106 protein-coding genes and 1 tRNA gene (1 of these 107 running past the window's edge) are annotated in these 114,055 nt (G+C 70.0%); 89 read left to right on the top strand and 18 right to left on the bottom strand.

From position 1 onward, the window contains the following. Positions 1-113 precede the first annotated feature (113 nt). Positions 114-1,169: a UDP-N-acetylmuramate dehydrogenase gene (locus ACIQOU_RS21640; RefSeq protein WP_401538423.1), complete on the top strand. Its 1,056-nt coding sequence runs from the start codon at positions 114-116 to the stop codon at positions 1,167-1,169. Positions 1,170-1,180: 11 nt separating this feature from the next. On the opposite strand, the gene ACIQOU_RS21645 is transcribed toward ACIQOU_RS21640, so the two are convergent. Continuing rightward, positions 1,181-2,218, bottom strand: a complete 1,038-nt coding sequence (locus ACIQOU_RS21645) for an adenosine deaminase (RefSeq protein WP_401538424.1) — start codon at positions 2,216-2,218, stop codon at positions 1,181-1,183. A gap of 142 nt (positions 2,219-2,360) precedes the next feature. Beyond that, positions 2,361-3,587 (bottom strand): pyridoxal phosphate-dependent aminotransferase, encoded by a 1,227-nt coding sequence (locus tag ACIQOU_RS21650; RefSeq protein ID WP_401538425.1) that lies wholly within the window; start codon positions 3,585-3,587, stop codon positions 2,361-2,363. Between the two features lie 291 nt (positions 3,588-3,878). On the opposite strand from ACIQOU_RS21650, the gene ACIQOU_RS21655 reads away from it, so the two are divergent. From ACIQOU_RS21655 to truA, 47 genes are all read left to right on the top strand, one after another. Beyond that, positions 3,879-3,951, top strand: a tRNA-Trp gene (locus ACIQOU_RS21655). Between the two features lie 108 nt (positions 3,952-4,059). After that, positions 4,060-4,344, top strand: a complete 285-nt coding sequence (gene secE, locus ACIQOU_RS21660) for a preprotein translocase subunit SecE (protein WP_401538426.1) — start codon at positions 4,060-4,062, stop codon at positions 4,342-4,344. Positions 4,345-4,424: 80 nt separating this feature from the next. Then, the gene (nusG, locus tag ACIQOU_RS21665) at positions 4,425-5,318 is read left to right on the top strand and encodes a transcription termination/antitermination protein NusG (RefSeq protein WP_401538427.1); all 894 of its coding nucleotides are present in this window, start codon (positions 4,425-4,427) and stop codon (positions 5,316-5,318) included. Between the two features lie 172 nt (positions 5,319-5,490). Continuing rightward, positions 5,491-5,925 carry a 50S ribosomal protein L11 gene (gene rplK, locus ACIQOU_RS21670; RefSeq protein WP_005481290.1) on the top strand — a complete coding sequence of 145 codons (435 nt, stop codon included), beginning with the start codon at positions 5,491-5,493 and terminating at the stop codon, positions 5,923-5,925. 85 nt (positions 5,926-6,010) lie between these two features. Next, the gene (gene rplA, locus ACIQOU_RS21675) at positions 6,011-6,736 is read left to right on the top strand and encodes a 50S ribosomal protein L1 (protein WP_401538428.1); all 726 of its coding nucleotides are present in this window, start codon (positions 6,011-6,013) and stop codon (positions 6,734-6,736) included. Positions 6,737-6,888: 152 nt separating this feature from the next. Then, positions 6,889-7,734, top strand: coding sequence for a hypothetical protein (locus tag ACIQOU_RS21680; protein WP_401538429.1), 846 nt, complete (start codon positions 6,889-6,891; stop codon positions 7,732-7,734). A gap of 287 nt (positions 7,735-8,021) precedes the next feature. Further along, positions 8,022-8,552: a 50S ribosomal protein L10 gene (gene rplJ / locus ACIQOU_RS21685; protein WP_401538430.1), complete on the top strand. Its 531-nt coding sequence runs from the start codon at positions 8,022-8,024 to the stop codon at positions 8,550-8,552. Between the two features lie 125 nt (positions 8,553-8,677). Continuing rightward, complete coding sequence (rplL, locus tag ACIQOU_RS21690) at positions 8,678-9,061, top strand: 50S ribosomal protein L7/L12 (RefSeq protein WP_401538601.1); 384 nt, start codon at positions 8,678-8,680, stop codon at positions 9,059-9,061. 558 nt (positions 9,062-9,619) lie between these two features. Continuing rightward, entirely contained in the window at positions 9,620-13,105 is a 3,486-nt protein-coding gene (gene rpoB / locus ACIQOU_RS21695) for a DNA-directed RNA polymerase subunit beta (protein WP_401538431.1), read from the top strand. A gap of 94 nt (positions 13,106-13,199) precedes the next feature. Further along, positions 13,200-17,099 carry a DNA-directed RNA polymerase subunit beta' gene (locus ACIQOU_RS21700; RefSeq protein WP_401538432.1) on the top strand — a complete coding sequence of 1,300 codons (3,900 nt, stop codon included), beginning with the start codon at positions 13,200-13,202 and terminating at the stop codon, positions 17,097-17,099. Between the two features lie 163 nt (positions 17,100-17,262). Then, on the top strand, positions 17,263-17,769 hold the full coding sequence (locus ACIQOU_RS21705; protein WP_401538602.1) for a DUF1707 and DUF4190 domain-containing protein: 507 nt from the start codon (positions 17,263-17,265) through the stop codon (positions 17,767-17,769). A 687-nt stretch (positions 17,770-18,456) separates the two neighbouring features. Then, positions 18,457-18,828 carry a 30S ribosomal protein S12 gene (rpsL, locus tag ACIQOU_RS21710; protein WP_003948652.1) on the top strand — a complete coding sequence of 124 codons (372 nt, stop codon included), beginning with the start codon at positions 18,457-18,459 and terminating at the stop codon, positions 18,826-18,828. A 2-nt stretch (positions 18,829-18,830) separates the two neighbouring features. After that, positions 18,831-19,301 (top strand): 30S ribosomal protein S7, encoded by a 471-nt coding sequence (rpsG, locus tag ACIQOU_RS21715; RefSeq protein ID WP_003974303.1) that lies wholly within the window; start codon positions 18,831-18,833, stop codon positions 19,299-19,301. 39 nt (positions 19,302-19,340) lie between these two features. Then, positions 19,341-21,467: an elongation factor G gene (fusA, locus tag ACIQOU_RS21720; protein WP_401538433.1), complete on the top strand. Its 2,127-nt coding sequence runs from the start codon at positions 19,341-19,343 to the stop codon at positions 21,465-21,467. A gap of 165 nt (positions 21,468-21,632) precedes the next feature. Continuing rightward, the gene (gene tuf, locus ACIQOU_RS21725; RefSeq protein ID WP_401538434.1) at positions 21,633-22,826 is read left to right on the top strand and encodes an elongation factor Tu; all 1,194 of its coding nucleotides are present in this window, start codon (positions 21,633-21,635) and stop codon (positions 22,824-22,826) included. Positions 22,827-23,170: 344 nt separating this feature from the next. After that, on the top strand, positions 23,171-24,364 hold the full coding sequence (locus ACIQOU_RS21730) for an acyltransferase family protein (RefSeq protein WP_401538435.1): 1,194 nt from the start codon (positions 23,171-23,173) through the stop codon (positions 24,362-24,364). A gap of 940 nt (positions 24,365-25,304) precedes the next feature. Continuing rightward, positions 25,305-25,613, top strand: coding sequence for a 30S ribosomal protein S10 (rpsJ, locus tag ACIQOU_RS21735; protein WP_003948644.1), 309 nt, complete (start codon positions 25,305-25,307; stop codon positions 25,611-25,613). A 17-nt stretch (positions 25,614-25,630) separates the two neighbouring features. Beyond that, positions 25,631-26,275 (top strand): 50S ribosomal protein L3, encoded by a 645-nt coding sequence (gene rplC, locus ACIQOU_RS21740; protein WP_401538436.1) that lies wholly within the window; start codon positions 25,631-25,633, stop codon positions 26,273-26,275. Positions 26,276-26,277: 2 nt separating this feature from the next. Further along, positions 26,278-26,934, top strand: coding sequence for a 50S ribosomal protein L4 (gene rplD / locus ACIQOU_RS21745; protein ID WP_401538437.1), 657 nt, complete (start codon positions 26,278-26,280; stop codon positions 26,932-26,934). Then, positions 26,934-27,353: a 50S ribosomal protein L23 gene (rplW, locus tag ACIQOU_RS21750; protein WP_401538438.1), complete on the top strand. Its 420-nt coding sequence runs from the start codon at positions 26,934-26,936 to the stop codon at positions 27,351-27,353. Before rplD ends, rplW begins: the two co-directional genes overlap by 1 nt. Positions 27,354-27,391: 38 nt before the next feature. Further along, positions 27,392-28,228 (top strand): 50S ribosomal protein L2, encoded by an 837-nt coding sequence (gene rplB / locus ACIQOU_RS21755; protein ID WP_401538439.1) that lies wholly within the window; start codon positions 27,392-27,394, stop codon positions 28,226-28,228. A gap of 12 nt (positions 28,229-28,240) precedes the next feature. Then, complete coding sequence (rpsS, locus tag ACIQOU_RS21760) at positions 28,241-28,522, top strand: 30S ribosomal protein S19 (RefSeq protein WP_030619138.1); 282 nt, start codon at positions 28,241-28,243, stop codon at positions 28,520-28,522. 40 nt (positions 28,523-28,562) lie between these two features. Beyond that, positions 28,563-28,910: a 50S ribosomal protein L22 gene (rplV, locus tag ACIQOU_RS21765; protein ID WP_401538440.1), complete on the top strand. Its 348-nt coding sequence runs from the start codon at positions 28,563-28,565 to the stop codon at positions 28,908-28,910. Continuing rightward, positions 28,910-29,731 (top strand): 30S ribosomal protein S3, encoded by an 822-nt coding sequence (rpsC, locus tag ACIQOU_RS21770; protein WP_401538441.1) that lies wholly within the window; start codon positions 28,910-28,912, stop codon positions 29,729-29,731. Before rplV ends, rpsC begins: the two co-directional genes overlap by 1 nt. Positions 29,732-29,736: 5 nt before the next feature. Then, positions 29,737-30,156, top strand: a complete 420-nt coding sequence (gene rplP, locus ACIQOU_RS21775) for a 50S ribosomal protein L16 (RefSeq protein ID WP_046732372.1) — start codon at positions 29,737-29,739, stop codon at positions 30,154-30,156. Then, on the top strand, positions 30,156-30,380 hold the full coding sequence (gene rpmC, locus ACIQOU_RS21780) for a 50S ribosomal protein L29 (protein WP_003998824.1): 225 nt from the start codon (positions 30,156-30,158) through the stop codon (positions 30,378-30,380). The genes rplP and rpmC overlap by 1 nt, the downstream gene beginning before the upstream one ends. Then, positions 30,380-30,667, top strand: coding sequence for a 30S ribosomal protein S17 (gene rpsQ, locus ACIQOU_RS21785; RefSeq protein ID WP_401538442.1), 288 nt, complete (start codon positions 30,380-30,382; stop codon positions 30,665-30,667). The genes rpmC and rpsQ overlap by 1 nt, the downstream gene beginning before the upstream one ends. A gap of 100 nt (positions 30,668-30,767) precedes the next feature. Next, on the top strand, positions 30,768-31,136 hold the full coding sequence (gene rplN / locus ACIQOU_RS21790) for a 50S ribosomal protein L14 (RefSeq protein ID WP_003992364.1): 369 nt from the start codon (positions 30,768-30,770) through the stop codon (positions 31,134-31,136). A 2-nt stretch (positions 31,137-31,138) separates the two neighbouring features. Next, the gene (rplX, locus tag ACIQOU_RS21795; RefSeq protein WP_030039760.1) at positions 31,139-31,462 is read left to right on the top strand and encodes a 50S ribosomal protein L24; all 324 of its coding nucleotides are present in this window, start codon (positions 31,139-31,141) and stop codon (positions 31,460-31,462) included. Continuing rightward, the gene (rplE, locus tag ACIQOU_RS21800) at positions 31,462-32,019 is read left to right on the top strand and encodes a 50S ribosomal protein L5 (protein WP_401538443.1); all 558 of its coding nucleotides are present in this window, start codon (positions 31,462-31,464) and stop codon (positions 32,017-32,019) included. The genes rplX and rplE overlap by 1 nt, the downstream gene beginning before the upstream one ends. 5 nt (positions 32,020-32,024) lie before the next feature. After that, a complete protein-coding gene (locus ACIQOU_RS21805) occupies positions 32,025-32,210 on the top strand; it encodes a type Z 30S ribosomal protein S14 (protein ID WP_003948630.1) in 186 nt (61 codons plus the stop codon). Positions 32,211-32,422: 212 nt separating this feature from the next. Then, the gene (gene rpsH / locus ACIQOU_RS21810) at positions 32,423-32,821 is read left to right on the top strand and encodes a 30S ribosomal protein S8 (protein WP_057607912.1); all 399 of its coding nucleotides are present in this window, start codon (positions 32,423-32,425) and stop codon (positions 32,819-32,821) included. Positions 32,822-32,845: 24 nt separating this feature from the next. Then, entirely contained in the window at positions 32,846-33,385 is a 540-nt protein-coding gene (rplF, locus tag ACIQOU_RS21815) for a 50S ribosomal protein L6 (protein WP_401538444.1), read from the top strand. Between the two features lie 3 nt (positions 33,386-33,388). After that, positions 33,389-33,772 carry a 50S ribosomal protein L18 gene (gene rplR, locus ACIQOU_RS21820; RefSeq protein ID WP_401538445.1) on the top strand — a complete coding sequence of 128 codons (384 nt, stop codon included), beginning with the start codon at positions 33,389-33,391 and terminating at the stop codon, positions 33,770-33,772. A 40-nt stretch (positions 33,773-33,812) separates the two neighbouring features. Next, positions 33,813-34,418 (top strand): 30S ribosomal protein S5, encoded by a 606-nt coding sequence (rpsE, locus tag ACIQOU_RS21825; protein ID WP_007494753.1) that lies wholly within the window; start codon positions 33,813-33,815, stop codon positions 34,416-34,418. Next, positions 34,418-34,600, top strand: a complete 183-nt coding sequence (gene rpmD / locus ACIQOU_RS21830; RefSeq protein WP_055553514.1) for a 50S ribosomal protein L30 — start codon at positions 34,418-34,420, stop codon at positions 34,598-34,600. Before rpsE ends, rpmD begins: the two co-directional genes overlap by 1 nt. 2 nt (positions 34,601-34,602) lie before the next feature. Continuing rightward, positions 34,603-35,058 carry a 50S ribosomal protein L15 gene (rplO, locus tag ACIQOU_RS21835; protein WP_093824865.1) on the top strand — a complete coding sequence of 152 codons (456 nt, stop codon included), beginning with the start codon at positions 34,603-34,605 and terminating at the stop codon, positions 35,056-35,058. 273 nt (positions 35,059-35,331) lie between these two features. Beyond that, positions 35,332-36,645, top strand: a complete 1,314-nt coding sequence (secY, locus tag ACIQOU_RS21840) for a preprotein translocase subunit SecY (RefSeq protein WP_401538446.1) — start codon at positions 35,332-35,334, stop codon at positions 36,643-36,645. Next, positions 36,645-37,307 carry an adenylate kinase gene (locus tag ACIQOU_RS21845; RefSeq protein WP_401538447.1) on the top strand — a complete coding sequence of 221 codons (663 nt, stop codon included), beginning with the start codon at positions 36,645-36,647 and terminating at the stop codon, positions 37,305-37,307. The genes secY and ACIQOU_RS21845 overlap by 1 nt, the downstream gene beginning before the upstream one ends. A 106-nt stretch (positions 37,308-37,413) precedes the next feature. Beyond that, a complete protein-coding gene (map, locus tag ACIQOU_RS21850) occupies positions 37,414-38,250 on the top strand; it encodes a type I methionyl aminopeptidase (RefSeq protein ID WP_401538603.1) in 837 nt (278 codons plus the stop codon). 330 nt (positions 38,251-38,580) lie between these two features. Beyond that, the gene (gene infA / locus ACIQOU_RS21855) at positions 38,581-38,802 is read left to right on the top strand and encodes a translation initiation factor IF-1 (protein WP_003948620.1); all 222 of its coding nucleotides are present in this window, start codon (positions 38,581-38,583) and stop codon (positions 38,800-38,802) included. A gap of 58 nt (positions 38,803-38,860) precedes the next feature. Beyond that, complete coding sequence (gene rpmJ, locus ACIQOU_RS21860; RefSeq protein WP_003998809.1) at positions 38,861-38,974, top strand: 50S ribosomal protein L36; 114 nt, start codon at positions 38,861-38,863, stop codon at positions 38,972-38,974. Positions 38,975-39,169: 195 nt separating this feature from the next. Then, entirely contained in the window at positions 39,170-39,550 is a 381-nt protein-coding gene (gene rpsM, locus ACIQOU_RS21865; RefSeq protein ID WP_037680379.1) for a 30S ribosomal protein S13, read from the top strand. A gap of 66 nt (positions 39,551-39,616) precedes the next feature. Beyond that, the gene (gene rpsK / locus ACIQOU_RS21870; RefSeq protein WP_003956432.1) at positions 39,617-40,021 is read left to right on the top strand and encodes a 30S ribosomal protein S11; all 405 of its coding nucleotides are present in this window, start codon (positions 39,617-39,619) and stop codon (positions 40,019-40,021) included. Positions 40,022-40,146: 125 nt separating this feature from the next. Next, the gene (locus ACIQOU_RS21875; RefSeq protein ID WP_003966937.1) at positions 40,147-41,169 is read left to right on the top strand and encodes a DNA-directed RNA polymerase subunit alpha; all 1,023 of its coding nucleotides are present in this window, start codon (positions 40,147-40,149) and stop codon (positions 41,167-41,169) included. 231 nt (positions 41,170-41,400) lie between these two features. Then, positions 41,401-41,901 carry a 50S ribosomal protein L17 gene (gene rplQ / locus ACIQOU_RS21880; RefSeq protein WP_401538448.1) on the top strand — a complete coding sequence of 167 codons (501 nt, stop codon included), beginning with the start codon at positions 41,401-41,403 and terminating at the stop codon, positions 41,899-41,901. A 132-nt stretch (positions 41,902-42,033) separates the two neighbouring features. Continuing rightward, entirely contained in the window at positions 42,034-42,891 is an 858-nt protein-coding gene (gene truA / locus ACIQOU_RS21885) for a tRNA pseudouridine(38-40) synthase TruA (RefSeq protein WP_401538449.1), read from the top strand. A 7-nt stretch (positions 42,892-42,898) separates the two neighbouring features. On the opposite strand, the gene ACIQOU_RS21890 is transcribed toward truA, so the two are convergent. Next, positions 42,899-43,783 carry a hypothetical protein gene (locus ACIQOU_RS21890; RefSeq protein WP_401538450.1) on the bottom strand — a complete coding sequence of 295 codons (885 nt, stop codon included), beginning with the start codon at positions 43,781-43,783 and terminating at the stop codon, positions 42,899-42,901. Between the two features lie 74 nt (positions 43,784-43,857). Between ACIQOU_RS21890 and ACIQOU_RS21895 the strand changes: the two genes are divergently transcribed. The 4 genes from ACIQOU_RS21895 (at position 43,858) to glmM (ending at position 47,815) form a co-directional block, all read left to right on the top strand. Further along, positions 43,858-45,057, top strand: coding sequence for a glycosyltransferase family 87 protein (locus ACIQOU_RS21895; RefSeq protein ID WP_401538451.1), 1,200 nt, complete (start codon positions 43,858-43,860; stop codon positions 45,055-45,057). 204 nt (positions 45,058-45,261) lie between these two features. Continuing rightward, positions 45,262-45,705 carry a 50S ribosomal protein L13 gene (gene rplM / locus ACIQOU_RS21900; RefSeq protein ID WP_401538452.1) on the top strand — a complete coding sequence of 148 codons (444 nt, stop codon included), beginning with the start codon at positions 45,262-45,264 and terminating at the stop codon, positions 45,703-45,705. Positions 45,706-45,748: 43 nt separating this feature from the next. Continuing rightward, on the top strand, positions 45,749-46,264 hold the full coding sequence (rpsI, locus tag ACIQOU_RS21905) for a 30S ribosomal protein S9 (protein WP_401538454.1): 516 nt from the start codon (positions 45,749-45,751) through the stop codon (positions 46,262-46,264). A 192-nt stretch (positions 46,265-46,456) separates the two neighbouring features. Beyond that, positions 46,457-47,815, top strand: coding sequence for a phosphoglucosamine mutase (gene glmM, locus ACIQOU_RS21910; RefSeq protein WP_401538456.1), 1,359 nt, complete (start codon positions 46,457-46,459; stop codon positions 47,813-47,815). 642 nt (positions 47,816-48,457) lie between these two features. On the opposite strand, the gene coaA is transcribed toward glmM, so the two are convergent. Beyond that, positions 48,458-49,447 (bottom strand): type I pantothenate kinase, encoded by a 990-nt coding sequence (gene coaA / locus ACIQOU_RS21915; protein WP_401538457.1) that lies wholly within the window; start codon positions 49,445-49,447, stop codon positions 48,458-48,460. Positions 49,448-49,636: 189 nt separating this feature from the next. Between coaA and glmS the strand changes: the two genes are divergently transcribed. After that, the gene (gene glmS, locus ACIQOU_RS21920; protein WP_401538458.1) at positions 49,637-51,484 is read left to right on the top strand and encodes a glutamine--fructose-6-phosphate transaminase (isomerizing); all 1,848 of its coding nucleotides are present in this window, start codon (positions 49,637-49,639) and stop codon (positions 51,482-51,484) included. A gap of 273 nt (positions 51,485-51,757) precedes the next feature. Here glmS and ACIQOU_RS21925 read toward each other — a convergent pair whose 3' ends face one another. Together ACIQOU_RS21925 and ACIQOU_RS21930 are read right to left on the bottom strand one after the other, a co-directional pair. Beyond that, complete coding sequence (locus ACIQOU_RS21925; RefSeq protein WP_401538459.1) at positions 51,758-52,129, bottom strand: hypothetical protein; 372 nt, start codon at positions 52,127-52,129, stop codon at positions 51,758-51,760. Between the two features lie 118 nt (positions 52,130-52,247). Then, a complete protein-coding gene (locus ACIQOU_RS21930) occupies positions 52,248-52,661 on the bottom strand; it encodes a DUF6896 domain-containing protein (RefSeq protein WP_401538460.1) in 414 nt (137 codons plus the stop codon). Between the two features lie 218 nt (positions 52,662-52,879). Here ACIQOU_RS21930 and ACIQOU_RS21935 point away from each other — a divergent pair, with 218 nt between their 5' ends. From ACIQOU_RS21935 to ACIQOU_RS21975, 9 genes are all read left to right on the top strand, one after another. Beyond that, the gene (locus ACIQOU_RS21935; RefSeq protein ID WP_401538461.1) at positions 52,880-53,899 is read left to right on the top strand and encodes a hypothetical protein; all 1,020 of its coding nucleotides are present in this window, start codon (positions 52,880-52,882) and stop codon (positions 53,897-53,899) included. A gap of 135 nt (positions 53,900-54,034) precedes the next feature. Next, positions 54,035-54,406, top strand: a complete 372-nt coding sequence (locus ACIQOU_RS21940; RefSeq protein WP_401538462.1) for a holo-ACP synthase — start codon at positions 54,035-54,037, stop codon at positions 54,404-54,406. Positions 54,407-54,543: 137 nt separating this feature from the next. After that, on the top strand, positions 54,544-55,920 hold the full coding sequence (locus tag ACIQOU_RS21945; RefSeq protein WP_401538463.1) for a hypothetical protein: 1,377 nt from the start codon (positions 54,544-54,546) through the stop codon (positions 55,918-55,920). Positions 55,921-56,002: 82 nt separating this feature from the next. Further along, positions 56,003-57,439: an NAD(P)H-hydrate epimerase gene (locus ACIQOU_RS21950; protein ID WP_401538464.1), complete on the top strand. Its 1,437-nt coding sequence runs from the start codon at positions 56,003-56,005 to the stop codon at positions 57,437-57,439. A gap of 361 nt (positions 57,440-57,800) precedes the next feature. Next, positions 57,801-58,565 (top strand): L,D-transpeptidase family protein, encoded by a 765-nt coding sequence (locus ACIQOU_RS21955; protein ID WP_401538465.1) that lies wholly within the window; start codon positions 57,801-57,803, stop codon positions 58,563-58,565. Positions 58,566-58,610: 45 nt separating this feature from the next. Further along, positions 58,611-59,792: an alanine racemase gene (gene alr / locus ACIQOU_RS21960; RefSeq protein WP_401538466.1), complete on the top strand. Its 1,182-nt coding sequence runs from the start codon at positions 58,611-58,613 to the stop codon at positions 59,790-59,792. A gap of 58 nt (positions 59,793-59,850) precedes the next feature. Next, a complete protein-coding gene (locus tag ACIQOU_RS21965; protein ID WP_401538467.1) occupies positions 59,851-61,092 on the top strand; it encodes an alpha/beta fold hydrolase in 1,242 nt (413 codons plus the stop codon). Beyond that, complete coding sequence (gene tsaE, locus ACIQOU_RS21970) at positions 61,058-61,570, top strand: tRNA (adenosine(37)-N6)-threonylcarbamoyltransferase complex ATPase subunit type 1 TsaE (protein WP_401538468.1); 513 nt, start codon at positions 61,058-61,060, stop codon at positions 61,568-61,570. The genes ACIQOU_RS21965 and tsaE overlap by 35 nt, the downstream gene beginning before the upstream one ends. A gap of 265 nt (positions 61,571-61,835) precedes the next feature. Beyond that, positions 61,836-62,015 carry a hypothetical protein gene (locus ACIQOU_RS21975; RefSeq protein WP_401538469.1) on the top strand — a complete coding sequence of 60 codons (180 nt, stop codon included), beginning with the start codon at positions 61,836-61,838 and terminating at the stop codon, positions 62,013-62,015. 53 nt (positions 62,016-62,068) lie between these two features. On the opposite strand, the gene ACIQOU_RS21980 is transcribed toward ACIQOU_RS21975, so the two are convergent. Then, positions 62,069-62,641: a hypothetical protein gene (locus ACIQOU_RS21980; RefSeq protein ID WP_401538470.1), complete on the bottom strand. Its 573-nt coding sequence runs from the start codon at positions 62,639-62,641 to the stop codon at positions 62,069-62,071. 159 nt (positions 62,642-62,800) lie between these two features. On the opposite strand from ACIQOU_RS21980, the gene tsaB reads away from it, so the two are divergent. From tsaB to ACIQOU_RS22000, 4 genes are read left to right on the top strand one after another with little or no spacing between them, the layout of a single operon-like run. Beyond that, positions 62,801-63,457, top strand: a complete 657-nt coding sequence (gene tsaB / locus ACIQOU_RS21985) for a tRNA (adenosine(37)-N6)-threonylcarbamoyltransferase complex dimerization subunit type 1 TsaB (protein ID WP_401538471.1) — start codon at positions 62,801-62,803, stop codon at positions 63,455-63,457. Continuing rightward, complete coding sequence (gene rimI, locus ACIQOU_RS21990; protein ID WP_401538472.1) at positions 63,454-63,969, top strand: ribosomal protein S18-alanine N-acetyltransferase; 516 nt, start codon at positions 63,454-63,456, stop codon at positions 63,967-63,969. The genes tsaB and rimI overlap by 4 nt, the downstream gene beginning before the upstream one ends. Beyond that, positions 63,962-65,056: a tRNA (adenosine(37)-N6)-threonylcarbamoyltransferase complex transferase subunit TsaD gene (tsaD, locus tag ACIQOU_RS21995; protein WP_401538473.1), complete on the top strand. Its 1,095-nt coding sequence runs from the start codon at positions 63,962-63,964 to the stop codon at positions 65,054-65,056. The genes rimI and tsaD overlap by 8 nt, the downstream gene beginning before the upstream one ends. Then, complete coding sequence (locus ACIQOU_RS22000) at positions 65,053-65,319, top strand: hypothetical protein (protein ID WP_401538474.1); 267 nt, start codon at positions 65,053-65,055, stop codon at positions 65,317-65,319. The genes tsaD and ACIQOU_RS22000 overlap by 4 nt, the downstream gene beginning before the upstream one ends. Positions 65,320-65,370: 51 nt before the next feature. Here ACIQOU_RS22000 and ACIQOU_RS22005 read toward each other — a convergent pair whose 3' ends face one another. Next, positions 65,371-67,686 (bottom strand): glycoside hydrolase family 3 N-terminal domain-containing protein, encoded by a 2,316-nt coding sequence (locus ACIQOU_RS22005; RefSeq protein WP_401538475.1) that lies wholly within the window; start codon positions 67,684-67,686, stop codon positions 65,371-65,373. A gap of 215 nt (positions 67,687-67,901) precedes the next feature. On the opposite strand from ACIQOU_RS22005, the gene ACIQOU_RS22010 reads away from it, so the two are divergent. From ACIQOU_RS22010 to ACIQOU_RS22020, 3 genes are all read left to right on the top strand, one after another. Further along, entirely contained in the window at positions 67,902-68,969 is a 1,068-nt protein-coding gene (locus ACIQOU_RS22010; protein ID WP_401538476.1) for a LacI family DNA-binding transcriptional regulator, read from the top strand. Positions 68,970-69,051: 82 nt separating this feature from the next. Further along, the gene (locus ACIQOU_RS22015) at positions 69,052-70,422 is read left to right on the top strand and encodes an endo-1,4-beta-xylanase (RefSeq protein ID WP_401538477.1); all 1,371 of its coding nucleotides are present in this window, start codon (positions 69,052-69,054) and stop codon (positions 70,420-70,422) included. Between the two features lie 62 nt (positions 70,423-70,484). Further along, on the top strand, positions 70,485-71,555 hold the full coding sequence (locus tag ACIQOU_RS22020) for an LCP family protein (RefSeq protein ID WP_401538478.1): 1,071 nt from the start codon (positions 70,485-70,487) through the stop codon (positions 71,553-71,555). A 6-nt stretch (positions 71,556-71,561) separates the two neighbouring features. Here ACIQOU_RS22020 and ACIQOU_RS22025 read toward each other — a convergent pair whose 3' ends face one another. Next, entirely contained in the window at positions 71,562-72,719 is a 1,158-nt protein-coding gene (locus ACIQOU_RS22025; RefSeq protein WP_401538479.1) for an FAD-dependent monooxygenase, read from the bottom strand. A gap of 71 nt (positions 72,720-72,790) precedes the next feature. Between ACIQOU_RS22025 and ACIQOU_RS22030 the strand changes: the two genes are divergently transcribed. Beyond that, positions 72,791-73,348, top strand: a complete 558-nt coding sequence (locus ACIQOU_RS22030; RefSeq protein ID WP_401538480.1) for a TetR/AcrR family transcriptional regulator — start codon at positions 72,791-72,793, stop codon at positions 73,346-73,348. A gap of 60 nt (positions 73,349-73,408) precedes the next feature. On the opposite strand, the gene ACIQOU_RS22035 is transcribed toward ACIQOU_RS22030, so the two are convergent. Beyond that, positions 73,409-74,575: a methyltransferase domain-containing protein gene (locus ACIQOU_RS22035; RefSeq protein WP_401538481.1), complete on the bottom strand. Its 1,167-nt coding sequence runs from the start codon at positions 74,573-74,575 to the stop codon at positions 73,409-73,411. Positions 74,576-74,666: 91 nt separating this feature from the next. Between ACIQOU_RS22035 and ACIQOU_RS22040 the strand changes: the two genes are divergently transcribed. The 4 genes from ACIQOU_RS22040 (at position 74,667) to groL (ending at position 78,923) form a co-directional block, all read left to right on the top strand. Next, positions 74,667-75,575: a polysaccharide deacetylase family protein gene (locus tag ACIQOU_RS22040; protein WP_401538482.1), complete on the top strand. Its 909-nt coding sequence runs from the start codon at positions 74,667-74,669 to the stop codon at positions 75,573-75,575. Beyond that, entirely contained in the window at positions 75,572-76,396 is an 825-nt protein-coding gene (locus ACIQOU_RS22045; protein WP_401538483.1) for a polysaccharide deacetylase family protein, read from the top strand. Before ACIQOU_RS22040 ends, ACIQOU_RS22045 begins: the two co-directional genes overlap by 4 nt. Before the next feature lie 474 nt (positions 76,397-76,870). After that, positions 76,871-77,179: a co-chaperone GroES gene (gene groES, locus ACIQOU_RS22050; RefSeq protein WP_003998759.1), complete on the top strand. Its 309-nt coding sequence runs from the start codon at positions 76,871-76,873 to the stop codon at positions 77,177-77,179. Positions 77,180-77,297: 118 nt separating this feature from the next. Next, positions 77,298-78,923, top strand: coding sequence for a chaperonin GroEL (groL, locus tag ACIQOU_RS22055; RefSeq protein WP_401538484.1), 1,626 nt, complete (start codon positions 77,298-77,300; stop codon positions 78,921-78,923). A gap of 174 nt (positions 78,924-79,097) precedes the next feature. Here groL and ACIQOU_RS22060 read toward each other — a convergent pair whose 3' ends face one another. After that, positions 79,098-79,871 carry an SDR family NAD(P)-dependent oxidoreductase gene (locus ACIQOU_RS22060; RefSeq protein ID WP_401538485.1) on the bottom strand — a complete coding sequence of 258 codons (774 nt, stop codon included), beginning with the start codon at positions 79,869-79,871 and terminating at the stop codon, positions 79,098-79,100. Positions 79,872-79,931: 60 nt separating this feature from the next. Next, positions 79,932-80,600, bottom strand: coding sequence for an MOSC domain-containing protein (locus ACIQOU_RS22065; protein ID WP_401538604.1), 669 nt, complete (start codon positions 80,598-80,600; stop codon positions 79,932-79,934). Positions 80,601-80,750: 150 nt separating this feature from the next. Here ACIQOU_RS22065 and ACIQOU_RS22070 point away from each other — a divergent pair, with 150 nt between their 5' ends. Continuing rightward, positions 80,751-81,662, top strand: a complete 912-nt coding sequence (locus tag ACIQOU_RS22070) for a LysR family transcriptional regulator (RefSeq protein ID WP_401538486.1) — start codon at positions 80,751-80,753, stop codon at positions 81,660-81,662. Positions 81,663-81,853: 191 nt separating this feature from the next. On the opposite strand, the gene ACIQOU_RS22075 is transcribed toward ACIQOU_RS22070, so the two are convergent. Then, positions 81,854-82,183, bottom strand: coding sequence for a WhiB family transcriptional regulator (locus ACIQOU_RS22075; protein WP_401538487.1), 330 nt, complete (start codon positions 82,181-82,183; stop codon positions 81,854-81,856). Positions 82,184-82,564: 381 nt separating this feature from the next. Here ACIQOU_RS22075 and ACIQOU_RS22080 point away from each other — a divergent pair, with 381 nt between their 5' ends. From ACIQOU_RS22080 to ACIQOU_RS22095, 4 genes are all read left to right on the top strand, one after another. After that, a complete protein-coding gene (locus ACIQOU_RS22080; RefSeq protein WP_003948568.1) occupies positions 82,565-83,176 on the top strand; it encodes a response regulator transcription factor in 612 nt (203 codons plus the stop codon). Positions 83,177-83,441: 265 nt separating this feature from the next. Further along, positions 83,442-84,029: a sigma-70 family RNA polymerase sigma factor gene (locus ACIQOU_RS22085; RefSeq protein WP_401538488.1), complete on the top strand. Its 588-nt coding sequence runs from the start codon at positions 83,442-83,444 to the stop codon at positions 84,027-84,029. A 186-nt stretch (positions 84,030-84,215) separates the two neighbouring features. Then, entirely contained in the window at positions 84,216-85,718 is a 1,503-nt protein-coding gene (gene guaB, locus ACIQOU_RS22090) for an IMP dehydrogenase (RefSeq protein ID WP_401538489.1), read from the top strand. A 116-nt stretch (positions 85,719-85,834) separates the two neighbouring features. After that, entirely contained in the window at positions 85,835-86,959 is a 1,125-nt protein-coding gene (locus tag ACIQOU_RS22095; RefSeq protein WP_401538490.1) for a GuaB3 family IMP dehydrogenase-related protein, read from the top strand. 107 nt (positions 86,960-87,066) lie between these two features. Here ACIQOU_RS22095 and ACIQOU_RS22100 read toward each other — a convergent pair whose 3' ends face one another. Then, positions 87,067-88,275, bottom strand: coding sequence for a nucleotide sugar dehydrogenase (locus ACIQOU_RS22100; RefSeq protein ID WP_401538491.1), 1,209 nt, complete (start codon positions 88,273-88,275; stop codon positions 87,067-87,069). A gap of 270 nt (positions 88,276-88,545) precedes the next feature. Between ACIQOU_RS22100 and ACIQOU_RS22105 the strand changes: the two genes are divergently transcribed. Then, a complete protein-coding gene (locus tag ACIQOU_RS22105; RefSeq protein ID WP_401538492.1) occupies positions 88,546-90,252 on the top strand; it encodes a glycerol-3-phosphate dehydrogenase/oxidase in 1,707 nt (568 codons plus the stop codon). A gap of 64 nt (positions 90,253-90,316) precedes the next feature. Here the strand turns inward: ACIQOU_RS22105 and ACIQOU_RS22110 are convergent, their stop codons facing one another. Further along, on the bottom strand, positions 90,317-91,360 hold the full coding sequence (locus ACIQOU_RS22110) for a serine hydrolase domain-containing protein (protein WP_401538493.1): 1,044 nt from the start codon (positions 91,358-91,360) through the stop codon (positions 90,317-90,319). A 280-nt stretch (positions 91,361-91,640) separates the two neighbouring features. Between ACIQOU_RS22110 and ACIQOU_RS22115 the strand changes: the two genes are divergently transcribed. From ACIQOU_RS22115 to ACIQOU_RS22135, 5 genes are all read left to right on the top strand, one after another. After that, positions 91,641-93,902, top strand: a complete 2,262-nt coding sequence (locus ACIQOU_RS22115; protein WP_401538605.1) for a serine/threonine-protein kinase — start codon at positions 91,641-91,643, stop codon at positions 93,900-93,902. A gap of 154 nt (positions 93,903-94,056) precedes the next feature. Next, positions 94,057-97,545 (top strand): protein kinase, encoded by a 3,489-nt coding sequence (locus ACIQOU_RS22120; RefSeq protein ID WP_401538494.1) that lies wholly within the window; start codon positions 94,057-94,059, stop codon positions 97,543-97,545. Between the two features lie 257 nt (positions 97,546-97,802). Further along, on the top strand, positions 97,803-99,515 hold the full coding sequence (locus ACIQOU_RS22125; RefSeq protein WP_401538495.1) for a serine/threonine-protein kinase: 1,713 nt from the start codon (positions 97,803-97,805) through the stop codon (positions 99,513-99,515). 75 nt (positions 99,516-99,590) lie between these two features. Further along, on the top strand, positions 99,591-101,123 hold the full coding sequence (locus ACIQOU_RS22130; RefSeq protein WP_401538496.1) for a serine/threonine-protein kinase: 1,533 nt from the start codon (positions 99,591-99,593) through the stop codon (positions 101,121-101,123). Between the two features lie 89 nt (positions 101,124-101,212). Next, the gene (locus ACIQOU_RS22135; RefSeq protein WP_401538497.1) at positions 101,213-102,853 is read left to right on the top strand and encodes a serine/threonine-protein kinase; all 1,641 of its coding nucleotides are present in this window, start codon (positions 101,213-101,215) and stop codon (positions 102,851-102,853) included. Positions 102,854-102,976: 123 nt separating this feature from the next. On the opposite strand, the gene ACIQOU_RS22140 is transcribed toward ACIQOU_RS22135, so the two are convergent. Beyond that, positions 102,977-105,004, bottom strand: coding sequence for a glycosyltransferase (locus ACIQOU_RS22140; protein WP_401538498.1), 2,028 nt, complete (start codon positions 105,002-105,004; stop codon positions 102,977-102,979). A gap of 420 nt (positions 105,005-105,424) precedes the next feature. Between ACIQOU_RS22140 and ACIQOU_RS22145 the strand changes: the two genes are divergently transcribed. Continuing rightward, positions 105,425-107,038 (top strand): succinic semialdehyde dehydrogenase, encoded by a 1,614-nt coding sequence (locus ACIQOU_RS22145; RefSeq protein WP_401538499.1) that lies wholly within the window; start codon positions 105,425-105,427, stop codon positions 107,036-107,038. 61 nt (positions 107,039-107,099) lie between these two features. Continuing rightward, the gene (locus ACIQOU_RS22150) at positions 107,100-108,908 is read left to right on the top strand and encodes a GMC oxidoreductase (protein ID WP_401538500.1); all 1,809 of its coding nucleotides are present in this window, start codon (positions 107,100-107,102) and stop codon (positions 108,906-108,908) included. A gap of 148 nt (positions 108,909-109,056) precedes the next feature. Here ACIQOU_RS22150 and ACIQOU_RS22155 read toward each other — a convergent pair whose 3' ends face one another. Both ACIQOU_RS22155 and ACIQOU_RS22160 read right to left on the bottom strand, forming a co-directional pair. Further along, positions 109,057-110,094: an LPXTG cell wall anchor domain-containing protein gene (locus ACIQOU_RS22155; RefSeq protein WP_401538501.1), complete on the bottom strand. Its 1,038-nt coding sequence runs from the start codon at positions 110,092-110,094 to the stop codon at positions 109,057-109,059. Between the two features lie 864 nt (positions 110,095-110,958). Further along, the gene (locus tag ACIQOU_RS22160) at positions 110,959-111,384 is read right to left on the bottom strand and encodes a chorismate mutase (protein WP_401538502.1); all 426 of its coding nucleotides are present in this window, start codon (positions 111,382-111,384) and stop codon (positions 110,959-110,961) included. Between the two features lie 340 nt (positions 111,385-111,724). On the opposite strand from ACIQOU_RS22160, the gene guaA reads away from it, so the two are divergent. Beyond that, on the top strand, positions 111,725-113,305 hold the full coding sequence (guaA, locus tag ACIQOU_RS22165) for a glutamine-hydrolyzing GMP synthase (RefSeq protein WP_401538503.1): 1,581 nt from the start codon (positions 111,725-111,727) through the stop codon (positions 113,303-113,305). Between the two features lie 335 nt (positions 113,306-113,640). Then, positions 113,641-114,055, top strand: the 5' portion of a protein-coding gene (locus ACIQOU_RS22170) for a class II aldolase/adducin family protein (RefSeq protein ID WP_401538504.1). The gene runs 380 nt beyond the window's last position; the window shows 415 of its 795 coding nt (coding positions 1-415); the start codon lies at positions 113,641-113,643; its stop codon lies beyond the right edge, outside the window.

Genomic DNA, 114,055 nt, shown 5'->3' on the forward strand with positions numbered 1-114,055 from the left:
GACCGGTGTCGGCGTCACGCCTGCGTGGGGCCCGGCCCGACCGGCGTCGCCGTCACGGCTGCGTGGGTGGCACTCCCGGGGCGTTGTCAGTGCCGTCTCGTAGTCTTGGGGGTGTGCAGGAAATTCACGATGCTCCCCTCGCCCCGCTGACCACCTTCCGGCTGGGTGGGCCCGCCGATCGGCTGGTCACCGCGACGAGCGACGACGAGGTGATCGCCGCTGTCCGTGAGGCCGACGACAGCGGAACGCCCCTGCTGCTGATCGGCGGTGGGTCGAATCTGGTCGTCGGTGACAAGGGCTTCGCCGGTACCGCCCTCGCCATCGCCACCCGGGGTTTCACCCTGGACGGCACGCTGCTGGAGCTGGCCGCCGGTGAGGTGTGGACCGACGCCGTCGCCCGCACCGTCGAGGCCGGGCTGGCCGGAGTCGAGTGCCTGGCCGGTATCCCCGGCTCGGCGGGCGCCACGCCGATCCAGAACGTGGGCGCGTACGGCCAGGAGGTCTCCTCCGTCATCACCGAGGTCGTCGCCTACGACCGCACCACCCGCGAGACGGTCACGCTGACGAACGAGGAGTGCGCCTTCTCCTACCGGCACAGCCGCTTTAAGTCCGACCCCGAGCGCTACGTCGTCCTGCGCGTCCGCCTCCGCCTCGACGACGCCGACGGGCTCTCCGCGCCCCTCAAGTACGCCGAGACGGCACGCGCGTTGGGCGTCGAGCCGGGTGACCGCGTCCCGCTCGCCACCGCGCGCGAGACCGTCCTCAAGCTGCGGGCGGGCAAGGGCATGGTGCTCGACCCCGAGGATCACGACACCTGGTCGGCCGGGTCCTTCTTCACCAACCCGATCCTCACCGACGTCGAGTTCGCCGCGTTCCACGCACGCGTGCGGGAGCGGCTCGGGGACGGCACGGAGCCGCCCTCGTACCCGGCGGGGGAGGGGCGCACCAAGACCTCCGCGGCCTGGCTGATCGACAAGGCCGGCTTCACCAAGGGCTACGGCACCGGCCCCGCCCGCATCTCCACCAAGCACACCCTCGCCCTCACCAACCGGGGCCGGGCCACCACCGAGGACCTCCTCGCCCTCGCCCGCGAGGTCGTCACCGGCGTCCACGCAGCCTTCGGCGTCACCCTGGTCAACGAACCGGTGACGGTGGGCGTCAGCCTCTAGGGACCCGGTGTTCAGGCCGGGCGGGACAGCCAGTCGTCCGCGCCGGCCAGCAGCGTCGCCTTCACGTCCGCCGGGGCCGCCGAGGCCCGCACCGACTGCCGGGCCAGCTCCGCCAACTCGGCGTCCGTGAAGCCGTGATGGCGCCGGGCGATCTCGTACTGGGCGGCCAGCCGGGAACCGAAGAGCAGCGGGTCGTCCGCGCCGAGCGCGAGCGACACCCCGGCCTCGAACAGCGTGCGCAGCGGCACGTCCTCGTGCTTCTCGTAGACGCCGAGGGCGACGTTCGACGCCGGGCACACCTCGCAGGTCACGCCCCGGTCGGCCAGCCGCTTCAGCAGCCGGGGGTCCTCGGCGGCCCGCACGCCGTGGCCGATCCGGGCGGCGCCCAGGTCGTCCAGACAGTCACGGACCGAGGCCGGGCCGGTCAACTCGCCGCCGTGCGGGGCCGACAGCAGGCCACCCTCCCGGGCGATGTGGAAGGCCCGGTCGAAGTCCCGCGCCATACCGCGCCGTTCGTCGTTCGACAGACCGAAGCCGACCACGCCCTGGTCCGCGTAGCGCACCGCGAGCCGGGCCAGCGTGCGGGCCTCCAGCGGGTGCTTCATCCGGTTCGCGGCGACCAGCACCCGCATACCGAGCCCGGTCTCACGGGACGTCGTCGTGACCGCGTCCAGGATGATCTCCAGGGCCGGGATCAGCCCCCCGAGCCGCGGCGCGTACGACGTCGGGTCGACCTGGATCTCCAGCCACCCCGAGCCGTCCCGCACGTCCTCCTCGGCGGCCTCGCGCACCAGCCGCCGGATGTCGTCGGGCTCCCGCACACAGGACCGGGCGGCGTCGTAGAGGCGCTGGAAACGGAACCAGCCCCGTTCGTCCGTCGCCCGCAGCCGCGGCGGCTCGCCGCCGGTCAGCGCCTCGGTCAGGGCGTCCGGCAGCCGCACGCCGTACTTGTCGGCCAGCTCCAGGACGGTGGTCGGCCGCATCGAACCCGTGAAGTGCAGATGCAGATGGGCCTTCGGCAGCTCAGAGACATCACGTACACGCTCCATCCCAAGATCCTGCCGTATGTCGGACCCCTCCCGGGACCAGATTGCCCGGACGTGGCCTACCTCGCACGGACAAACGGAACGGGGCCCCACCCACTCTTGAGAGCAGGCAGAGCCCCGCACGCACGCGTGGAGCGCGAAAACGTCAGCTCTTGGCCTCCGCGAGGAGCTTCTGGAGCCGGCTGACACCCTCGACGAGATCCTCGTCACCCAGGGCGTACGACAGCCGCAGATACCCCGGCGTACCGAAGGCCTCGCCCGGGACGACCGCGACCTCGGCCTCCTCCAGGATCAACGCGGCCAGCTCGACCGAGTCCTGCGGACGCTTGCCGCGGATCTCCTTGCCGAGCAGCTCCTTGACCGACGGGTACGCGTAGAACGCGCCCTCGGGCTCCGGGCAGAGGACGCCGTCGATCTCGTTGAGCATCCGCACCATCGTGCGGCGGCGCCGGTCGAAGGCCTCGCGCATCTTCTCGACGGCGGCGAGGTCGCCGGAGACGGCGGCGAGGGCGGCCACCTGGGCGACGTTCGAGACGTTGGACGTGGCGTGCGACTGGAGGTTGGTCGCGGCCTTGACCACGTCCTTCGGGCCGATCACCCAGCCCACCCGCCAGCCGGTCATCGCGTACGTCTTGGCGACGCCGTTGACGATGATGGTCTTGTCGGCCAGCTCCGGCACGACCACCGGCAGCGAGTGGAACTCCGCGTCGCCGTAGACCAGGTGCTCGTAGATCTCGTCGGTCAGGACCCACAGGCCCTTCTCGGCGGCCCAGCGGCCGATCTCCTCGATCTGCGCGCGCGTGTAGACGGCGCCGGTCGGGTTGGACGGCGAGACGAAGAGCAGCACCTTGGTGTGCTCGGTGCGGGCCGCCTCCAGCTGCTCGACGGAGACCCGGTAGCCGGTCGTCTCGTCGGCGACGACCTCCACCGGGACACCGCCGGCCAGCCGGATCGACTCCGGGTACGTCGTCCAGTACGGCGCCGGGACGATGACCTCGTCGCCCGGGTCGAGGATCGCGGCGAAGGCCTCGTAGATGGCCTGCTTGCCGCCGTTGGTCACCAGGACCTGGGAGGCGTCGACCTCGAAGCCGGAGTCGCGCAGCGTCTTCGCGGCGATCGCGGCCTTCAGCTCAGGCAGCCCGCCGGCCGGCGTGTACCGGTGGTACTTCGGGTTCTTGCAGGCCTCGACGGCCGCGTCGACGATGTAGTCCGGAGTCGGGAAGTCGGGCTCACCGGCGCCGAAGCCGATCACCGGGCGCCCGGCGGCCTTGAGGGCCTTCGCCTTGGCGTCCACGGCGAGAGTGGCGGACTCGGAGATCGCGCCGACTCGGGCGGAGACCCGGCGCTCGGTGGGAGGGGTTGCAGGGCTCATGGCACCCATCGTTCCAGACCGGAAACCTCCCCGGCACACGGGTTTCACGGACTGAACAACCAGGGGTCGCTCACTGAACACGCGTCCGGAATCGGGCGATGGCCTGGTGGATCTTCAGCGCGCCCCCGGCGATCTTCCGCCGCCAAGCCCCCTACGGGCGCTTTCTGTTCGACGAGGGGCTCCGGAGCACGTACACTCTCACCTCGTTGGCCTTCAGCAGCCGCGCCGTAATGGGTGCACACCGAGCACTCGGGCGGATGCGGTACGTTGGGGGACGCAACAGCTCAACAAAGGGTCGTAGCTCAATTGGTAGAGCACCGGTCTCCAAAACCGGCGGTTGGGGGTTCAAGTCCCTCCGGCCCTGCTACACACACCTTCGCCAGGATGTGTGCGCATGTACGTACAGTAATGCACAGCCGTGCGGCTCCAACCGGGCGCGGCACGGCCACGACCCGGAATCAGGTGAGGACGAATGGCGGACGCCGTGGGCTCCATCGATACGCCTGATGCCCAGGACGAGGCACAGGATTCGAAGAAGGCCCGTAAGGGCGGCAAGCGGGCCAAGAAGGGTCCGTTCAAGAGGCTTGCCCTCTTCTACCGCCAGGTCATCGCCGAACTCCGCAAGGTCGTCTGGCCGACGCGTAACCAGCTGAGCACGTACACCACTGTGGTGATCGTCTTCGTGGTCGTCATGATCGGCCTGGTGACGGTGATCGACTACGGGCTCGGCCACGCCGCCAAGTACGTCTTCGGCTGAGCCGAGAGCGAAGGGCGCCGAGGTACCCGGCGCCTTTTTCGCATGTTCCACCCCTATGTATCCAGGAAGAAGCAGCCATCGTGTCTGACCCGAACCTGAACGACTCCCGCGAGCCCGCCGAGTCGGTCGATGCCGAGCTCGACATCGTCGAGGGCGCGGACGAGCAGGATGAGTTCGAGGCTGCCGAGGCCGCGGCGGGCACCCCCGCCGAGGAAGCCGCCCTGCACGTCGACGACGAGAAGGCCGACGCCGAGACCGTCGAGGACGACGACGCCGAGGGCGAGCAGGACACCGAGGACACCGAGGACGACGACGCCGCCGACGCCGAAGAGGCCGAGGAGGAGGAGACCGAGCCGGTCGACCCCGTCCAGGCCCTGCGCGACGAGCTGCGCGCCCTGCCCGGCGAGTGGTACGTCATCCACACGTACGCCGGTTACGAGAACCGCGTGAAGACCAACCTCGAACAGCGTGCCGTCTCGCTGAACGTCGAGGACTTCATCTTCCAGGCCGAGGTGCCCCAGGAAGAGGTCGCGCAGATCAAGAACGGCGAGCGCAAGACCATCCGTCAGAACAAGCTCCCCGGCTACGTGCTGGTGCGCATGGACCTGACGAACGAGTCCTGGGGCGTCGTCCGCAACACCCCCGGCGTCACCGGCTTCGTGGGCAACGCCTACGACCCGTACCCGCTGACCCTGGACGAGATCGTCAAGATGCTCGCCCCGGAGGCTGAGGAGAAGGCCGCCCGCGAGGCCGCCGAGGCCGAGGGCAAGCCCGCCCCGCAGCGCAAGGTCGAGGTCCAGGTCCTGGACTTCGAGGTCGGCGACTCGGTCACCGTCACCGACGGCCCGTTCGCCACGTTGCAGGCGACCATCAACGAGATCAACCCCGACTCCAAGAAGGTCAAGGGCCTCGTCGAGATCTTCGGCCGCGAGACCCCGGTCGAGCTGTCCTTCGACCAGATCCAGAAGAACTGACGCTCTTTCTGGACACCGCGCTTCCGACCAGGTCAGGCAGGCTTCCCCAGCTGCCTGACCTGCTCGGTTTTTGGCCGCGCATCTATACCCGCTATCGTTGTGCGGTATGCCTGCCTCCGGAGCAGTGATCCGGGTGCGGGCAGGGACCCGAATCGAAAGGACCCGGAGAGCAATGCCTCCCAAGAAGAAGAAGGTCACGGGGCTCATCAAGCTCCAGATCAACGCCGGTGCGGCGAACCCCGCCCCGCCGGTCGGCCCCGCGCTCGGTCAGCACGGCGTCAACATCATGGAGTTCTGCAAGGCCTACAACGCCGCGACCGAGTCGCAGCGTGGCTGGGTGATCCCGGTGGAGATCACGGTCTACGAGGACCGCTCCTTCACCTTCGTCACCAAGACGCCGCCGGCCGCGAAGATGATCCTCAAGGCCGCGGGTGTCGAGAAGGGCTCGGGCGAGCCGCACAAGACCAAGGTCGCCAAGATCACCGAGGCGCAGGTCCGTGAGATCGCCACGACCAAGCTCCCCGACCTGAACGCCAACGACCTGGACGCCGCGTCGAAGATCATCGCCGGCACCGCCCGCTCCATGGGCATCACGGTCGAGGGCTGATCCCCAGCCCCGTAGCACCTTCGTAGCACCGTGGCAGGGCCTGCTCGGCCCCTACCACGACTCCTCAAGACACACTGGAGCAGTAGTGAGCAAGCGCAGCAAGTCTCTCCGCGCTGCGGACGCCAAGATCGACCGGGACAAGCTTTACGCCCCGCTTGAGGCCGTCCGTCTCGCCAAGGAGACCTCCACCACCAAGTTCGACGGCACCGTCGAGATCGCCTTCCGCCTGGGTGTCGACCCGCGCAAGGCCGACCAGATGGTCCGTGGCACCGTGAACCTGCCGCACGGCACCGGCAAGACCGCCCGGGTCCTGGTCTTCGCGACCGGTGACCGTGCAGCCGCCGCGGAAGCCGCGGGCGCCGACATCGTCGGCTCCGACGAACTGATCGACGAGGTCGCCAAGGGCCGCCTCGACTTCGACGCCGTCGTCGCCACCCCGGACCTCATGGGCAAGGTCGGCCGCCTCGGCCGCGTGCTCGGTCCCCGTGGTCTGATGCCGAACCCGAAGACCGGCACCGTCACCCCCGACGTCGTGAAGGCTGTCAACGACATCAAGGGCGGCAAGATCGAGTTCCGCGTCGACAAGCACTCGAACCTGCACTTCATCATCGGCAAGGTCTCCTTCGAGGACGACAAGCTGGTGGAGAACTACGGCGCCGCGCTGGAGGAGATCCTCCGTCTGAAGCCGTCCGCCGCCAAGGGTCGCTACATCAAGAAGGCCGCGATCAGCACCACGATCGGCCCCGGCATCCAGATCGACCCGAACCGCACCCGCAACCTCCTCACCGAGGAGGACCCGGCCGCCGTCTGAGCCACGCGCTCGCACCGGTAGCCGCGTCAGCGACGCGACATCCAGAGGCGGGCCCCGCACCTTCCGAGGTACGGGGCCCGCCTCCGTCGTGTACGGGTGTCAGTGCCCTGGGTTACCGTCGGGGCAACGGCGATCACGCGGGGGTGGGGCGAATGACCGGTTCGGGGCTGCGCCGACGGGTCCTGGGCGTGCTGGTGGCGGCCGCGCTCACCGGAGCCGTCGCCTGCACCGACCACCGCGCCCGCCCCGTGCCGGCCCACCTGACGGCCGCCCTGCGCCGGGCCGAGCGGGCCACCGACGGCGCCGACTCCGCGCGCGTGCGCTCCACGACGTCCCTCGGCACCCAGATGTCCCTGCGGGCCGACGGCACCCTCGGCTGGGGCGACGGCCTCACCGGTGCGTTCACCCTCACCTACACCGGCGGCACCGCGCTCGACACCATGCGCCGACTGGGCAGCACCTCGATGGAGACCCGGTACCTGCCCGACGCCTACTACGCGCGGATGGGCGACGCCTTCGCCGCCCAGACCGGCGGCAAGCACTGGATACGGTACGGATACGCCGAGGTCGACGGCCTCGACCAGGTGCGGGACACCACACCCGACCAGGCGGTGAAGCTGCTCCTGGCCGCCGGGGACCTGAAGCGGGTCGGCGCCGAGCGGGTGGGCGCCGTCGACACCACGCACTACGCGGGCACCGTGGCCGTCGCCGACCTGGCCGAGCGGCACACCGGCCTCGCCACCCGGGAGCGGGACGCCCTGCGCGAGCAGCTCACCCGCGCCGGGGTCACCAAGGAGCGGGTCGAGATCTGGGTCGACGGCCGGGACCTGCTGGTCAAGAAGGTCGAGAAGGGCGAGACGGCGAGTGGCGCCTACAGCCAGACCGCCCACTACAGCGACTACGGCGTGAAGGTCTCCGTCGCCCGTCCGCCGGCCGGTGACACCGGGGACTTCAAGGACCTGACGACAGGCCGGAGCGCTGCGCCGGACGGGGGCTGAGCGCCGTCGGGGAGCGGATTTGCTTGACAGTCCCACGGTCGCGTACTCTCCACGAGAAGCCAAAGACCGCAGGTCGTTGCCGTGCTTTCGGAAGAGAGTGCGGTGGCCGAAGGAATCCGCTGAATCGCGGACGGCCCGCGCAGGTGATTGTGGATGTGCTCCCGGAGTGCGCTGCTGACGCGGCGTATGACCGGTCGAGCTACGCCCCGAGCGCCTGCGCCGGGGCGTTTCGTTTTTGCCGGCCCCTTCCGCGCGGTCCTCATCACCCGGAAGGAGGCCGACGCTCTATGGCAAGGCCCGACAAGGCTGCCGCGGTGGCCGAGCTCGCGGACCAGTTCCGCAGCTCGAACGCTGCCGTGCTGACCGAGTACCGGGGTCTCACCGTGGCGCAGCTCAAGACGCTGCGTCGTTCGCTCGGTGAAGACACCCAGTACGCCGTGGTGAAGAACACGCTGACGAAGATTGCGGCCAACGAGGCCGGGATCTCCACGCTCGACGACCTGTTCAACGGTCCGACGGCGGTCGCCTTCATCACCGGTGACCCGGTGACGTCGGCGAAGGGTCTTCGTGACTTCGCCAAGGACAACCCCAACCTCGTCATCAAGGGCGGTGTCCTTGACGGCAAGGCGCTGTCCGCCGACGAGATCAAGAAGCTCGCGGACCTTGAGTCCCGCGAGGTTCTGCTCTCCAAGCTGGCGGGTGCCTTCAAGGGCAAGCAGACTCAGGCTGCGCAGCTCTTCCAGGCGCTTCCCTCGAAGCTCGTCCGCACCGTGGACGCGCTCCGTGCCAAGCAAGAAGAGCAGGGCGGTGCCGAGTAACTCGGCTCGCGACATGACCGCGGCCTGACGAGGCGCTGAGCCTCCCGGGACACGGTCGCAGCGGGCCGAACGTACGCCCGCCAGACATGTACACACGGCACCTGCCGAATCACTGAAGGGAAGCCATCATGGCTCTCACCCAGGACGAACTGCTCGCCGAGTTCGAGGGCATGACCCTCATCCAGCTCTCCGAGTTCGTGAAGGCGTTCGAGGAGAAGTTCGACGTCACCGCCGCTGCCGCCGTCGCCGTCGCCGGCCCGGCCGGTCCGGCCGCCGCCGCCGAGGCCGTCGAGGAGCAGGACGAGTTTGACGTCGTCCTCACCGGCGCCGGCGAGAAGAAGATCCAGGTCATCAAGGTCGTGCGTGAGCTGACCTCGCTGGGTCTGAAGGAGGCCAAGGACCTCGTGGACGGCGCCCCGAAGCCCGTTCTCGAGAAGGTCACCAAGGAAGCCGCGGAGAAGGCCGCCGAGTCCCTCAAGGGCGCCGGCGCCTCCGTCGAGGTCAAGTAACACCTCTCCGGACCCGTCCGGAACCTCGTGCGCTGAACGCGGCCCGAGAGGGCTGTAACGCGAACGCATCGAAGAGCGATCATCCATCCGGGTGGTCGCTTTTCGGCGTTCCTGGAGGCGCGCCCGCGGTTGCCTTGCGGCCCTTCGCACGAGGGGTATGGTGATCTTCGTCGTGTCTCCGGACACCCCTGGTTCGGGCAGGGGGGCCTTGACGAACCGCACGCAGCGCGCAATTCTCAGGACGCGTCGTCACAACGATCCGAATCCGAGGCATGGATCGGCGACGAAGAGGGCAGTATCACCGTGCGATGAGGGCAAGCAGCCGAGAGCAGTTGAGGACAACGAGGGTTACAGAAAACCGGGGCTGGACATCAGTGTGCCGAGTGGCTACACTGACCCTTTGCGCTGCCTGTTAGCTGTCCCCTGCCCGTCACCAGGGGCATACCCTCACTTGAGCAACGACGGCCCGATCTCCCTGAGCTGGGATTTCTGCCGCTGTGTGTCGAGTGGGGGGCCGGTACGCGCGTAGTGAGTCCGAGCCCTCGGAAGGACCCCCTCTTGGCCGCCTCGCGCACTGCCTCGACCGCGAATACGAACAACGCTGCCAGCACCGCCCCGCTGCGCATTTCCTTTGCAAAGATCAAGGAGCCCCTCGAGGTTCCGAACCTTCTTGCGCTGCAGACCGAGAGCTTCGACTGGCTGCTCGGCAACGACGCGTGGAAGGGTCGAGTCGAGGCGGCTCTGGAGTCCGGTCAGGACGTCCCCACCAAGTCCGGTCTGGAGGAGATCTTCGAGGAGATCTCCCCGATCGAGGACTTCTCCGGGTCGATGTCGCTGACCTTCCGCGACCACCGTTTCGAGCCGCCGAAGAACAGCATCGACGAGTGCAAGGAGCGCGACTTCACGTTCGCCGCACCGCTCTTCGTCACCGCGGAGTTCACGAACAACGAGACCGGTGAGATCAAGTCCCAGACGGTCTTCATGGGCGACTTCCCGCTCATGACCAACAAGGGCACCTTCGTCATCAACGGCACCGAGCGTGTCGTGGTGTCGCAGCTGGTCCGTTCCCCCGGTGTCTACTTCGACTCCAGCATCGACAAGACGTCCGACAAGGACATCTTCTCCGCCAAGATCATCCCGTCCCGGGGTGCCTGGCTGGAGATGGAGATCGACAAGCGCGACATGGTCGGTGTCCGCATCGACCGCAAGCGCAAGCAGTCCGTCACCGTCCTCCTCAAGGCCCTCGGTTGGACCACCGAGCAGATCCTTGAGGAGTTCGGCGAGTACGAGTCGATGCGCGCCACCCTGGAGAAGGACCACACCCAGGGCCAGGACGACGCGCTGCTCGACATCTACCGCAAGCTGCGTCCGGGCGAACCCCCCACCCGGGAGGCCGCCCAGACCCTGCTGGAGAACCTCTACTTCAACCCGAAGCGCTACGACCTCGCCAAGGTCGGCCGCTACAAGGTCAACAAGAAGCTGGGCGCCGACGCCCCGCTCGACGCCGGCATCCTGACCGTCGAGGACATCATCTCGTCGATCAAGTACCTGGTGAAGCTGCACGCCGGCGAGACCGAGACGGTCGGCGACAGCGGTGACGCGATCGTCGTCGAGACCGACGACATCGACCACTTCGGCAACCGTCGTCTGCGCAGCGTCGGCGAGCTCATCCAGAACCAGGTCCGTACCGGCCTGGCCCGGATGGAGCGCGTCGTCCGCGAGCGCATGACCACGCAGGACGTCGAGGCGATCACGCCGCAGACCCTGATCAACATCCGGCCGGTCGTCGCCTCCATCAAGGAGTTCTTCGGCACCAGCCAGCTGTCGCAGTTCATGGACCAGAACAACCCGCTGTCGGGTCTCACCCACAAGCGCCGTCTGTCGGCTCTTGGCCCGGGTGGTCTCTCCCGTGAGCGGGCCGGCTTCGAGGTCCGTGACGTGCACCCCTCGCACTACGGCCGCATGTGCCCGATCGAAACCCCCGAAGGCCCGAACATCGGCCTGATCGGCTCGCTCGCCTCCTACGGCCGGGTCAACGCGTTCGGTTTCGTCGAGACCCCGTACCGCAAGGTCGTCGAGGGTGTCGTCACCGACGAGGTCGACTACCTGACCGCCGACGAGGAGGACCGCTTCGTCATCGCGCAGGCCAACGCCACGCTCAACGACGACCTGCGGTTCACCGAGAACCGCGTCCTGGTCCGCCGTCGTGGCGGCGAGGTCGACTACGTCCCCGGTGACGACGTCGACTACATGGACGTCTCGCCCCGCCAGATGGTGTCCGTCGCCACCGCGATGATCCCCTTCCTGGAGCACGACGACGCCAACCGTGCCCTCATGGGCGCGAACATGATGCGTCAGGCCGTTCCGCTCATCAAGAGCGAGGCGCCCCTGGTCGGCACCGGCATGGAGTACCGCTCCGCCGTCGACGCCGGTGACGTCGTCAAGGCCGAGAAGGCCGGCGTGGTCCAGGAGGTCTCCGCCGACTACATCACCACCACCAACGACGACGGCACGTACATCACGTACCGCCTGGCCAAGTTCGCCCGCTCCAACCAGGGCACCTCGGTCAACCAGAAGGTCATCGTCAACGAGGGCGACCGGATCATCGAGGGCCAGGTCCTGGCCGACGGTCCGGCCACCGAGAACGGCGAGATGGCCCTGGGCAAGAACCTGCTCGTGGCGTTCATGCCGTGGGAGGGTCACAACTACGAGGACGCGATCATCCTGTCGCAGCGCCTCGTGCAGGACGACGTCCTCTCCTCGATCCACATCGAGGAGCACGAGGTCGACGCCCGTGACACCAAGCTCGGCCCCGAGGAGATCACCCGGGACATCCCGAACGTCTCCGAGGAGGTCCTCGCCGACCTCGACGAGCGCGGCATCATCCGCATCGGTGCCGAGGTCGTCGCCGGCGACATCCTGGTCGGCAAGGTCACGCCCAAGGGTGAGACCGAGCTGACCCCGGAGGAGCGCCTGCTCCGCGCGATCTTCGGTGAGAAGGCGCGCGAAGTGCGCGACACCTCGCTGAAGGTGCCGCACGGCGAGATCGGCAAGGTCATCGGCGTCCGCGTCTTCGACCGCGAAGAGGGCGACGAGCTTCCCCCCGGCGTCAACCAGCTGGTGCGCGTGTACGTGGCGCAGAAGCGCAAGATCACCGACGGTGACAAGCTCGCCGGCCGGCACGGCAACAAGGGCGTCATCTCGAAGATCCTGCCGATCGAGGACATGCCGTTCCTGGAGGACGGCACCCCGGTCGACATCATCCTCAACCCGCTCGGTGTGCCGTCCCGAATGAACCCCGGTCAGGTCCTGGAGATCCACCTCGGCTGGCTCGCCAGCCGCGGCTGGGACGTCTCCGGGCTCGCCGACGAGTGGGCCGAACGCCTCCAGGTGATCGGCGCCGACCAGGTCGACCCCGGCACCAACGTCGCGACCCCGGTCTTCGACGGTGCCCGCGAGGACGAGCTCGCGGGTCTGCTCCAGCACACCATCCCCAACCGCGACGGCGAGCGCATGGTGCTCCCGTCCGGCAAGGCGCGGCTGTTCGACGGCCGCAGCGGTGAGCCGTTCCCGGACCCGATCTCGGTCGGGTACATGTACATCCTCAAGCTGCACCACCTGGTCGACGACAAGCTCCACGCGCGTTCGACCGGCCCGTACTCGATGATCACCCAGCAGCCGCTGGGTGGTAAGGCGCAGTTCGGTGGCCAGCGATTCGGCGAGATGGAGGTGTGGGCCCTTGAGGCGTACGGCGCGGCCTACGCCCTCCAGGAGCTGCTCACCATCAAGTCCGACGACGTCACCGGCCGCGTGAAGGTCTACGAGGCGATCGTCAAGGGCGAGAACATCCCCGAGCCCGGCATCCCCGAGTCCTTCAAGGTCCTCATCAAGGAGATGCAGTCGCTCTGCCTGAACGTGGAGGTGCTGTCCAGTGACGGTATGTCCATCGAGATGCGTGACACCGACGAAGATGTCTTCCGCGCTGCGGAGGAGCTCGGCATCGACCTGTCCCGGCGCGAGCCGAGCAGCGTCGAAGAGGTCTGACGGGAGTCCGGAGGCCTTCGCCCAGAAGGCCTCCGGCCCCAGGACCCCCGTTTCAGACCCCAAGACTTACAACCCTGAGAGGGATTGACGCATAGTGCTCGACGTCAACTTCTTCGACGAGCTCCGGATCGGCCTGGCCACCGCTGACGACATCCGTCAGTGGAGCCACGGCGAGGTCAAGAAGCCCGAGACGATCAACTACCGCACGCTCAAGCCCGAGAAGGACGGACTCTTCTGCGAGAAGATCTTCGGTCCGACCCGGGACTGGGAGTGCTACTGCGGCAAGTACAAGCGTGTCCGCTTCAAGGGCATCATCTGCGAGCGCTGCGGCGTCGAGGTCACTCGCGCCAAGGTGCGTCGTGAGCGGATGGGCCACATCGAACTGGCCGCCCCCGTCACCCACATCTGGTACTTCAAGGGCGTTCCGTCGCGCCTCGGCTACCTCCTCGACCTCGCTCCGAAGGACCTGGAGAAGGTCATCTACTTCGCGGCGTACATGATCACGTTCGTCGACGAGGAGCGCCGCACCCGCGACCTGCCCTCCCTGGAGGCGCACGTCTCCGTCGAGCGGCAGCAGGTCGAGAACCGCCGGGACTCCGACCTGGAGGCCCGCGCCAAGAAGCTTGAGACCGACCTGGCCGAGCTGGAGGCCGAGGGCGCCAAGGCCGACGTGCGCCGCAAGGTGCGCGAAGGTGCCGAGCGCGAGATGAAGCAGCTGCGCGACCGTGCGCAGCGCGAGATCGACCGCCTCGACGAGGTGTGGACCCGCTTCAAGAACCTCAAGGTCCAGGACCTCGAAGGCGACGAGCTGCTCTACCGCGAGCTGCGAGACCGCTTCGGCACCTACTTCGACGGCTCGATGGGCGCCGCCGCGCTCCAGAAGCGCCTGGAGTCCTTCGACCTCGACGAAGAGGCCGAGCGCCTCCGCGAGATCATCCGCACCGGCAAGGGCCAGAAGAAGACCCGCGCGCTCAAGCGCCTCAAGGTCGTCTCCGCGTTCCTTCAGACCAGCAACAGCCCCAAGGGCATGGTGCTGGACTGCGTGCCGGTCATCCCGCCGGACCTGCGTCCGATGGTGCAGCTGGACGGTGGCCGCTTCGCGACCTCCGACCTGAACGACCTGTACCGCCGCGTGATCAACCGCAACAACCGCCTGAAGCGGCTTCTCGACCTCGGCGCCCCCGAGATCATCGTCAACAACGAGAAGCGCATGCTCCAGGAGGCGGTCGACGCCCTCTTCGACAACGGCCGTCGCGGTCGCCCCGTCACGGGCCCCGGCAACCGTCCGCTGAAGTCCCTGAGCGACATGCTCAAGGGCAAGCAGGGTCGATTCCGTCAGAACCTGCTCGGCAAGCGAGTCGACTACTCGGCGCGTTCCGTCATCGTCGTCGGCCCGCAGCTGAAGCTGCACCAGTGCGGTCTGCCCAAGGCCATGGCCCTGGAGCTGTTCAAGCCGTTCGTGATGAAGCGCCTGGTCGACCTGAACCACGCGCAGAACATCAAGAGCGCCAAGCGCATGGTCGAGCGCGGCCGCACCGTCGTGTACGACGTCCTCGAAGAGGTCATCGCCGAGCACCCGGTGCTGCTGAACCGCGCGCCCACCCTGCACCGCCTGGGCATCCAGGCCTTCGAGCCGCAGCTGGTCGAGGGCAAGGCCATCCAGATCCACCCGCTCGTCTGCACCGCGTTCAACGCGGACTTCGACGGTGACCAGATGGCCGTTCACCTGCCGCTCTCCGCGGAGGCGCAGGCCGAGGCCCGCATCCTGATGCTGTCCTCGAACAACATCCTCAAGCCCGCCGACGGCCGTCCGGTGACGATGCCGACCCAGGACATGGTCCTCGGTCTGTTCTTCCTCACCACCGACGGTGAACTCCGTGACGTCAAGGGGGAGGGCCGCGCGTTCGGCTCGACCGCCGAGGCGACCATGGCGTTCGACGCCGGCGAGCTGGCGCTCCAGTCGGCCGTCGACATCCGCTTCCCGGTGGGCACCATCCCGCCGCGCGGCTGGACCCCGCCGGCCCGCGAGGAGGGCGAGCCCGAGTGGCAGCAGGGTGACAGCTTCCGGCTGCGCACCACGCTGGGCCGGGCGCTCTTCAACGAGCTGCTGCCCGAGGACTACCCGTTCGTCGACTACTCGGTGGGCAAGAAGCAGCTCGGCGAGATCGTCAACGACCTGGCCGAGCGCTACCCCAAGGTCATCGTGGCGGCGACGCTCGACAACCTGAAGGCGGCCGGCTTCTACTGGGGCACCCGCTCCGGCGTCACCGTGGCCATCTCCGACATCGTCGTCCCCGACGCGAAGCGGGCGATCGTCGCCGGGTACGAGGCCAAGGACGAGAAGGTCCAGAAGCAGTACGAGCGCGGTCTGATCACCAAGGAAGAGCGCACGCAGGAGCTCATCCAGATCTGGACGCAGGCGACCAACGAGGTCGCCGAGGCGATGAACGCGAACTTCCCCAAGACGAACCCCATCTTCATGATGGTTGACTCGGGTGCCCGAGGAAACATGATGCAGATGCGGCAGATCGCCGGTATGCGTGGTCTGGTGTCGAACGCGAAGAACGAGACCATCCCGCGTCCCATCAAGGCCTCGTTCCGTGAGGGCCTGTCCGTGTTGGAGTACTTCATCTCCACCCACGGTGCCCGTAAGGGTCTGGCGGACACCGCGCTGCGGACCGCCGACTCCGGTTACCTCACCCGTCGTCTGGTCGACGTCTCCCAGGACGTCATCATCCGCGAGGAGGACTGCGGCACCGAGCGCGGCCTCAAGCTGCACATCGCGGAGGTCGGCGCGGACGGCGTGCTGCGCAAGGCGGACAACGTCGAGACGTCGGTGTACGCCCGTGCGCTGGCCGAGGACATCACCGTCGACGGCAAGGTGCTGGCCCCGGCCAACACCGACCTCGGCGACGTCCTCATCGACGAACTGGTCAAGTACGGCGTCTCCGAGGTCAAGACCCGCTCGGTCCTGACCTGCGAGTCCGCCGTCGGCACCTGCGCCATGTGCTACGGCCGTTCGCTGGCCACCGGCAAGCTGGTCGACATCGGTGAGGCGGTCGGCATCATCGCCGCCCAGTCCATCGGTGAGCCCGGTACCCAGCTGACGATGCGTACCTTCCACACCGGTGGTGTGGCCGGTGACGACATCACCCAGGGTCTGCCCCGTGTCGTCGAGCTGTTCGAGGCCCGTACGCCGAAGGGTGTCGCCCCGATCTCCGAGTCCTCCGGACGCGTCCGGATCGAGGAGACCGAGAAGACCAAGAAGCTCGTCATCACCCCGGACGACGGCAGCGACGAGACGGCGTTCCCGATCTCGAAGCGTGCCCGGCTCCTGGTCAGCGAGGGCGAGCACGTCGAGGTGGGCCAGAAGCTCACCGTGGGTGCCACCAACCCGCACGACGTGCTGCGCATCCTGGGTCAGCGTGCCGTCCAGGTCCACCTGGTCGGCGAGGTCCAGAAGGTCTACAACTCGCAGGGCGTGTCGATCCACGACAAGCACATCGAGATCATCATCCGGCAGATGCTGCGCCGCGTGACGATCATCGAGTCCGGCGACGCCGAGCTGCTGCCCGGCGAGCTGGTGGAGCGCTCGAAGTTCGAGACCGAGAACCGTCGCGTGGTCCAGGAGGGCGGTCACCCGGCCTCCGGTCGTCCGCAGCTGATGGGTATCACCAAGGCCTCGCTGGCGACGGAGTCCTGGCTGTCGGCCGCCTCCTTCCAGGAGACGACCCGAGTGCTGACGGACGCGGCGATCAACGCCAAGTCCGACAGCCTCATCGGCCTCAAGGAGAACGTCATCATCGGTAAGCTCATCCCGGCCGGTACGGGTCTGTCCCGTTACCGCAACATCCGGGTGGAGCCGACCGAAGAGGCCAAGGCCGCGATGTACTCGGCCGTCGGCTACGACGACATCGACTACTCGCCGTTCGGCACGGGCTCCGGCCAGGCCGTTCCGCTGGAGGACTACGACTACGGTCCGTACAACCAGTAAGCGGGTTGCTTGAACGACGCAGGAGGGCGGTCACCTTTCGGGGTGGCCGCCCTTCGGCGTGCGTGGGGCCCGGCGGGGGTGCGGGGGGATGGCCGGGAACCGGTGCCGAAAGCGGGGCGTTGGAGGATGATGGAGACACTCCGACACCCTGGGGGTGGTGCCCGTGTCCGTGCCGACGCCGTGGCAGGCCGGGGCCGTGCCCTCGATGCTGGCCTCGCACGCCGACCGAGAGCGGGCGGTGGACGTCCTCAGAGCCGGGTACGGGGAAGGGCGCCTGGAGAAACCCGAGTTCGAACGGCGGGTGGGGCGGGCGTACGCGGCCCGTACGGTCGGGGAGCTGGCCCTGCTGGTCGCCGACCTGCCGAATGGGCCCGTGCCGCAGCAGATGGCCTTGCAGGGCGTGCCGCGTACGTTTCTGCCGGTGCCGGCTCCTCCTACCAACGGCAAGGCGGTGGGGGCGGTGGCGTGTGGGGTGCTCACGGTGTTCACGGCGGGGCTCACCGGGGTGCCCGCGGTGGTGCTTGGGCATGCCGCCCGGGCGGAGATTCGGCGGACCGGTGAGGGGGGTGAGGGGTTGGCGTTGGCCGGGCTTGTTCTGGGGTGGGTGTCGGTGGCGGGGTGGGCGTTGTTGCTCGTCGCGTTGCTGATGGTTGCGGTGCTGGCCGGCTGAGGACGCCTTTGTCGCCGGGAGGTTTTCCCTGAGCCTCGTCAGCCGGCTGAGGGCGTGGCGGGATGCGCAGTTCCCCGCGCCCCTGGGGTGGGCGGGCCTTGAGTTTCGGCTGCGGGCCGGTGGGGGCTTGTCGCGCAGTTCCCCGCGCCCCTGGGGTGGGGTGGGGGCTGGGGTTGAGTTTTGGGTGCCGGTCCGTCGTGGGTGGTCGCGCCCGCGCGGCCGAGCCGCACATGTCACGGCCCCGCGCCCCTGGGGGGATGGGGGCTGGGGTTGAGTTTTGGGTGCCGGTCCGTCGTGGGTGGTCGCGCCCGCGCGGCGGAGCCGCACATGTCACGGCCCCGCGGCCCTGGGGGATGGGTGCGGGGTTGAGTCGTGTGGGTCACAGTTCTGACGTGCTCTGGGGGTTGACGGGGGCGGTGGTCTGGGGGTGTGACATTGGGATGAAGCGGGGGCGGTTCGTTTGTTTTGACCGCAGCGAATGAGGTAGGTACGCTCAGACCTTGTGCCTGGGGTGTGCCCTGGCTCTCGTGCGTGCCTTCAACCGCACGTTGAGCTGTGAGCGGCCACCGTGATCCGTGCTCTTCCCGCCTCGCGGCGGGGGTCTGCCGGGTTCGACACACCCGACCGCGTGGGTCGGAGATGTTCCAGGTTAGCTTTACCTATCGGCACACAGAAACCGGAGAAGTAGTGCCTACGATCCAGCAGCTGGTCCGTAAGGGCCGGCAGGACAAGGTCGAGAAGAACAAGACGCCCGCACTTGAGGGTTCCCCTCAGCGTCGTGGCGTCTGCACGCGTGTGTTCACGACCACCCCGAAGAAGCCGAACTCGGCCCTGCGTAAGGTCGCGCGTGTGCGTCTGACCAGCGGGATCGAGGTCACCGCCTACATTCCGGGTGAGGGACACAACTTGCAGGAGCACTCGATCGTGCTCGTGCGCGGCGGCCGTGTGAAGGACCTGCCGGGTGTTCGCTACAAGATCATCCGCGGCTCGCTCGACACCCAGGGTGTCAAGAACCGCAAGCAGGCCCGCAGCCGCTACGGCGCCAAGAAGGAGAAGTAAGAATGCCTCGTAAGGGCCCCGCCCCGAAGCGCCCGGTCATCATCGACCCGGTCTACGGCTCTCCTCTGGTGACCTCCCTCATCAACAAGGTGCTGCTGAACGGCAAGCGCTCCACCGCCGAGCGCATCGTCTACGGCGCCATGGAGGGCCTTCGCGAGAAGACCGGCAACGACCCGGTCATCACGCTGAAGCGCGCTCTCGAAAACATCAAGCCGACGCTTGAGGTCAAGTCCCGCCGTGTCGGTGGCGCGACCTACCAGGTGCCGATCGAGGTCAAGCCCGGTCGTGCCAACACCCTGGCGCTGCGCTGGCTCGTCGGTTACTCCCGCGCCCGTCGCGAGAAGACCATGACCGAGCGTCTGCTCAACGAACTTCTCGACGCTTCGAACGGCCTCGGTGCGGCCGTCAAGAAGCGCGAGGACACGCACAAGATGGCCGAGTCCAACAAGGCCTTCGCGCACTACCGCTGGTAGTCGCTACCCACATCGAGACCGAGAGAAGACGCAAGCCTTATGGCTACCACTTCACTTGACCTGGCCAAGGTCCGCAACATCGGGATCATGGCCCACATCGACGCGGGCAAGACGACCACCACCGAGCGGATTCTGTTCTACACCGGCGTCTCGTACAAGATCGGCGAGGTCCACGACGGCGCCGCCACCATGGACTGGATGGAGCAGGAGCAGGAGCGTGGCATCACGATCACCTCTGCTGCCACCACCTGTCACTGGCCGCTTGAGGACGACGACTACACGATCAACATCATCGACACCCCGGGCCACGTCGACTTCACGGTCGAGGTGGAGCGCTCGCTGCGCGTCCTCGACGGTGCCGTCACGGTGTTCGACGGTGTCGCCGGTGTCGAGCCGCAGTCCGAGACGGTGTGGCGTCAGGCCGACCGTTACGGCGTGCCGCGCATCTGCTTCGTGAACAAGCTGGACCGTACCGGCGCCGAGTTCCACCGCTGCGTCGACATGATCTCCAGCCGCCTGGGCGCGGTGCCGATCGTGATGCAGCTGCCGATCGGTGCCGAGGCCGACTTCCAGGGCGTCGTGGACCTCGTCCGCATGAAGGCGCTCGTGTGGTCCGCCGAGGCGGCGAAGGGCGAGATGTACGACGTCGTCGACATCCCGGCCACGCACACCGAGGCCGCCGAGGAATGGCGGAACAAGCTCGTCGAGACCGTCGCCGACTACGACGACGAGATCATGGAGCTGTTCCTGGAGGGCCAGGAGCCCACCGAGGAGCAGCTGTACGCCGCGGTCCGCGGCATCACGATCTCGTCCGGCAAGTCCGACGGTGTCACGGTCACGCCCGTGTTCTGCGGTACCGCGTTCAAGAACAAGGGCGTTCAGCCCCTGCTCGACGCCGTGGTGCGCTACCTGCCGACCCCGCTCGACGTCGAGGCCATCGAGGGCCACGACGTCAAGGACCCCGAGGTCGTCGTCAAGCGCAGGCCGTCGGACGAGGAGCCCCTCGCGGCGCTCGCGTTCAAGATCATGAGCGACCCGCACCTCGGCAAGCTCACCTTCGTCCGGATCTACTCCGGTCGCCTGGAGTCCGGCACCGCGGTGCTGAACTCCGTCAAGGGCAAGAAGGAGCGCATCGGCAAGATCTACCGCATGCACGCGAACAAGCGTGAGGAGATCGAGTCGGTGGGCGCCGGTGACATCGTCGCCGTCATGGGCCTGAAGCAGACCACCACCGGTGAGACGCTGTCCGACGACAAGAAGCCGGTCATCCTGGAGTCCATGGACTTCCCGGCGCCGGTGATCCAGGTCGCGATCGAGCCCAAGTCCAAGGGTGACCAGGAGAAGCTGGGTGTCGCCATCCAGCGTCTCGCGGAGGAGGACCCCTCCTTCCAGGTTCACACCAACGAGGAGACCGGCCAGACCATCATCGGCGGCATGGGCGAACTGCACCTTGAGGTGCTGGTCGACCGGATGCGCCGTGAGTTCAAGGTCGAGGCCAACGTCGGCAAGCCGCAGGTCGCGTACCGCGAGACGATCCGCAAGGCCGTCGAGCGCGTGGACTACACCCACAAGAAGCAGACCGGTGGTACCGGTCAGTTCGCCAAGGTGCAGATCGCGATCGAGCCGATCGAGGGTGGCGACACCTCCTACGAGTTCGTGAACAAGGTGACCGGCGGTCGCATCCCGAAGGAGTACATCCCTTCGGTCGACGCCGGTGCGCAGGAGGCCATGCAGTTCGGCATCCTGGCCGGCTACGAGATGACCGGCGTCCGCGTCACGCTTCTCGACGGTGGCTACCACGAGGTCGACTCCTCCGAACTGGCGTTCAAGATCGCCGGTTCGCAGGCCTTCAAGGAGGGTGCCCGCAAGGCGTCCCCCGTGCTCCTTGAGCCGATGATGGCCGTCGAGGTGACCACGCCCGAGGACTACATGGGCGATGTCATCGGTGACATCAACTCCCGCCGTGGCCAGATCCAGGCCATGGAGGAGCGCCACGGTGCTCGCATCGTGAAGGGCCTCGTGCCCCTCTCGGAGATGTTCGGCTACGTCGGTGACCTCCGCAGCAAGACGTCGGGTCGCGCGAGCTACTCGATGCAGTTCGACTCCTACGCCGAGGTTCCGCGGAACGTCGCCGAGGAGATCATCGCGAAGGCCAAGGGCGAGTAACGCACCGCGTTCACACGCCGTAGGCTTGACCCCGAGCCTCCAGAGGCATTCACCCACATTCCTCACCGTCTGTGGGTGAATGCCCCGGGCCCGGGCTTTGACAGCAAAGATCACCTGGCGCCGTCCAAGTAAGGCGTACCAGAACCACTCCACAGGAGGACCCCAGTGGCGAAGGCGAAGTTCGAGCGGACTAAGCCGCACGTCAACATCGGCACCATCGGTCACATCGACCACGGTAAGACGACCCTCACGGCCGCCATTACCAAGGTGCTGCACGACGCGTACCCGGACCTGAACGAGGCCTCGGCCTTCGACCAGATCGACAAGGCTCCCGAGGAGCGCCAGCGCGGTATCACGATCTCGATCGCGCACGTCGAGTACCAGACGGAGACCCGTCACTACGCCCACGTCGACTGCCCGGGTCACGCGGACTACATCAAGAACATGATCACGGGTGCGGCGCAGATGGACGGCGCCATCCTCGTGGTCGCGGCCACCGACGGCCCGATGCCGCAGACCAAGGAGCACGTGCTCCTGGCCCGCCAGGTCGGCGTCCCGTACATCGTCGTCGCCCTGAACAAGGCCGACATGGTGGACGACGAGGAGATCCTGGAGCTCGTCGAGCTTGAGGTGCGCGAGCTGCTCTCCGAGTACGAGTTCCCGGGCGACGACCTTCCGGTCGTCAAGGTCTCCGCCCTCAAGGCCCTTGAGGGCGACGAGGAGTGGGGCAAGTCGGTCCTCAACCTCATGGCCGCCGTGGACGAGAACATCCCGCAGCCCGAGCGTGACGTCGACAAGCCGTTCCTCATGCCGATCGAGGACGTCTTCACGATCACCGGTCGCGGTACGGTCGTCACCGGCCGTATCGAGCGTGGTGTCCTGAAGGTCAACGAGACCGTCGACATCATCGGCATCAAGACCGAGAAGACCACCACCACGGTCACCGGTATCGAGATGTTCCGCAAGCTGCTCGACGAGGGCCAGGCCGGTGAGAACGTCGGTCTGCTCCTCCGTGGCATCAAGCGCGAGGACGTCGAGCGCGGCCAGGTCATCATCAAGCCGGGTTCGGTCACGCCGCACACCGAGTTCGAGGCGCAGGCGTACATCCTGTCGAAGGACGAGGGTGGCCGTCACACCCCGTTCTTCAACAACTACCGCCCGCAGTTCTACTTCCGTACGACGGACGTGACCGGCGTCGTGACCCTCCCCGAGGGCACCGAGATGGTCATGCCGGGTGACAACACCGAGATGAAGGTGGAGCTCATCCAGCCCGTCGCCATGGAAGAGGGCCTGAAGTTCGCCATCCGTGAGGGTGGCCGGACCGTCGGCGCCGGCCAGGTCACCAAGATCACCAAGTGATCTCGGGTTGGACCCGGTAGCTCCAGCCTGAGCTGAAGCTCCTTGAAGGGGCCCGTACGACTTCGGTCGTACGGGCCCTTTCGCATGCGGGCGCCGTGCCGAGGCCTGTCGTGCCGTGCCCCTGCCCTGCCCTGCCGTGCCGAGGTGTGCGCAACGCGGGGTTCGCCACATCCGGGTGAAGTCTTCGGGAAGCGCGAGGGGCGGCCCGTCGAGGGTTGGGCCAACTGACCGGCCCGAATGTCCTGAACCTGCGGCTCTGTTCGTTGTGGGGCCCTTGTGACGGCCTAGCGTGAACGGACGGGCCGCGGGGCCTCCGGATCGCACACAGGGATGGCTGGGTTCTGATGCGTGGCGCGCGGAACGGGACGCTGATCGGCACGACCGAGCAGGAGCACCGGCAGCCGCTGCCGCCGCTGGAGGACCGGCCGACGCAGGTCCTGCGCATCCCCGTCCGGGGCCGCGGCCGCGAACGCCCCCGGCTGTACGCCCTCGACGGCATCCGGCTCCTGGCCGCGCTGCTGGTCTGCCTCCACCACTACGTCGGCACCGCCCGCGTCGACCGGCCGGGCAACGCGATCTGGGACCGGCCGGTGTCCGACATCATGCCGACGGTGTTCCGGTTCGCGTCCTACGGCTGGATCGGCGTCGAGATCTTCTTCGTGATCAGCGGGTTCGTGATCTGCATGTCCTGCTGGGGGCGTACGCCGCGGCAGTTCTTCGTCTCCCGGGTCATCCGGCTCTACCCGGCGTACTGGTTCGCGATCGCCTTCACGACGGCTGTCCTGATCGCCCTGCCGGGTGTCTGGGACCGCCTGCCGCTGCGCGACACCCTGCTCAACCTGACGATGCTCCAGTCCGGCTCCGGCGTCGGGAGCGTCGACGGCGTCTACTGGACGCTCTGGTCGGAGCTGCGCTTCTACCTGCTGTTCCTGCTGGTCGTCGCGACGGGGCTCACGTACCGCAAGGTCGTGGTGTTCTGCTGCGTGTGGGGAGCGGCGGCGATGCTGGCGCCGGTGTCGAAGTTCCCGTTGCTCGAACTGGTCGCCAACCCGGACGGGGCCTGGTACTTCATCGCCGGTCTCGCGCTGTACCTCATGCACCGGTTCGGGCAGGACCTGCTGCTGTGGGGCATCCTCGGGCTGAGCTGGCTGATGGCCCAGCGCGAACTGGGGATACGCATCGACGAGGTCGAGCATGTCTCCGGGTGGCGGGGGAGTGTCCTCATCTTCACGGTGTTCCTGCTGGCCATGGTGGGGATCGCCCTCGGCGCGACCGACCGCATCCGCTGGAAGTGGCTGACGACGGCCGGGTGTCTGACCTATCCGCTGTACCTCCTGCACTACACCGCCGGAACGGCGATCATCAATCGGCTGCGGGGAGCGATGGACGCGCGCGTCCTGGTCGTGCTGGTCATCGCCGGTTTCCTGGCGCTGAGTTGGCTGGTCCACCGGTACGTGGAGCGGCCTGCGGCCGGGTTGCTCAAGCGGGGGCTCGACACGTCGTTCGCCCGCCTGCGAAACGCGGGAAGCAAGGGGTGAGCCCGAACTTGACGCGCCGGGTGCGGTATCGCCGGGCTCTCTCGCGCGGCTCCCCGCGCCCCTGAAAACGCGGGCCGTGGGCGGGTGCGGGTCCGGTGGGGGCTGGTCGCGCAGTTCCCCGCGCCCCTGGTGGGTGGGGGTGCGGGGGGTGGGTGTCTGCGGCGGCGTTGTGGCTGGTCGCGCCCGCGCGGCGGAGCCGCAGATCGGCACGGTGCCGGGGGCCTGGTGGGGTCAGTTATGCGCTGGGCTTGGGGTAGCCGACCCAGGGGCGCGGGGAACCGCGCGACCAGCCGCGTCTCAGCTGCACCCGAGACTCAACGTCGGCCATGGACCCTCACGCCCTCGGCGTGCTACCGGCCCGGGCTAGGCCCACCAGGGCGCGGGGAACTGCGCGACCAGCCACGGCTTAGCTGCACCCGGGACTCAACGTCGGCCATGGACCCACACGCCCTCGGCGTGCTATCGGCCCGGGTTGGGCCCATCAGGGGCGTGGGGAGCTGCGCCATCCCTTATGGTGCCGCGTCTGGCAAGGCTCGGGGTGTTTGACCTGCGTCACCCTCGGGGTATTGTTTCCGGCCCGATTGGCCAGGGCCCTGCTCCATATGGCAGACTAGCGGGGTTGCTCGGTCGAGTGTTGATGCTGCGCGCCTCCCGCCGGGAGGACCGGAAGCGAGTCCCACGGTACTCGTCAACCCCATGCGGGTTGGACGTACGGGAATCTTCCGGGAAGTGACAGTGCGGCACCGACCAGGCGCCCGGTGGACTTTCGTTCCCGGCCTGCGGTACCGGAAGGGCCGTGTTGATCCCCTGGACAGGGATGCTCGAACAAGGGGCATCTGTGTCAGCGGAAGCACGACACGCCCGACCGCGTGGGTCGGAGGAACGAGACATGGGAACACCGGGTTCCAGAGCGTAAGAGAGACAGGACTACTGAGTAGCCATGGCGGGACAGAAGATCCGCATCCGGCTCAAGGCCTACGACCACGAGGTCATCGACAGCTCGGCGAAGAAGATCGTCGAGACGGTGACCCGCACTGGTGCGTCGGTCGCGGGCCCGGTGCCGCTGCCCACTGAGAAGAACGTGTACTGCGTCATCAAGTCGCCGCACAAGTACAAGGACTCGCGCGAGCACTTCGAGATGCGCACGCACAAGCGCCTGATCGACATCCTCGACCCGACGCCCAAGACCGTTGACTCCCTGATGCGACTCGACCTCCCGGCCGGTGTCGACATCGAGATCAAGCTCTAGGGGCCGGTGATCTGAGAATGGCTAAGCAGATCAAGGGCATCCTGGGCGAGAAGCTCGGCATGACGCAGGTGTGGGACGAGAACAACCGTGTTGTTCCGGTCACCGTCGTCAAGGCCAGCCCGAATGTCGTGACCCAGGTCCGCACCAACGACGTCGACGGCTACGAGTCGGTCCAGATCGCCTTCGGCGAGATCGACCCGCGCAAGGTGAACAAGCCCCTCAAGGGCCACTTCGCCAAGGCCGATGTCACCCCCCGCCGTCACCTCGTCGAGATCCGTACCGCTGACGCCAGCGAGTACACCCTCGGCCAGGAGATCACCGCCGCGACCTTCGAGGCCGGCGTGAAGGTGGACGTGACCGGCAAGAGCAAGGGCAAGGGCTTCGCCGGTGTCATGAAGCGTCACAACTTCAAGGGCCTCGGCGCCGGTCACGGCACCCAGCGCAAGCACCGCTCGCCCGGCTCCATCGGTGGCTGCGCCACCCCGGGCCGCGTGTTCAAGGGCCTCCGTATGGCGGGCCGCATGGGCAACGAGCGGGTCACCACCCAGAACCTGACCGTCCACGCCGTTGACGCGGAGAAGGGTCTGCTGCTCATCAAGGGCGCGGTTCCCGGTCCGAACGGCGGCCTCGTCCTGGTCCGCACTGCGGCCAAGGGGGCCTGAAGATGAGCACTGTTGACATCCTTTCGCCTGCCGGCGAGAAGGCCGGTAGCGTCGAACTCCCCGCGGAGATCTTCGGCGTGGAGAAGGTCAGCATCCCGCTGATCCACCAGGTCGTCGTCGCGCAGAACGCGGCTGCCCGCCAGGGCACGCACAAGACCAAGCGCCGCGGCGAGGTTCGCGGTGGCGGTAAGAAGCCTTACCGCCAGAAGGGCACCGGCCGCGCCCGTCAGGGCTCGACCCGCGCCCCGCAGTTCGCCGGTGGTGGCGTCGTCCACGGCCCGCAGCCGCGTGACTACTCGCAGCGGACCCCGAAGAAGATGAAGGCCGCCGCCCTGCGGCACGCCCTCACCGACCGGGCCCGCCACAACCGCATCCACGTCGTCACCGGCGTGATCGAGGGCGAGGCTCCTTCCACCAAGGCCGCTCGCACGCTGTTCGGCAAGATCTCGGAGCGCAAGAACCTGCTCCTGGTCGTCGACCGTGCCGACGAGGCCGCGTGGCTGTCCGCCCGCAACCTGCCCCAGGTGCACATCCTGGAGCCGGGCCAGCTGAACACGTACGACGTGATCGTCTCGGACGACGTGGTCTTCACCCAGGCCGCTCTTGAGTCCTTCGTGTCCGGCCCGAAGGCCAACGACACCGAAGGGAGTGACGCCTGATGGCTACGCGTCACCCGAGCATCGCCCCCAAGGCGGCGAAGGTCGCCAAGGCCGCGCGCGTCGCCAAGGCGCGCCGCCACGCCGCCGAGGGCAAGAACACCGTCGTCACCGCGCCCAGCAAGGCGTACACGGACCCCCGTGACGTGCTGCTGAAGCCGGTCGTGTCGGAGAAGAGCTACGCGCTCCTCGACGAGAACAAGTACACGTTCATCGTCGACCCCACCGCGAACAAGACCCAGATCAAGCAGGCCGTCCAGGCGGTCTTCTCGGTCAAGGTCACCGGGGTCAACACGATCAACCGCCAGGGCAAGCGCAAGCGCACCAAGACCGGTTTCGGTCAGCGCGCGAGCACCAAGCGCGCGATCGTGACCCTCGCTGAGGGCGACCGTATCGACATCTTCGGCGGTCCGACCGCGTAAGCGGGTCGGATCGTCCGATATCGGACGAGGACTGAGAAATGGGAATCCGCAAGTACAAGCCGACTACGCCGGGCCGTCGTGGCTCCAGCGTCGCCGACTTCGTCGAGGTCACGCGGTCCACGCCGGAGAAGTCGCTGGTCCGCCCGCTGCACAGCAAGGGCGGCCGTAACAACGCCGGTCGTGTGACCGTTCGCCACCAGGGTGGCGGACACAAGCGCGCCTACCGTGTCATCGACTTCCGTCGCCATGACAAGGACGGCGTGCCGGCGAAGGTCGCGCACATCGAGTACGACCCCAACCGCACCGCGCGCATCGCGCTCCTGCACTACGCGGACGGCGAGAAGCGTTACATCCTGGCGCCCAAGGGCCTGAGCCAGGGCGACCGGATCGAGAACGGCCCCGGCGCCGACATCAAGCCCGGCAACAACCTGGCGCTGCGCAACATCCCCGTCGGTACGACGATCCACTCCGTGGAGCTTCGTCCGGGCGGCGGCGCCAAGTTCGCCCGCTCCGCCGGTGCCTCCGTGCAGCTGCTCGCGAAGGAGGGCGTCATGGCCCACCTCCGCATGCCGTCCGGTGAGATCCGCCTGGTCGACCAGCGCTGCCGCGCCACGGTCGGCGAGGTCGGCAACGCCGAGCAGAGCAACATCAACTGGGGCAAGGCCGGCCGCAAGCGCTGGCTGGGCGTCCGCCCGACCGTTCGCGGTGTGGCGATGAACCCGGTTGACCACCCCCACGGTGGTGGTGAGGGCAAGACCTCCGGTGGTCGCCACCCGGTCAGCCCCTGGGGTCAGAAGGAGGGTCGTACTCGTTCGCCGAAGAAGGCTTCGAACAAGTACATCGTCCGCCGCCGCAAGACGAACAAGAAGCGCTAGGAGCGGGTTTAGATGCCGCGCAGTCTCAAGAAGGGGCCCTTCGTCGACGACCACCTCATCAAGAAGGTGGACGTACAGAACGAAGCCGGTTCCAAGAACGTCATCAAGACCTGGTCCCGCCGCTCGATGATCGTCCCGGCCATGCTCGGCCACACGATCGCGGTGCACAACGGCAAGACCCACATCCCGGTGTTTGTCACCGAGTCGATGGTCGGCCACAAGCTCGGCGAGTTCTCGCCGACGCGCACCTTCCGGGGTCACGTCAAGGACGACCGGAAGTCGAAGCGCCGCTAACGCGGGGTGATTGACCATGACAAACACTGAAGGGACAACCATGGAAGCCAGGGCCCAGGCGCGGTACATCCGCGTCACGCCCATGAAGGCCCGCCGTGTGGTGGACCTCATCCGCGGCCTGGACGCCGCGGAGGCTCAGGCGGTCCTGCGCTTCACCCCGCAGGCCGCGAGCGTGCCGGTCGGCAAGGTGCTGGACAGCGCCATCGCCAACGCCGCGCACAACTACGACCACACTGACGTCGACAGCCTCTTCATCTCCGAGGCGTACGTCGACGAGGGTCCGACCCTCAAGCGGTTCCGTCCGCGCGCCCAGGGGCGTGCCTACCGGATTCGCAAGCGGACCAGCCACATCACCGTGGTCCTCAGCGCCAAGGAAGGAACCCGGTAATGGGCCAGAAGGTAAACCCGCACGGGTTCCGGCTCGGTGTCACGACCGACTTCAAGTCGCGTTGGTACGCCGACAAGCTCTACAAGGACTACGTCAAGGAAGACGTCGCCATCCGTCGGATGATGACGTCCGGCATGGAGCGCGCCGGCATCTCGAAGGTGGAGATCGAGCGCACCCGTGACCGTGTCCGCGTGGACATCCACACCGCGCGTCCGGGCATCGTCATCGGCCGCCGTGGCGCCGAGGCCGACCGCATCCGCGGCGACCTCGAAAAGCTCACGGGCAAGCAGGTCCAGCTGAACATCCTTGAGGTCAAGAACCCCGAGACGGATGCCCAGCTGGTCGCGCAGGCCGTCGCCGAGCAGCTCTCCTCCCGCGTCTCCTTCCGTCGGGCCATGCGTAAGAGCATGCAGTCCGCCATGAAGGCCGGCGCCAAGGGCATCAAGATCCAGTGCGGTGGCCGCCTCGGCGGCGCCGAGATGTCCCGCTCGGAGTTCTACCGCGAGGGCCGTGTGCCCCTGCACACGCTCCGCGCGAACGTGGACTACGGCTTCTTCGAGGCCAAGACGACCTTCGGCCGCATCGGCGTGAAGGTCTGGATCTACAAGGGCGATGTCAAGAACATCGCCGAGGTCCGCGCCGAGAACGCTGCGGCCCGTGCGGGTAACCGCCCGGCCCGCGGTGGTGCCGACCGCCCGGCCCGTGGTGGCCGCGGTGGCGAGCGGCGTGGTCGTAAGCCGCAGCAGGCTGCCGGCGCCGAGGCCCCCAAGGCCGACGCTCCCGCCGCCGCTCCGGCTGAGAGCACCGGAACGGAGGCCTGACCGTCATGCTGATCCCCCGTAGGGTCAAGCACCGCAAGCAGCACCACCCCAAGCGCGACGGCGCTGCCAAGGGCGGCACGCAGGTTGCGTTCGGCGAGTACGGCATCCAGGCGCTCACCCCGGCCTATGTGACGAACCGTCAGATCGAGGCCGCTCGTATCGCCATGACGCGTCACATCAAGCGTGGTGGCAAGGTCTGGATCAACATCTACCCCGACCGTCCGCTCACCAAGAAGCCTGCCGAGACCCGCATGGGTTCCGGTAAGGGTTCCCCCGAGTGGTGGATCGCCAACGTCAAGCCCGGACGCGTGATGTTCGAGCTGTCGTACCCCAACGAAAAGATCGCCCGTGAGGCGCTGACTCGTGCGGCCCACAAGCTGCCGATGAAGTGCCGGATCGTCAAGCGCGAGGCAGGTGAAGCGTGATGTCGGCCGGTACCAAGGCGTCCGAGCTGCGCGAACTGGGTGACGAGGAGCTTCTCGCGAAGCTCCGCGAAGCCAAGGAAGAGCTGTTCAACCTCCGCTTCCAGGCGGCGACCGGTCAGCTCGAGAACCACGGTCGGCTCAAGGCCGTCCGTAAGGACATCGCGCGGATCTACACCCTGATGCGTGAGCGCGAGCTGGGCATCGAGACGGTGGAGAGCGCCTGATGAGCGAGAACAACGTGACCGAGAACGCTGCTGAGGCACGCGGCTTCCGCAAGACCCGCGAGGGTCTCGTCGTCAGCGACAAGATGGACAAGACCGTCGTCGTCGCCGTCGAGGACCGCGTCAAGCACGCCCTGTACGGCAAGGTCATCCGCCGTACGAACAAGCTCAAGGCGCACGACGAGCAGAACGCTGCCGGCGTCGGCGACCGTGTCCTCCTCGCGGAGACCCGGCCGCTGTCCGCCACCAAGCGCTGGCGCATCGTCGAGATCCTCGAGAAGGCCAAGTAAATCTCCTGCGGGGCAAACCTCGCAGGACAGTTCCGCCAGGCTCCGGGAGCCGCTCCGCTGAGCGGCTCCCGGGGAACCGGCAGACACACAGGAGATAGACGTGATCCAGCAGGAGTCGCGACTGCGCGTCGCCGACAACACAGGTGCGAAGGAAATTCTTTGCATCCGTGTGCTCGGTGGCTCCGGTCGCCGCTACGCGGGCATCGGTGACGTCATCGTCGCCACCGTCAAGGACGCGATCCCCGGTGGCAACGTGAAGAAGGGTGACGTCATCAAGGCGGTCATCGTTCGCACCGTCAAGGAGCGTCGCCGTCCGGACGGCTCGTACATCCGCTTCGACGAGAACGCCGCCGTCATTCTGAAGAACGACGGCGACCCTCGCGGCACCCGCATCTTCGGCCCGGTCGGGCGTGAGCTGCGCGAGAAGAAGTTCATGAAGATCATCTCGCTGGCTCCGGAGGTGCTGTAAGCATGAAGATCAAGAAGGGCGACCTGGTTCAGGTCATCACCGGCAAGGACAAGGGCAAGCAGGGCAAGGTCATCGCGGCCTTCCCCCGCGAGGACCGCGTCCTGGTCGAGGGTGTCAACCGGGTCAAGAAGCACACCAAGGCCGGTCCCACCGCCAAGGGCTCGCAGGCCGGTGGCATCGTCACGACCGAGGCGCCGATCCACGTCTCCAACGTCCAGCTGGTCGTTGAGAAGGACGGCAACAAGGTTGTCACGCGTGTCGGTTACCGCTTCGACGACGAGGGCAACAAGATCCGCGTTGCCAAGCGGACGGGTGAGGACATCTGATGGCTACCACCACCAACCCGCGTCTCAAGACGAAGTACCGCGAGGAGATCGCGGGCAAGCTGCGTGACGAGTTCAAGTACGAGAACGTCATGCAGATCCCCGGTCTCGTCAAGATCGTGGTCAACATGGGTGTCGGCGACGCCGCCCGTGACTCGAAGCTCATCGAGGGCGCGATCCGCGACCTGACCACGATCACCGGTCAGAAGCCGGCCGTCACCAAGGCCCGGAAGTCCATCGCGCAGTTCAAGCTGCGCGAGGGTCAGCCGATCGGTGCCCACGTCACGCTCCGTGGCGACCGCATGTGGGAGTTCCTGGACCGCACCCTGTCGCTGGCGCTCCCGCGCATCCGCGACTTCCGCGGTCTGTCCCCCAAGCAGTTCGACGGCCGTGGCAACTACACCTTCGGTCTCACGGAGCAGGTCATGTTCCACGAGATCGACCAGGACAAGATCGACCGCGTCCGGGGTATGGACATCACCGTGGTCACCACGGCGACCAACGACGCTGAGGGCCGTGCGCTCCTTCGTCACCTCGGCTTCCCGTTCAAGGAGGCGTGAGCGAGATGGCGAAGAAGGCTCTGATTGCCAAGGCTGCTCGCAAGCCGAAGTTCGGGGTACGGGGCTACACGCGCTGCCAGCGCTGCGGCCGTCCGCACTCCGTGTACCGCAAGTTCGGCCTCTGCCGCGTGTGCCTTCGTGAGATGGCTCACCGTGGCGAGCTGCCGGGCGTGACCAAGAGCTCCTGGTAGTCCCGGTAATCCGGAACTTTCAGGGCTCTCGGTAAGCATCTGGGTGGACAGGGGCCCGTCCCCGCATGCATTAGGCTTGCGGGGTTGGGCGCCTGTCACGCCCGTACGACTTACTACGCCGTAGGTCCACCGCGCCGCACCCGTCCCGTCTCGGATCGGGGAGAGGGATGGCGCACCAGGAAACCCCGGCGAGAGAGGCCGAAGGCCAATTCATGACCATGACTGATCCGATCGCAGACATGCTGACACGTCTGCGGAACGCGAACTCGGCGTACCACGACTCCGTGACGATGCCGGCATCGAAGATCAAGTCTCACATCGCGGAGATCCTCCAGCAGGAGGGCTTCATCACGGGCTGGAAGGTCGAGGACGCCGAGGTCGGCAAGTCCCTCGTCCTGGAGCTGAAGTTCGGCCCCAACCGTGAGCGCTCCATCGCGGGCATCAAGCGGATCTCCAAGCCCGGTCTCCGGGTTTACGCGAAGTCCACCTCCCTGCCCAAGGTGCTTGGCGGCCTCGGCGTGGCGATCATCTCCACGTCGCACGGTCTCCTCACCGACAAGCAGGCCGGCAAGAAGGGCGTGGGTGGGGAAGTCCTCGCCTACGTCTGGTAGCGGAAGGGAACGGAGGAAACAGCTATGTCGCGTATTGGCAAGCTCCCCATCACGGTTCCCGCCGGCGTGGACGTCACCATCGACGGCCGTACGGTCTCGGTCAAGGGCCCCAAGGGCTCGCTGACCCACACCGTTGCCGCGCCGATCGACATCGCCAAGGGTGAGGACGGCGTGCTCAGCGTCACCCGCCCCAACGACGAGCGTCAGAACAAGGCCCTGCACGGCCTGTCCCGCACGCTGGTGGCGAACATGATCACCGGCGTGACCCAGGGTTACGTGAAGAAGCTCGAAATCAGCGGTGTCGGTTACCGCGTGACGGCCAAGGGTTCGAACCTTGAGTTCGCTCTCGGCTACAGCCACCCGATCACCGTCGAGGCGCCCGAGGGAATCACCTTCAAGGTGGAGACCCCGACCCGCTTCCAGGTCGAGGGCATCGACAAGCAGAAGGTCGGCGAGGTTGCGGCCAACATCCGCAAGCTGCGCAAGCCCGACCCGTACAAGGCCAAGGGCGTCAAGTACGAGGGCGAAGTCATCCGCCGCAAGGTCGGAAAGGCGGGTAAGTAAGCCATGGCATACGGGCAGAAGATTCTGAAGGGCGACGCGTACAAGCGCGCCGCCATCAAGCGCCGCCACATCCGGATTCGCAAGCGCGTCTCCGGCTCGGCGGAGCGCCCCCGTCTGGTCGTCACCCGCTCGAACCGCCACATCGTGGCCCAGGTGATCGACGACATCAAGGGTCACACCCTGGCGTCGGCGTCCACCCTGGACACCTCGATCCGCGGTGCCGAGGGCGACAAGTCGGCACAGGCCAAGCAGGTCGGCGCCCTGGTCGCCGAGCGCGCCAAGGCCGCCGGTGTCGAGGCTGTCGTGTTCGACCGTGGTGGCAACCAGTACGCCGGGCGCATCGCCGCCCTGGCGGACGCCGCCCGCGAAGCCGGGCTCAAGTTCTAGAGCCTGCCGTAGCTAGCGGAAAAAGAGAGAGGTAATTCCAATGGCTGGACCCCAGCGCCGCGGTGGCGGTGCCGGTGGCGGCGAGCGGCGGGACCGGAAGGGCCGTGACGGCGGCGCTGCTGCCGCCGAGAAGACCGCGTACGTTGAGCGCGTTGTCGCGATCAACCGCGTCGCCAAGGTTGTGAAGGGTGGTCGTCGCTTCAGCTTCACCGCGCTGGTCGTGGTGGGCGATGGTGACGGCACCGTCGGTGTCGGTTACGGCAAGGCCAAGGAGGTGCCGGCCGCCATCGCCAAGGGTGTTGAGGAGGCCAAGAAGCACTTCTTCAAGGTCCCCCGTATCCAGGGCACCATCCCCCACCCCATCCAGGGTGAGAAGGCTGCCGGCGTCGTTCTGCTCAAGCCCGCGTCCCCGGGTACCGGCGTTATCGCCGGTGGTCCGGTGCGTGCGGTGCTTGAGTGCGCCGGTATCCACGACATCCTGTCGAAGTCGCTCGGCTCCGACAACGCGATCAACATCGTGCACGCCACCGTGGCGGCCCTCAAGGGCTTGCAGCGTCCCGAGGAGGTCGCGGCCCGCCGTGGCCTGCCCCTTGAGGACGTCGCCCCCGCGGCTCTGCTCCGTGCACGTGCTGGGGCGGGTGCGTAATGGCTCGCCTCAAGGTCACGCAGACGAAGTCGTACATCGGCAGCAAGCAGAACCACCGTGACACCCTGCGTTCCCTTGGTCTCAAGGGCATCAACACGCAGGTCGTCAAGGAGGATCGTCCCGAGTTCCGCGGCATGGTGCACACCGTCCGCCACCTCGTGACGGTCGAGGAGGTCGACTGATCATGGCGGAGAACAACCCGCTCAAGATCCACAACCTCCGTCCCGCCCCCGGTGCCAAGACCGCGAAGACCCGTGTCGGTCGTGGTGAGGCGTCGAAGGGTAAGACGGCCGGTCGTGGTACCAAGGGCACGAAGGCCCGTTACCAGGTTCCGGAGCGCTTCGAGGGTGGCCAGATGCCCCTCCACATGCGTCTCCCGAAGCTCAAGGGCTTCAAGAACCCGTTCAAGACCGAGTTCCAGGTCGTGAACCTCGACAAGCTGGCCTCGCTCTACCCCGAGGGTGGCGAAGTCACCGTCGAGGGTCTGGTGGCCAAGGGTGCCGTTCGCAAGAACAGCCTCGTCAAGGTCCTCGGCCAGGGCGAGATCTCCGTGGCGTTGCAGGTGACGGTTGACGCCGTCTCCGGCTCCGCCAAGGAGAAGATCACCGCCGCCGGCGGCACCGTCACCGAGCTCGTCTGAGACTCGATGACATGAACGATCCCGACCGGGGATATCCCATAACGGGGTATCCCCGGTTGGTCGTTCCACGGGGGCAGTGTCGCCGGTAAGGTGGCCTGCGCTGCTCATTTTCCGTTCGGCGCGTCGTCGTGAGGATGAACCATCCGCACGCCGGAACTCCGGGCGGGGCTTTGCTGTTATCTAGCTGTCAGCCGTCCCCAGTTCGTCTTCCTATTCGTCGAACCTCAAGACCGTCACCCTTGACGCAGTTGCGCGGGGGTCGCAGGAGGCACCGTGCTCACCGCGTTCGCCCGGGCGTTCAGGACGCCCGACCTGCGCAAGAAGCTGCTCTTCACGCTGGCCATCATCGTGGTGTACCGGGTCGGTACCCACGTCCCGATCCCCGGCATCAACTACCAGGCCGTCCAGACGTGTGTGAACGACGCGTCCGGTACCCAGGGACTGTTCGGTCTGGTCAACATGTTCAGCGGTGGCGCGCTGCTCCAGATCACGATCTTCGCGCTGGGCATCATGCCGTACATCACGGCGAGCATCATCCTCCAGCTGCTGACCGTGGTGATCCCACGCCTGGAAGCCCTCAAGAAGGAGGGCCAGGCCGGCACGGCGAAGATCACGCAGTACACCCGCTACCTGACCGTGGCCCTCGCCATCCTTCAGGGCACCGGCCTGGTGGCCACCGCCCGCAGCGGCGCCCTCTTCACTGGCTGCCCGGTCGCCACCAGCATCGTTCCCGACCAGGCGATCTTCACCACCATCACCATGGTCATCTGCATGACCGCCGGTACGGCCATGGTCATGTGGCTGGGCGAGCTGATCACCGACCGCGGTATCGGCAACGGCATGTCGATCCTCATGTTCATCTCGATCGCCGCCACCTTCCCCTCGGCCCTGTGGGCCATCAAGAAGCAGGGCAAGCTCGCGGACGGCTGGATCGAGTTCGGCACCGTGATCCTCGTCGGCCTGGTCATGGTCGGCCTGGTCGTCTTCGTCGAGCAGGCCCAGCGCCGCATCCCGGTGCAGTACGCGAAGCGCATGATCGGCCGCCGTTCCTACGGCGGTACCTCGACGTACATCCCGCTGAAGGTCAATCAGGCGGGTGTCATTCCGGTCATCTTCGCGTCGTCGCTGCTCTACATCCCGGCTCTGGTCGCGCAGTTCTCCGGTGGCACCTCCGGCTGGAAGACCTGGATCGAGAACAACCTGACCAAGGGTGACCACCCGATCTACCTGGTCAGCTACTTCTTGCTGATCGTTTTCTTCGCGTTCTTCTACGTGGCGATCTCCTTCAACCCCGAAGAAGTAGCCGACAACATGAAGAAGTATGGTGGTTTCATCCCGGGCATCCGGGCTGGCCGACCGACCGCTGAGTACCTGTCGTACGTACTCAACCGGATCACCTGGCCGGGTTCGCTGTACTTGGGGCTGATCGCTCTCGTGCCAACGATGGCGTTGGTCGGGTTCGGGGCAACCGGTAACTTCCCGTTCGGCGGGACCAGCATCCTCATCATCGTGGGTGTCGGTCTTGAGACCGTGAAGCAGATCGAGAGCCAGCTTCAGCAGCGCAATTACGAAGGGTTCCTCCGCTGATGCGCATCGTTCTCGTCGGGCCGCCGGGTGCGGGAAAGGGCACGCAGGCCACGCGTCTAGCCGCGACGCTGGGTGTGCCGCACATTTCCACGGGCGACCTGTTCCGCGCCAACATCAGTCGGCAGACGGAGCTCGGGAAACTCGCGAAGTCCTACATGGACGCCGGTAATCTCGTCCCCGACGAGGTCACGATCGCCATGGCCAAGGACCGCATGGAGCAGCCGGACGCCGAGAACGGCTTCCTGCTCGACGGTTTCCCGCGCAATGTCTCGCAGGCCGAGGCGCTCGACGAGCTGCTGACGACCGAGGGCATCAAGCTGGAAGCCGTGCTGGACCTCGAAGTTCCCGAGGAGGAGGTCGTCAAGCGGATCGCCGGTCGGCGCATCTGCCGTAACGACTCCGCGCACGTCTTCCACGTCACCTACAGCAAGCCGCAGCAGGACGGCGTCTGTGACGTCTGCGGTGGCGAGCTGTACCAGCGGGACGACGACTCCGAGGACACCGTCCGTAAGCGGCTTGAGGTCTACCACACGCAGACCGAGCCGATCATCGACTACTACCGGGCGCAGGGGCTGGTCGTCACGATCTCCTCCCTCGGCCCGGTGGAAGAGGTCACGGGGCGGGCCCTGGAGGCCCTCAAGCGGGAGAACGCCGGCAAGTAGCCGTCGAGCTGGAACCGGCCGTGACGTCCCTGGGGCGTCACGGCCGTAGTGTTGTACAGGTGTCCGTAGACCGGTTGTCGTGAGTGACGGAGAGCGCAGGCCCCCCATGGTGCAGATCAAGACCCCCGAGCAGATCGCGACGATGCGTCGGGCGGGGCTGGTCGTCGCCGCGATCCACGCCGCGACGCGTGAGGCGGCCGTTCCCGGGGCCACCACGAAGGACCTCGACCAGGTCGCCCGCAAGGTCCTCGCCGACCATGACGCCAAGCCCAACTTCCTTGGCTACGGCGGCTTCCCGGCCACCATCTGCACCTCCGTCAACGAGGTCGTCGTCCACGGCATCCCCTCCGACGAGGTCGTGCTGAAGGACGGCGACATCATCTCCATCGACTGCGGCGCGATCGTCGACGGCTGGCACGGCGACGCGGCGTTCACGGCGTTCGTCGGCTCGGGTCACGCCCCCGAGCTGATCGAACTGTCCCGGGTGACCGAGGAGTCGATGTGGGCCGGGATCGCCGCGATGAAGCCGGGGAACCGGCTGGTCGACGTCTCCCGTGCGATCGAGACGTACATCCGCCGGCAGCCGAAGCCCGGCGGCGGCAAGTACGGGATCATCGAGGACTACGGCGGCCACGGCATCGGGACCGAGATGCACATGGACCCGCATCTGCTGAACTACGTCGAGAAGCGGCGCGGCAAGGGGCCGAAGCTGGTGCCGGGGTTCTGCCTCGCCATCGAGCCCATGGTGTCCCTGGGGACCCCCAGGACCGAGGTGCTGTCCGACGACTGGACGGTCATCACGACCGACGGGACGTGGTCGTCGCACTGGGAGCATTCGGTGGCGTTGACCGAGGCGGGGCCGTTGGTGCTCACCGCTGTCGACGGCGGTAAGGCGAAGCTTGCCGAGCTGGGGGTTGTGGCGGCGCCGGACCCGCTGGGCTGAGGGGTCTTGGGCCCTCGCCCACGGGGTGGGGTGGTGTGCGCCGTGCGCGAGTGGAGGTTCGTGGGGCTTCTCGCGCAGTTCCTCGCGCCCCCTAAAAGCCGCTGGTCGCGCCCGCGCGGCGGAGCCGCAGATCGATACGCCTCGCGCCCTTTTGGGGCGCTCCCTTACGGGCGTTTTGTAGAAGCCCGGGCTTAATGATCTTTGGGCTGGGGCATCCTTCTCGATTCGTCTTTCCGTGGGTGCTGACGTAGACTGACTCGTCGGCTCTCGTGCATCCGTATGTCTGGATTCGCGTGAGGCGATCAAGGTAGTCGATTCGAAGGGCGAAGCGTGGCCAAGAAGCAAGGTGCCATCGAGATCGAGGGCACTGTCGTCGAGTCTCTTCCGAACGCCATGTTCAAGGTCGAGCTCCAGAACGGCCACCAGGTTCTGGCACACATCAGCGGCAAGATGCGTATGCACTACATCCGCATCCTCCCTGACGACCGGGTCGTGGTGGAGTTGTCTCCGTACGACCTGACACGTGGCCGGATCGTCTACCGCTACAAGTAGATCTTGCCCGCATCCCGTTTCGGCGGGGTGGTGGCACTGACCCGGAGAACCTCATCCCATGAAGGTCAAGCCGAGCGTCAAGAAGATCTGCGACAAGTGCAGGGTGATCCGCCGTCACGGTCGGGTCATGGTCATCTGCGAGAACCCGCGCCACAAGCAGCGCCAGGGCTGACGCACGATCGACCTCTCCCTCTGCATCGACATCGCAGAGATTCGCACGACGCGAGCTGAACATGTTCATACGCAGGACCCAGGCAGCGTGTGCCTGACACCCCCGGTCGGAGGCCGGGGACCCAGTTCGTACCTGGTACGGCGGCTGGGAGGCGGTCCCTGTGGAAGACCTCCGAAGATCACCAGGAGCCATTGAATGGCACGCGTTTCCGGTGTTGACATCCCGCGCGAAAAGCGCGTGGAGGTCGCCCTCACCTATGTGTTCGGCATCGGCCGGACGCTGTCCCAGCTGACGCTGGCCGAGACCGGTATCGACCCGAACACCCGCGTTCGCGACCTCTCTGAAGAGCAGCTCGTCGCGATCCGCGAGTACGTCGACAACAACATCAAGACCGAGGGTGACCTCCGTCGCGAGATCCAGGCCGACATCCGCCGCAAGGTCGAGATCGGGTGCTACCAGGGTCTCCGTCACCGTCGTGGTCTGCCCGTCCGCGGTCAGCGCACCAGCACGAACGCTCGTACCCGCAAGGGCCCGCGTCGCGCCATCGCCGGCAAGAAGAAGCCGGGCAAGAAGTAGTCCGCAGCGGACACGCCGTCCAGCGGTCTTCGCTGTAGGACCGACCACCTCCCGTAGGAGATTTAGATGCCCCCCAAGGGTCGTCAGGGCGCTGCCAAGAAGGTGCGCCGCAAGGAAAAGAAGAACGTCGCTCACGGCCACGCGCACATCAAGAGCACGTTCAACAACACGATCGTCTCCATCACGGACCCGTCCGGCAACGTGATCTCCTGGGCCTCCGCCGGCCACGTCGGCTTCAAGGGCTCCCGGAAGTCCACGCCGTTCGCCGCGCAGATGGCTGCCGAGTCGGCTGCCCGTCGCGCCCAGGAGCACGGCATGCGCAAGGTCGACGTCTTCGTGAAGGGCCCGGGTTCGGGTCGCGAGACGGCCATCCGTTCGCTTCAGGCGACCGGTCTTGAGGTCGGCTCGATCCAGGACGTCACGCCGACCCCGCACAACGGCTGCCGTCCCCCCAAGCGCCGCCGCGTCTGACCTCGTCAGACGTACGGTTGTCTTAGGTTTCGGGCGGTACGGCACTTCGGTGGCGTGCCGCCCGTACCCTTGTAGTACTAGTCGGACATCAAATAGTGGGTGTCCATGACTGAAGGACTCAACACATGCTGATCGCTCAGCGTCCCTCGTTGACCGAAGAGGTCGTCGACGAGTTCCGCTCCCGGTTCGTGATCGAGCCGCTGGAGCCGGGCTTCGGTTACACCCTCGGCAACTCCCTGCGCCGCACGCTCCTCTCCTCGATCCCCGGCGCTGCTGTCACCAGCATCCGGATCGACGGCGTTCTGCACGAGTTCACCACCGTGCCGGGCGTCAAGGAGGACGTCACCGACCTGATCCTCAACATCAAGCAGCTGGTCGTCTCCTCGGAGCACGACGAGCCCGTCGTGATGTACCTGCGCAAGCAGGGCCCGGGTCTGGTCACCGCCGCCGACATCGCGCCCCCGGCCGGTGTCGAGGTGCACAACCCCGACCTCGTCCTCGCCACGCTCAACGGCAAGGGCAAGCTGGAGATGGAGCTGACCGTCGAGCGCGGTCGCGGCTATGTCTCCGCCGTGCAGAACAAGCAGGTCGGTCAGGAGATCGGGCGCATCCCGGTCGACTCGATCTACTCGCCCGTTCTCAAGGTCACGTACAAGGTCGAGGCCACGCGTGTCGAGCAGCGCACCGACTTCGACAAGCTGATCGTCGACGTCGAGACCAAGCAGGCGATGCGTCCCCGTGACGCCATGGCCTCCGCCGGTAAGACCCTGGTCGAGCTGTTCGGTCTCGCGCGCGAGCTGAACATCGACGCCGAGGGCATCGACATGGGTCCGTCCCCGACGGACGCCGCGCTCGCCGCTGATCTGGCGCTGCCGATCGAGGAGCTGGAGCTCACCGTTCGGTCGTACAACTGCCTCAAGCGTGAGGGCATCCACTCCGTGGGTGAGCTGGTCGCTCGCTCCGAGGCCGACCTGCTGGACATCCGCAACTTCGGTGCGAAGTCCATCGACGAGGTCAAGGCGAAGCTGGCCGGCATGGGCCTCGCGCTCAAGGACAGCCCGCCCGGATTCGACCCGACCGCCGCCGCCGACGCCTTTGGTGCCGACGACGACGCGGACGCCGGGTTCGTCGAGACCGAGCAGTACTAAGAGCACTGAGCGGTACTAAGAGCACCGAGCAGTACTCACAGCTCGGGCTCTGAGGGGTCGTTTTCGGCTGCCGGTTCGTTTCGGCTGGTCGCGCCGTTCCCCGCGCCCCTTACGGGGCGCTGCATTCTCCGGCGTTCGTTACGAACCGTCGGATCTTCGACAGACAGCCGTCTGCTCGGATACTGACCTCGGTACCTTGTACGGCCGGGGCAGACATACAGGAGAAGAACCATGCCGAAGCCCACCAAGGGTGCCCGTCTCGGCGGCGGTGCCGCGCACGAGAAGCTGCTGCTCGCGAACCTCGCGAAGGCGCTGTTCGAGCACGGCCGGATCACCACCACCGAGGCGAAGGCCCGCCGTCTGCGGCCGTACGCCGAGCGACTGGTGACCAAGGCGAAGAAGGGCGACCTGCACAACCGTCGCCAGGTCCTCCAGGTCATCACGGACAAGAGCATCGTGCACACGCTCTTCACCGAGATCGGCCCGCGCTACGAGAACCGTCCCGGTGGTTACACCCGTATCACCAAGATCGGTAACCGTCGCGGCGACAACGCGCCCATGGCCGTCATCGAGCTGGTCGAGGCCCTGACCGTCGCCCAGCAGGCGACCGGTGAGGCCGAGGCCGCCACGCAGCGCGCCGTCAAGGAAGACGCCCTCGCGAAGAACGAGGTCGTCGAGGACACCACGTCGGACGCCGCTGAGGCCCCGGCCGAGGAGTCCAAGGACGCCTGATCCAGGCTCCGAATGACGTGAGAGCGGGTTCGCCTTTCGAGGCGGGCCCGCTTTCGCGTACCTGGGAGTGGACGCGGCCAGAGGACGTGGGAGACGTGGGTGACGTGGGTGACGTGGGAAGAGGATGCGGGAGTGAGTGACGAAGTGGAGCCCGGGCACGTCCGGGTGCGGCTCGATCTGTCCTACGACGGGTCCGGGTTCTCCGGCTGGGCCAAGCAAGCCGGCGGGCGGCGGACCGTGCAGGGCGAGATCGAGGACGCGCTGCGGACGGTGACGCGGTCGCCGGGGACGCCGTTCGATCTGACCGTGGCCGGGCGGACCGACGCCGGGGTGCACGCGCGCGGGCAGGTCGCCCACGTCGACGTGCCCGAGGAGCTGTGGGCCGAGCACCGCGAGAAGCTGCTCAAGCGGCTCGCCGGGCGGCTGGCGAAGGACGTGCGGGTCTGGCGGCTGACCGAGGCGCCGGAGGGCTTCAACGCGCGGTTCTCGGCGATCTGGCGGCGCTACGCGTACCGGGTCACCGATCACCCCGGGGGCGTCGATCCGTTGCTGCGCGGACACGTGCTGTGGCACGACTGGCCGCTCGACGTGGACGCCATGAACGAGGCGGCCAGGCATCTCCTCGGCGAGCACGACTTCGCGGCCTACTGCAAGAAGCGCGAGGGTGCCACCACCATCCGCACGCTCCAGCAGCTGAGCCTGGTGCGCGGCGACGACGGTGTCGTCACGGCGACCGTGCGGGCCGACGCGTTCTGCCACAACATGGTGCGTTCGCTGATCGGGGCGCTGCTGTTCGTGGGCGACGGGCACCGGGGCGCCGAGTGGCCGGGGAAGGTGCTGGCGGCCCGGGTGCGGGACTCGGCCGTGCACGTCGTGCGGCCGCACGGGCTGACCCTGGAGGAGGTCGGCTACCCCGCCGACGAACTCCTCGCCGCGCGCGGCAAGGAGGCGCGCAACAAGCGCTCCCTGCCGTCGGCGGGCTGCTGCTGAGCGGGCGTCAGCGGTTGGCGGCGGCCGACGCCTGGGCCTCGCCGCGGCGGTTGATCTGGCGGAAGGTGAACTCCGCCAGGTCGTCGCCGATGGAGAACACCGCGGTGTCCTTCTCCGTGACGTCCTTGCCGTCGGTGAACCCGGCGATGGTGAAGTAGGCGTACCGGCCGACGGAGTTGGTGGTCGTGCGGCACAGCGCGGAGACGCAGAAGCTCTGCACGCCGTTGCCGGCGAGCGGCTTCACGAAGCCCTTCTTGTCCGACTCGCCCTTGGCCTTGGTCGCCTCGGCCTGGGTGTCGAACACGGCCACGCCGACGGTCACCGCGACGCCGTCCTTGACGTAGGTCGCCCGCATCAGGCTGGTGCAGCCGTTGCCGGTGAGGACCTTCGGGAGCGTGCCCTGGGTGACCGAGGCGCAGTCCTCGACGTCGGCCGTCCCGCCCTTCTTGTACACGGTCGAGCCCATCGTCAGCTGGGTGCCGGGGAAGAGCAGCGCGGCGCTGAGCGGCGCCGTGTCCTTGGCCTTGCTGGCGATGAAGTCCTTCGGGTCCAACGGCGGTGCCGCGCTGGTCGGCGCGAACGAGGGGGCCGTCCCGGTGCCGTCGGGCAGCGAGGCGCTGGCGGGCAGCTGCGAGGTCGGCTTGTTGGACGCCTCGTCGTCACCGCCGCCCGCCGAGACGACGGCCATGGCGACGGCGGTGCCGACCGCGAGGGTCGCGAACGCGCCGCCGCCGATCAGCAGCAGCCGTTTCTTGCGGTTGCGGGTCTCGGACTGCTCGGCGAGCGCGGCCCAGTCCGGGGTGGCGCCGCCGTCGTCGGTCCACGGCTGCTGGGAATGCGGTTTCCAGGGGTCCCACTGGGACGGGGGTCCCCCCTGCTGCCCGAAGCTCATGGGCCGCATCTTAGACGGGGCACGGGGCGTGCTGGTGCGTCCCAACGGGGCTCCGAGGCCCTAGCGTTGCCCCGGTGGATACCGGCAAAAACGACATCTCCGGGTGGTTGGTACGGCGCGCCTCCTGGCATCTGTGGGTGGCGCTGGGGGTCGTCCTGGGCGCCGCCGTGCTGCGTACGGCACGTGTGACCTCGGACGGAGGGATGGACAACGCGATCGTCGTGCGGGCCGCGCGGACCTGGCTGGCCGGAGGGTCGCCGTATGACGATCCGCACTTCCTTTATTTGCCGAGCGCGGTCCTCGCGGCCGCCCCGCAGGCCCTGCTGCCGGTGTCCGTCCTACGCGTGCTGGTGCCGGTCGCGGTGAGCGGGTGCCTGCTGGCGGGGTGGGCGTGCGCGCTGCGGCTGTACTGCGTCCCGCTGCGCAGCCGGTGCGCGGTGCTGGGGCTGCTGGGGTCGGCGGCGTGTTTCGCGCCGTTCGGGCATCTCCTGCTGCTGGCGAACTGGACGGCGACGGCCGCCCTGGCGCTGCCGCTGGCCCTGCTGCTCGCCGGGCGGGGGCGCTGGACGGCGGCCGGTGTGGTCCTCGGGGCGGCGATCGCGCTGAAGCCGCTGCTGGCGCCGGTCGCCCTGCTGTTCGTCTTCGCGCGCCGGACGCGGGCGCTGGCGGCCCTGGTGCTGGTGCCCGCCGTCGCCTCGGCCGGTGCCGCGCTGCTGCTGCCCGACCCGCTCGGCTTCGTCACCCGCACCCTGCCGTTCCTGCTGCGCGGCGACGACGGTTTCGTGCGGCTCTACGAGGCGTCCCCGGCGGCCGTGCTGCCACGGCTCGGGGTGCCGCAGACGGTGGCCGAGGGCATCGCCCTGCTGCTCTGCGCGGCCGGGGTGGCCTGCGCGTATCTGCGCTGGCACGGGCCGGGCCCCGACGCCCTGCGGCTCGCGGAGACGGCGGCCGGGCTGATGCTCTCGGCGTTCCTGGTCTCCCGCCCCTCCTACGACCACTACCTCCTGGTCGTCGTGCCGCTGCTGCTCGCCGGAGTCCCGTACGCCGGGTCCGTGGCCCGCACGCCGTGGTTCTGGCTGGCGCTGGCGCCGCAGCTCACGGGGCTGTCGCTGCCCTACCTGGAGCCGCCGCAGCGCAGGGCCTTCAAGGACGCGTTCACGCTGGTCACGCTGGCCGTGACGGTCGCGCGTCACAACGTTCGCAGCCGTCTGCTGGGCGCCCCCGCAACGGCCGTCGCCGGTAAGGTGACCATGAACGGAGATCCCGCGTTTTGACCCGTCCGGGGCACCGCGGGTATTCTGCTTCTTCGTTGTGTATTGGCTTGCTCATTCTCACGGGACGGGCCCTTACACCGGTCCACCGGGCCGATGACCAGCGACCCACGTACGCGGTATGCGTCGCCGCAGTGCGGTCCAGGCTGTCGTGATCGTTTCGGTGACCTGTTCAGGACCATTCACTCGAAGCGAAGGCTACGAACCGTGCGTACGTACAGCCCCAAGCCCGGCGATGTGACGCGCCAGTGGCACGTCATCGACGCTCAGGACATCGTCCTGGGCCGTCTCGCCACGACCGCCGCCTCCCTCCTGCGGGGCAAGCACAAGCCGATCTACGCCCCCCACGTCGACACCGGTGACTTCGTCGTCATCATCAACGCGGACAAGGTGCACCTGTCGGGCAACAAGCGGACCCAGAAGATGGCGTACCGCCACTCCGGTTACCCGGGCGGTCTGCGCTCCGTCCGCTACGACGAGCTGCTCGACAAGAACCCCGAGAAGGCTGTGGAAAAGGCCGTCAAGGGCATGCTCCCCAAGAACACCCTGGGCCGTCAGATGCTCAGCAAGCTGAAGGTCTACTCGGGCGACCAGCACCCGCACGCTGCGCAGCAGCCGGTGCCGTTCGAGATCACCCAGGTCGCGCAGTAGTTCCGGCCACCCCCTAAGACTGAAACAGAATCTGAGGAGCATCGTGGCCGAGACCACTGCCGAGCAGCCGCTCGAAGAGCTTGAGATCGACAGCTACACCACGGAGTCGGACGTCCCCGTCGTCGACGGTGAGTACACCTCCGAGTCCCTCGCGGGCCGCTTCGGCGACCCGCAGCCGGCCGCCGGCCTGGGCCGTCGCAAGAACGCCATCGCCCGCGTCCGGATCGTCCCGGGCACCGGCAAGTGGAAGATCAACGGCCGCACCCTTGAGGACTACTTCCCCAACAAGGTGCACCAGCAGGAAGTCAACGAGCCCTTCAAGGTGCTTGAGCTGGAAGGCCGTTACGACGTCGTCGCCCGCATCGCCGGTGGCGGTGTCTCGGGTCAGGCCGGTGCGCTCCGTCTCGGTGTCGCCCGCGCCCTGAACGAGGCCGACGTCGACAACAACCGTCCGGCCCTGAAGAAGGCAGGCTTCCTCAAGCGCGACGACCGTGCGGTCGAGCGCAAGAAGGCCGGTCTCAAGAAGGCCCGTAAGGCCCCGCAGTACAGCAAGCGTTAATCACCGCTGCTGTTCTGTACCTCGAACGCCCCGGCGGCACGCCACAGTGCCGCCGGGGCGTTCGTTTATTGCCAGCTGACGCGTATAACGGCACAAGATGCTCAAAGGCTGGTGTGATCGGATGACCACACATGGCATGCCGGGGATGCGGGAGCCGTGCATCCCCGACTGACGCTTCCTCAAGGAGGAAAAGTGGGACGACTCTTCGGCACGGACGGCGTGCGCGGTGTCGCCAACGTGGACCTGACGGCGGAACTGGCCCTCGGGCTCTCCGTGGCCGCAGCACACGTACTGGCGGAAGCCGGCACCTTCGAGGGCCACCGGCCGACGGCGGTCGTCGGGCGTGACCCGCGCGCGTCCGGTGAGTTCCTGGAGGCCGCCGTGGTCGCCGGGCTCGCCAGCGCCGGCGTGGACGTGCTGAAGGTCGGCGTGCTGCCGACGCCCGCGGTCGCCTACCTCACCGGCGCGCTCGGCGCCGACCTCGGCGTGATGCTTTCCGCCAGCCACAACGCCATGCCCGACAACGGCATCAAGTTCTTCGCGCGCGGCGGTCACAAACTCGCCGACGAGCTGGAGGACCGCATCGAGCGGGTCTACGACGAGCACCGCACGGGCGAGCCCTGGCAGCGGCCCACCGGCGCGGGCGTCGGCCGGGTCCGCTCCTACGACGAGGGGTTCGACCAGTACGTCGCCCACCTCATCGGCGTGCTCCCGAGCCGGCTCGACGGTCTGAAGATCGTTCTCGACGAGGCGCACGGCGCGGCCTCCCGCGTCTCGCCCGAGGCGTTCTCCCGCGCGGGTGCCGAGGTCATCACGATCGGCGCGGCGCCCGACGGGCTCAACATCAACGACGGCTGCGGCTCCACGCACATGGAGAAGCTGCGGGCCGCCGTCGTCGAGCACGGGGCCGCGCTCGGCATCGCGCACGACGGGGACGCCGACCGGTGTCTCGCCGTCGACCACACCGGTGCGGAGATCGATGGCGACCAGATCCTCGCCGTGCTCGCGCTCGACATGCGGGAGCGGTCCGCGCTGCGGTCCGACACCGTCGTCGCGACCGTGATGTCGAACCTCGGGTTCAAGCTCGCGCTGGAGCGGGAGGGGCTGACGCTCGTTCAGACGGGGGTGGGGGACCGGTATGTGCTGGAGGAGATGAAGGCGCACGGGTATGCCCTCGGGGGTGAGCAGTCGGGGCATGTGATCGTGCTGGATCACGCGACGACCGGTGACGGGACGCTGACCGGGTTGATGCTTGCGGCTCGGGTCGCTTCCAGTGGGAAGTCGCTGCGGGAGTTGGCGTCCGTGATGGAGCGGTTGCCGCAGGTGCTGGTGAACGTTCCCGACGTCGATCGGGGGCGGGTGGGTACGTCTGCCGAGTTGGCCACTGCCGTTGCCGAGGCTGAGCGGGAACTCGGGGGTACCGGGCGGGTGTTGCTTCGGCCGTCGGGGACGGAGCCGTTGGTTCGCGTGATGGTGGAGGCTGCGGATATTGAGCAGGCTCGGGCTGTGGCGGGGCGGTTGGCTGATGCCGTCAAGTCTGCGCTGGGGTGAGGCTACCTGGCCGGTTCTGACCTGGTCCGGTCTGGTCTGACCTGGTCGGTCCCGTGGGCTTCCCCCCCCTCCGGGGAGGGGTGGGGAGTTGGGGGTGCGTTGCGGGGTGCGGGTGCGTGGGGGCTTGTCGCGCCCGCGCGGTGGAGCCGCATATTGATACAGTCCCGCGCCCCTTAAACGACGTTGCCGTGCGCGGCGTTTGTAGGGGCGCCCGTGACTCCGTCGGGGTGGGTGGGTGCGTTTGAAGGCGCGGCGCCGTCGTGGCTTGTCGCGCAGTTCCCCGCGCCCCTAAAGAATGGCGTCCCGCCGTTGTTGGGTGCGAGCCTGTGGGGGGTGGTCGCGCTCGCGCGGCGGAGCCGTATATGGGTACAGTCCCGCGCCCCTAAAGAAAGAATGGCGTTCCGCCGTTGTTGGGTGCGAGTCCGTGGGGGGTGGTCGCGCTCGCGCGGCGGAGCCGTATATGGGTACAGTCCCGCGCCCCTAAAGAATGGCGTCCCGCCGTTGTTGGGTGCCGGGCGGTGGGGGGTGGTCGCGCTCGCGCGGCGGAGCCGTATATGGGTACAGTCCCGCGCCTCTAAAGAATGGCGTTCCGCCGTTGTTGGGTGCGGGTTGCGCCCGGGCGGCGGAGGTGCGTAGAAGGTGCTACAGCTTTCTTAGTCTTAGGCGTTGGACTTTGTGGGATGGGGATTTGCGGATTACCAGGGTGGCTCGGGGGCGGGTGGGGGCTATGTTTTCTTTCAAGTTGGGGAGATTGATCGTCTGCCATTGGGTGCGGGCGTAGGCGAGGGCCTCTTCTTCTGAGACCTGGGTGTATTTGCGGAAGTAGGACGAGGGGTCCTGGAACGCCGTCGCGCGCAGTTGGCGGAAGCGGTTGAGGTACCACTGCTCGACGTCGTCGGGGTGGGCGTCGACGTACACGCTGAAGTCGAAGTAGTCGGCGAGCGCGACCCGGGTGCGGCCGTCCTTGCCGGGCAGCGCGGGCTGGAGGACGTTCAGACCCTCGACGATCAGGATGTCCGGGCGGCGCACGGTGAGCCGTTCGCCCGGGACGATGTCGTAGATCAGGTGGGAGTAGACGGGTGCCGTCACCTCGTCCTTGCCGGCCTTGATGTCGGCGACGAAACGGGTCAGCGCGCGTCGGTCGTAGGACTCGGGGAATCCTTTCCTCGCCATCAGGCCGCGCGCCTGGAGTTCCTTGGTGGGCAGCAGGAAACCGTCGGTGGTGACGCGTTCCACGCGCGGGTGCTCGGGCCAGCGGGAGAGCAGCGCTTGCAGCAGCCGGGCCACGGTGGACTTGCCGCCGGCCACCGAACCGGCCACCCCGATCACGAACGGCGTCCCCGACTGGGAGCCCTGTTCGCCGAGGAACGTGTTGAGCGCGCCGCGCAGGCCGTCGGTGGCGCCGACGTAGAGGTTGAGGAGCCGGGAGAGCGGGAGGTAGATGTCCCGCACCTCGTCGAGGTCGATGACATCACCGAGGCCGCGCACCTTCTCGACCTCCTCGGCGGTGAGCGGCAACGGCGTCTTGTGCCGCAGCGCGCTCCACTCGGCTCGGGTGAGGTCGACGTAGGGAGTCGCCTCCGGCCGCTGCCGGTGGGCGCTCCGCGGAATCGAGGAGACCGGAGAGATCACAGTCCATTGTGAACGGAGTTTGAACGGGAATGGGGGCCGCCCCCGCCCCTATCGCTTCCGGGGGAGCGTGGGTTCCGTCACTCCGGCGCACCAAGGGTGTCCGTTCGGCGCTCGTACGGTGGTGGGAATTTCCGATTTCGGGCACGGGTCGGCTCTTTTCGACGGCCTCTTGTCCGTAGGGTGCCGCTCATGTGCGGAATCGTGGGATACGTGGGGTCGCAGTCGGCGCTGGATGTCGTGATGGCCGGACTGAAGCGGCTGGAGTACCGGGGATACGACTCGGCGGGCGTCGCGGTGCCGGCCGACGGCGGCCTGGCCGCAGCGAAACGGGCCGGGAAACTCGTCAACCTGGAGAAGGAGCTGGCGGAACGGCCGTTGCCGAGCGGTTCGACCGGGATCGGGCACACCCGGTGGGCCACGCACGGCGCGCCGACCGACGCCAACGCCCATCCGCACCTCGACAACGCGGGCCGGGTCGCCGTCGTGCACAACGGGATCATCGAGAACTTCGCCGCGCTCCGGGCCGAGCTGGCCGAGCGTGGGCACGACCTCACGTCCGACACCGACACCGAGGTCGTCGCGCATCTGCTGGCCGAGGAGTTCTCGGCGTGCGCGGACCTCGCGGAGGCGATGCGGCTGGTGTGCCGGCGCCTGGAGGGGGCGTTCACGCTGGTCGCGGTGCATGCCGACGAGCCGGACGTGGTGGTCGGGGCGCGCCGCAACTCGCCGCTGGTGGTGGGGGTCGGGGAGGGCGAGGCGTTCCTCGCGTCCGACGTCGCCGCGTTCATCGCGCACACCCGGTCGGCGATCGAGCTGGGCCAGGACCAGGTGGTGGAGCTGCGCCGGGACGGGGTCACGGTGACCGGGTTCGACGGCAGGGCGGCCGACGTCCGCTCCTACCACGTCGACTGGGACGTGTCGGCGGCGGAGAAGGGCGGCTACGACTACTTCATGCTGAAGGAGATCGCCGAGCAGCCGAAGGCGGTCGCCGACACGCTGCTCGGGCGGATCGACGCGGGGGGTTCGCTGACGCTGGACGAGGTCCGGATCGGCGCCGCCGAGCTGCGGGAGGTCGACAAGGTCGTGATCGTCGCGTGCGGAACGGCCTTCCACGCCGGGCTCATCGCCAAGTACGCGATCGAGCACTGGACGCGGCTGCCGTGCGAGGTGGAGCTGGCCAGCGAGTTCCGTTACCGGGACCCGATCCTCGGGCCCCGTTCGCTGGTCGTCGCGATCTCGCAGTCCGGCGAGACGATGGACACGCTGATGGCGTTGCGGCACGCGCGCGAGCAGGGCTCCAAGGTGCTGGCCATCTGCAACACCAACGGTTCGACGATCCCCCGCGAGTCCGACGCCGTGCTCTACACGCACGCCGGGCCCGAGGTCGCCGTCGCCTCCACCAAGGCGTTCCTGACGCAGCTGGTCGCCTGCTACCTCGTCGCGCTGTACCTCGGGCAGGTGCGGGGCACCAAGTGGGGCGACGAGATCGGCGTCGTCGTCCGGGATCTGGCGCGGGTCTCCGACGCGGTCGAACGGGTGCTGGACACCATGGGTCCGGTGCGGGAGCTGGCGCGGTCGCTGGCCCACAAGAACACGGTGCTGTTCCTGGGGCGGCACGTCGGGTACCCGGTCGCCCTGGAGGGCGCGCTCAAGCTCAAGGAACTCGCCTACATGCACGCGGAGGGCTTCGCCGCGGGGGAGTTGAAGCACGGGCCGATCGCGCTGATCGAGCAGGACATGCCGGTGGTCGTGGTCGTGCCCTCGCCGCGTGGGCGGTCGGTGCTGCACGACAAGATCGTCTCCAACATCCAGGAGATCCGGGCGCGGGGGGCGCGGACCATCGTGATCGCCGAGGAGGGCGACGAGGCGGTCGTCCCCTACGCCGACCACCTGATCCGCATCCCGGCCACCCCGACCCTGCTCCAACCCCTGGTCGCCACGGTCCCGTTGCAGGTCTTCGCCTGCGAACTGGCCACGGCCCGGGGCAACGAGGTGGACCAGCCCCGCAACCTCGCGAAGTCGGTGACGGTGGAGTGAGGGGGAGGGGGGCGATGGGGCGGGGGCGGTTGGCTTCACGGGGAGCGGTTCGGGGCTGAGCGGTGAACGCCCGCTGGGGGGCGGGGAGTTGGGGTGGGTGCGGTTACTGGGAGGGGGAGTGGGGGTGCGGGGGAGTGGGGGAGCTGGGCATCGGAAAGGGGCGAACGGCTTGGTGCCGTTCGCCCCTTGAGGTCTGTCGACCTGGGTGATGCCTACCGGGTTACCGGGTTACCGGGTTACCGGGAAACCGGGCTTGTCCGCCCCGGTGTGGCTCTAGTAGACGCAGGTCTTGAGGACCCAGCCCGTCTTGGAGCCGATGCCGCCGTAGTACCACTGGTTGCTCGTCTTGCCGCACGCCTTGTACGTGGAGCCCTTGTAGCTCTTGCCGTCGTTGCAGATCGCGCCCGACTTGCCCTTGCCCCACACGCCGATCGCCGTGGCGCTGGTCGACGGCTTGGTGCGGATGTTGACGCTCTCCTTGGGCTTGATCGGGCCCAGGACCTTGTGGCAGTCCGTCGGCAGGGCGGCCGCGGCCGACGCGGAGGTGAGCTGCGCGGTGGGCTCGGCGACGGCCACGCCGCTGGTGAGGGCGGTGCAGGTGAGGGCTGCGGCGGCTATCGCGATGCCGAGTGACTTGGTGTTCATGTGGTGCGTTCTCCCCGTTGGTGATTCGATCGTGCGGTGTTCCGGTTCCTTGCGGAACTGGGAGAAGCGTAGGGGGAGTGGAGGGACGGGCGCGATTCCGTTCGTGAGCGTTCTGTGGCTATTGCTTGATGATGCGGAACCATTCCGGGTGCGGTTCGTGGAGGATGTTCTGCCGCACCAGGTCCCGGCAGGCCTGGATCAGGGCGTCCCTGGGGGGAGTTGGGCTCGCGCCGACGCTTCGGGCGAAGACCTCCAGACGCCAACTGTCGAACACCTCTGACCCGTCAGGGAGCAGGTCCACGTCGATCTCGGTCCCATCGGGGGCGGTCATCCGGCACCCGTATCCGTGGACGGCGTAGGAGAAACCCGTTGCCGACCGCGCCCTCCGGTCCAGTTCTCCCGCCCGGACCGCTTCCCACACATGCTCCAGCGAGTCGAATTGGGGGAAGGTGCCCGCCAGTTCCGTTCCGATGGCCTCGCGGGATCGCAGGAAGGACCGTACACAGGCGGCCGCCTCGGGTGGCTGGCTCATCGGGGGGCTCCTGTCAATGGTGACGTTTGGCCTGGTCTCTTCGGCACGGGAAGGGGGCCCGATAAGCGGTGAGTTGGGCTTCGGAATCGGCGAAGACGGCCGGGGCGAGTGCGTTGGTGTGAAATCGCGGTGGAGTGAACGTTTTTTCGTCACTCGAAAGGGTGGACGTATTCCGATTGTCAGGAAACCCTGCCCTTCGGCTCATCTATGTTGCGCGCATGGTCACATCCACCCATGAGGTCTCCCATCGGATCTTCCAGGACCATCCGGAGGTCCTCACCCCCGTCTTCGAGGCGCTGGGGCTCACGCCGCCCGCGAAGGCGATCATCGAGGCGATCACTCCTGACGTCACGGAGATCCGCCCGCTGGAGCGCCGTGTGGACACGGTACTGAGGGTCGAACCGTCGGAAGGTGATGGTTTTCTTCTCGCGATCGAGGCCCAGACCAAGAAGGCCCTGGACAAGGGCGCCAACTGGGCTTACTACGTGGCGTATCTGCACGCGAAGTTCAAGTTGCCGGTGCTGCTCCTCACGGTCTGCCGGAACCGGTCCACGGCCACGTGGGCAACAGGGCCCTTCGAGTGCCGCGTCGGTCCTTGGGCCACTCAGGTCACGCGTCCCTTCGTGCTGGGGCCGGACACCGTTTCGCGGATCGCCGATGAGTCGGCGGTGGCTCGGCAGCCTGCCCTGGCGACGTTCTCCGCGATCGTGCACAGCGAGAGCGAGGACATCGGGGCCATACTGGAAATGCTGGCCCGCGGCATGAGGTCGTTCGACAACTCCACGGCGAAGTACTGGTCGGAGTTGTTGGAGATCGGGTTGGAGAACACTCCGGCCCGAGACAAATGGAGGGAGTTGGAGAAGATGGTCGTCAGTTTCTTCCCCGGTCGGGGCACGGTCTTCGAGGAGGCTTACCTGGACGGTCAGGCGAAGGGCCATGCGAAGGGCCATGCGGAGGGCCATGCGGAGGGCCATGCGGAGGGCCATGCGAAGGGCCATGCGGAGGGCAAGGCGAAGGGCGAGGCCAGGGGTGCGGCCAAGGGGAAGGCTGAGGGGGTTCTGAGCGTTCTGGAGGCGCGGGGGCTTCCCGTCTCTGACGTGGTGCGTGAGCGTGTCACCCAGTGCACGGACCTTGACCTTCTTCAGCGCTGGCTCGTTCGGGCCGTCACGGCCGCGCGCACGGAGGAACTGTTCGACGAGGTCCCGGACGCGTCCCCGCAGGAGCCTGGCCTCGGCTAAAGGGACGGGGGCGACGCCGTTCGACGAGGGACGGACCGCCGGTGGTCGGTCCGTCCCTTTCTCGAGGCCCCATGTGGTCGTTGGGGGAATGTGGTTCCCGGTCGGTGGTGCAGGGGCGGTCGTAGGGTGCTCGGCATGAGCATCATCGGGGTTGGTATCGACGTCGCTGAGATCGAGCGGTTCGGGGCGTCGTTGGCGCGTACTCCCGCTCTGGCCCAACGGCTTTTCGTGGAGCGGGAGTTGTTGTTGCCCAGCGGGGAGCGGCGGGGGGTCGCGTCGCTCGCCGCGCGGTTCGCCGCCAAGGAGGCGCTCGCCAAGGCGCTCGGGGCACCGGCGGGGTTGTTGTGGACCGACGCCGAGGTGTACGTCGAGGACAGTGGGCAGCCCCGGCTGCGGGTGAGCGGGACCGTCGCCGCGCGCGCCGCCGAGCTGGGCGTGCAGTCCTGGCACGTCTCCCTGAGCCATGACGCCGGGGTCGCCTCCGCCGTCGTCGTCGCCGAGGGGTGAGCCACCGGCGCCGTCACCGTCGTTCCGGAAGTTCTGGAGTGGCTGAGAAGTGCCCCGGAGGGGGCTGTGGGTCGTCGCGTGAGGAGGAGGGAGTGGTTATGGTCGGAGAAATTGTTAACAATTCTGGAGTGTGACGCGTGAGGCGTAGGACCCTGGTCATGGGACTGCTCGCGGCCGGTGCGGTACCGGCGGTCGCCGGATGCGCGGGCGACGACGACACGGCGCAGGCGAGCGCGGCCGCCAGCGGCACCGGTGGGCACATCACCGAGGCCACCGCGATCACCGAGGTGTTCGGGAACGGGCAGCGGCTCACCGCCGTGGCGCTCAAGTACGACGCCGTCATCGACCGTTCGAAGGTCACGAACGCGTCGTTCACGGTCGCCGACCGCACCGTCACCGCCGTCTACACCAACACCTCGGCCGCCAAGGCCGGGCACGGGACCGACGGCGCGTACGTCATCGTCGAACTGTCGCCCCTCGACGAGGCCGCCGCCGTCTACGTCGACTCCTTCACCCACCCGGCCGCGTCCTCGTCCGCCGAGAAGCAGTCCGGGCCGCCGTCGGGGAAGAAGGGCGGGGGCATGTCCTCCAGCCCCACCGTCAAGAAGGCCGTCGCCTCGGTGACGCAGACCGGTACCGTCACCACCGCCGCCGGTACCGCCTACGCCGCCAGCAGCGACGTCGTGAAGACCAGCAAGGTCGTCAACCTCGTCGTCGACGACTTCAAGACCGGGCTGAAGTACACCGACGCCGACACCGGGAAGTCGCTCCAGTACAACCTCTTCGTGCCGAAGGACTACGACAAGAAGAAGTCGTATCCGCTGGTGCTCTTCATGCACGACGCCGGAACCGTCGGCACCGATCCGCTCATCACCCTCACCCAGGGGCTCGGCGCGGTCATCTGGGCCACTCCCACCGAGCAGGCCAAGCGTGCATGCTTCGTGCTCGCCCCGCAGTTCACCGGCTCGGACGAGGGCAGCGACGGCAACGCCACCGCCCTGAAGACCATCAAGGGGCTCGTCGACTCGGTGAGCGGCGCCTACAGCATCGACACCGACCGGCTCTACACCACCGGCCAGTCCGGCGGGGCCATGTCCTCCATCGCCCTCGACTTCACCTACCCCGACCTGTTCGCCGCGTCGTTCCTGGTCGCCGGGCAGTGGGACGACCTCGACCAGGTCAAGCCGCTGGCCAAGCAGAAGATCTGGGCCGTCGTCTCCCAGGGCGACACCAAGGCGTACCCCGGCATGACCGGGCTCATGGACACCGTCGAGAAGGAAGGCACCGAGGTCAGCCGCGGGGTGTGGGACGGACAGCTGACGGTCTCCGAGTTCGCGCCGCTCACCGCCGCCATGCGGGCCAAGGACACCCCCGTCAACTTCGTCGCCCTCAAGAAGGGCACCGTGGTCTGGCCCGGCCTCTCCGACGACAGCGGCAGCAACCACATCTGCACCTGGCGCGCCGCCTACACCATCGAGGGCATCCGAGACTGGCTCTTCGAGCAGAAGAAGTGAGCACGCGGAAGAAGCGCGCAGGGTGGAAGAAGTGAGCACCGTGGGCGGGAAGTAGTCGCCGGTTCGGGGCAGACTCGGGGGCATGCGTACTGGGCACAGCGTGGAGACGGTTCGGGCGGCTGAACGGGAGCTGATGGCGCGGCTTCCCGACGGGGTGCTGATGCAGCGGGCGGCGGCCGGACTCGCCGTCGCCTGCGCCCGGTTGCTGGGGCGGGTCTACGGCACCCGGGTCGTGCTGCTCGTCGGCAGCGGGGACAACGGCGGTGACGCCCTGTACGCCGGTGCCCGGCTCGCCCGGCGCGGGGCGGGAGTGGCCGCCGTGCTGCTCTCGCCCGAGCGGGCCCACGCCGGGGGGCTCGCCGCGCTGCTGCGGGCCGGGGGGCGCGTCCTCGCCCCCGGTGACGTCGAACCGGCGCTGCTGCGGGCCGACCTCGTCGTGGACGGCATCGTCGGGATCGGTGGGCGGGGCGGACTGCGGCCCGACGCCGCCCGGTTGGCCGCCCTCGCGGACGCGGCGCCGGGTGCCGTCGTCGCCGTCGACCTGCCCAGCGGGGTCGAGGCCGACAGTGGGGAAGTGCGCGGGGACGCGGTGCGGGCCGACCTCACCGTCACGTTCGGGACATACAAGCCCGGGCTGCTGATCGATCCCGCCCGTGAGTACGCCGGGGCCGTCCACCTCGTCGACATCGGGCTCGGGGACGTGCTGCCCGAGGTGCCGGTGCTGGAGGCGTTGCAGCATGCCGACGTCGCCGCGCTGCTGCCGTCGCCCGGGGCCGCGAGCGACAAGTACCGGCGCGGGGTCGTCGGGATCGCCGCCGGGTCCGCGCGGTATCCGGGGGCGGCCGTGCTCGCCGTCGCCGGGGCGTTGGGGGGCGGGGCCGGGGCCGTTCGGTATGTGGGGTTCGCGGGCGACGCCGTGGTCGCGCGGTACCCCGAGACGCTGGTGTCGGACGGGGGGCCCCGGGCGGCCGGGCGGGTGCAGGCGTGGGTGGTCGGGCCCGGGGGCGGCGACGACGAGGCCGTGGTCGCCGAGGTGCTCGCCCAGGACGTGCCGGTGCTCGTCGACGCGGACGGGTTGCGGCTGGCCTCGCGGGAGGTGGTGCGGGGGCGGGGTGCGCCGACCCTGCTCACCCCTCATGCCGGGGAGGCTGCCGCGTTGCTGGGGGTGGCGCGGGGTGAGGTGGAGGGGGCTCGGCTGGTGGCGGTGCGGGAGTTGGCCGCGCGGTACGGGGCGACCGTGTTGCTCAAGGGGGCTACGACGCTGGTCGCCGAGGCGGGGGGTGGGGCGGTGCGGGTCAACTCCACCGGGACGGGGTGGTTGGCCACGGCGGGGAGTGGGGACGTGTTGTCCGGGCTTGCGGGGTCGTTGATGGCCGCGGGGCTCTCTGCGGGGGACGCGGGGAGTGTGGGGGCGTATCTGCATGGGCTGGCGGGGAGGGTCGCTGCGGCGGGGGCGCCGGTGGGGGCGCATGCGGTGGCCGAGGCGGTTCCGGCGGCTTGGCGGGGGGTACGGGGCTGATGGTGCCGGGGCGGTGTTCGCCCCCGCCGCCCTTACCCGTCCCTCGGCCGGGGCGCTGCCCCGCCTTTGCACCCCGCCAAGGGGCTGCCGCCCCTTGGAACCCCGCTTCGGCCTGAACGGCCTCGTCCTCAAACTCCCCCAGAGGGGGTACCCCCAGACGGGCTGGAATGGGTCGGCCCCGCTGTAAGGGCTCCGGAGGTGTCCAGCCCTATAGCCTCAAGCTCCCCCAGAGGGGGGACCCCCAGACGGGCTAAGTGGTCTGCCCCGCCCGTCAGGAATATCTCCCCGGCCGTAAGCAATAAGAGTGACCCCCGCCGCGAGGCACCCGCCGGCTTTGGTGTCAGGGGGTTTTTCTGATCGGGTGATCTGCGGACGGTTTGGTTTTCGGGTGGTCGGGGTTTTGTTGGTGGTCGGTGGGGTCGGGGCCCTTGGGGTCGGGCCTGCGCCGTCTGTCGGTGGGGCGGAGGGTGGGTTGGTGCCGGGGGTTTCCCGGCCGGGGTTGGTCGAGTACGTGCCGCTCGCGGATGCCGTGGCGAAGGTCGGCTGTAGTAAGCGGGTCGGGCCTTATCAACGGCAGGTCGAACGGTGGCTCAAGCTGCCCGTCGACGGGAAGCAGTCCGGGCGGGACTGCCGGGCCATCCGGGAGTTCCAGGCGGCGCAGAAGATCAAGCCCGCCAGCGGGTTCGCCGGGCCCGTCACCTGGGCCACCATGCAGCTCGCCGGTGCGAAGAAGAACCCGAATGCCGCCAAGAAGTGCCCGGTGCGGGCATACAAGGTCGCCTGTGTCGACCTCAATCGGCAGCTCACCTGGGTGCAGAAGGGGGACAAGGTCGTCTTCGGGCCCGCCCCGATGCGCAGCGGGCGGCCCGCGCACGCCACCCGCACCGGCTGGTACAAGGTCTACTGGAAGCACAAGAACCACTGGTCGACGCTGTACAACTCGCCCATGCCGTATGCCCAGTTCTTCAGCGGCGGGCAGGCCTTCCACGCCGTGTACGGCAGCATCTACACCACCGTCGGCTCCTGGGGCTGCGTCAACCTGCGGCTCGGCGACGCCCGCACCCTCTGGGGCGTCCTGAAGAAGGGGGACCGGGTGTACGTGTGGGGGAGGCGGCCCGCTGTCTAGCCGTCGGGGCGCCGTGTCAGTGGGCTCTGAGAGACTGGGAGCGCCATGAACGAGACAGTCACCCACCCGACCGCGCCCCCGCGCGTCCGCGCCGAGATCGACCTCGCCGCCCTGCGTGCCAACGTACGGACCCTGCGTGCCCTCGCGCCGGGCGCCGCCCTCATGGCCGTCGTGAAATCCGACGGCTACGGGCACGGGGCCCTGCGCTGCGCCCGGGCCGCCGTCGAGGCCGGGGCCGGCTGGGTCGGGACCGCCACGCCCGAGGAGGCCCTCGCGCTGCACGCCGCCGGGCTGCCCGCCGGGGTGCGGCTGATGTGCTGGCTGTGGACGCCGGGCGGGCCCTGGCGGGAGGCCGTCGAGGCCGGGATCGACGTCTCCGTCAGCGGGATGTGGGCCCTGGACGAGGTCACCGCCGCCGTCCGCGCGGTCGGCCGCCCCGCGCGCGTGCAGCTCAAGGCCGACACCGGGCTCGGCCGCAACGGCTGTCAGCCCGGCCGGGACTGGGAAGCGCTCGTCTCCGCCGCGCTCGCCGCCGAGCGGGCCGGAGCCGTGAAGATCACCGGGCTCTGGTCCCACTTCGCCTGCGCCGACGAGCCCGGGCACCCCTCCATCGCCGCCCAGCTCACCGTCTTCCGCGAGATGCTCGGGTACGCCGAGGGCCAGGGCGTCCGCCCCGAGGTACGGCACATCGCGAACTCACCGGCCACCCTCACCCTCCCCGAGTCCCACTTCGACCTCGTCCGCACCGGCATCGCCCTCTACGGCATCTCGCCGAGCCCCGCCCTCGGCTCCCCGGCCGACCTCGGACTGCGGCCCGTGATGACCCTCGCGGCCTCGATCGCCCTGGTCAAACACGTCCCCGGCGGCCACGGCGTCAGCTACGGCCACCACTACATCACCCCCGGCGAGACCACCCTCGGCCTCATCCCGGTCGGCTACGCGGACGGCATCCCGCGCCACGCCTCCGGCACCGGGCCCGTCCTGGTCGGCGGCAAGTGGCGGACGGTCGCCGGGCGGGTCGCGATGGACCAGTTCGTCGTCGACCTCGGCGGCGACGAACCCGAACCCGGCGCCGAGGCGATCCTCTTCGGCCCCGGCGACCGCGGCGAACCCACCGCCGAGGACTGGGGCCAGGCGGCCGGCACCATCGCCTACGAGATCGTCACCCGCATCGGCCCCAGAGTGCCCCGCGTCTACGTCGACGAACAGCACCAGCAGGGTCGTTGACAGCCATCACGCCCAGAGCAAGCACCCACGGGACATCCCCGGCGAACAGGAGCGGTACGTGAGCGAGAGCAGTGTGGAGGCCGTGCGGGCCGCCGCCTCCGCCGCGGGGGCGAACGGCAGTTGGCGCCGGGCCACCGGCATCGCGGGCGCCGCGATAGGCGTCGTCGCCGCCGGTGCCGCGGCCGGGGTCGCCATAGAGCGGCTCACCGTCGGGCGCGGCATGCGCAGGCGGGCCCGGCTCGCCCTCGACTCCACGGGACCCTACGGCGCGCTGCGCGGCACCCCCGGCAAGGCCTACGCCGACGACGGCACGCTGCTCTACTACGAGGTCGACGACGTCGATCCCGACGCCGTTCCCGCGCTCGGCCCGCGCCGCAGGCGGCTGTTCGGCCGGAAGGCGCCGGCGCCCGTCACCGTCGTCTTCAGCCACGGCTACTGCCTCAGCCAGGACTCCTGGCACTTCCAGCGGGCGGCGCTGCGCGGCGTCGTACGGACCGTGCACTGGGACCAGCGCAGCCACGGGCGCTCGGCACGCGGCGAGGCACAGCTGCGGGACGGGTCGCCGGTCAGCATCGACCAGCTGGGCCGCGACCTCAAGGCCGTTCTCGACGCGGCCGTGCCCGAGGGGCCGATCGTGCTCGTCGGTCACTCGATGGGCGGCATGACCGTGATGGCGCTCGCCGACCAGTACCCCGAGCTGATCCGGGACCGTGTCGTCGCCGTCGCCCTCGTCGGCACCTCCTCCGGACGGCTCGGCGAGGTCAACTTCGGCCTCCCGGTGGCCGGTGTGAACGCCGTGCGGCGGGTGCTCCCGGGCGTCCTGAAGGCGCTCGGCACGCAGGCCGCGCTGGTGGAGAAGGGGCGCCGGGCCACCGCCGATCTCTTCGCGGGGGTCATCAAGCGGTACTCGTTCGCGTCCCGGGACGTCGACCCGGCGGTCGTGCGGTTCGCGGAACGGATGCTGGAGTCCACGCCGATCGATGTCGTCGCCGAGTTCTACCCGGCCTTCAACGACCACGACAAGACGGCCGCCCTCGCCCACTTCCGGGACATTCCCGTCCTGGTCCTGGCCGGGGTCAAGGACCTCGTCACGCCCAGCGAGCACAGCGAGGCCATCGCCGACGAGCTGCCCGACGCCGAACTGGTCCTGGTCCCCGACGCCGGGCACCTCGTGATGCTGGAGCACCCGGAGGCGGTCACCGACCGGCTCGCCGACCTGCTCACCCGGGTCGGCGCGGTACCCGCAGGAGCTACCGTGGGTGGCTATGGAAGCACCCGCGGCACCGCGCAACCCGGCTGAGACCGAGCTGACCGTCACCTCCCCCGACCAGATGCGGGAGCTGGGCCGGCGCCTGGCGAAACTGCTGCGCGCCGGTGACCTCGTGATGCTCAACGGCGAACTGGGCGCCGGCAAGACGACGTTCACCCGGGGTCTCGGCGAGGGCCTCGGGGTGCGGGGCGCGGTCACCTCACCGACGTTCGTCATCGCCCGGGTCCACCCGGCGCTGGGGGACGGGCCGCCGCTGGTCCACGTCGACGCCTACCGGCTGGGCGGCGGGCTCGACGAGATGGAGGACCTCGACCTGGACGTCTCGCTGCCCGACTCCGTGATCGTCGTCGAGTGGGGCGAGGGCAAGGTCGAGGAGCTGACCGACGACCGGCTGACCATCGACATCCACCGCGCCGTCGGCGACACGACCGACGAACTGCGCCACCTGACCCTGACCGGGGTGGGCGAGCGCTGGGCGACGGCCGACCTGGGCGCCCTGTCGGCCTGACGGGGGAGCCCGTCGGCCTGACGGGAGCCTGTCGGCTTGGCGGGAGAGAAGGGGCGGGGGTCTGGTGGGCCCTCTGAGGCGTGCCCGCGCGTGCCCCGGCGGCCCGGAACGCGCCCCGATCTTCCGACGTGTCGTTCCGCTCGGTGAACGTTCCGACACGGTGTCGGCAAAATATTGCGTTCACCGCGTCGGGCGTGGTCACATGGTATCCAGTTCGTAGTTAGGTCTACCTAACTACGCCCGCCCCCAGGTTCAGGAGGCGTCCATGCCGGCCACCGAACGAGACAAGGCACTGCCCGGGATGTCCGGTGTGTCCATGCGGGACCTGCTGGCGTCCTGCGCCGCGGCGCGAACCGTCTCCACCCCGCCCCGCGCGCCCGACCCCGAGGTCTCCCGCCCGGCCGCTGCCCCCGTCGCCCCGGTCGTGCACCGCAACGCGGCCTAGCGGAACGGGAGTTCGGGGAGTCGGCGGGTCGAGCCGTCCGCAGGGGTCGTGGCTCAGCGGATCACGATGATCTGGCGGCCGATCGTCGCGAACTCCCACATGGCCACGCCGTCCTGCGCCGACTCGCGGATGCCGCCCGTGCGGGCGCCCGTCCGGGAGGCGCCGGACGACGACGGGCTCGGTGCGTCCTGCGCCGCCGCGCTGAAGCCGATCGTCACGCCGTCGGCGACGGTGAAGCGGACCACGTGCTCGATGGGGATGCCGTCGGTGCCGGTGACGGCGTTGGAGCGGGAGCTGACCCCGTAACTGCCCGGGGTGGGGTCGACGGAGCCCGGGGTGACCTTGAAGGTGCGGCGGACCGTGTCACCGGCGCCGACCAGCCAGACCCGGTCGTCGTCCACCGAGTACACGACCCGCTGGCCCGCGCCCGAGTTGCCGGGCAGTGCGGCGGGGTTCTTCCTGTCGCGGGGCGCCTTGGAGGCCTTCGGCGCCGGTGAGCCGGCGCCGCGCGGCTTCGAGAGGTCGGTGGGAGCGGTCGCCGCGGCCTGGTAGCCGAGGGCGCCGACCGTCGCGAGGGCCACCGCGGTGAGCCCGCACACGATGAATCCGGAGCTGCTGTCTGTCACCGTCGCCCACCTCGACCCTCACGTCGTCCGCCGTACCCGGGCGACCGTAGCAGGATGAAACGGGATGAAACGGGTGCGGTGGTGGGGGTCGTACCGTGTCGGTGGGGCCGGTTGCGCTGCTCGTCCGACAGCGGCGAGCCGGAGCCGTAGGCTGTTTGTGTGCTCTTGCTCGCTCTGGATACCGCCACCCCCGCCGTCACCGTCGCCCTGCACGACGGCCGGGACGTCATCGCCGCCTTCGCCCAGGTGGACGCGCGCCGGCACGGTGAGCTGCTGCTGCCGGCCGTGGACCGGGTGCTCACGGAGGCCGGGCTGCGGCTCGACGCCGTCACCGGGATCGTCGTGGGCGTCGGCCCCGGCCCCTACACCGGGCTGCGGGTCGGACTGATGACCGCCGACACCTTCGGGCTCGCGCTCGGCGTCCCGGTGTACGGCCTGTGCACCCTGGACGGCCTCGCCTACGCCTCCGGCCTCGACGAGGGGCCGTTCGTGGTGGCCACCGACGCCCGGCGCAAGGAGGTCTACTGGGCGACGTACGCCGACCCCCGCACCCGGCTCACCGAGCCCGCCGTCGACCGGCCGGCCGACCTCGCCGAGCGCGTCGCCGGACTGCCCGCCGTCGGCGCGGGCGCGCTGCTGTACCCGGACACCTTCCCCGACGCCCGCGAGCCGCAGCACGTCTCCGCCGCCGCCCTCGCCGCGCTGGCCGCCGAGAGACTCGCCGCAGGTGTGGAGCTGCCCGCGCCCCGGCCGCTGTATCTGCGCAGGCCGGACGCGCAGGTTCCGAAGAACTACAAGGTGGTCACCCCCAAGTGACCACACCCGTGACGCCTCGGCTGCGCGAGATGCGCTGGTGGGACATCGACGCCGTCCTGGAACTGGAGAAGGACCTCTTCCCCGAGGACGCCTGGTCCCGGGGCATGTTCTGGTCCGAGCTGGCGCACGCGCGCGGCCCCGAGGCCACCCGGCGCTACTTCGTCGCCGAGGAGGCGGCCGAGGGCGGGCGGCTCGTCGGGTACGCGGGGCTCGCCGCCGCCGGTGACCTCGGCGACGTCCAGACCGTCGCCGTCGGCCGGGACCACTGGGGCACCGGGCTCGGCGGCCGACTGCTGACCGAACTGCTGCGCGCGGCAACGGACTTCGAGTGCGCCGAAGTGATGCTGGAGTGCCGGATCGACAACATCCGCGCCCAGAAGCTCTATGAGCGCTTCGGCTTCGAGGCGATCGGCTTCCGCCGTGGCTACTACCAGCCGGGCAACGTCGACGCCCTGGTCATGCGCCTGACCGACCCCGCAACCTCCGTACAAGGAACCGAGATCAATGGCTGACGAACCGCTCGTCCTGGGCATCGAGACCTCCTGCGACGAGACCGGCGTCGGCATCGTGCGCGGCACCACCCTGCTGGCCGACGCCGTCGCCTCCAGCGTCGACGAGCACGCCCGGTTCGGCGGGGTCGTCCCGGAGGTCGCCTCCCGGGCCCACCTGGAGGCGATGGTGCCGACCATCGAACGGGCCCTGAAGGACGCCGGGATCGCCGCGAGCGACCTCGACGGCGTCTCCGTCACCGCGGGACCCGGGCTCGCCGGTGCGCTGCTGGTCGGCGTCACGGCCGCCAAGGCGTACGCCTACGCGCTCGGCAAGCCCCTCTACGGCGTCAACCACCTCGCCTCGCACATCTGCGTGGACCAGCTGGAGCACGGCCCGCTGCCCGAGCCGACGATGGCGCTGCTGGTCTCCGGCGGCCACTCCTCGCTGCTCCTGTCGAGCGACATCACCTCCGACGTGCGCCCCCTCGGCGCGACCATCGACGACGCGGCAGGCGAGGCCTTCGACAAGATCGCCCGGGTGCTCAATCTGGGCTTTCCCGGCGGCCCGGTCATCGACCGTTACGCGCGCGAGGGCGACCCGAGGGCGATCGCGTTCCCGCGCGGCCTCACCGGCCCCCGTGACGCCGCCTACGACTTCTCCTTCTCCGGCCTCAAGACGGCGGTCGCCCGCTGGATCGAGGCCAGGCGGGCCGCCGGTGAGGAGGTGCCGGTGCGCGATGTGTCGGCCTCCTTCCAGGAAGCCGTCGTCGACGTCCTCACCCGCAAGGCCGTCCGCGCCTGCAAGGACGAGGGCGTCGAGCACCTGATGATCGGCGGTGGCGTCGCCGCCAACTCCCGCCTGCGGGCGCTGGCCCAGGAACGCTGCGAGGCCGCCGGTATCCAACTGCGGGTGCCCCGGCCCAAGTTGTGCACGGACAACGGCGCGATGGTCGCCGCCCTCGGCGCCGAGATGGTCGCCCGCAACCGGCCCGCCTCCAGCTGGGACCTCTCGGCGGACTCCTCCCTGCCGGTGACCGAGCCCCATGTGCCGGGTCACTCTCACCACGACCACGTCCACGAGGTCAGCAAGGAGAACCTGTACTCGTGACCGTTGCCCTGATGTGGGAGGCGCGGGCCGTCGCGGGCAAGGACGCGGACCTGCTGGCCTGGGTGCGCCGACAGGAGCTGCCCGCGACGCCGGTGCGCCGGGAGGTGCTGCGGGCCCCGCAGGACCGGGTCCTCGTCATCACCTGGTGGGACGCCGAGTTCGACGCGGACCTGCCGGAACTCCCTGAGCCGGGCGCGGAGTTGGTCGCCCGTGCGGTCCACCGCTGGCGGTTCGAGTCGGTACCGGAGGCGCCGGAGGCGTGAGGGGCCAGGTCACCCCACCCCGCGCACCTCACCCCGCGCACCTCACCCCGCTCACCCCGCCCCCAGTACCTCCGTCACCTCCGTCTCGCACAACAGCCGTCGGTCCGGGCCGAGTTGGCGTACCGGGCCGGTGACGGTCAGGTGGGACGTGTGGCGGACGTCCGTGGTGGAGGCGGCCAACCTCAGCTCCAGGGCGCCCGGTTCGACCACCCTGGTGCCGGTGCGGTCGGTGAACGCGGACAGGTCGGCGTGGAAGGTGAAGCGCACGCGGGCCGCCTCGCCGGGCCCCAGGGCCAGCCGCCGGTAACCGATGAGCCGGACGTCGGGCCGGGTCACCGACGCCACCGGGTCGTGCAGGTACAGCTGGACGACCTCGGCGCCGGCCCGCTCGCCGGTGTTGCGGACGGTGAGCGCCACCTCGTACGAGCCGTCGGTGCCGATCTCGGGGTCGGTGCCCTCGACGTCGTTCCAGCAGAACGTCGTGTACGAGGTGCCGTGTCCGAAGGGGAACAGCGGGGTCGGGTCGAGGTTGCTGACCTCACCGGCGAGGCCCAGCGGGGGCTGGAGGTAGGTCCAGGGCTGGCCGCCGGGCAGCCTCGGGACGCTCACCGGGAGCCGGCCCGAGGGGTTGACCCGGCCCGACAGGACGCCCGCGACGGCCGGGCCGCCCTCCTCGCCGGGGAAGAACGCCTGCACCACGGCAGCCAGTCGACCGTCCCAGCGGCCCAGCGCGTAGGGGCGGCCGGTCAGCAGGACCAGCACCACCGGGACCCCGGTGGCGACCAGCGCGTCCAGCAACGCGCCCTGCACGCCCGGGAGTCGGAGGTCGGTGACGTCGCAGCCCTCGCCCGAGGTGCCCCGGCCGAACAGGCCCGCCCGGTCGCCGAGGACCGCCACGCACACATCGGCCTCGGCGGTCCTGGCCACCGCCTCCGCGAAACCGGCCGGGTCCGGGTCCGACACCGCGCAGCCCTCCGCGAACGTCACCTTGGCGTCCGGGAGTTCGGCGCGCAGGGAGTCCAGGAGGGTCGGGATGTCGATGCCGAGCGGCACCTCGGGGTGGCGGGGCAGGACATGGGAGGGGAAGGAGTAGCAGCCGAGCATCGCCAGCGCGTCGGCGGCGCGCGGGCCGACCACCGCGATCCTGGCATCGGGGGACAGCGGCAGCAGGCCGTCCGGGTTGTCGAGCAACACCACGGATTCCTCGGCCAGTTGGCGGGCGAGGGCCCGGTTGGCGGTGGAGTCGAGGTCGATCGGGGCGGCCGGTTCGGGGCTCCAGTCCTCGTCGAGCAGGCCCAGCGCGCACTTCTGGAGCAGCACCCGGCGGGCCGCGCGGTCGATCAGCGCCTCGGGCACGGTGCCGTCGCGGACCGCGTCCAGCAGCGGGGTGCCGTAGCACTTCAGGGTGGGCAGCTCGACGTCGATCCCGGCGACGAGCGCGGTGTGCGCGGCCTCGGCGGGGGTGCCCGCGACCCGGTGCAGCGTCTGGAGGAAGCCGATGCCGAAGTAGTCGGCGACCACGGTGCCCTCGAACTGCCAGGTGTCCCGCAGGAGTTGGGTGAGCAGACCGGGGTCTCCGGAGGCGGGCACGCCGTCGGTGTCGGTGTACGCGGCCATCACCGAGCGGGCCCCGCCCTCGCGCAACGCCATCTCGAACGGCACCAGCGTCACATCGGCGAACTCGCGCACCCCGGCCCGCACCGGCGCGAGGTTGCGGGCGCCCGCCGAGGACGCGTACCCGGCGAAGTGCTTGAGGGTGGCGACCACCCCGGCCGACTCCAGGCCCCGCACATAGGCGGAGCCGACCGTGCCGACCAGGTACGGGTCCTCGCCGATCGTCTCCTCGACCCGTCCCCAGCGCGGGTCGCGGACGACGTCCAGGACGGGGGCCAGACCCTGGTGGACCCCGGCGGCGCGCAGGTCGCGGCCGATGCGCCGGCCCATCTCCTCGACCAGCGGCGGATCGAAGGAGGCGCCCCACGCCAGCGGGACCGGGTAGGCGGTGGCGCCCCAGGTGGTGAACCCGGCGAGGCACTCCTCGTGGGCCACGGCCGGGATGCCGAACCGGCCGGCCGCGGTGATACGGCGCTGGGCGCGGGCCAGTGCCTGCGCGCCCAGCGCCGGGTCGACGGGGGCGGTGCCGAAGGAACGCGTGAGCTGGCCGAGGCCGTGGGTGATCAGCTCGTCCCAGTCGTAGGCCGAGGTCATCTCGCTCTGGAGGGGCGCGACGCCGTCGCCGTCGGTGTCGGCGCCCACCCACACGCCGTAGAGCTGGGCGGTCTTCTCCTCCAGGGTCATCCGGGCGAGCAGGTCGTCGACGCGGGCGGCGGCGGGCAGGGCGGGGTCACGCCAGGAGGCGGTGGTCATGAAACTCCTGCTCTTGTCGAGTGCTCAGGTCGTGCGCTGGTCCGTACGGCGGCAAGGGCTGTGCGGGGCGGGGCTGTGTCCGGCGGATGGAACGGAGTGGGCCGGGAGGTCGGAGGGGCCTGTGCGAATGTTTCGGTGGGTATAGCGAATGTTCCGGGAACCTAGGCCGGTCAGAAGGGTTCGTCAAGAGGTCGCGCAGGGATACGATCGCCGCCATGACACTCCCCGAGCCCGTGGAAACCCGGACGGCAACGCCGTCGACCGGCCGGTCGACGCAGACCGCGACGCTCGCCGAGATCGCCCGCGAGGCCGGCGTCTCGGCGCCGACTGTTTCGAAGGTCCTCAACGGCCGGGCCGATGTCGCCCCGGCCACCCGCAGCCGCGTCGAGGCGCTGCTGCGGGCCCACGGCTACCGGCGGCGGCGCGCCGAGGCCAGCCGTTCGCCCCTGATCGACCTGGTCTTCCACGAGCTGGAGAGCGCCTGGGCGATGGAGGTCATCCGGGGCGTGGAGGACGTGGCGCGGGACGCCGGTCTGAGCGTCGTGCTCAGCGAGAGCGCGGGCCGCCTGACCCCCGGCCGTACCTGGGCCGACCAGGTCGCCGCCCGCCGCCCGCACGGCGTGATCCTGGTCCTGTCCGGCCTCGACGAATCCCAGCGGGCGCTGCTGACCAGCCGTTCCATCCCGTTCGTGGTGATGGACCCGGCGGGCGACCCGGGCGTCGACGTGCCGTCGATCGGCGCCACCAACTGGCAGGGCGGCCTCGCCGCGACCCGGCATCTGATCGACCTCGGGCACACCCGGATCGGCGCCGTCACGGGACCCTCGCGGATGATGTGCAGCCGGGCCCGCGTCGACGGGTACCGGGCCGCGCTGGAGACGGCCGGGCTGCCGGTCGACCCGTCGCTGATCGTGACCGGCGACTTCCACCACGAGGCCGGCTACCGCCAGGGGCTCCAGCTGCTGCGCCGCCCGGACCGGCCCACCGCGGTCTTCGCCCTCAACGACCTCCAGGCGCTCGGCCTGTACGAGGCCGCCCGTGAGCTGGGGCTGCGCATCCCGGAGGACCTGAGCGTGGTCGGGTTCGACGATCTGCCGGTGGCCCGTTGGGTGGGGCCGCCGCTGACCACGGTCCGGCAGCCGCTGACGGAGATGGCCGAGGCGGCGGCCCGGCTCGTGCTCGACCTGGGGCGCGGTGAACGGTCGCAGGGCACCAGCCGGGTCGAGCTGGCGACGAGCCTGGTGGTGCGGGCCAGCACCGGGGCGCCGGTGGCCGGAAGGTGACGTATTGACGGGGGGTGCGGGCGCCCCCACACTCCTCCGAAGTCAATCGGTTCCCTGACCGAAACTTTCGGAGGCACCCGCCATGAACACCTCCAGATCCGCCCGCCCGCGCCGGCTGCTCGCCGCGTTCTGCGCCGGGATCACCGCCGTCGCCGCCCTGCTCATCGCCGGTACCACCGCCGCGCACGCCGCCGACACCCCGTTGCGCGACCTGGCCGCCGCACACGGCATGGTCATGGGCACCGCGGTCACCGGCTCCAAGCTCACCGGGACCTACGGCGACCTGGCCGGCGCCCAGTTCAGCGCGCTCACCCCGGGCAACGCCATGAAGTGGGGCTCGGTCGAGCCCACCCAGGGCAGCTTCAACTGGGCCGAGGCCGACCAGATCGTCGCCTTCGCGCAGGCCCACGACCAGCAGGTGCGCGGCCACACCCTGGTCTGGCACAGCCAGAACCCGAGCTGGCTGACCAACGGCACCTGGACGTCCGCCCAGCTCAGCACCCTGCTCCAGAACCACATCAGCACCGAGGTCGGCCGCTACCAGGGCAAGATCGCCGCCTGGGACGTCGTCAACGAACCCTTCAACGAGGACGGCACCTACCGCTCCACCCTCTGGTACGACGGCCTCGGCGCCGACTACATCGCCAACGCCCTGACCTGGGCCCGCGCCGCCGACCCGGCCGCCAAGCTGTACATCAACGACTACAACGTCGAGGGCGTCAACGCGAAGAGCACCGCCCTGTACGACCTGGTCAGGTCGCTGAAGGCGCGGGGCGTCCCGATCGACGGCGTCGGCCTCCAGGCGCACCTCATCCTCGGGCAGGTCCCGGCCACCCTCCAGCAGAACATCCAGCGCTTCGCCGACCTCGGCGTCGACGTGGCGATCACCGAGCTGGACGTGCGGATGGCGCTGCCGGCCGACAGCGCGAAACTCGCCCAGCAGGCCGCCGACTACCGGGCCGTCACCGCCGCCTGCGTCGCCGTCGCCCGCTGTGTGAACCTCACGGTGTGGGGCTTCACCGACTCCGACTCCTGGGTCGACAGCACCTTCCCGGGCTACGGCGCGGCCACGCCGTACGACGCCGACTACGCCCCGAAACCCGCCTATTACGCGATCTCCGAGGGCCTCGGCGGCGGCACGACGACCCCGCCGACCGGCGCCTGCACGGCCACGTACGCGGTGAGCAGCCAGTGGGGCAGCGGGTTCACCGGACAGGTCACGGTGTCCTGCGCGGGGGCGTCGTTGTCGTCGTGGAACGCGCACTGGACGTTCGGCGCGGGCCAGCAGCTCACGCAGGCCTGGAACGCCACCTGCACCCAGTCCGGCACCGCCGTGAGCTGCGCCAACGCCTCCTACAACGGCTCCGTCCCGGACGGCGGCTCGGTGAGCTTCGGCTTCAACGGCACCTGGAGCGGCAGCAACCCGGTGCCCGCCGTGACCCTCGCCTCATGAGATTTTCCGAAGAAAACCATAGGAAGAGGCTTCCGCTCACACTCCCCTAATAATTCGGACTTATGTTCTCGCCCGTGACCGGACTCGACAAGAACGGCGACGAGGCAACCAAGGCGACCAGAGGAAGGGGCCGGCGGTCGGTCGTGCTGAAGACCGCCGGCCTCACGCTCGCGGGCACGCTGCTGCTGGGCGCGGCGACGGCCGGCTGGGCCTACTGGCACCTCAACGACAACATCAAGAGCGTCGACATCAACAGCGCGCTCGGCGACGACCGCCCGGCCCACGCGGTGGCCACCCCGACCGCGTCGGCCACCGCCGCGCTGCCGTCGCAGGCCGTGAACATCCTGGTCCTCGGCTCGGACTCGCGCAGCGGCAAGGAGAACGAGGCGCTGGGCGGCGGGGACAGCTCCGGCGCCCGCTCGGACACCGCGATGGTCGTGCACGTCGACGCGGGCCGCACCGCCGCCACCGTCGTCAGCATCCCGCGCGACACCCTCGTCACCCGCCCGTCCTGCCCCCTGTCATCGGGCGGTTCGACGGCGGTGGCGTACGGCGTGATGTTCAACAGCGCCTACGCGGTGGGCGGTCCGGTGTGCGCGGTGAAGACCGTCGAGACGATGACCGGCGTGCGCATGGACCACTACCTGGAGATCGACTTCGCCGGGTTCGCGAAGCTGGTGGACGCGCTCGGCGGCGTCACCGTCACGACCACCCAGGACATCGACGACTCCTACAGCCACCTCAAGCTCAAGGCCGGCACCCATCACCTCGACGGCAAGCAGGCCCTCGCGCTCGCCCGCACCCGGCACGGCATCGGCGACGGCAGCGACCTCGGCCGCATAGGCCTCCAGCAGACGTTGGTGAAGGCCCTGTTGACGCAGATATCGACGACCAGCCTGCTCACCGACCCGACCGAGCTGTACCAGGTCGCCGACGCGGTCACCGGCAGCCTCACCACCGACACCGGCCTCGACTCCCTCACCGAACTGCGGGATTTCGGCGAAAGCCTCAAGGGCCTGTCGACGAACAGCTTGAAGACGGTCACGATGCCGGTCGTCACGGCCCCGACCAACCCCAACCGCGTGGTCGCGAAGGAACCGGCGGCGAGCACCCTGTGGGCCTCGCTGCGCTGAGCCGGGTCAGCCCAGCCGGGGCGGGGTCCAGCGGTGGTGCCGCAGGATCATGCGGGTCGAGGCCCGGGAGGGGGTCAGCCGCATCGCCGTGTCGCGCAGGGCGACGGCCAGCGGGTGCGAGAGCCCCTGGCCCAGCCGCCCGGCCTGCCGAGCGGCCCGCGCGACGGCCTGGGCACGCGGCCGACGCACGGCGTCGTAACGGGCGAGCCCGGCCTCGACGGTGGGCCCGGCGGCGAGCGCGGCGGCCAGCGTGACCGCGTCCTCCAGCGCCTGGCAGGCACCCTGCCCGAGATGCGGGGTCATCGCGTGGGCCGCGTCCCCGAGCAGCACGGTCCGACCGGCCGTGAACGACGGCAACGGCGCCCGGAGTTCGTGGACGTCGTGCTGGAGCACGGCGTCGGGCGGGGTCGCGTCGAGCAGGGCGGGGATCGGATCGTGCCACCCGGCGAACCGTCGGCGCAGTGCTGCCGACGGGTCGGTGAACCGCGTCCCGGCGGGCAGGTCGAGCACGGCATGCCACTCGGCCCGCCCGTCCAGGAAGGCGATGTGCCCGAACTCGGCGCCCCCTCCCCAGGTCAGCTCGAAGTCGGTGGTCAGTTCGACCGGGTGCGCGGTGAGGGCGCGGAGCACCGTCGCGCCGGTATGGACCGGGCCGGGGTGGGCCGGGAAGAGGAGGCCGCGTACAGGGCTGCGGATGCCGTCGGCCGCCACCAGCAGATCGGCGTCCAGAACGGTGTCACCGCGGCCGACCCGGACCGTGTCGGCGCCGGTCAGCCGGACCGGGCCCGCCGCGACGCCGGTCAGCAGGGTCCCGGCGGGCAGAGCGTCGCGCAGCAGCCGGTGCAGGGTGGCGCGCGGGATGCCCACGATCGGCGTGCCCACGGCCCGCTCCAGCGCGGTGCCGTCCAGCCGGGCGAGCCACCGGCCCGACGGCGTGCGGGTGCCGCCGGTGTACTGCCCGCGCGACGCCGCCCGCACCGCCGTTCCGACCCCCAGTTCGTCCAGCGCCCGCAGCCCGTTCGCGGCCAACGAGATGCCCGCCCCGGCGTCGTCGAGCACGGCCGCGCGCTCGACGACCGTCACCTCCCAGCCGACCCGGCGCAGCCCGATCGCGGCGGCAAGCCCGCCGATCCCGCCACCGACGACCACCGCTGTCCGTCCCATGACCACTCTCCCCGTTCTACATCTGTAGAAGACGACCGTACGGGAAGCTCTACAGGTGTAGAAAGGGGGTCATGGCTACGGATCGGCGCACCCTCCTGGCGGACGCGGCTCTCGGCGTGCTCGCCGAGGAAGGGATGCGCGGCCTGACCCATCGCGCCGTCGACCGCAGGGCGCGGCTGCCGCCCGGCACCACGTCGGCGTACTTCCGCACCCGGGCCGCGCTGCTCACCGGCCTCGTCACCCGCCTGGTCCAGCTCGACCAGACCGAACTGCACACCCTGGCCGAGCAGTTGGCGCCCCTGCGCACCCCCGGGGAACTGGTGGACGGCATGGTGCTGCTCACCCGGCGCCGCCTCACCGGCGAGGGCCGCCACCGCTCGCTCGCCCGCCACGCCTGCGCCGTCGAGAGCGTGCGGGCACCGGAGTTGCGCGAGATCCTCGTCCCCCGCGAGAACGCCGGGCGTGAGGCCGTCCGCCGATTCCTCGCCGAGCACGGCGCACCGGACGTGGAGAACCGCACCCACACCCTGCTGACCTGCATCGACGGCCTGGTCTTCGACCGCCTGGTGAGCGGCGGCGAGATCCCGCGCGAGGCCCTGGAGGGCTTGGTGGCAGCAGCCCTGCGCTAGCTATTACTGCCCAACGGCCCTTCAGTCGAAGCCAGTTGGGGAACGACGTTGCAGGCGGCGTCAGTTGGGGACCGGGGCGCCGATCAGCATCGTCGGGGCGCCCGCGACCCGGGTGAGGAACACCGTTGCGGAGTGCGGCCCCTGGGGCTTGACCTTGCGGCGCAGCTCCTCCGGCTCGACGGCCGAGCCGCGCTTCTTGACGGTCAGGATGCCGACGCCCCGCTCCCGCAGCAACGCCTTCAACTTCTTGAGGTTGAAGGGGAGTTGGTCGGTGATCTCGTAGGCGGTGGCGTACGGGGTGGGCCGGTGGGTGTCGGCGGTGAGGTAGGCGATGGTCGGGTCGACGAGGCCGCCGTCGAGCTGTTCGGCGACCTCGGCGACCAGGTGGGCGCGGATGACGGCGCCGTCGGGCTCGTACAAGTACCGCCCGACAGAACGGACTTCGGGATCGGGAAGCCCCTTGCCGAGCAGTGCACGCGGCCCGGGCAGCAACGTCGCACGAACGGCGCCCGCCTCGCCCCCGAACCACAGCACGGCCTCCTTCACGTCGCCGCCGTCGGAGATCCACTCCGCCTCGGCGTCGGCGGGCACGGCCTCGTGCGGGATGCCGGGGGCGACCTTCAGGGCGGCGTGCGGTGCCGTGCGGGCCGCCTCGACCGCCCAGGACAGGGGCGGCGAGTAGGCCTCGGGGTCGAAGATCCGCCCCCGGCCGCCACGCCGGGCGGGGTCCACGAACACCGCGTCGTACCCGGCCGTGTCCACCTCGGTGACGTCCGCCTCCCGCACCTCGATCAGGTCGGCGAGGCCGAGCGCGTCGGCGTTGGCCCGCGCCGCCGCCACCGCCAGCGGGTCCCGGTCGACGGCGAGCACCCGGATGCCGGCCCGGGCCAGCGCGATGGCGTCACCCCCGATCCCGCAGCACAGGTCGGCGAGGGAGGTCACGCCGAGCGCCTTGAGCCGCCCGGCCCGGTAGGCGGCCACACTCGCCCGGGTCGACTGCTCGACGCCGTTGGGCGTGAAGAACATCCGCCCGGCGTCCTCGTCCCCGAACTTCGCCGCCGCCCGCTGCCGCAGCCGGGCCTGCCCGAGCGCCGCCGACACCAGTGCGGCCGGGTGGGTGCGGCGCAGCCGGGTGGCGACGGCGAGTTCGTCGGCGGGGGCCGTGCCGCGCACCTCGTCGAGGAGGGCGCGGCCTTCGGGGGCGAGGAGGAGGGCGAGGTCGGTCACCGGGACATTGTGGGCCAGTCGGTGGACGGTGCGGCGCCGGCCGCGGTGTCGGGGCGGGCGGCACCGGGGCGAGCTGGGAGTATCCGGCACCATGGGATCAGTAGGACAAAACGATAAAAAGAGACCGCGGTACGGCGCCCGTGCCGGAATCGGCCTGCTCGCCGTGGCCGCCCTCGTCTCGGGCTGCGCCCAGGACACCACCAACGGGGCGCACCCGGCCCCCGGCGGACAGCCCGGCCACGGAGCCGACTCACCGGCCGAGAAGCTCCGCGCCGAGCACACGGCGAGGATCGCGGCGGCCAAACGATGGGGCCTGACCCGGGTCCCCCTGACCGCACCGGCGCCCCCGGCCCAGAAGCCCGAGATCACCGCCCGCGACGGCTTCGAGGTGGACGGCCAGGAGGAGGACGGCCTCCCGCCGGTGTTCACCACCATCCCGACCAAGCAGAAGGTCGTCTTCCTCACCATCGACGACGGCGAGGAGAAGGACCCACAGTTCCTGAAGATGATGAAGGAACTGCACATCCCGTACACGGCGTTCCTCAGCGACTACCTGATCAAGGAGGACTACGGGTACTTCAAGAAGATGCAGGACCGGGGCGTCACCCTGAACAACCACACCCTCCACCACCCCTACCTGCCCGGCCTGACGTACGCCCAGCAGAAGCGCGAGATCTGCGGCATGCAGGACGTCATCAGGAAGCAGTACGGCAAACGCCCCACGGTCTTCCGCCCGCCCTACGGCAACTACAACCAGGACACCCTGCGCGCCGCCAAGGCCTGCGGCATCAAGTACGCGCCGATCTGGGACGAGGAGGTCTTCGTCGACCACTGGGAGTACCGCGAGTGGGACCGCGACCTGCACGCGGGTGACATCGTCCTCACCCACTTCCGGGGCCGCAAGGACTGGAAGGGCACGATGCCCGACCTGGTACGGAAGTTCATGGACAAGGTCACCGCCAAGGGATACGCGGTGGCCCGGCTGGAGGACTACCTGTGAGGCCGCGGGGCCCGGGCCTGCTGCTGGCCGCCCTGCTGGCGGCGGTGCTGCCACTGGCCGGCTGCGCCCAGTCCGTCGATCCCCTCGAACGGCTCGGCAAGAAGGCGGCCGAGGGGGTGCGCCCGCACGGCCCCACCGCGCAGCCGCCCTACCGCCGTTGGGGCCTGGCCGCCCCGCTCGCCCCGGCCCCGCGCCCCTCGGCCCACCCGCCCACCACCGGCACGGCGGGCCCGGGCCTGCCCCCGGTCGTCTCCCGGGTCCGCACCCGCGACCGGGTGGTCTTCCTCACCTACGACGACGGTGCCGAGAAGGACCCCCGCTTCGTCGACATGGTCCGCGAACTGCGCCTGCCCGTCAGCATGTTCCTCACCGACAGCGTCGTGGGCCCCGGCTACGGCCACTTCGCCCGCCTCCAGTCCGTCGGCGCGACGATCCAGAACCACACCCTCGACCACCCGGCGATGCGCGGCCTCCCCTACGCGGGCCAACGCGCCGAGATCTGCGGCCAACAGGACAAACTCCGCACCCGTTTCGGCCACCGCCCCCACCTCTTCCGCCCGCCCTACGGCACCTACGACACCACCACCCGCCACGCCGCGGCCGACTGTGGAATCACGGCCCTCATCCTCTGGCGAGCCACAACAGACCCCAACGGCACCCTCACCTACACCCAACCCCCCACCCACCTGAGCCCCGGCGACATCATCTCCCTCCCCTCAGCCGAAACGTCCCCCATGACCCTCAGAGAACGCACCACCAAGACCCTGAGAGCGGCCCAGGCACAGGGCCTGACGGTGGCGAGCCTGGAAAACTACGTGTAACCCCCTCAGCCCGTTGGGGGTCCAGTTTGAGGACAAGCACCCACCCGAGCCTGAAGGCGCCGGCCAGCCACTCCAGCCCGTCCGGCGCTTGAGGACGAGGCCGTCCAGGCCGAAGCGGGGGTCTGGGGGCGCAGCCCCCAGGTCTCTTGGGCGCGAGGCCAACGCAGGCCAACGAAATCCAGCCCGTCCGGCGTTTGAGGACGAGGCCGTCCAGGCCGAAGGGGGGCCTGGGGGCACAGCCCCCAGATCGGGTGCGTGAGGGCAACGCAGGCCCACAATTTTCCGCCCAAGCGCCGCAGGCATTGGCACTCCGCTTGACCGAGTGCTAATCCCGGTCATAGTCTCGGGCCTGGCACTCCCCACTGGAGAGTGCCAAGACGCGACGGGCAGATCCGGCACCCGCGACGACGGATCGACCTGGTCGCCACCTCAGACAGTTAACCCCGTGAGATCTCCGAAGGGGGAGGTCGGATCGTGACGACCACCAGCTCCAAGGTTGCCATCAAGCCGCTCGAGGACCGCATTGTGGTCCAGCCGTTGGACGCCGAGCAGACCACGGCCTCTGGCCTGGTCATCCCGGACACCGCCAAGGAGAAGCCCCAGGAGGGCGTCGTCCTGGCCGTGGGCCCGGGCCGCTTCGAGAACGGCGAGCGCCTGCCGCTCGACGTCAAGACCGGCGACATCGTGCTGTACAGCAAGTACGGCGGCACCGAGGTGAAGTACAACGGCGAGGAGTACCTCGTCCTCTCGGCTCGCGACGTGCTCGCGATCATCGAGAAGTAGTTCACCCGAGCACATTCAGTTGCTTTGAGCTGCGCCCCCGGATTCCCGCGACCATCAATCAGCCGGGCGCCCGGGGGCGCAGTCCATTCACCGAGATTTCGAGAGGGCTCACGCTGTCATGGCGAAGATCCTGAAGTTCGACGAGGACGCCCGTCGCGCCCTTGAGCGCGGCGTCAACAAGCTTGCCGACACGGTCAAGGTGACGATCGGCCCCAAGGGCCGCAACGTCGTCATCGACAAGAAGTTCGGCGCGCCCACCATCACCAACGACGGTGTCACGATCGCCCGCGAGGTCGAGATCGAGGACCCGTACGAGAACCTCGGCGCCCAGCTGGTGAAGGAGGTGGCGACCAAGACCAACGACATCGCGGGTGACGGCACCACCACCGCCACCGTGCTGGCCCAGGCCCTGGTCCGCGAGGGCCTGAAGAACGTCGCCGCGGGTGCCTCCCCGGCCGCCCTGAAGAAGGGCATCGACGCCGCCGTCGCCGCCGTTTCCGAGGAGCTCCTCGCCACCGCCCGGCCGATCGACGACAAGGCGGACATCGCCGCCGTCGCCGGCCTGTCCGCCCAGGACAAGCAGGTCGGCGAGCTGATCGCCGAGGCGATGGACAAGGTCGGCAAGGACGGTGTCATCACCGTCGAGGAGTCCAACACCTTCGGTCTTGAGCTGGACTTCACCGAGGGCATGGCCTTCGACAAGGGCTACCTGTCCCCCTACTTCGTCACCGACCAGGAGCGTATGGAGGCCGTCCTCGACGACCCGTACATCCTGATCACGCAGGGCAAGATCGGCGCCATCGCCGACCTGCTGCCGCTGCTGGAGAAGGTCATCCAGGCCAACGCCTCGAAGCCGCTGCTGATCATCGCCGAGGACGTCGAGGGCGAGGCCCTGTCGACCCTGGTGGTCAACAAGATCCGCGGCACCTTCAACGCCGTCGCGGTGAAGGCCCCGGGCTTCGGCGACCGCCGCAAGGCGATGCTGGAGGACCTCGCGATCCTCACCGGCGCCACGGTCGTCTCCGAAGAGGTCGGCCTCAAGCTCGACCAGGTCGGCCTGGACGTGCTGGGCTCCGCCCGCCGCGTCACGGTCACCAAGGACGACACCACGGTCGTCGACGGTGCCGGCGAGTCCGCGAACGTCACCGGCCGCGTCGCCCAGATCAAGGCCGAGATCGAGAACACGGACTCCGACTGGGACCGCGAGAAGCTCCAGGAGCGCCTCGCGAAGCTGGCCGGCGGCGTGTGCGTGATCAAGGTCGGCGCCGCCACCGAGGTGGAGCTGAAGGAGAAGAAGCACCGTCTGGAGGACGCCATCTCCGCGACCCGCGCCGCGGTCGAGGAGGGCATCGTCTCCGGTGGTGGCTCCGCTCTGGTCCACGCCGTCAAGGTCCTTGAGGGCAACCTCGGCAAGACCGGCGACGAGGCCACCGGTGTCGCCGTGGTCCGCAAGGCCGCCGTCGAGCCGCTGCGCTGGATCGCCGAGAACGCCGGTCTTGAGGGGTACGTCATCACCTCCAAGGTCGCCGAGCTGGACAAGGGCCAGGGCTTCAACGCCGCCACCGGCGAGTACGGCGACTTGGTCAAGGCCGGCGTCATCGACCCGGTCAAGGTCACCCGCTCCGCCCTGGAGAACGCGGCCTCCATCGCCTCCCTGCTTCTGACGACCGAGACTCTCGTCGTCGAGAAGAAGGAAGAGGAGGAGCCCGCCGCGGCCGGTCACGGCCACGGTCACTCCCACTGACCCCAGGTCAGCACCGAGGCCCGGCCCCCCACGAGGGCGCCGGGCCTCCGGCATGTCCGAGCCGCGACGACGCCGTCACCGATGTCACCGATGTCACCGGAGCCACCGATATCACCGGCGCCCCCGATGTCACCGGCGCCCCCGATGCCACTGACGTCACCGACGCCACCGACGTCACCGGGGCCCGAACTTCCGCCCCGTCCGTGAAGTGATCCCGCCCAGCAGGGCGTTGGGCGTCACCTTCACCACGCCCATCAGCGCCTTGTAGCGCGGGTCCGGGATCGACAACGACTTGCCCCGGGCGAGATCCTGGAGCGCCGCCGCGACCAGTTTGTCCGCGTCCAGCCACATCCAGCCGGGGACGTTGTCCGTGCCCATCCCGGCCCGCGCGTGGAACTCGGTGCGCACGAACCCCGGGCAGAGCGCCATCAGCCGGACGCCGGTCCCCGCGAGGTCCTTCGCCGCCCCCTGCGTGAACTGCACGACCCACGCCTTGGACGCGCCGTACGTCCCGCGCGGCACGAACGCGGCCACCGAGGCGACGTTCACCACGCCGCCGCGCCCGCGCTCCCGCATCCCCTCGGTCGCCGCCGACGTCAGCCGCAGCACGGCCTCGCAGTGCACCTTGAGCATCTTCAGCTCGTCGGCCATGGAGACGTCGAGGAACCGCCCCTTGTTGCCGAAGCCCGCGTTGTTGACCAGCAGGTCGACGGGGTTTCTGCGGTCCGCCAGGCGGGCGGCGACGGTCTCGATGCCGTCGTCCGTGGCGAGGTCGGCTCTCAGCACCTCCGCCTCGATGCCGTGCCGGTCGTGCAGCTCGGTCGCCTGGTCGTGCAGCCGCTTGGTGTCCCGCGCCACGAGCACCAGGTTGTGCCCGTCGGCCCCCAGCCGCCGTGCGAACGCGGCGCCGATGCCCGCGGTCGATCCCGTAATCAGAGCCGTTGTCATGGCCCAAGCGTAGTTACCGGACCGTCGGACTCCGCTCTCCGTCTCAACCCTGACGCGGGGTCAGGAACCGTGCTTCTCCAGGTATCTCAGCGCCGCCTCCGTCGACTCCGGGTGCAGCGCCGCGCCGGCCGCGAGCAGTCTGGGCAACAGCTCCCGTTCTGTCGTCGACGCCCGGAACTGAAGGGCCACGGTGACCTCGTGGGCCGGCCGCCGCACCACCTCGATCGGGTCGCCCGCGCGGATCTCACCCGGCGCGATCACCCGCAGATACGCCCCCGGCGCCCCTTGCCGCGTGAAGCGTTTCACCCACCCTTCTTCACCCACCTGGCCCTGGAACGTCCGGCATGGGATGCGTCCGCACGTCACCTCCAGGACGACATCGGGACCGATCCGCCAGCGCTCGCCGATCAGCGCGCCGGAGACGTCCTTGCCCTCGGTGGTGAGGTTCTCCCCGAACATGCCGTTGGCCAGCGGGCGCCCCAACGTGCGCTCCCAGTCGTCGAGATCCTCCCGGGCCATCGCGTAGACGGCCTGGTCGTCGCCGCCGTGATGGCGCAGGTCGCACACCGCGTCCCCGGCGAGACCGCTGCCCGCGACGCCCTTGGGACCGGGCGCGGCGACCCGCACCGGACCGGTCACCGGCTGCTTGTCGATGCCGGTCACGCCCACCACCGGGTCGGTGTACGGGACCGGCTGGGGCCGCCCGAGGTTCACGGACAGCACCTTCATGGGCGACGGCTCCATCGACGACACCTTCCTCGCGTCCCTCGCGGGGCCCTGGCGGCCCCTTCTGAAACGGTAGGCGACCCCACATCAAAGTGTCGAAGCATTTTTTGGCCCCGAGCCAAAGCAATCCTTATCGTTCAGTAGGCTTCAGGAATGATCGAAGCGCGTCATCTGCGGGTCCTGCGGGCCGTCGCCGCCACCGGTTCCTTCTCGGCGGCCGGGCGCCGCCTGGGCTGCACCCAGCCCGCCGTCAGCCAGCAGATCAAGGCCCTGGAGGGCTCCGTGGGCACCCCGCTGGTGGTGCGCAGCGGGCGCGCGATGCGGCTGACGCAGGCCGGCGAGGCGCTCGTACGGCACGCGGGCGGCATCCTCGCCGGACTCACCGCCGCCGAGGAGGAGATCGCCGCCATCGCGGGGCTGCGCGCCGGACGGGTGCGCCTCGTGTCGTTCCCGAGCGCGAGTTCCACCCTCGTGCCGACCGCCCTCGCGGCCCTGCGCGCCGCGCACCCCGGCACCCGGGTCTCCCTGGAGGAGGCCGAACCGCCGGACTCCGTCGAGATGCTCAGGGGCGGCGAGTGCGATGTGACGCTGGCCTTCCGCTACCCGGGCGCGCCGGGCGCCGAGGAGTGGGACGACCTGGTCGTCAGGACCCTGCTGACCGAACGCCTGGTGGCCCTGGTCCCTGAACGGCATCCCCTCGCCGCCCGCTCCGACGCCGTCGCCCTCGGGGAACTCGCCGACGAGCCGTGGATCTCCGGGTGCCCGAGATGCCGGGGGCGCCTGGTGGAGGTGTGCGCGGACGCCGGGTTCACCCCGCGCATCGACTTCGCCACCGACGACCACGCGGCCGTCGTCGGCCTGGTCGGCGCCGGTCTGGGCGTCGCCGTCGTGCCACAACTCGCCCTGGAGTCGGTACGGCCACGGCACGCACGCGTACGCGCGCTGGAACCGGCGGTGCGCCGGGAGATCGTCGCCCTCACCCTGCCCGACCTGTCCCAGGTCCCGGCGATCGCGGCAACGCTGGAACGGCTGGACAGCGCGGCACAGGACCGCACCACCGGGTAGCGGACCGGGGGAGGAGAGGGGAGACGGGGGCGGGGGAGCGCGCGGTCGGGCGGACGGAAGCGGGCACGTGCGCGTGCGTGCGTTTCGGGCGGCACGCGGGTGTGCGTGCCCGTCCGCTCCTACGAGGGCATGCCTGCGGGCCCCGTGGGTGGGGGCGCGTGGCGGTGCCCCGGATGTGGAGAAACGTTCCTTCAGGTGTTCGAGGCGCTGTCGCCCGTGGTGGCCGACGCGGTCACCAGGCGGTTCCGCGCGCGTCCCATGAGTTCCTCGCGCTCGTCCTCGGTCAGGCCGCCCCACACGCCGTACGGTTCCCTGACCGCGAGGGCGTGCGCCGCGCACTGCGCGCGGACCGGGCACCTCATGCAGACCTCCTTGGCCGAGTTCTCGCGAGCACTCCGGGCCGCGCCGCGCTCGCCCTCCGGGTGGAAGAAGAGCGAGCTGTCCACTCCACGGCAGGCAGCCAGCAGCTGCCAGTCCCACAGGTCCGCGTTCGGTCCTGGAAGGCGGGAGAAATCTGCCATTACGTGACCCCTTGTAGCGGTACTGAGTGGATACGGTGCCCACGACCGTACATCTACGATCTAAGGAGATGAAAATATGACTCATTGCGAATCTAGCCGCAGACACCAGCAGAAGGGAAGAAAAGGGTCTAAATGGGGCATGGATGTGATGAAACGTTGAGGGTTGGCCCCTCATCCCTCCACCGTGTCCGCCCCCTCACGTAGAGTGCCGAAGATGGCTCACGGCCCCGTAACTCTTTCGAGTGACCGTCGTTGAGAGTGCCGAGGCGGTTGAATCAATCAAGCGCTCGGGCAGGCGTCCGAGACGGTCGACCGCACAGGTGACGATTTCGTACCAGCCTGGAGGCTCAAGGTGACGTGCATCAGCTGCGGAGGGCGGCCATGACATCCGTCCTCGTCTGCGACGACTCCCCGCTTGCCCGAGAGGCGCTCCGCCGCGCGGTCGCGACCGTGCCAGGCGTCGAGCGCGTGACGACCGCGGCCAACGGCGAGGAAGTGCTCCGCCGCTGGGGCGCCGACCGCTCGGACCTGATTCTGATGGACGTACGCATGCCCGGACTGGGCGGCGTCGAGACCGTGCGCAGGCTGCTGTCCGCCGACCCCGGCGCGCGCATCATCATGCTCACCGTCGCCGAGGACCTGGACGGCGTGGCGCTCGCGGTCGCCGCCGGCGCCCGGGGCTATCTGCACAAGGACGCCTCCCGCGCGGAACTGCGGGCGACGGTCACGCAGGCCCTCGCCGACCCCACCTGGAGGCTCGCCCCACGCCGGCTGCGCTCCGCCGAGATGGGCGCCGCGCCCACGCTCACCGCGCGGGAGATCCAGGTGCTCGAAGGCATGAGCCACGGCCGCTCCAACGCGGAGATCGGACGGGAACTGTTCCTCTCCGAGGACACCGTCAAGACGCACGCCCGGCGCCTGTTCAAGAAACTCGGCGCCTCGGACCGTGCCCACGCGGTGGCGCTCGGCTTCCGCTGGGGCCTGGTCCGCTGAGCATGCCGTACGCACGGTAGCGGGGGTGCCGGCACCCCCGCCCGTCATCCGGTTGGCGGGGGCCGCGCGCGGCTCCGTCGGGTGCCCGCTGCTCGTTTCGGCGCGGATGCCGCATCCTTGAGTGGTGGAGTCTCTCGGGGACAAGTCGGTCGAGCGGAAGGGGAGGGCGCAGGGGATGAGTGCCGGCGCACCTGCTCATAACGCTTCGGTGCACAACGACGGGCACGGCGGCGCGGACCGCGGCGCCGCAAGGCACCATGGACCGATGCGCGACGACGAGGCGGCTTCAGCCGCAGGGGCCATCGGTGCACTCGTCCACCGCGCCGTCCTCGGGGACGAGCAGGCCACGCACGATCTGCTCGCCCACGTCCACCCCCTGGCCCTGCGCTACTGCCGCGCCCGGCTCTCCCGGCTGCCCGGCGACGCCCGGCACTTCGTGGAGGACCTCGCGCAGGAGGTCTGTGTCGCCGTGCTGCTGGCGCTGCCGCGCTACAAGGACACCGGCCGCCCCTTCGAGGCGTTCGTCTTCGCCATCGCCGCCCACAAGGTCGCCGACCTCCAGCGGGCCGCGATGCGCCACCCCGGGTCCACCGCCGTGCCGTCCGACGAGATGCCCGAGCGGCCGGACGACTCCCTCGGCCCCGAGGAGCGCGCCCTGCTCAGCAGCGATGCCGAATGGGCCAAGAAACTCATGGCCAACCTCCCGGAGAACCAGCGCGAGCTGCTCCTGCTGCGTATCGCGGTGGGTCTCACGGCCGAGGAGACGGGCCAGATGTTGGGAATGTCACCCGGCGCCGTCCGGGTCGCGCAGCACCGCGCGCTCAGCCGGCTGCGCGCTCTCGCCGAACAGTGAAACCGGCGCCGTGGGACCGCCGTTGGGCCCGGGTGGGCCGCTGAGGCGGTCTTGACTGAACGGCCCGATGGGCGATTCCGTACGAACATACGAAGCCGCTGGGGCTCCCGAACCGTGGAATGAGTCAGCCGTGCTTCCCGTTAGCATGGACATCCGCACCGATCAAGGCCATTTGGGGAAGGTGTCATGACTGCGAACGTCGACGGAGTGCCCGGAAAATTCGCGACACTCGGGCTGACCTACGACGACGTGCTGCTGCTGCCGGGTGCATCCGAGGTGCTCCCCAACGCGGTCGACACCTCGTCCCGCATCTCGCGCAACGTCCGCGTCAACATCCCGCTCCTGTCGGCGGCGATGGACAAGGTCACCGAGTCCCGCATGGCGATCGCGATGGCCCGCCTCGGCGGCGTCGGCGTGCTGCACCGCAACCTCTCGGTCGAGGACCAGGTCAACCAGGTCGACCTGGTCAAGCGCTCCGAGTCCGGCATGGTCACCGACCCGATCACCGTGCACCCCGAGGCGACGCTCGCCGACGCGGACGCGCTGTGCGCCAAGTTCCGCATCAGCGGCGTCCCGGTCACCGACCCGGCGGGCAAGCTCCTCGGCATCGTCACCAACCGCGACATGGCCTTCGAGAACGACCGCTCGCGCCAGGTCCGCGAGGTCATGACGCCGATGCCGCTGGTCACCGGCAAGGTCGGCATCACCGGCGTCGAGGCGATGGAGCTGCTGCGCAAGCACAAGATCGAGAAGCTGCCGCTGGTCGACGACGCCGGTGTCCTCAAGGGCCTCATCACCGTCAAGGACTTCGTCAAGGCCGAGAAGTACCCGAACGCCGCCAAGGACGCCGAGGGACGGCTGCTGGTCGGCGCGGCCGTCGGCGCCAGCCCCGAGGCGCTGGAGCGGGCCCAGGCGCTGGCCGAGGCCGGCGTGGACTTCCTCGTCGTCGACACCTCGCACGGGCACAACAGCAACGCCCTCAGCTGGATGTCGAAGATCAAGTCGAGCGTCTCCGTCGACGTGATCGGCGGCAACGTCGCCACCCGCGACGGCGCCCAGGCCCTGGTGGACGCCGGTGTCGACGGCATCAAGGTGGGCGTGGGCCCCGGCTCGATCTGCACCACGCGCGTGGTGGCCGGCATCGGCGTCCCGCAGGTCACCGCGATCTACGAGGCGTCCCTCGCGGCCCGCGCGGCCGGCATCCCGCTGATCGGCGACGGCGGCCTCCAGTACTCCGGCGACATCGGCAAGGCCCTCGCGGCCGGCGCCGACACCGTGATGCTGGGCAGCCTCCTCGCGGGCTGTGAGGAGTCGCCGGGCGAGCTGATGTTCATCAACGGCAAGCAGTTCAAGTCGTACCGGGGCATGGGCTCGCTCGGTGCCATGCAGTCGCGCGGCCAGGCACGGTCGTTCTCCAAGGACCGCTACTTCCAGGCCGACGTCGCCTCCGACGACAAGCTCGTCCCCGAGGGCGTCGAGGGCCAGGTGCCCTACCGCGGCCCGCTCGCCAACGTCCTGCACCAGCTGGTCGGCGGCCTGCGCCAGACCATGGGCTACGTGGGCGCGGCCACCATCGAGGAGATGGAGTCCAAGGGCCGTTTCGTGCGCATCACCTCGGCGGGCCTCAAGGAGAGCCACCCGCACGACATCCAGATGACGGTCGAGGCGCCGAACTACAGCAACCAGTGACGCACGCGCGCGTGTGACGTCCGGCCGAGGGCGGTCCCGGGGCACCGGGGCCGCCTTTGTCGTACCCGTCGGCAATACTGGAGGACGCTGCAACGCATCAGGGAAAGGCCACAGACGTGACTGAGATCGAGATCGGGCGCGGCAAGCGCGGCCGGCGGGCGTACGCCTTCGACGACATCGCCGTCGTCCCCAGCCGCCGTACCCGGGACCCGAAGGAGGTCTCGATCGCCTGGCAGATCGACGCCTACCGTTTTGACCTGCCCTTCCTGGCCGCCCCCATGGACTCGGTCGTCTCCCCGGCCACCGCGATCCGCATCGGTGAGCTGGGCGGCCTCGGCGTGCTCAACCTGGAAGGGCTCTGGACGCGCTACGAGGACCCGCAGCCGCTCCTGGACGAGATCGCCGAGCTGCCCACCGAGGCCGCCACCCGGCGCCTCCAGGAGATCTACGCGGCCCCCATCAAGGAAGAGCTGATCGGCGCGCGCATCAAGGAGGTGCGCGACTCCGGCGTGGTCACGGCGGCCGCGCTCTCCCCGCAGCGCACCGCCCAGTTCTCCAAGGCGGTCGTCGACGCGGGCGTGGACATCTTCGTCATCCGCGGCACCACGGTCTCCGCCGAGCACGTCTCCGGCGCGCACGAGCCGCTGAACCTGAAGCAGTTCATCTACGAGCTGGACGTCCCGGTGATCGTCGGCGGCTGCGCCACCTACACCGCCGCCCTGCACCTGATGCGCACCGGCGCGGCCGGCGTCCTGGTCGGCTTCGGCGGCGGCGCCGCGCACACCACGCGCAACGTCCTGGGCCTGCGGGTGCCGATGGCCACCGCCGTCGCCGACGTCGCCGCGGCCCGCCGTGACTACATGGACGAGTCCGGCGGCCGGTACGTGCACGTGATCGCCGACGGCGGTGTCGGCTGGTCCGGCGACCTGCCCAAGGCGATCGCCTGCGGCGCCGACGCCGTGATGATGGGCTCCCCGCTGGCCCGGGCCACGGACGCGCCCGGCAAGGGCCACCACTGGGGCATGGAGGCCGTCAACGAGGAGTTGCCGCGCGGCAAGAAGGTCGACCTCGGCACCGTCGGCACCCTCGAAGAGGTCCTCGCCGGTCCGTCGCACACCCCGGACGGCTCGATGAACTTCTTCGGTGCCCTGCGCCGGGCGATGGCCACCACCGGCTACAGCGAGCTGAAGGAGTTCCAGCGCGTCGAGGTGACCGTCGCGGACAGCCAGCACATGCGGTAGCCGACCCTGGCACCGGCGGCGTGAAGGGCCCGTCCACGGGGGTCGTGGGCGGGCCCTTCGTCGGCTTCTTCTGTTCGCGTTCTGCTCGCGTCGGCCGTCCGCGCCGGTCAGAGGCGGTGGGCCGCTCCGGTCGGGGCGGCGCCCCGGGTGTCCAGGAGGAGCTGCGCCTTCACCGACAGGCCCTGGAGGTCGTAGGTGCGGTGGTGCTGGAGCAGGATCGTGAGGTCGGCGTCGGCGGCGGCGTCGTAGAGGGAGTCCACGCGCGGCACCGGGCGGTCCTGGACGCTCCAGGACGGGACGTGCGGGTCGTGGTAGCTGACGGCGGCGCCGAGTTCCGTCAGCCGGACGGCGATCTCCCGCGCGGGCGTGCCCTGTTGGTCGGCGAGGTCGGGCTTGTAGGTGACGCCGAGGAGCAGCACGCGCGCGCCGCGGGCCGACTTGCCGTGCTCGTTGAGCAGGGCGGCGGCGCGGCGCACGACATAGCGGGGCATCTGGCTGTTCACCTGCTGGGCGAGTTCGACCATGCGCAGGGAGCGGCCGCCGTCGCCGGTCAGGCCCTGTGGGACGGCGTGGCCGCCGACGCCGGGGCCCGGGCGGAAGGCCTGGAAGCCGAACGGCTTGGTCTCCGCGCAGCGGATGACGTCCCAGAGGTCGACGCCGAGGTCGTGGCAGAGCACGGCCATCTCGTTGACGAGGGCGATGTTGACGTGCCGGAAGTTGGTCTCCAGGAGCTGCACGGTCTCCGCCTCGCGCAGGCCACGCGCGCGGACGACCTTGTCGGTGAGGCGCCCGTAGAAGGCCGCCGCCGACTCCGTGCACGCGGGCGTGAGGCCGCCGATCACCTTCGGCGTGTTGGCCGGGGTGAAGTCCCGGTTGCCCGGGTCCACCCGGTTGGGCGAGTAGGCGAGGTGGAAATCGCGGCCCGCGACGAGGCCGGAGCCGGCCTCCAGGAGGGGGCGCAGGAACTCCTCGGTGGTGCCGGGGCGGACCGGCGATTCCAGGATCACGGTGGTGTGCGGGCGCATCCGCGGCGCCAGGATGCGGGCGGCGGCCTCCACCTGGCTCAGGTCGAGCCCGCCGTCGGCCCCGGGCGGGGTCGGCGCGCAGATGACGGCCGTGCGCACCCGGCCCAGCTCGGCGGGTCCGGTGGCGTGCCGGAAGCCCCCCGAGAGCATCCGGCGCAGTTCGGCGGGGCTGAGCGAGCCGGGCTCGGGCCCGGTCCGGTAGCCGAGGGTGGAGATGCCGGCGGCGACGGCGGCCTGGGCCAGCGGCAGGCCGAACGGGCCGAGTCCGATGACGGCGAGATCTGCGGGCATGGCGTGGGCCGTCCTTCCCAGTAACCGAAGCGGGACAGGTGCGCAAGCCCTGTGGACAGAACGAGCGAGCGCAATGTCAGACTAGGAGTAAATATGACCGATATGCGGGATTGGTCGGCTGTGTTTTCCGGGCGGCTCGTCTTTGTTGTCCACAGGCTGGGGGTGAGTGGTGGCTGAAGTCGGGCATGAAGGTCAGAATCTGGGCAGGGGGAGAGGAACCGGGCCTCGCTCGACGGGTGCGGCCGGCACGACCGACAGCGGGAGGCAGCGGTGAGGACAGCGACTCTGGGACCGGCGCAGCGTGCCGAGTCCCTCGCGGGAATGGCCGAGCGCGAGCTGGACGTGCTGGTCGTGGGCGCCGGAGTGGTCGGTGCCGGCACGGCCCTCGACGCGGTGACACGCGGCCTGTCCACCGGGCTCGTCGAGGCGCGCGACTGGGCCTCCGGCACCTCCAGCAGGTCCAGCAAGCTCATCCATGGCGGCCTGCGCTACCTGGAGATGCTCGACTTCACCCTGGTCCGCGAGGCCCTCAAGGAACGCGGCCTGCTCCTGGAGCGGCTCGCCCCGCACCTGGTGAAGCCGGTGGCGTTCCTCTACCCGCTCCAGCACAAGGGCTGGGAACGCCTCTACGCCGGGTCAGGCGTCGCGCTCTACGACGCCATGTCCATGGCCCGCGGCCACGGGCGGGGACTGCCCACGCACCGGCACCTGAGCCGCCGTCACGCCCTGCGCGTCGCCCCCGCCCTCAAAAGGGACGCGCTGGTCGGCGCGTTGCAGTACTACGACGCCCAGATGGACGACGCCCGCTACGTCGCCACCCTGGTGCGCACGGCGGCCTCCTACGGCGCCCACGTCGCCAACCGCGCCCGTGTCGTCGGCTTCCTGCGCGAGGGCGAACGCGTCGTCGGCGCGCGCGTGCAGGACGTCGAGGCGGGCGGCGAGTACGAGATCCGCGCCCGGCAGGTGGTCAACGCCACCGGCGTGTGGACCGACGACACCCAGGCCCTGGTCGGCGAGCGGGGACAGTTCCACGTCCGCGCGTCCAAGGGCATCCACCTGGTCGTCCCGAAGGACCGCATCAACTCCTCCACCGGGCTGATCCTGCGCACCGAGAAGTCCGTCCTGTTCGTCATCCCCTGGGGCCGGCACTGGATCGTCGGCACCACCGACACCGACTGGGACCTCGACAAGGCCCACCCGGCCGCGTCCAGCGCCGACATCGACTACCTGCTCGCCCACGTCAACTCGGTGCTCTCGGTGCCCCTCACCCGGGACGACGTGCAGGGCGTGTACGCCGGTCTGCGCCCGCTGCTGGCCGGCGAGTCCGACGCCACCAGCAAGCTGTCCCGCGAGCACACCGTCGCCCACCCGGTGCCCGGCCTGGTCGTGGTGGCGGGCGGCAAGTACACGACGTACCGGGTGATGGCCAAGGACGCCGTGGACGAGGCGGTGCACGGCCTCGACACCCGGGTCGCCGAGTGCGTCACCGAGGACGTTCCGCTGCTCGGCGCCGAGGGGTACCGGGCGCTGTGGAACGCGCGCGCCCGGATCGCCGCCCGCACCGGCCTCCATGTGGTGCGCGTGGAGCACCTGTTGAACCGGTACGGCTCGATGGCCGAGGAACTCCTCGACCTCATCGCCGCCGACCCCTCCCTCGGCGAGCCCCTGCACGCCGCCGACGACTATCTGCGGGCCGAGATCGTCTACGCGGCCTCCCACGAGGGGGCACGGCACCTCGACGACGTCCTGACCCGGCGCACCCGCATCTCCATCGAGACCTTCGACCGCGGCACCCGCAGCGCCCGCGAGGCCGCCGAACTGATGGCGCCGGTGCTCGGCTGGGACACGGACCAGATCGAACGCGAGGTCCAGCACTACGAGAAGCGCGTCGAGGCCGAACGCGAGTCCCAACTCCAGCCCGACGACCTGACAGCCGACGCGGCCAGGCTGGGAGCCCCGGACATCGTGCCGCTGTGAGCTGGAGTCAGCGTCACTCGAACGAGTGTCGTGGGGCGGGATCTCCGTTCGGGGGCCGTTCGTTCTACGGGTGGCGAGGGCAGAACTCGGCGGCGAGCAGCCGGGGTTCGAGGTCGGGGTCTGCGATCGCGTCCGTGTTCACGCGGTAGGTGAGGACACGACGCCCGTCGACGGTGGCCGCGGTGCGCACGTAGCTGCCGGAGATGCGGCCGTTGTGCCCCCACACCGTGACACCGCACGGGAGCTTCACCGGGAACAGGCCCATGCCGTACGCGCCGTGTGCGGCCCGGGTGTCCCGCATCTCACGCAGCCAGCGTGGGGGCAGCAGCCTGCCGCCGAGCAGCGCCGCGTAGAAGCGGTCGAGATCGGCGAGCGTGGTCACCAACTCGCCCGCGGCGCCGGCCACCCGCGGGTCGAGGGAGGTGACATCGGTGCCGTCGGCGGCGTAGGCGCGGCCGTGCGGTGAGGGCAGATCGGTACGGGAACCGGGGAAGGAGGTGCCGGTCAGACCCAGCGGAGCGATGATGCGGCGCTCGGCCTCGGTGGCGTACGAGTCACCGGTGACCTGGCGGATGACCATGCCGAGCAGCACGTAGTTGGTACTGGAGTAGGAGAAACGGCCTCGGTCGGCCGGAGGGTGGGTGAGTGCCAGGCGGACGGCCTGGAGCGGCGTGACGGGGACGACGCCCCGGGTGTCCTGGGTGAAGTCGGCCAGCCCGCTGGTGTGGGTGAGCAACGCGCGCAGGGTCAGCCTGCGACCGTCGTTGCCCGCCCCGCGCACCAGCCCCGGCAGGTGCTGCTCGACGGTGTCGGACAGGGAGAGGCGGTGTTCCGCGGCGAGTTGGAGAACGACGGTGGCGATGAAGGTCTTCGTGATGCTGCCGGCGCGGAAGTGGTCGTCGCGGGCGATGCCGGTCCCGGCGTGCGCGTACCGGGTGCCGGTCTCCTCGCGGGCCAGCAGCGCGGCGGCGGGCACCCCGCCCCGGGTGACCAGCTGGGCGAGGACCGTGTCGGAGGCCGGGGTCGCGGGGGCCGACGAGGCGGTGGCGGCCACGGCGAGCAGGGCGCAGGACACAGGGAGGGCCAGTAGGGTCCGAAGCGGCGTCATCCCGTCTCCTTCGTCGACTGTGCTCGTGGCGGCCCATCATGCAGGGCGACTGTGAGGGAGGAACGCGGGGTACCCGGCTCTGTGGCCGGTCGGCGGCCCGGAGACGCTCCGCCGACGGCACGGGGCGCGGGGGGCGTGTGCGCAGCTCGGGGCGTCGGCCGGGGTATCGGCGCGCGGGGACGTTGGCCCTGGGGGTTCGTCAGAGGCACCCTGGGCGTTGGGCACTTGTCGGGTGAGAGACAATGAAGGCTCTGTCAGGGCGGGTTGCATGAGGGGACGCATGTCGGAGGCGGAGCGGGCGGGGACATCCCGTCAGGACAAGAGCGAACGTCTCCTCGCCGGGCGGTACCGGTTGGGAGGGGTGCTCGGCCGCGGCGGCATGGGCACCGTCTGGCGTGCCGAGGACGAGACCCTGGGCCGCACGGTCGCCGTGAAGGAGCTGCGGTTCCCCTCGAACATCGACGAGGACGAGAAGCGCCGGCTGATCACGCGGACGCTGCGCGAGGCCAAGGCGATCGCGCGGATTCGCAACAACAGCGCGGTGACCGTCTTCGACGTGGTCGAGGAGGACGACCGGCCGTGGATCGTGATGGAGCTGGTCGAGGGCAAGTCGCTCGCCGAGGTCATCCGTGAGGACGGCCTGCTCGAACCGAAGCGCGCCGCGGAGGTCGGCCTCGCCATCCTCGACGTGCTGCGCTCGGCGCACCGTGAGGGCATCCTGCACCGGGACGTGAAGCCGTCGAACGTCCTGCTGGAGTCCGAGAGCGACCGCGTCGTACTCACCGACTTCGGGATCGCCCAGGTCGAGGGCGACCCGTCGATCACCTCGACCGGCATGCTGGTCGGCGCGCCCTCCTACATCTCCCCGGAGCGGGCGCGCGGCCACAAGCCGGGCCCCGCGGCCGACCTGTGGTCGCTGGGCGGGCTGCTGTACGCGTCGGTCGAGGGCGCCCCGCCGTACGACAAGGGCTCCGCGATCGCCACGCTCACCGCGGTGATGACCGAGCCGCTGGAGGAGCCGAAGAACGCGGGTCCGCTCAAGGACGTCATCTACGGGCTGCTCGCCAAGGACCCGGCGCAGCGGCTCGACGACGCGGGCGCGCGGGCGATGCTCAACGCCGTGATCCACGCGCCCGAGCCGCGGCAGGCCGAGCCGGAGCCGCCGTCCGACGCGACCCGGGTGGTGCCGTTGCCGGCCCAGCCCGGTGAGTCCGGCGGCAAGCGGGGCGAGGGCGAGAAGAAGCTGCGCGGCGCGTTCCGTTCGGTGCGCAAGGCTGCCGTCGCGGCCGGGTCGGGTGCGGCGGCGACGCGCGCCAAGTCGGGCGGCGAGAACGGCAGTTCGGGCGAGTCCGCGACGGGCTCGGGAAGCGGCGGGTCCGTTTCCGGCACGTCGGGCGGGACCTCGGGCACCGCGTCGGCCGGGCAGGCGAGGGCGGCGGGCGGAGCGGCGGCGGCGTCGGCCTCCGTCGCGGCGACCAAGCCCCTGACCGCCACCAAGTCCTCGGCGCCGGCCCCGACTTCCCCGGCACCCTCGGCATCCTCGGCCCCGAAGCAGGCCAGGTCGGCGGACACGTCGAAGGCGTCGGCGTCGGCCTCGGGTGCCTCCACGGCCTCCGGCGCTTCGGGCGGCTCGGGCACCTCCGGGACCTCCACGGCCTCCGGCACCTCGGCGGCCTCCGGGGCCAACGGGCAGTCGGGTGGGCGGAGTTCGGGGTGGCCCGTGATGACGCCGCCGGACCTGCCGCCGAGGCCGGTGCCCAGGGCGCCGCTCACCGACGTGGTGCCGAAGCGGACCCTCGTGATCATCGCGGTGGTCGTGGTGCTGGCCGTGATCGGGGCGATCCTGGCGTTCACGCTCGGCGGCGGGGACGACGACGAGGCCGCCGGGTCCAGCGGCGGCAGCGCCAAGGCGAGCGCCAGCGCGAGCGCCGGTTCCGGTTCCGGGACGGACACCAAGAAGGACGACGAGGGCACCCGCACCGACGGCGGCACCACGGCGTCCGCCTCGGCGGAGAGCGGTTCCGGGAGCGACTCCGGCACCGACACCTCGGGCGACGGGACGAGCGGCAAGGACGACGACTCCTCCGACTCGTCCGACAGTGCCGACACCGCCGTCGACTCGACGTACAAGGGGAGCCAGGGGTACTCGATCGGGCTGCCCGAGGGGTGGAAGTACCAGTCGACGGGCAGCGCGGGCGACCGGTTCACCGGGCCCGACGGGCAGAAGCTGCTGGTCGCGTGGACGTCCACGCCCAAGGGCGACCCGGTGTCCGACTGGAAGAACCAGGAGCGCTACATGAACCGCTCCCAGTACGACCGGATTCGCATAGCGAAGGTGGACTACCGGGGCTGGAACACGGCCGACTGGGAGTTCACCTATGTGGAGAGCGGCACCAAGTACCGGACGATCGACCGGGGTTTCGTCGTCAACAGCCATCAGGGGTACGCGCTGATGTACACGGCGAAGGACGCCAAGTGGGACACCGACCTGCGGGAAGCCACGTGGAAGACGCTGGCGAAGACGTTCGAGCCCAAATCGTGAGCTTGCCGCGAGGCTGATATCTCGCATCCCCGCTCTGCGAGTTGCCTCCGGCACGTATCGTGAAGGCCTGCGGACCGTGCGCACCCGGCGTGGGTGTGCGCAAGCGGGCGCAGTACGGACGTAGTTGACCAACCGGGCGGCCGGGGGAGGCAACGTGGACGAGTACGCGGGACGAGTCCTCGCCGACCGCTACCGGCTGCCGCTGCCGCCCTCCGATGCCTACGAACTCACCGAGTCCCGGGCCTTCGACACCTACAGCGGGCAGGAAGTCCTCGTCCGGCAGGTGCCGTTGCCCGAGGTCGTCGAGGCCGAGGTGCTCGACGCGGAGGGGCTGCCCGACGGGTTCACCGCCCGTGACCGAGGGGCCCGGCGGCCCTCGGGCGACGGCGCGGGACGGCCCGTCGACCCCGCCGTGCGGCGCGCGGTCGAGGCGGCGCAGGCCGCGGCGCAGATCCCCGATCATCCGCGGCTCGACCAGGTCTTCGACGTGTTCGCCGAGGGCGGTTCGCTGTGGATCGTCAGCGAGGCGGTGCCGGCCCGGCCGCTGGCCGCGCTCCTCGCCGAGCAGCCGTTGACGCCGTACCGGGCGGCCGAGGTGGCCGCCGATGTCCTCATGGCGTTGCGGGTGCTGCACGCCCATGGCTGGGTCCATCGCAACGTCACCGCACGCACCGTCCTGATCTGCGACGACGGCCGGGTGATGCTGACCGGCCTCGCGGTCGGCGCCGCCGAAGAGGCGCTGTGCGGCTACGACCCGACGCCCCCGCCCGTCGACCCGCACGACGGGGCCCCGGCCGTGACACCAGGTGCCCCCGCGCTCCGGGTCACGCAGGCCACCGCCGACGACGTCGAGGCGGCCCGGCGTGACGCCATCAACGCCCGTGCGGCGGGCGGGCTCCCCCCTGCGTCCGGTACGGAACGGGCCGACGGCAGGGGCACGGCCGGCACGTTCACGCCCCCGGCCTCGGAGAACGGCGCCGATGTCAGGGCGGCGCGGGCCGGCGCGATCGCCGCGTACCGGGCAGGCGCCCGCGCCGCGGCCCGTGTCCAGGACACCCAGCACCAACGCCCCGCCCTCCCCGGAGCCCGACCGACCCCACGGAGCAACGACGTCCAGGCGACCCGGCAACAGGGGGCACGACGGTACGAGTCCCCCGGCCAGACACCGGGAACCGAGCCGCCGGTCAGCGGGAACGGCGCCGCCCAGCCGTACGCCCCGGGCACCCCTGACTCCCGTTCCCCGTACGGGGTTCCCGGCCAGGCACCGGGCGCCGAGCCGCCGGTCGGCGCGAACGGCGCGACCGACCCGTATGCCCCGGGCACCCCTGACTCCCGTTCCCTGTACGGGGTTCCCGGCCAGGCACCGGGCGCCGAGCCGCCGGTCAGCGGGAACGGCGCCGCCCAGCCGTACGCCCTGGGGGACCCCGACTCCCGTTCGGGTAGGCCCGGTTCGGAGCCGTTGCCCGGCCAGATACCCAACCCCTACGGGGTGACCAACCCTTACGGGGTGGGCACGCAGAGCGGGCGGCCCGGCACCTGGCGTGGAGCGCCCCCGCGCGGCGCCGACGCCGGTGCCCAGGCTCTCGGCGCCGCCGACCCCGACGTTCCCCCTGCTCCCGCCACCCCCGACTACGGCGTCCCGCAGGCCCCCGGCGCCCCCGTCCCCGGCCTAGGCGCGGCCCCCGCCTCCGGCGTCCCGGTCCCGGGCTCGGGCGCCCCGCGTTCCACGGCCCCGGGCGCTCACCCGGCGGCTCCGGGCGACCCGCGTTACTCGGCTCCCGGCGTCCCGGTCCCGGGCTCGGGCGCCCCGCGTTCCACCGCCCCCGGCGCCCACCCGGCGGCTCCCGGCGACCCGCGCTACTCCGCCCCCGGCCTCCCCGCACAGGGCCCGCGCACCCCCCGTTCCACCGCCCCCGGCACCCCCGCTCACCCCGACGCCCCGTCCGCCCTCCCGCCCTCGGAGTGCTCCGAGTACCCGGCGTACCCGGCGTATCCGGACCACCCGGAGGACTCCGACCACTCCGCGCACCCGGACTACCCCGCGTCCCCGGGGCACTCCGCGCACCCGGACTACCCCGGGTACCCGGACAACTCCGCGTACCCGGACAACCCCGAGGCCCCTGACCACCCCCGGGCCCCTGACCACCCCGGGGACCCTGGCTACCCCGAGGACCCGGAGTACCCCGAGGGATCTGGCTATCCGGGGTATCCCGAGGGCCCGGAGTACCCCGAGGGATCTGGCTACCCGGGGTATTCCGAGGACCCGGAGTGCTCCGAGGGGGCTGACTATCCGGGGTATCCCGAGGGCCCTGATCGCTCCGGGCGGGTCGCCTACGCTCCTCAACCTCCCCGTGGCTGGGGCGACTTACCCTCCAGCCCCCTGCCCGCTCCCCGGCGTGGGCCTGCCACCGCGTTGGATGCTGAGCGGGCTCGGCAGGCTCGGATGGCTGTGGTGGGGGCCGTGACCGAGCGGTGGGCGCCGGAGCAGGCCGGGCCCGTGCACGAGAACTGGCAGTTGGCGGCGCCGATCGGCCCCGCGACCGACCTGTGGGCGCTCGGGGCGTTGCTGTTCCGGGCCGTTCAGGGGCATGCGCCGTATCCGGAGGAGTCGACGGCGGAGCTGGTGCAGCTGGTCTGCGCGGAGCCGCCCGCCTTCGCGGAGGAGTGCGGTCCGCTCCGGCCGGTCGTCGAGTCGTTGCTGCGCCAGGACCCCACCGAACGGCTGGACTTCGAGGAACTGAGCGGCTGGCTGCGGTCGTTGGTGCGCTCCGCGCCCGAACCGGAGGCCGGTACGCGGCTGGTGGCCGCGCCGCCGGTCGACGTCACCCGGCTGCCGATCGTGCGCAGGCGCGGCGAGTTGGTGCGCAGGCGGCGCGCCGGGCTCCCCGCGACCACCCCGCACGGCCGGCACAAGCGCGCCCGGCAGGGGGAGGGTTCGCCGCGCAAACTCGGCCGCAACCTCCTGCTCCTCGTGCTGCTCCTGCTGGCCGGCGCGGTGGCGTACGCGATGCTGTTCATGCCCAAGGCGGGCCAGCAGGGCACCGGTTCGGGGACCGGCGTCGCGGGGCAGGCCAGCCCGGTGCCGGAGCAGTCGTCGTCGCGGAGCGCGAGCGGGGAGCCGTCGCCGGAGCGGAGTTCGTCGGAGGCCGAGGCGAGCGGCGGGGCCACCGAGACGCAGACCGACGGGATAGCGGCCGGGTTCGCGCTGCGCAAGGACGCCGAGGGGTTCCAGATCGCGGTGGCGAAGGGCTGGCAGCGCACCCCCAAGAACGGGAGCGGCCAAGTCGTCTACGCACACGGTGACTTCGAGCTGATCGTCGTTCCCGGGCGGGACAGCGCGCAGTCCTACGGCGGCGATCCGATGGCCTACCAGCGGGACAGCGAACGGGAGTTGGCGCCCTACCGGGACTCCAGCTGGGCGACCGCGACGGGGCTGAAGACCATACAGGTCGGCGGGCGGTCGATGGCCGAGGGACAGTTCACCTGGACCGACGACGCGGGGCACGATCTGTATGTGCGCAATCTCGCCATCCTGATCGCCGGGCGCTATCACGTCGTTCAGGTGCGGGGGCCCGAGTCCGACCGGGATCAGGTGACGCGGCTGTACGAGCAGGCGTCGGCGACATACGAAGTGACCGGCTAGCCGTAGGGAGTGGTCGGCTGAAGGGCGGGAAGCGGGCGGAGGGGGAGATTCCGGTGGTTTCATGGGGTTCGGGGGCTTCATGATCACCCGGCGAAGGGGAGCGCCGACGATGCGTGACGCGGGGGAACGGTTCATCGTGCGGGCCAGAAGCGACAACCGTCACAGTGCGGTCTCCTTGGCGCCCCCCTGGTTCCCCTGAGCGGCGCCCGGTCCTTAGTCTGACCCTGTCAAGAGCATTGCGGGGCAACGTGAATCAGATGCAGGGCCAGCTCGTGGCGGGTCGCTATCGGCTCGCCGATTCGATCGGCAGCGGCGGCATGGGGCGCGTATGGCGTGCGCATGACGAAGTGCTGCACCGAGCCGTCGCGATCAAGGAGTTGACCGCCGCTCTCTATGTCTCCGAGGAGGACCGGGACCGGCTGCTCGCGCGCACCCGGGCCGAGGCCAGGGCCGCCGCCCGGATCAACCACTCCGCCGTCGTCACCGTGCATGACGTGCTCGAACACGACGGCCGCCCGTGGATCGTGATGGAGCTGGTCGACGGCTTCTCGCTGGCCGACGCGGTCAAGGAGCGCGGCCGGATGGAGCCCGCCGAGGCCGCCCGGATCGGCCTGTGGGTGCTGCGGGCGCTGCGCGCCGCGCACGCCGCCGGGGTCCTGCACCGGGACGTGAAGCCCGGCAACGTCCTGATCGGGCACGACGGCCGGGTGCTCCTCACCGACTTCGGCATCGCGCAGATCGAGGGCGACTCGACGATCACCCGCACCGGTGAGGTCGTCGGCTCGGTCGACTACCTCGCCCCCGAGCGGGTCCGGGGCCACGATCCCGGCCCGGCCTCCGACCTGTGGGCGCTGGGCGCGACGTTGTACACGGCGGTCGAGGGCAGGTCGCCGTTCCGCCGCACCTCCCCGCTCACCACGATGCAGGCTGTCGTGGAGGAGCAGATCGCCGTACCCGCCCACGCCGGTGCGCTCGGCCCCGTCATCGGCGCCTTCCTGCACAAGGACCCCGCCGCCCGCCCCGACCCGGCCGAGGCCGAGCAGCTCCTCGCCGAGGCGGCCGAGGGGCGACGCCCGCACGGCGCCCAGGCCTACCTGGCCACCCAGCACGGCACGCCGGACCCGACGGCCACCGGGGAGGGCACCGGCGCGGGATTCGGCACGGGAACGCCGTATCCGGCGACGGCCAACGGTCATACGGGCCACGTGGGTCACACCGGTCACGTGGGTCCCCACGGCACCGCCGGCAACACCGCGCCCACCGCCCTCGACGGGCCGCACGGGCAGCCCACCGGCATCGGCGCCCCGGCGGCGCCCCCGCGCAAGCGGCGCCGGGCGCGGTACGCGGCCCTCGGGGTCGCGCTCGCGGTGATCGTCGCGGGCGGCACGGTGGCGGCCTGGCAGCAGTGGGGCCGCACCGACACCGCCGCCGGCGACAGCTACGTGACACCGGAGACGGAGGTCACCCCGTCGGCGTCGACGGCCGGCAACGGGGGCGTGCCGTCCACCTGGAAGCGGTACGACGACCCCTGGGGCTTCAGCGTCTATCTGCCCACCGGCTATCAGCGGAAGGTCGTGGGCGTCGTCGGGGACCTCCGGCAGGTCGACTACACGCCCGACAAGGGGAAGCACTTCGTCCGGATCGCCGTCGACACCTCGCCCGACTTCGGCGACGCCTACGCGCACCAGGTCGACCTGGAGCAGCAGCTCCATCGGCTGGTGAAGTACAAGCGGGTGAAGATGGAGGCGAACACCTACCGCGACCGGCCCGGTTCCCTCTGGGAGTACACCTGGACCGCGCAGGCCAAGGACACGCCGTTCCCCGGGCCGCGCCGGGCCATCGAGGAGACGTACATGTCCCGCGAGGGCTACGAGTACGCGCTCTATCTGTCCTCGCCCGCCGCCGACTGGCCGACGGTCGGCACCCACTTCACGTCGATCCTCCAGGGGTGGCAGGAGAAGACCGCCTGACGTCGTGAAACCGGCCCCGGAGTTGGCCGGTCGGCGTCCCGGAGCCGGTTCGTCCGGTACGGCATGATGGGGCGCATGGGCACCGAGGGGGAAGACGGCCGGGTCGTGGCGGGCCGCTACCGATTACGGACGCGGCTCGGCCGCGGCGGCATGGGCGTGGTCTGGCGCGCCTACGACGACCTCCTCGGCCGGCATGTCGCCGTCAAGGAGATCCCCCTCGACCTCGACGAGACGAGCCCCGCCGAGGAGGCCCGGCACGTACGGGCCCGCGCCCTGCGGGAGGCCCGCGCCGTCGCCCAACTGCACCACCCGCACATCGTCGTCGTCCATGACGTGGTCGAGGACGGCGAACGCCCTTATCTCGTCATGGAGTTGCTCGAAGGCGGCTCCCTCGCCGACCGGATCGCCGAGCACGGCCCGGTCGACGCCGTGGAGGCAGCCCGCATCGGCATCGCGCTCCTCGGCGCCCTCGCCACCGCCCACGAGGCCGGCGTCCTGCACCGTGACCTCAAGCCGGCCAACGTCCTCCTCGACGCCACCGGCGACCGGTTCGTTCTCACCGATTTCGGGATCGCGCAGGTCGCGGGCGCCGCCACCCTCACCGAGAGCGGCGCGTTCGTCGGCTCGCCCGAGTACACGGCGCCGGAGCGGATGTCGGGCGCGCGCAGCGGCCCGAAGTCCGACCTGTGGTCCCTCGGCGCCCTGCTGTGCACGGCGCTGAGTGGTGAATCCCCCTTCCACCGGGACTCGTTGGGCGGCATCCTGCACGCGGTCGTCACCGACGAGATCCGCCCGCCCGCCGAGGCCGCCCCGCTTCTCCCGCTGATCCGGGGCCTGTTGGAGCGCGATCCGGAACGGCGCCTGGACGCGGCGCAGGCCGAAGGGATGCTCCGGGTCTTCCTGGACACCGGCCGCACCCCGCCCTCCCCGGCCGAACGCGCCGCCCTCACCGCCGCGTTGGAGGCCGCGGGGTCCGCCCGGCGCCTCCTCGTCACCGCCCTGCTGGTCGCCGCGACTGCGGGCGCCGGGGTCTCGGCGGCGGCCCTGCTGGTCAACGGCGGCCTCGACGGCCTCGCGGACGGCGGCGGCACGGCGACGACACCGGCGACGACGTCGATGAGCGCGGCCGGTCCACCCGCCAACTCCCTTACGCCCGAGCCGACTTCCGCGCCGTCCGGCTACCGGGTCGCCGACGACCCCGCCGGGTTCTCCCTCGCCGTGCCGGTGAGCTTCACCCGTCGGCCGCAGGGCGAGCGCGTCTTCTATCTGTCCCCGGGGCAGACCATCCGCCTCGGCGTCAAGTCCGCCGCACCCCAAGAGGGCGGCCCGCTCGGGGTGTTGAGGCGAGCCGCAGCCAACGGGCCCGCCACGAACCCCGGTTACCGGGACGGCCGGGTCACGGCGACGACCCGGCATGGACTGCCCGCCGCCCACTGGGAGTTCACCTCCGACGGTGCCACCACGGCGGGCGGCGCCCTGCGCACCTACGACCTGTGCTGGGAGGAGGGCGGCCGGATGTACGACGTGTGGGTCACGGCACCGGTCGGGCAGGCGCGGGAGGCCAAGGAGTTCTTCGACGTCGCGGTGGACACGTTCACCCGGACATAACGCGAGATAGCCGTCGTTCGGGTCACGGGTGTGTGACCGCACGACGCCCGGTGTGGCCCCCGGCGCGCCCGGCGCGATATGGATGGGTCATGAACAGCGACGGGGGAGCCCCGCAGGGGCGGTCGAACGAGCCCACCAGTTTTGAATTGCGACCACCCGGACCGCCGTGGTCCGCACCGGTCCCCGACAACCCGTACGCGACCCCCACCCAGGTGGTCGCCGCACCCGCCCCGCCCTCGACAGAACCCGGCACCGGGCGGCTGATCGGCGGCCGTTACCGGCTCCTCGGCCGGCTCGGGCACGGCGGCATGGGCACGGTATGGCGCGCCCATGACGAGACCGTGGACCGCGAAGTCGCCGTCAAGGAACCCAGCGTCCCGGACACACTTCCCGAACGCGAACGTTCGCACGCCTACGAGCGGATGCGCCGCGAGGCCCGCGCCGCCGCCCGCCTCGACCATCCCGCCGTGGTGAACGTCCATGACGTCGCCGTCGTCGACGGGCGGCCGTGGATCGTCATGGAGCTGGTGCGGGGCCGTTCGCTGGCCGGCGCGCTGGAGGAGGGCACCCTCGGCGCGCGGGAGGCGGCGCGGATCGGCCTGGAGGTGCTCGGCGCCCTGGAGGCGGCGCACGCGGCGGGCATCCTGCACCGGGACGTGAAGCCGGACAACGTCCTGCTCGGCGCGCACGGCCGGGTCGTCCTCACCGACTTCGGGATCGCGCAGATCGAGGGCGAGACGAGCCTGACCGACACCGGCGGCTTCGTCGGCTCGCCGGAGTACATCGCGCCGGAACGGGTGCTGGGCCAACGCCCGGGCCCCGCAAGCGACTTGTGGTCGCTCGGCGTGGTGCTCTACGCGGCGACGGAGGGCGTCTCGCCGTTCCGCCGCAGCAACACCCCGGCCACCCTCCAGTCCGTCCTCAACGCCACGCCCGCGCCGCCCGCCGCCGCGCCGGGACCGTTGGCCGAGGTGATCACCGGGCTGCTCCGGAAGGACCCGGCGCACCGGCCGGACGCGCCCCGGGTCCGGGCCCTGCTCGCCCAGGCCGCGAATCCGCCAACTCCCCTGCCCACACAGTCCGTTCCGTCCGTCCAGGTGATCCGGCAGGGCATCCGCCTCGGGCGCAGGGCGTGGCTCGGCGTCGGCGCGGTGGCCGTCGCGGCGGCGCTCACCGGGTACCTGATGGTGGCCGACCCGTTCGCGGGACCGCTGCCGGACGGCTGGACGGAGCGGGACCTCGGCACCGAGGCGGGGGTGTCGATCGGCATGCCCGAGGTGTTCGCCAAGGAGGAGATCACCGACTCCGATGGCACCGAGGCGCTGTACTCCGACCCGAGCGGGTCCGTGTGGATTCACGTCGACCGTGACATCAAGGCCGACGACACCAACGACCAGATCCCAAGTACCGCGCTGGAGGCGGCAGTCGAGGACTGGACGACTGTCAAGGGCGGCGCCTACAGCCGGAACATCGGGGCGAAGCCGGTGCCACGGGGCAAGCCGCAGGAGACCAGGTACCGGGACCGGGACGCCGGGGAGAACACCGTCCGCTACACCTCCGCCAGCTCCTCCGACCCCCGCCCGCGCGAGGCCCAGGCCCTCTACTACCGCGCGGGCAACGGCGACATGTACCGCCTGTGGATCGACTACCCCGGCCAGGGCTGGTTCACCGACCAGGGCCGCGACCTCGCGAAGACGGTCCGCGCGAACTGGGACGTCCACACCCTCTGACCCTCGCCAACGACGATGAGGGCAACGCCACTTGGGCGGAACCCCGGCCCCGGCTCCCGGGCGGGCTCGCGGCCGGGGCCGACCGGCCGGGCTCCCGGTGCCGGTCGCTCGGGCGGGCTCCGCCTACGGTCGGCGGGGCTGCCTGAGCCGCCCGAGGAGGGCCTTCGCCAGCGCGGTGCGGGCCACTCGGAGGGCGAAGCGCTTCCTGCCGTCGCCGTTCCCGCTCCCGCTGGACGCCGGTTTCGCGTACCAAGGCAGCGCGAGGCGGCGCCACTTGGCGGCCGGGAACCTGCTGGGCAGCGGCGGCAGCGGCAACGCCCATGCCCCGAGCCGGAGTTCGCCGCTCCAGGTGCCCGCGCTCAGCCCGGTGACGGGGACCCGGATGACGAAGCCGACCTCGCCGTCGCGCCGGGCGGGGAACGTCGCGGTGGTGCCGCGTCCGTTGTCGAGGACCGCGCTCAGGGCGCCGTCGGGGTAACTCCCCAGCGTGCAGAGCCCGTTGATCTCCAGCTCGGCGGCGGGGGCGTGGGCGGCCCAGCGGATGCCGTCGACGGTGAGGCTGGAGGGCACGGTGTGCTTGCGTTCGCCCAGGTCGAGGGTGAAGTTGCCGTGCGGCCTGGTGGTGTAGAGGGTGACGGCGCGCAGGGTGCCGTCGACGGGGACGACGTGGGTGCGGGTCGCGCCGGAGACATCGCCGGCCCGTCTGCTGCCGATCCGGGCCTCCTTGCCGACGCCCTGGGCGCCGACCGCGAGGGAGATGTCCCACAGCCCGTCGGTGAGGGGCGTCCCGTCGGCGGCGGTGGTGATGTCGACGCGCGCCTCGAACCCGGCCAGGTCGTAGGCGAATCGGCCCGCGTCCTCGTCGGCGCCGAGCTTCGGGGTCGGCGTGTGGGTGACCGGGAGGCGGAACTCGACGCCGGAGTCCCGCTCCCGCAGCACCAGTTCGGTGGTCACGTCGAACGTCTCGACCCGGTGCAGGTAGGCGTGCCCGGCCAAGTGCAACGTGGCGCCGATGAGTTGGGCCCGGGTGACATGGTGGCGGACGGTGAGCTGGTCGGTGACGTCGTAGCAGAGGTCGGGGACCGGGTGGGCCGGGTCGCGGAGGTAGGGGTAGCGGGCGTAGGCGCGGCCCGCGTCGATGAGGAGCGGGGTGGCGGCCTTGTCGCGCTGCGTCTCCTTCTCGAAGGCGACGACGTCGAGGAGTTCGTCGAGCTTGCGGTGGCGGACCAGGTGCAGCCGGAGCCGGGCCATCGCGGGGAGCCGGTCGTTCAGGCCGTCGTGCAGCAACGGTTCGATGGCGTCGGCGAGTTGGGCGAGCATCGCGTGCTGGGTGGCGCGCGGCTCGTGGACCAGCTGGCCGGCCAGGGTGTTCCAGACGTCGACGGTGAGATGCCGGTGGGCGAGGTGGTCGCGGCCGGGTCCCGGCGGCACGTGGTCCAGGATCAGGCCGATCACCCGGGGCAGGAACCGCACGCGGGGTTCCGAGCCTTTCAGGCGCCGGGTGATGTTGCCGCCGTCCTCGCGCTGCACCCAGTACAGGCAGTCGTAGTCGGCGACCACGGAAATGCCGTCGGCGTGGAGATAGGCGGCGCCGACGAAGAGTTGGTCCTCGCCGATCGGGAGATCCGTGGGGAAACGCAGGTGATGGCGTTCCAGTAATTCCCGGCGGAACAGTTTCATCGGGTTGAGCGTCCACCAGACACGGGACGAGAAGACATCGGTACGGGCCTGGTTCTTGCGGAACATCGAGGTGGGGGCGCCCCGTCCGCCGATACCGACGGTTCTGCCGAGCACGACGTCGGTGGAATGCCGTTCGGCGGCGGCGACCATGCGTTCCAGGGCCTGCGGACCGAGATAGTCGTCGGCGTCGAGAAAGAAGACATACGTCCCCTCGGCATGGTCGAGCCCGAGATTCCGGGGCGCCGAAGGACCGCCGGAGTTCTCCTGCCGTAAGACGCGCAGCAATGCGGGATAGAGCCCGGTGAGCCGCTCCAGTTCGAGCGGGGTGTCGTCGGTGGAACCGTCGTCCACGACGATGACCTCAAGGGCGTCCCGGCCGATGCTCTGTTCGGCGACGGAGGTCACGCAACGCGTCAGATAGGGCATCGCGTTGTATGCGGCGACAATCACCGAAACGCTGGGGGCGGGCATGGTCACGCTCTCCAATGGTTACCGTGCGCCCCCGTTTCCGGACCGTTCCGAAGCTCACGCGAACACCGATTCGGGCAACGTTTGCGTGGGGGAAGCCACATGGGGAGCTGCGAATTTAGCATGCGCGGGAGTTCCGTTCCGACCTCTACTGATAGTGAATGAAACTGACCCTTTCTTTCCGTCCCCTTACCCTTTACGTCATTGCAAGCCGGAATCGGATCGAACGTCACACCCCTTCATGACCCCGTTCCCGACCCCTTCCCCTGTTGCCTCCGACACCCACCCGTACCCCCACCGATCCCCGGATGTCCGCGCCGATCAGGGCATTCGGCGCCCGTGGCCCCTGTGCCGTGTGTGTGGTCGGTGAAGCCCGTTACCGACGGGTACCCAAAGATTCCGTCGCGGCATACCCTGCGCGTCATGACGGACTCGCAGGCCCCGGAACAGACCAGGACCAACCCCCTCGCCCCCGCACCGCAGGGTGTCCGCACCGCCGCCGACGTGGTCACCCCCGAGCTGGTCGCCCGGCTCACCAAGGGCGTGGTCGGCTCCGGGCGGACCGCCAACCACACCCCGTTCACCGGCGAGAAGCTGGCCGATCTGCCCGAGTCGACGCCCGCGGACGTCGAGAAGGCGTTCGACGCGGCCCGCCGGGCCCAGGCCGTCTGGGCGCGCACCCCGGTGGCGCGGCGCGCGGCCGTCCTGCTGCGCTTCCACGACCTGATCCTGGCCCGGCAGAGCGAGGTCCTCGACCTCATCCAGCTGGAGACGGGCAAGGCCAGGCTGCACGCCCACGAGGAGGTCCAGGCCGTCGCCGTCGCGGCCCGGCACTACGGCCGCAAGGCCCCCGCCTACCTACGGCCGAAGCGGCACGCCGGGGTGATGCCGACCCTGACGAAGGTCACCGAACTGCGCCACCCGCGCGGCGTCGTCGGCCAGATAGCTCCGTGGAACTACCCCCTTGAGCTGTCCGCCGGTGACGCGCTCCCCGCGTTCGCCGCGGGCAACGCGGTCGTCATGAAGCCCGACACCGGGACCTGTCTGACCGCCCTGTGGGCCCGTGACCTGCTCATCGAGGCCGGGTTGCCCGCCGACGTCCTTCAGATCGTCCTCGGCGACGGTCCCGTGATCGGCCCCGAGGTCGTCCGGCACGCCGACTACGTCTCGTTCACCGGCTCCACCCGCACCGGCCGCGAGGTCGCCCAGAGCGCGGGGGCCCGGCTGGTCGGCGTCTCCCTCGAACTCGGCGGCAAGAACGCCATGGTGGTCCTCGACGACGCCGACATCGAGAAGGCGGCGGCGGGCGCGATCCGCGCCTGCTTCTCCTCCGCCGGTCAAATCTGCGTCTCCATCGAGCGGTTGTACGTCCACGCGTCCATAGCCGACGCCTTCCTGGACCGCTTCGCCGCCCGCACCCGGGCCCTGCGGCTGGGCAACTCCCTCGCCTACGGCGCCGACATGGGCTCGCTGGTGGGCGAACGGCAACTGGCGACCGTCTCCCGGCACGTCGAGGAGGCCGTCGCCCACGGCGCGAAGGTCATTGCCGGAGGGGTCGCCCGCCCGGACATAGGCCCGTACTTCTACGAGCCGACCATACTCGACGGCGTCGACGCGTCCATGGCCGTGTGCGCCGAGGAGACCTTCGGACCGGTCGTCTCGATCTACCGCTTCCACACCGAGGACGAGGCCGTCGAGCACGCCAACTCCACGCCGTACGGCCTCAATTCGTCGGTGTGGACGCGCGACGGCCGACGCGGCGCCGCCCTCGCCGCCCGGCTGAGCACCGGCACGGTCAACATCAACGAGGGCTACGCCTCGGCCTACGGCAGCGTCCAGTCCCCGATGGGCGGCATGAAGGACTCGGGCCTCGGCCGCCGCCACGGCTCCGAGGGCATCCTCAAGTACACCGAGGCCCAGACGATCGCCCAGCAGCGACTGCTGCCCATGGGGCCGTCGTTGGGCATGGACGACGAGCAGTACGCGCGCCTGCTGAGCCGAAGTCTGCGCGCGATGAAGGCACTTCGGCTCAGGTAGGCCGTCGGCCCCGGGTCGGCCACCGGCGGCTCGCACGCACCACTCGATGAGGAGACCCCCCGTGTCCGAGGACACCTACGACTACGACGTCATCGTGGTCGGCTCCGGCTTCGGCGGCTCCGTGACCGCCCTGCGCCTGACCGAAAAGGGCTACCGGGTAGGCGTGTTGGAGGCGGGCCGCCGCTTCACCCGCGCGACCCTGCCCCGCAACTCCTGGGACCTGAAGAACTACCTCTGGGCGCCCAGGCTCGGCATGTACGGCATTCAGCGCATCCACCTGCTCGGCAACGTCATGGTCCTCGCCGGCGCGGGCGTGGGCGGCGGTTCCCTGAACTACGCCAACACCCTCTACGTGCCCCCGAAGCCGTTCTTCGACGACCCCCAGTGGCGTGACATCACCGACTGGCAGGCGGAGTTGACGCCGTACTACGACCAGGCCCGCCGCATGCTCGGCGTCCGGCTCAACCCGACGACGACCCCGTCCGACGTCCACCTGAAGGCGGCGGCCGACCGGATGGGCGTCGCCGACACCTTCCATCTCGCCCCGGTCGGCGTGTTCTTCGGTGACGGCGAGGACGCCGACGGCACGGTCACCGGCGCCCCCGGCGAGCAGGTGGCCGACCCGTACTTCGGCGGCGCGGGCCCGGACCGCAAGGCCTGCACCGAGTGCGGCGAGTGCATGACCGGCTGCCGGCACGGCGCGAAGAACACCCTCAACGAGAACTACCTCTACCTCGCCGAGCAGGCGGGCGCGGTCGTCCACCCGATGACCACGGTCGTGTCGCTCACGGACGACGCGCAGGGCGGGTACGCGATCACCACCCGGCCGACCGACGCCCGCCGCACCTCCAAACGCCGTGCCGCGAAAGGCAGTTCACCGAGGGGCCGCACCTTCACGGCCCGCCAGGTCGTCCTCGCGGCCGGCACCTACGGCACCCAGACCCTGCTGCACCGCATGAAGACGGGCCGCCAACTCCCGTACCTGTCCGACAGGTTGGGCGAGCTGACCCGGACCAACTCCGAGGCCCTGGTCGGCGCGCAGACCGACGACCGGCGCTACCGCAAGGTCACCGGCGAGGCGAAGGTCGACTTCACCCGCGGGGTCGCCATCACCTCGTCGATCCACCCGGACGAGAACACCCACATCGAGCCGGTCCGCTACGGCAAGGGCTCCAACTCGATGGGCGGCCTCTCCATCATGCAAGTCCCGTACGCCGAAGGGTCGTCGAGGGTGCTGGGCTGGCTGCGCGAGTCGGTCCGCCACCCGAGCCTCGTGCTGCGCTCGCTCTCCAACCGGCGTTGGTCCGAGCGCACGATCATCGGCCTCGTCATGCAGTCCCTGGACAACTCCCTGACGACGTACCTCAAACCCGACGGCATCGGCAAAGGCCTGCTCACCGCCCGGCAGGGCCACGGCGCCCCCAACCCCAAGCAGATCAGGGCCGCTTCAGAGGGTGCCGCCGCGATCGCCGCCGAGATCAACGGCTTCGCGGGCTCCAACGTCGGGGAGTTGATGGGCACCCCGCTCACCGCGCACTTCCTCGGCGGCTGCCCGATCGGCGCGTCCCGCGAGAGCGGCGTCATCGACCCCTACCACCGCCTCTACGGCCACCCCGGCATCTCCGTCGTCGACGGCTCGGCGGTCTCCGCCAACCTCGGCGTGAACCCCTCGCTGACGATCACCGCGCAGGCCGAGCGGGCGATGGCGTTCTGGCCCAACAAGGGCGAGAGCGACCCGCGTCCGGCGCAGGGAACGGCCTACCGGCGCATCGACCCGGTCGAGCCCCTGGCACCGGCGGTCCCGGCGGCGGCGTTCGGCGCCCTGAAACTGCCGTTCCTGGGGATACCGGCGGTGCCCCCGAAGAAGTGAACGCCCCTGACGGGAAAGGGAGTTCGCGCAAGCCGGGACGGGTTGCCCACAAGTGAGGCCGCGCCAAAGGAAGAAGGACCCGCGTCCCCCTCCGAACGCGGGTCCTTCTCCTGTCTCAGGGCGGCAACGGCCGTTGCCCCAGGGGCCGTTACGCGACGGCCGAGCCCTTGCGCCGACGCACGGCGAACACCGCACCGGCACCGGCGACGACCGCGACGCCGCCCACCAGGCCGATCATCGGCAGCGCGGAACCGGCGCCGGTCTCGGCCAGGCTGCCGGTGGCCGCCACCGGGCTGACCTCGGTGAGTTCCTTCGAACCGCCGGTCTGCGGCTTGGCGTCGTTCGGCTCACCGGCGTCGGAACCGGCGGCCAGGATGTCGAAGAAGTACAGCCAGCCGTTCGGGTCGTCGGCGATCCAGCACCCCTTGTCGTCCTGGTACTGGGCGAACCCGCCGGTCAGACCGAGGGAGTCGGGCACCTTGCCGCTCACGCTCAGCCGCAGCTGGTAGGAGACGGACGCGCCCGCGCCGAGCGAGAACGCCGTGAACGTGCCGCCCTCGCCCGCCGCGTCCGCGATCGTCTGCCAGGACTTGGACGCCTTGTCGAAGACCTGGACCTTGATCAGGCCCGAGTAGTCCTCCTCGGCGTCCCAGCCGATGGCCGCGACGCCGATCAGCGGTCTGATGTCCTTGATCTCCTCGTCGCCCTTGTTGGACACGTCGAAGGAGAACGCCGTCCAGCCACTGCCGGCGACGATCGTCTCGGGCAGCCCCGACAGGCCGCTGCGCAGCTTCTCGCTCAACCCGGCCGAGCTGTCGCCCTCTTCGTCGAGGCAGATGTCGGCGCCGTCACCGGGGGTGCTCGCACTGGGGCTCGGCGACGGGGAGTGGGACGCGGGGGCGCTGGAGGTCGGGGCCGGGGTGCTCTCGTCCGCGCCGGGCGTGCTCTCCTCGGCGGCCGGGGTGCTGTCGGCGGGAGCGGGCGTGCTGTCCTCGGGTGCCGGGCTGCTCTCCTCCTCCGCCGGGGTGCTGTCCTCGGGGGCGGGCGTGCTCTCCTCGGCGGCGGGGCTGCTCGCCGACGGGGTCGGGGTGGCGTCCGTGGCGAACGCCGCCGGGGCGGAGAGCAGGGCGAGCGGGGCCAGGACGGCGGTCGCTGCGGCAGCGGCCATGGCACGGCGAAGCTTCATGAAGACCTCGATGTCCGGCGCACCACGACACGGCGGTACGCACTCGGGAGGCCTCCGCGTGTGGGGCGCGGGTGGCCCTTGTTCGCCGTGTTGGATCTGTGAAGCCTGTGAAAGGTTGCATGCGAGTTGATGATTTCTTTATGTGACGCACGTCGCACCCGGGCCTGTGTATGAGGGGGAGGGCCACCCCTGGGCCGTACGGGTCGTACGGGCCATACAGGCCATACAGGCCATACAGGCCATACGGGTCGTACGGGTCGTACGGGGAGGGGCGGCGTCTGGCCGGTCGGTGCGGGAGTGGTGGGCGCATGCGAAGGGCCCCGCGGGCTGAGCCGCGGGGCCCTTCTCCGTCAGCACCGGCGTCAGGGCAACGCCGGTGCCCGGGGAGCGGCGCCGGGGGGTTGCGCCGCTGGTTCCGGATGTCTGAGGTGGTGCGCGCACCGGCGCCGATGGGTGCTGCGGCGAGGTGCGGATGAGCGCGGTACACGTCGGTGCTGTGCAAGTCGATGCTGTGCAAGTCGGCGGTGTGCGGCGGGACTTGGGGCCTGTACGCATCGTGCTGGATGGACCCCGGCTCCGCAACCGTTCGGCCGGAATTTGTGCATATTTGCAGGTTCCCGACGGTCGGCCCCGGGCGTCCCCGGAGCCGGCCGTTTCTCTTGGGTGACCGGGCTGCTGTCCCCTGCGGTCCGGTCACGACCCTGGAGCGAGGTCCCACGACACACGGCACGTTCCGTATGTCTCATCGCTCCAGCGAGCCACGCGTGGTTCTTTCGGGCCCGCCCCTGGCTGGCACGGACATCGGGACCAACGAAGCCGTTCGCGGGGCGGTCACGCGCCGTACGGGTGAGACGGGCCCCGAACTCAGATGCGACCACGGCACAGTTCGAGCAGCGTCATCGCGAGCGCGGTGCCCGGCCTGCCGAGCGCGTCGCTGTAGTGACCGAGCACCTCCATCTCGCGGGACAGATTCACGCGCCGGCCGCCGGAGGCGATCCGGGTGTCCTGGATCACGGCGGAAACGGCCGTCCGCTCCTGGATCAGACCGATGATCCGGTCGTCGAGCGCGTCGATCCGCTCCCGGGCGCCGGTGATCACCTCGGCGGCCTCGGGGGTCCGCGCGCCGGTCTTCTCGGCAGGCGTGATCCTCTCGGCGGGGGTCGCCGTCACGGTCGTTGTCGCCACGGTCGTCGGCTCCGCGGTCGTCGTCACGGTCGTGGTCGTCGGCACGGTCGTGGTCGTCGCGGCCGTTGTCGTCTCGGCGGTCTGCTCGGCTGTGGTGCTGGTCATGTCGGGGCTCCTCATCGGGGTCGTACGGGCTGTACCTGGGATGTCCGGGTGGTACGGGTCGTACGGGTCGGGTGGTGCCCCGGAGCGGCAGGACCCGGGAAAAACGACAGGCGCCCCGGGCCTTGTCGGCCCGGGGCGCCTGTCGAAGTCGCTTGGTGGTGTGCTCAAGCAGGACGACCATGGCAGCCGGCGGGCCGGGTGCCATAGGTAAAGAGGAAGGTCGTCTGCGTGAGCATGGCGGCCAGTATGCCACGGGACACCCGGCGCGGGATCGGCCTGTCCGACCGGCTCGGTAGAATCGGGAGACCCACCGCACCTCGCCCACCGCCGGAAGGCTCCCGTGTCACCAGCGTCCCCTCCTGCCGCCGCCCTCGACACCGTCCTGGTCGTCGACTTCGGCGCGCAGTACGCCCAGCTCATCGCCCGCCGCGTCCGTGAGGCCCGCGTCTACAGCGAGATCGTGCCGAGCACCATGCCGGTCGCGGAGATGCTCGCCAAGAAGCCGGCGGCGATCATCCTCTCCGGCGGCCCCTCGTCCGTGTACGAGAGCGGCGCCCCCACCGTCGACCGCGCGCTCTTCGAGGCCGGCGTCCCCGTCTTCGGCATGTGCTACGGCTTCCAGCTGATGGCGACGACGCTCGGTGGCACCGTCGACAACACCGGCGCCCGCGAGTACGGCCGCACCGACCTGCACGTCTCCCGCGCCTCGTCCACCCTCTTCGAGGGCACCCCGGACGAGCAGGCGGTCTGGATGTCGCACGGCGACGCCTGCTCCGCCGCCCCCGAGGGCTTCACCGTCACGGCCTCCACCGACGTCGTCCCGGTCGCCGCCTTCGAGAACGACGACAAGAAGCTGTACGGCGTCCAGTACCACCCCGAGGTCATGCACTCCACGCACGGCCAGCAGGTCCTGGAGCACTTCCTCTACCGCGGCGCCGGCCTCACCCCGTCCTGGACCACCGGGAACGTCATCGAGGAGCAGGTCGCCGCGATCCGCGAGCGGGTCGGCGACAAGCGCGCCATCTGCGGCCTGTCCGGCGGCGTCGACTCCGCCGTTGCCGCGGCCCTCGTCCAGAAGGCCATCGGCTCCCAGCTGACCTGCGTCTACGTCGACCACGGCCTGATGCGCAAGGGCGAGACCGAGCAGGTCCAGAAGGACTTCGTGGCCGCGACCGGCGTCCAGCTGGTCGTCGTCGACGCGGAGCAGCGCTTCCTCGACGCGCTCGCCGGGGTCTCCGACCCCGAGCAGAAGCGGAAGATCATCGGCCGCGAGTTCATCCGCGTCTTCGAGCAGGCGCAGGCCGACATCATCGCCGACGACGGGCCCGAGGTCGCCTTCCTGGTGCAGGGCACCCTCTACCCGGACGTCGTCGAGTCCGGCGGCGGCACCGGCACCGCCAACATCAAGTCCCACCACAACGTCGGCGGCCTCCCCGAGGACCTCGAATTCCAGCTGGTCGAGCCGCTGCGCCAGCTGTTCAAGGACGAGGTCCGGATGGTCGGCCAGGAACTCGGCCTGCCCGACGAGATCGTCCAGCGCCAGCCCTTCCCCGGCCCCGGCCTCGGCATCCGGATCGTCGGCGAGGTCACCAAGGAACGGCTCGACCTGCTCCGTGACGCCGACGCCATCGCCCGCGAGGAGCTGACCGCGGCCGGCCTCGACCGTGACATCTGGCAGTGCCCGGTGGTGCTCCTCGCCGACGTCCGCAGCGTCGGCGTCCAGGGCGACGGCCGTACCTACGGTCACCCGATCGTGCTGCGCCCGGTCTCCTCCGAGGACGCGATGACCGCCGACTGGTCGCGCCTTCCGTACGACGTCCTCGGCAAGATCTCCACCCGGATCACCAACGAGGTGCGCGACGTCAACCGCGTCGTCCTCGACATCACCTCGAAGCCGCCGGGCACCATCGAGTGGGAGTGATCGAGTGGGAGTAGCGGCTGCGGGGGGCCTTGCGGGCGTGGGGTGCCTGCGGGAGCAGACAGGGAAGTAGAGGTAGGGAAGTAGAGGTAGGGAGGACGGGGTGGGACGGCTTCTGCTGTTCCACCTCTTTTCTGCCGTGCGGCACCCTCTCTTTTTTGCCGTGCGGCACCACCCTTCAGCTTCTTTGTGCGGCACCCTTCAGCACCGGGGCCATGTCCCTCGGCCGCGCTCGCCACTTCGGGTACCGGCGTCATCTTTACGGCACAGAGCTGTTCTCCCGCGCTGACCGACGGTAACTTCCGCCCCCTAGACCCACCCCAGTGCCGGAGGACCACATGCACGGGCCGAAGCCACCGCTGCCGCTGCCCACGGACCAGTTGCAGTTCGCGATGCCGCCGATGCACGACTCGCTCGACGACGAGCGGCGACACCGCAAGGAACGGCTCGCCGGTGCCCTGCGGATCTTCGGCCGACTCGGCTTCGAGGACGGTGTCTCCGGGCACATCACCGCCCGCGACCCCGAGTTCAGCGACTGCTTCTGGGTCAATCCGTTCGGCCTGCCGTTCAAGCACGTCACCGTGAGCGACCTCGTGCTCGCCAACTCCGACGGGCAGGTCATCGAGGGGCGCTACCACGTCAACCAGGCCGCGTTCACCGTGCACGCCCAGGTGCATGCCGCCCGGCCCGACGTCGTCGCCGTCGCGCACTGCCACTCCGTGCACGGGCGTGCCCTGTCCGCCCTCGGTGACC

The sequence above is a fragment of the Streptomyces sp. NPDC091279 genome, from assembly GCF_044757465.1.
Classification (GTDB): domain Bacteria; phylum Actinomycetota; class Actinomycetes; order Streptomycetales; family Streptomycetaceae; genus Streptomyces.

What these genes read in the sequence shown, in the direction of transcription:
- ACIQOU_RS21645 (WP_401538424.1), bottom strand. Translation starts at nt 2,218, where the DNA reads ATGGAGCGTGTACGTGATGTCTCTGAGCTGCCGAAGGCCCATCTGCAT.
- ACIQOU_RS21650 (WP_401538425.1), bottom strand. Translation starts at nt 3,587, where the DNA reads ATGAGCCCTGCAACCCCTCCCACCGAGCGCCGGGTCTCCGCCCGAGTC.
- secE (WP_401538426.1), top strand. Translation starts at nt 4,060, where the DNA reads ATGGCGGACGCCGTGGGCTCCATCGATACGCCTGATGCCCAGGACGAG.
- rplK (WP_005481290.1), top strand. Translation starts at nt 5,491, where the DNA reads ATGCCTCCCAAGAAGAAGAAGGTCACGGGGCTCATCAAGCTCCAGATC.
- ACIQOU_RS21680 (WP_401538429.1), top strand. Translation starts at nt 6,889, where the DNA reads ATGACCGGTTCGGGGCTGCGCCGACGGGTCCTGGGCGTGCTGGTGGCG.
- rplJ (WP_401538430.1), top strand. Translation starts at nt 8,022, where the DNA reads ATGGCAAGGCCCGACAAGGCTGCCGCGGTGGCCGAGCTCGCGGACCAG.
- rpsG (WP_003974303.1), top strand. Translation starts at nt 18,831, where the DNA reads ATGCCTCGTAAGGGCCCCGCCCCGAAGCGCCCGGTCATCATCGACCCG.
- fusA (WP_401538433.1), top strand. Translation starts at nt 19,341, where the DNA reads ATGGCTACCACTTCACTTGACCTGGCCAAGGTCCGCAACATCGGGATC.
- ACIQOU_RS21730 (WP_401538435.1), top strand. Translation starts at nt 23,171, where the DNA reads ATGCGTGGCGCGCGGAACGGGACGCTGATCGGCACGACCGAGCAGGAG.
- rpsJ (WP_003948644.1), top strand. Translation starts at nt 25,305, where the DNA reads ATGGCGGGACAGAAGATCCGCATCCGGCTCAAGGCCTACGACCACGAG.
- rplC (WP_401538436.1), top strand. Translation starts at nt 25,631, where the DNA reads ATGGCTAAGCAGATCAAGGGCATCCTGGGCGAGAAGCTCGGCATGACG.
- rplD (WP_401538437.1), top strand. Translation starts at nt 26,278, where the DNA reads ATGAGCACTGTTGACATCCTTTCGCCTGCCGGCGAGAAGGCCGGTAGC.
- rplW (WP_401538438.1), top strand. Translation starts at nt 26,934, where the DNA reads ATGGCTACGCGTCACCCGAGCATCGCCCCCAAGGCGGCGAAGGTCGCC.
- rplB (WP_401538439.1), top strand. Translation starts at nt 27,392, where the DNA reads ATGGGAATCCGCAAGTACAAGCCGACTACGCCGGGCCGTCGTGGCTCC.
- rpsS (WP_030619138.1), top strand. Translation starts at nt 28,241, where the DNA reads ATGCCGCGCAGTCTCAAGAAGGGGCCCTTCGTCGACGACCACCTCATC.
- rplV (WP_401538440.1), top strand. Translation starts at nt 28,563, where the DNA reads ATGGAAGCCAGGGCCCAGGCGCGGTACATCCGCGTCACGCCCATGAAG.
- rpsC (WP_401538441.1), top strand. Translation starts at nt 28,910, where the DNA reads ATGGGCCAGAAGGTAAACCCGCACGGGTTCCGGCTCGGTGTCACGACC.
- rplP (WP_046732372.1), top strand. Translation starts at nt 29,737, where the DNA reads ATGCTGATCCCCCGTAGGGTCAAGCACCGCAAGCAGCACCACCCCAAG.
- rpmC (WP_003998824.1), top strand. Translation starts at nt 30,156, where the DNA reads ATGTCGGCCGGTACCAAGGCGTCCGAGCTGCGCGAACTGGGTGACGAG.
- rpsQ (WP_401538442.1), top strand. Translation starts at nt 30,380, where the DNA reads ATGAGCGAGAACAACGTGACCGAGAACGCTGCTGAGGCACGCGGCTTC.
- rplX (WP_030039760.1), top strand. Translation starts at nt 31,139, where the DNA reads ATGAAGATCAAGAAGGGCGACCTGGTTCAGGTCATCACCGGCAAGGAC.
- rplE (WP_401538443.1), top strand. Translation starts at nt 31,462, where the DNA reads ATGGCTACCACCACCAACCCGCGTCTCAAGACGAAGTACCGCGAGGAG.
- ACIQOU_RS21805 (WP_003948630.1), top strand. Translation starts at nt 32,025, where the DNA reads ATGGCGAAGAAGGCTCTGATTGCCAAGGCTGCTCGCAAGCCGAAGTTC.
- rpsH (WP_057607912.1), top strand. Translation starts at nt 32,423, where the DNA reads ATGACCATGACTGATCCGATCGCAGACATGCTGACACGTCTGCGGAAC.
- rplF (WP_401538444.1), top strand. Translation starts at nt 32,846, where the DNA reads ATGTCGCGTATTGGCAAGCTCCCCATCACGGTTCCCGCCGGCGTGGAC.
- rplR (WP_401538445.1), top strand. Translation starts at nt 33,389, where the DNA reads ATGGCATACGGGCAGAAGATTCTGAAGGGCGACGCGTACAAGCGCGCC.
- rpsE (WP_007494753.1), top strand. Translation starts at nt 33,813, where the DNA reads ATGGCTGGACCCCAGCGCCGCGGTGGCGGTGCCGGTGGCGGCGAGCGG.
- rpmD (WP_055553514.1), top strand. Translation starts at nt 34,418, where the DNA reads ATGGCTCGCCTCAAGGTCACGCAGACGAAGTCGTACATCGGCAGCAAG.
- rplO (WP_093824865.1), top strand. Translation starts at nt 34,603, where the DNA reads ATGGCGGAGAACAACCCGCTCAAGATCCACAACCTCCGTCCCGCCCCC.
- ACIQOU_RS21845 (WP_401538447.1), top strand. Translation starts at nt 36,645, where the DNA reads ATGCGCATCGTTCTCGTCGGGCCGCCGGGTGCGGGAAAGGGCACGCAG.
- map (WP_401538603.1), top strand. Translation starts at nt 37,414, where the DNA reads ATGGTGCAGATCAAGACCCCCGAGCAGATCGCGACGATGCGTCGGGCG.
- rpmJ (WP_003998809.1), top strand. Translation starts at nt 38,861, where the DNA reads ATGAAGGTCAAGCCGAGCGTCAAGAAGATCTGCGACAAGTGCAGGGTG.
- rpsM (WP_037680379.1), top strand. Translation starts at nt 39,170, where the DNA reads ATGGCACGCGTTTCCGGTGTTGACATCCCGCGCGAAAAGCGCGTGGAG.
- rpsK (WP_003956432.1), top strand. Translation starts at nt 39,617, where the DNA reads ATGCCCCCCAAGGGTCGTCAGGGCGCTGCCAAGAAGGTGCGCCGCAAG.
- ACIQOU_RS21875 (WP_003966937.1), top strand. Translation starts at nt 40,147, where the DNA reads ATGCTGATCGCTCAGCGTCCCTCGTTGACCGAAGAGGTCGTCGACGAG.
- rplQ (WP_401538448.1), top strand. Translation starts at nt 41,401, where the DNA reads ATGCCGAAGCCCACCAAGGGTGCCCGTCTCGGCGGCGGTGCCGCGCAC.
- ACIQOU_RS21890 (WP_401538450.1), bottom strand. Translation starts at nt 43,783, where the DNA reads ATGAGCTTCGGGCAGCAGGGGGGACCCCCGTCCCAGTGGGACCCCTGG.
- glmS (WP_401538458.1), top strand. Translation starts at nt 49,637, where the DNA reads ATGTGCGGAATCGTGGGATACGTGGGGTCGCAGTCGGCGCTGGATGTC.
- ACIQOU_RS21925 (WP_401538459.1), bottom strand. Translation starts at nt 52,129, where the DNA reads ATGAACACCAAGTCACTCGGCATCGCGATAGCCGCCGCAGCCCTCACC.
- ACIQOU_RS21930 (WP_401538460.1), bottom strand. Translation starts at nt 52,661, where the DNA reads ATGAGCCAGCCACCCGAGGCGGCCGCCTGTGTACGGTCCTTCCTGCGA.
- ACIQOU_RS21935 (WP_401538461.1), top strand. Translation starts at nt 52,880, where the DNA reads ATGGTCACATCCACCCATGAGGTCTCCCATCGGATCTTCCAGGACCAT.
- ACIQOU_RS21940 (WP_401538462.1), top strand. Translation starts at nt 54,035, where the DNA reads ATGAGCATCATCGGGGTTGGTATCGACGTCGCTGAGATCGAGCGGTTC.
- ACIQOU_RS21950 (WP_401538464.1), top strand. Translation starts at nt 56,003, where the DNA reads ATGCGTACTGGGCACAGCGTGGAGACGGTTCGGGCGGCTGAACGGGAG.
- alr (WP_401538466.1), top strand. Translation starts at nt 58,611, where the DNA reads ATGAACGAGACAGTCACCCACCCGACCGCGCCCCCGCGCGTCCGCGCC.
- tsaE (WP_401538468.1), top strand. Translation starts at nt 61,058, where the DNA reads ATGGAAGCACCCGCGGCACCGCGCAACCCGGCTGAGACCGAGCTGACC.
- ACIQOU_RS21975 (WP_401538469.1), top strand. Translation starts at nt 61,836, where the DNA reads ATGCCGGCCACCGAACGAGACAAGGCACTGCCCGGGATGTCCGGTGTG.
- tsaD (WP_401538473.1), top strand. Translation starts at nt 63,962, where the DNA reads ATGGCTGACGAACCGCTCGTCCTGGGCATCGAGACCTCCTGCGACGAG.
- ACIQOU_RS22005 (WP_401538475.1), bottom strand. Translation starts at nt 67,686, where the DNA reads ATGACCACCGCCTCCTGGCGTGACCCCGCCCTGCCCGCCGCCGCCCGC.
- ACIQOU_RS22010 (WP_401538476.1), top strand. Translation starts at nt 67,902, where the DNA reads ATGACACTCCCCGAGCCCGTGGAAACCCGGACGGCAACGCCGTCGACC.
- ACIQOU_RS22015 (WP_401538477.1), top strand. Translation starts at nt 69,052, where the DNA reads ATGAACACCTCCAGATCCGCCCGCCCGCGCCGGCTGCTCGCCGCGTTC.
- ACIQOU_RS22020 (WP_401538478.1), top strand. Translation starts at nt 70,485, where the DNA reads ATGTTCTCGCCCGTGACCGGACTCGACAAGAACGGCGACGAGGCAACC.
- ACIQOU_RS22025 (WP_401538479.1), bottom strand. Translation starts at nt 72,719, where the DNA reads ATGGGACGGACAGCGGTGGTCGTCGGTGGCGGGATCGGCGGGCTTGCC.
- ACIQOU_RS22030 (WP_401538480.1), top strand. Translation starts at nt 72,791, where the DNA reads ATGGCTACGGATCGGCGCACCCTCCTGGCGGACGCGGCTCTCGGCGTG.
- ACIQOU_RS22040 (WP_401538482.1), top strand. Translation starts at nt 74,667, where the DNA reads ATGGGATCAGTAGGACAAAACGATAAAAAGAGACCGCGGTACGGCGCC.
- groL (WP_401538484.1), top strand. Translation starts at nt 77,298, where the DNA reads ATGGCGAAGATCCTGAAGTTCGACGAGGACGCCCGTCGCGCCCTTGAG.
- ACIQOU_RS22060 (WP_401538485.1), bottom strand. Translation starts at nt 79,871, where the DNA reads ATGACAACGGCTCTGATTACGGGATCGACCGCGGGCATCGGCGCCGCG.
- ACIQOU_RS22065 (WP_401538604.1), bottom strand. Translation starts at nt 80,600, where the DNA reads ATGAAGGTGCTGTCCGTGAACCTCGGGCGGCCCCAGCCGGTCCCGTAC.
- ACIQOU_RS22070 (WP_401538486.1), top strand. Translation starts at nt 80,751, where the DNA reads ATGATCGAAGCGCGTCATCTGCGGGTCCTGCGGGCCGTCGCCGCCACC.
- ACIQOU_RS22075 (WP_401538487.1), bottom strand. Translation starts at nt 82,183, where the DNA reads ATGGCAGATTTCTCCCGCCTTCCAGGACCGAACGCGGACCTGTGGGAC.
- ACIQOU_RS22080 (WP_003948568.1), top strand. Translation starts at nt 82,565, where the DNA reads ATGACATCCGTCCTCGTCTGCGACGACTCCCCGCTTGCCCGAGAGGCG.
- ACIQOU_RS22085 (WP_401538488.1), top strand. Translation starts at nt 83,442, where the DNA reads ATGCGCGACGACGAGGCGGCTTCAGCCGCAGGGGCCATCGGTGCACTC.
- guaB (WP_401538489.1), top strand. Translation starts at nt 84,216, where the DNA reads ATGACTGCGAACGTCGACGGAGTGCCCGGAAAATTCGCGACACTCGGG.
- ACIQOU_RS22100 (WP_401538491.1), bottom strand. Translation starts at nt 88,275, where the DNA reads ATGCCCGCAGATCTCGCCGTCATCGGACTCGGCCCGTTCGGCCTGCCG.
- ACIQOU_RS22110 (WP_401538493.1), bottom strand. Translation starts at nt 91,360, where the DNA reads ATGACGCCGCTTCGGACCCTACTGGCCCTCCCTGTGTCCTGCGCCCTG.
- ACIQOU_RS22115 (WP_401538605.1), top strand. Translation starts at nt 91,641, where the DNA reads ATGTCGGAGGCGGAGCGGGCGGGGACATCCCGTCAGGACAAGAGCGAA.
- ACIQOU_RS22125 (WP_401538495.1), top strand. Translation starts at nt 97,803, where the DNA reads ATGCAGGGCCAGCTCGTGGCGGGTCGCTATCGGCTCGCCGATTCGATC.
- ACIQOU_RS22130 (WP_401538496.1), top strand. Translation starts at nt 99,591, where the DNA reads ATGGGCACCGAGGGGGAAGACGGCCGGGTCGTGGCGGGCCGCTACCGA.
- ACIQOU_RS22135 (WP_401538497.1), top strand. Translation starts at nt 101,213, where the DNA reads ATGAACAGCGACGGGGGAGCCCCGCAGGGGCGGTCGAACGAGCCCACC.
- ACIQOU_RS22140 (WP_401538498.1), bottom strand. Translation starts at nt 105,004, where the DNA reads ATGCCCGCCCCCAGCGTTTCGGTGATTGTCGCCGCATACAACGCGATG.
- ACIQOU_RS22145 (WP_401538499.1), top strand. Translation starts at nt 105,425, where the DNA reads ATGACGGACTCGCAGGCCCCGGAACAGACCAGGACCAACCCCCTCGCC.
- ACIQOU_RS22155 (WP_401538501.1), bottom strand. Translation starts at nt 110,094, where the DNA reads ATGAAGCTTCGCCGTGCCATGGCCGCTGCCGCAGCGACCGCCGTCCTG.
- ACIQOU_RS22160 (WP_401538502.1), bottom strand. Translation starts at nt 111,384, where the DNA reads ATGACCAGCACCACAGCCGAGCAGACCGCCGAGACGACAACGGCCGCG.